This is a genomic window from Serratia sp. TSO36 (assembly GCF_057808395.1).
The window spans coordinates 111018-226360 of sequence record NZ_JBJZOU010000006.1; the positions used below are offsets into that span (position 1 = coordinate 111018).

At 60.9% G+C, this 115343-nt stretch carries 99 protein-coding genes, 1 riboswitch and 1 other annotated feature (1 of these 101 only partly in view); of the genes, 60 read left to right on the forward strand and 39 right to left on the reverse strand.

What is annotated here, in order from left to right:
• The first annotated feature begins 429 nt into the window (after positions 1 to 429).
• The 11 genes from osmY to yjjJ all read left to right on the forward strand — a co-directional run bounded on the left by osmY (position 430) and on the right by yjjJ (position 11202).
• Positions 430 to 1044, forward strand: coding sequence for a molecular chaperone OsmY (gene osmY / locus ACK3CV_RS03590; RefSeq protein ID WP_033637016.1), 615 nt, complete (start codon positions 430 to 432; stop codon positions 1042 to 1044).
• 161 nt (positions 1045 to 1205) lie between these two features.
• A complete protein-coding gene (locus ACK3CV_RS03595) occupies positions 1206 to 1367 on the forward strand; it encodes a DUF1328 domain-containing protein (RefSeq protein WP_004857650.1) in 162 nt (53 codons plus the stop codon).
• Between the two features lie 68 nt (positions 1368 to 1435).
• Complete coding sequence (locus ACK3CV_RS03600) at positions 1436 to 1621, forward strand: CsbD family protein (RefSeq protein ID WP_033637017.1); 186 nt, start codon at positions 1436 to 1438, stop codon at positions 1619 to 1621.
• A 10-nt stretch (positions 1622 to 1631) separates the two neighbouring features.
• Positions 1632 to 2750, forward strand: a complete 1119-nt coding sequence (locus ACK3CV_RS03605; protein ID WP_164039352.1) for a patatin-like phospholipase family protein — start codon at positions 1632 to 1634, stop codon at positions 2748 to 2750.
• Complete coding sequence (locus ACK3CV_RS03610; protein ID WP_033652871.1) at positions 2747 to 3529, forward strand: TatD family hydrolase; 783 nt, start codon at positions 2747 to 2749, stop codon at positions 3527 to 3529. The genes ACK3CV_RS03605 and ACK3CV_RS03610 overlap by 4 nt, the downstream gene beginning before the upstream one ends.
• 183 nt (positions 3530 to 3712) lie before the next feature.
• A complete protein-coding gene (locus ACK3CV_RS03615; protein WP_033637021.1) occupies positions 3713 to 4990 on the forward strand; it encodes a NupC/NupG family nucleoside CNT transporter in 1278 nt (425 codons plus the stop codon).
• A 370-nt stretch (positions 4991 to 5360) separates the two neighbouring features.
• Positions 5361 to 6140: a deoxyribose-phosphate aldolase gene (deoC, locus tag ACK3CV_RS03620; protein ID WP_164039354.1), complete on the forward strand. Its 780-nt coding sequence runs from the start codon at positions 5361 to 5363 to the stop codon at positions 6138 to 6140.
• A 66-nt stretch (positions 6141 to 6206) separates the two neighbouring features.
• Positions 6207 to 7529 (forward strand): thymidine phosphorylase, encoded by a 1323-nt coding sequence (deoA, locus tag ACK3CV_RS03625; protein ID WP_164039357.1) that lies wholly within the window; start codon positions 6207 to 6209, stop codon positions 7527 to 7529.
• Between the two features lie 70 nt (positions 7530 to 7599).
• On the forward strand, positions 7600 to 8823 hold the full coding sequence (gene deoB / locus ACK3CV_RS03630) for a phosphopentomutase (RefSeq protein WP_164039360.1): 1224 nt from the start codon (positions 7600 to 7602) through the stop codon (positions 8821 to 8823).
• A 166-nt stretch (positions 8824 to 8989) separates the two neighbouring features.
• On the forward strand, positions 8990 to 9721 hold the full coding sequence (deoD, locus tag ACK3CV_RS03635; RefSeq protein WP_004933059.1) for a purine-nucleoside phosphorylase: 732 nt from the start codon (positions 8990 to 8992) through the stop codon (positions 9719 to 9721).
• A gap of 137 nt (positions 9722 to 9858) precedes the next feature.
• Positions 9859 to 11202, forward strand: a complete 1344-nt coding sequence (gene yjjJ / locus ACK3CV_RS03640; RefSeq protein ID WP_033637027.1) for a type II toxin-antitoxin system HipA family toxin YjjJ — start codon at positions 9859 to 9861, stop codon at positions 11200 to 11202.
• 1 nt (position 11203) lies between these two features.
• On the opposite strand, the gene ACK3CV_RS03645 is transcribed toward yjjJ, so the two are convergent.
• Complete coding sequence (locus ACK3CV_RS03645; RefSeq protein ID WP_033637029.1) at positions 11204 to 11887, reverse strand: YtjB family periplasmic protein; 684 nt, start codon at positions 11885 to 11887, stop codon at positions 11204 to 11206.
• Positions 11888 to 11997: 110 nt separating this feature from the next.
• On the opposite strand from ACK3CV_RS03645, the gene serB reads away from it, so the two are divergent.
• From serB to ACK3CV_RS03665, 4 genes are all read left to right on the forward strand, one after another.
• Positions 11998 to 12975 carry a phosphoserine phosphatase gene (gene serB / locus ACK3CV_RS03650; protein ID WP_016929162.1) on the forward strand — a complete coding sequence of 326 codons (978 nt, stop codon included), beginning with the start codon at positions 11998 to 12000 and terminating at the stop codon, positions 12973 to 12975.
• 19 nt (positions 12976 to 12994) lie between these two features.
• Positions 12995 to 14380, forward strand: a complete 1386-nt coding sequence (gene radA, locus ACK3CV_RS03655; RefSeq protein ID WP_164039362.1) for a DNA repair protein RadA — start codon at positions 12995 to 12997, stop codon at positions 14378 to 14380.
• Positions 14381 to 14438: 58 nt separating this feature from the next.
• The gene (gene nadR, locus ACK3CV_RS03660) at positions 14439 to 15713 is read left to right on the forward strand and encodes a multifunctional transcriptional regulator/nicotinamide-nucleotide adenylyltransferase/ribosylnicotinamide kinase NadR (RefSeq protein ID WP_033637030.1); all 1275 of its coding nucleotides are present in this window, start codon (positions 14439 to 14441) and stop codon (positions 15711 to 15713) included.
• Positions 15714 to 15845: 132 nt separating this feature from the next.
• Complete coding sequence (locus ACK3CV_RS03665) at positions 15846 to 17279, forward strand: glycosyltransferase family 39 protein (RefSeq protein WP_164141286.1); 1434 nt, start codon at positions 15846 to 15848, stop codon at positions 17277 to 17279.
• A 31-nt stretch (positions 17280 to 17310) separates the two neighbouring features.
• On the opposite strand, the gene ACK3CV_RS03670 is transcribed toward ACK3CV_RS03665, so the two are convergent.
• Entirely contained in the window at positions 17311 to 18312 is a 1002-nt protein-coding gene (locus ACK3CV_RS03670; RefSeq protein ID WP_033637032.1) for a zinc-binding alcohol dehydrogenase family protein, read from the reverse strand.
• A gap of 97 nt (positions 18313 to 18409) precedes the next feature.
• Between ACK3CV_RS03670 and ACK3CV_RS03675 the strand changes: the two genes are divergently transcribed.
• On the forward strand, positions 18410 to 19321 hold the full coding sequence (locus ACK3CV_RS03675) for a LysR family transcriptional regulator (protein WP_164141288.1): 912 nt from the start codon (positions 18410 to 18412) through the stop codon (positions 19319 to 19321).
• Positions 19322 to 19362: 41 nt separating this feature from the next.
• Here ACK3CV_RS03675 and ACK3CV_RS03680 read toward each other — a convergent pair whose 3' ends face one another.
• Positions 19363 to 20358, reverse strand: a complete 996-nt coding sequence (locus ACK3CV_RS03680) for an NADP-dependent oxidoreductase (protein ID WP_033637034.1) — start codon at positions 20356 to 20358, stop codon at positions 19363 to 19365.
• Positions 20359 to 20371: 13 nt separating this feature from the next.
• Positions 20372 to 21340 (reverse strand): SDR family NAD(P)-dependent oxidoreductase, encoded by a 969-nt coding sequence (locus ACK3CV_RS03685; protein WP_164039374.1) that lies wholly within the window; start codon positions 21338 to 21340, stop codon positions 20372 to 20374.
• A gap of 163 nt (positions 21341 to 21503) precedes the next feature.
• On the opposite strand from ACK3CV_RS03685, the gene ACK3CV_RS03690 reads away from it, so the two are divergent.
• Positions 21504 to 22409 (forward strand): AraC family transcriptional regulator, encoded by a 906-nt coding sequence (locus ACK3CV_RS03690; RefSeq protein WP_164141290.1) that lies wholly within the window; start codon positions 21504 to 21506, stop codon positions 22407 to 22409.
• Positions 22410 to 22439: 30 nt separating this feature from the next.
• Here the strand turns inward: ACK3CV_RS03690 and ettA are convergent, their stop codons facing one another.
• The 4 genes from ettA to yfiR form a co-directional block, all read right to left on the reverse strand.
• Complete coding sequence (gene ettA / locus ACK3CV_RS03695; RefSeq protein WP_164141292.1) at positions 22440 to 24107, reverse strand: energy-dependent translational throttle protein EttA; 1668 nt, start codon at positions 24105 to 24107, stop codon at positions 22440 to 22442.
• Between the two features lie 142 nt (positions 24108 to 24249).
• Positions 24250 to 24747, reverse strand: coding sequence for an outer membrane lipoprotein YfiB (yfiB, locus tag ACK3CV_RS03700; RefSeq protein ID WP_033637036.1), 498 nt, complete (start codon positions 24745 to 24747; stop codon positions 24250 to 24252).
• Between the two features lie 38 nt (positions 24748 to 24785).
• Positions 24786 to 26033 carry a diguanylate cyclase DgcN/YfiN gene (dgcN, locus tag ACK3CV_RS03705; RefSeq protein ID WP_033637037.1) on the reverse strand — a complete coding sequence of 416 codons (1248 nt, stop codon included), beginning with the start codon at positions 26031 to 26033 and terminating at the stop codon, positions 24786 to 24788.
• Complete coding sequence (gene yfiR, locus ACK3CV_RS03710) at positions 26030 to 26641, reverse strand: regulatory sequestration protein YfiR (RefSeq protein WP_369783288.1); 612 nt, start codon at positions 26639 to 26641, stop codon at positions 26030 to 26032. The genes dgcN and yfiR overlap by 4 nt, the downstream gene beginning before the upstream one ends.
• 642 nt (positions 26642 to 27283) lie before the next feature.
• Between yfiR and sltY the strand changes: the two genes are divergently transcribed.
• Positions 27284 to 29212 (forward strand): murein transglycosylase, encoded by a 1929-nt coding sequence (sltY, locus tag ACK3CV_RS03715; protein ID WP_164141295.1) that lies wholly within the window; start codon positions 27284 to 27286, stop codon positions 29210 to 29212.
• A 54-nt stretch (positions 29213 to 29266) separates the two neighbouring features.
• Positions 29267 to 29596 carry a trp operon repressor gene (gene trpR, locus ACK3CV_RS03720; protein ID WP_004933017.1) on the forward strand — a complete coding sequence of 110 codons (330 nt, stop codon included), beginning with the start codon at positions 29267 to 29269 and terminating at the stop codon, positions 29594 to 29596.
• An 11-nt stretch (positions 29597 to 29607) separates the two neighbouring features.
• Here the strand turns inward: trpR and yjjX are convergent, their stop codons facing one another.
• The gene (gene yjjX / locus ACK3CV_RS03725) at positions 29608 to 30126 is read right to left on the reverse strand and encodes an inosine/xanthosine triphosphatase (protein WP_033637040.1); all 519 of its coding nucleotides are present in this window, start codon (positions 30124 to 30126) and stop codon (positions 29608 to 29610) included.
• 101 nt (positions 30127 to 30227) lie between these two features.
• Between yjjX and gpmB the strand changes: the two genes are divergently transcribed.
• Positions 30228 to 30875, forward strand: coding sequence for a 2,3-diphosphoglycerate-dependent phosphoglycerate mutase GpmB (gene gpmB / locus ACK3CV_RS03730; RefSeq protein ID WP_025305227.1), 648 nt, complete (start codon positions 30228 to 30230; stop codon positions 30873 to 30875).
• Here the strand turns inward: gpmB and robA are convergent.
• Positions 30872 to 31741 (reverse strand): MDR efflux pump AcrAB transcriptional activator RobA, encoded by an 870-nt coding sequence (gene robA, locus ACK3CV_RS03735; RefSeq protein ID WP_033637041.1) that lies wholly within the window; start codon positions 31739 to 31741, stop codon positions 30872 to 30874. The two genes, gpmB and robA, sit on opposite strands and share 4 nt — an antisense overlap.
• 342 nt (positions 31742 to 32083) lie before the next feature.
• On the opposite strand from robA, the gene creA reads away from it, so the two are divergent.
• On the forward strand, positions 32084 to 32563 hold the full coding sequence (gene creA / locus ACK3CV_RS03740) for a protein CreA (protein WP_033637043.1): 480 nt from the start codon (positions 32084 to 32086) through the stop codon (positions 32561 to 32563).
• 51 nt (positions 32564 to 32614) lie between these two features.
• On the opposite strand, the gene arcA is transcribed toward creA, so the two are convergent.
• Positions 32615 to 33331, reverse strand: a complete 717-nt coding sequence (gene arcA / locus ACK3CV_RS03745; protein WP_004933003.1) for a two-component system response regulator ArcA — start codon at positions 33329 to 33331, stop codon at positions 32615 to 32617.
• A 629-nt stretch (positions 33332 to 33960) separates the two neighbouring features.
• On the opposite strand from arcA, the gene ACK3CV_RS03750 reads away from it, so the two are divergent.
• The 5 genes from ACK3CV_RS03750 to thrC all read left to right on the forward strand — a co-directional run bounded on the left by ACK3CV_RS03750 (position 33961) and on the right by thrC (position 39692).
• Entirely contained in the window at positions 33961 to 34647 is a 687-nt protein-coding gene (locus tag ACK3CV_RS03750) for a tRNA/rRNA methyltransferase (RefSeq protein ID WP_049234033.1), read from the forward strand.
• Between the two features lie 212 nt (positions 34648 to 34859).
• The gene (gene thrL, locus ACK3CV_RS03755) at positions 34860 to 34928 is read left to right on the forward strand and encodes a thr operon leader peptide (protein WP_086581142.1); all 69 of its coding nucleotides are present in this window, start codon (positions 34860 to 34862) and stop codon (positions 34926 to 34928) included.
• Positions 34867 to 34984, forward strand: a sequence feature (Thr leader region). It overlaps the preceding gene by 62 nt.
• 24 nt (positions 34985 to 35008) lie before the next feature.
• Positions 35009 to 37468: a bifunctional aspartate kinase/homoserine dehydrogenase I gene (gene thrA / locus ACK3CV_RS03760; protein WP_049234034.1), complete on the forward strand. Its 2460-nt coding sequence runs from the start codon at positions 35009 to 35011 to the stop codon at positions 37466 to 37468.
• 1 nt (position 37469) lies between these two features.
• A complete protein-coding gene (thrB, locus tag ACK3CV_RS03765; protein ID WP_049213070.1) occupies positions 37470 to 38399 on the forward strand; it encodes a homoserine kinase in 930 nt (309 codons plus the stop codon).
• Positions 38400 to 38402: 3 nt separating this feature from the next.
• Positions 38403 to 39692, forward strand: a complete 1290-nt coding sequence (gene thrC / locus ACK3CV_RS03770; protein WP_033649143.1) for a threonine synthase — start codon at positions 38403 to 38405, stop codon at positions 39690 to 39692.
• A gap of 46 nt (positions 39693 to 39738) precedes the next feature.
• Here the strand turns inward: thrC and yaaA are convergent, their stop codons facing one another.
• Positions 39739 to 40515: a peroxide stress protein YaaA gene (yaaA, locus tag ACK3CV_RS03775; RefSeq protein ID WP_033638662.1), complete on the reverse strand. Its 777-nt coding sequence runs from the start codon at positions 40513 to 40515 to the stop codon at positions 39739 to 39741.
• A gap of 106 nt (positions 40516 to 40621) precedes the next feature.
• Positions 40622 to 42058, reverse strand: coding sequence for an alanine/glycine:cation symporter family protein (locus ACK3CV_RS03780; protein WP_033637048.1), 1437 nt, complete (start codon positions 42056 to 42058; stop codon positions 40622 to 40624).
• A 383-nt stretch (positions 42059 to 42441) separates the two neighbouring features.
• On the opposite strand from ACK3CV_RS03780, the gene tal reads away from it, so the two are divergent.
• The 3 genes from tal to ACK3CV_RS03795 all read left to right on the forward strand — a co-directional run bounded on the left by tal (position 42442) and on the right by ACK3CV_RS03795 (position 45565).
• Positions 42442 to 43395, forward strand: coding sequence for a transaldolase (gene tal / locus ACK3CV_RS03785; RefSeq protein WP_033637049.1), 954 nt, complete (start codon positions 42442 to 42444; stop codon positions 43393 to 43395).
• Between the two features lie 150 nt (positions 43396 to 43545).
• The gene (mog, locus tag ACK3CV_RS03790; protein ID WP_004932980.1) at positions 43546 to 44133 is read left to right on the forward strand and encodes a molybdopterin adenylyltransferase; all 588 of its coding nucleotides are present in this window, start codon (positions 43546 to 43548) and stop codon (positions 44131 to 44133) included.
• 124 nt (positions 44134 to 44257) lie between these two features.
• A complete protein-coding gene (locus tag ACK3CV_RS03795; RefSeq protein ID WP_033637050.1) occupies positions 44258 to 45565 on the forward strand; it encodes an MFS transporter in 1308 nt (435 codons plus the stop codon).
• 44 nt (positions 45566 to 45609) lie between these two features.
• Here the strand turns inward: ACK3CV_RS03795 and satP are convergent, their stop codons facing one another.
• Entirely contained in the window at positions 45610 to 46209 is a 600-nt protein-coding gene (gene satP / locus ACK3CV_RS03800; protein WP_033638663.1) for an acetate uptake transporter, read from the reverse strand.
• A 324-nt stretch (positions 46210 to 46533) separates the two neighbouring features.
• On the opposite strand from satP, the gene dnaK reads away from it, so the two are divergent.
• The 4 genes from dnaK (at position 46534) to nhaR (ending at position 52173) form a co-directional block, all read left to right on the forward strand.
• Complete coding sequence (gene dnaK / locus ACK3CV_RS03805; RefSeq protein ID WP_004932972.1) at positions 46534 to 48447, forward strand: molecular chaperone DnaK; 1914 nt, start codon at positions 46534 to 46536, stop codon at positions 48445 to 48447.
• A 106-nt stretch (positions 48448 to 48553) separates the two neighbouring features.
• Entirely contained in the window at positions 48554 to 49678 is a 1125-nt protein-coding gene (dnaJ, locus tag ACK3CV_RS03810) for a molecular chaperone DnaJ (RefSeq protein ID WP_033637051.1), read from the forward strand.
• Positions 49679 to 49914: 236 nt separating this feature from the next.
• Positions 49915 to 51081 (forward strand): Na+/H+ antiporter NhaA, encoded by a 1167-nt coding sequence (gene nhaA / locus ACK3CV_RS03815; protein WP_033649145.1) that lies wholly within the window; start codon positions 49915 to 49917, stop codon positions 51079 to 51081.
• A gap of 192 nt (positions 51082 to 51273) precedes the next feature.
• Positions 51274 to 52173, forward strand: coding sequence for a transcriptional activator NhaR (gene nhaR / locus ACK3CV_RS03820; RefSeq protein ID WP_004932962.1), 900 nt, complete (start codon positions 51274 to 51276; stop codon positions 52171 to 52173).
• A gap of 71 nt (positions 52174 to 52244) precedes the next feature.
• On the opposite strand, the gene rpsT is transcribed toward nhaR, so the two are convergent.
• Positions 52245 to 52508, reverse strand: coding sequence for a 30S ribosomal protein S20 (rpsT, locus tag ACK3CV_RS03825; RefSeq protein ID WP_033637053.1), 264 nt, complete (start codon positions 52506 to 52508; stop codon positions 52245 to 52247).
• 390 nt (positions 52509 to 52898) lie between these two features.
• On the opposite strand from rpsT, the gene ribF reads away from it, so the two are divergent.
• From ribF to ispH, 5 genes are read left to right on the forward strand one after another with little or no spacing between them, the layout of a single operon-like run.
• Positions 52899 to 53837 carry a bifunctional riboflavin kinase/FAD synthetase gene (ribF, locus tag ACK3CV_RS03830; protein ID WP_033649147.1) on the forward strand — a complete coding sequence of 313 codons (939 nt, stop codon included), beginning with the start codon at positions 52899 to 52901 and terminating at the stop codon, positions 53835 to 53837.
• A gap of 32 nt (positions 53838 to 53869) precedes the next feature.
• On the forward strand, positions 53870 to 56686 hold the full coding sequence (gene ileS / locus ACK3CV_RS03835) for an isoleucine--tRNA ligase (RefSeq protein WP_164039383.1): 2817 nt from the start codon (positions 53870 to 53872) through the stop codon (positions 56684 to 56686).
• Positions 56687 to 56699: 13 nt separating this feature from the next.
• Positions 56700 to 57209: a signal peptidase II gene (gene lspA / locus ACK3CV_RS03840; protein ID WP_041033196.1), complete on the forward strand. Its 510-nt coding sequence runs from the start codon at positions 56700 to 56702 to the stop codon at positions 57207 to 57209.
• 1 nt (position 57210) lies between these two features.
• Positions 57211 to 57681 (forward strand): FKBP-type peptidyl-prolyl cis-trans isomerase, encoded by a 471-nt coding sequence (fkpB, locus tag ACK3CV_RS03845; RefSeq protein ID WP_033637057.1) that lies wholly within the window; start codon positions 57211 to 57213, stop codon positions 57679 to 57681.
• Entirely contained in the window at positions 57662 to 58615 is a 954-nt protein-coding gene (gene ispH, locus ACK3CV_RS03850; RefSeq protein ID WP_033637058.1) for a 4-hydroxy-3-methylbut-2-enyl diphosphate reductase, read from the forward strand. Before fkpB ends, ispH begins: the two co-directional genes overlap by 20 nt.
• Before the next feature lie 274 nt (positions 58616 to 58889).
• Here ispH and ACK3CV_RS03855 read toward each other — a convergent pair whose 3' ends face one another.
• Positions 58890 to 59816, reverse strand: coding sequence for a LysR family transcriptional regulator (locus tag ACK3CV_RS03855; RefSeq protein WP_033637060.1), 927 nt, complete (start codon positions 59814 to 59816; stop codon positions 58890 to 58892).
• A 190-nt stretch (positions 59817 to 60006) separates the two neighbouring features.
• Between ACK3CV_RS03855 and pvcA the strand changes: the two genes are divergently transcribed.
• From pvcA to dapB, 4 genes are all read left to right on the forward strand, one after another.
• On the forward strand, positions 60007 to 60972 hold the full coding sequence (gene pvcA, locus ACK3CV_RS03860; RefSeq protein ID WP_164039388.1) for an L-tyrosine isonitrile synthase: 966 nt from the start codon (positions 60007 to 60009) through the stop codon (positions 60970 to 60972).
• 96 nt (positions 60973 to 61068) lie between these two features.
• Positions 61069 to 61932 (forward strand): TauD/TfdA dioxygenase family protein, encoded by an 864-nt coding sequence (locus ACK3CV_RS03865; RefSeq protein ID WP_164039392.1) that lies wholly within the window; start codon positions 61069 to 61071, stop codon positions 61930 to 61932.
• Positions 61933 to 61956: 24 nt separating this feature from the next.
• Entirely contained in the window at positions 61957 to 63216 is a 1260-nt protein-coding gene (locus ACK3CV_RS03870; RefSeq protein WP_489009805.1) for a glycosyltransferase, read from the forward strand.
• Positions 63217 to 63479: 263 nt separating this feature from the next.
• Positions 63480 to 64301 (forward strand): 4-hydroxy-tetrahydrodipicolinate reductase, encoded by an 822-nt coding sequence (dapB, locus tag ACK3CV_RS03875; protein WP_164039394.1) that lies wholly within the window; start codon positions 63480 to 63482, stop codon positions 64299 to 64301.
• Between the two features lie 126 nt (positions 64302 to 64427).
• Here dapB and ACK3CV_RS03880 read toward each other — a convergent pair whose 3' ends face one another.
• Positions 64428 to 64580 (reverse strand): hypothetical protein, encoded by a 153-nt coding sequence (locus ACK3CV_RS03880; RefSeq protein WP_154067215.1) that lies wholly within the window; start codon positions 64578 to 64580, stop codon positions 64428 to 64430.
• Positions 64581 to 64771: 191 nt separating this feature from the next.
• Here ACK3CV_RS03880 and carA point away from each other — a divergent pair, with 191 nt between their 5' ends.
• The 4 genes from carA (at position 64772) to kefC (ending at position 71740) form a co-directional block, all read left to right on the forward strand.
• The gene (carA, locus tag ACK3CV_RS03885) at positions 64772 to 65920 is read left to right on the forward strand and encodes a glutamine-hydrolyzing carbamoyl-phosphate synthase small subunit (RefSeq protein ID WP_164141297.1); all 1149 of its coding nucleotides are present in this window, start codon (positions 64772 to 64774) and stop codon (positions 65918 to 65920) included.
• 16 nt (positions 65921 to 65936) lie between these two features.
• Positions 65937 to 69161: a carbamoyl-phosphate synthase large subunit gene (carB, locus tag ACK3CV_RS03890; protein ID WP_164141299.1), complete on the forward strand. Its 3225-nt coding sequence runs from the start codon at positions 65937 to 65939 to the stop codon at positions 69159 to 69161.
• A gap of 175 nt (positions 69162 to 69336) precedes the next feature.
• The gene (kefF, locus tag ACK3CV_RS03895) at positions 69337 to 69894 is read left to right on the forward strand and encodes a glutathione-regulated potassium-efflux system oxidoreductase KefF (RefSeq protein ID WP_033637069.1); all 558 of its coding nucleotides are present in this window, start codon (positions 69337 to 69339) and stop codon (positions 69892 to 69894) included.
• Positions 69887 to 71740, forward strand: a complete 1854-nt coding sequence (gene kefC, locus ACK3CV_RS03900; RefSeq protein ID WP_033637070.1) for a glutathione-regulated potassium-efflux system protein KefC — start codon at positions 69887 to 69889, stop codon at positions 71738 to 71740. The genes kefF and kefC overlap by 8 nt, the downstream gene beginning before the upstream one ends.
• A gap of 35 nt (positions 71741 to 71775) precedes the next feature.
• On the opposite strand, the gene ACK3CV_RS03905 is transcribed toward kefC, so the two are convergent.
• The gene (locus tag ACK3CV_RS03905; protein ID WP_015376619.1) at positions 71776 to 72390 is read right to left on the reverse strand and encodes a LysE family translocator; all 615 of its coding nucleotides are present in this window, start codon (positions 72388 to 72390) and stop codon (positions 71776 to 71778) included.
• A gap of 127 nt (positions 72391 to 72517) precedes the next feature.
• Between ACK3CV_RS03905 and ACK3CV_RS03910 the strand changes: the two genes are divergently transcribed.
• The 4 genes from ACK3CV_RS03910 to ACK3CV_RS03925 all read left to right on the forward strand — a co-directional run bounded on the left by ACK3CV_RS03910 (position 72518) and on the right by ACK3CV_RS03925 (position 76475).
• Complete coding sequence (locus tag ACK3CV_RS03910) at positions 72518 to 73318, forward strand: threonine/serine exporter family protein (RefSeq protein ID WP_033637071.1); 801 nt, start codon at positions 72518 to 72520, stop codon at positions 73316 to 73318.
• The gene (locus ACK3CV_RS03915) at positions 73315 to 73779 is read left to right on the forward strand and encodes a threonine/serine exporter (RefSeq protein WP_033637072.1); all 465 of its coding nucleotides are present in this window, start codon (positions 73315 to 73317) and stop codon (positions 73777 to 73779) included. Before ACK3CV_RS03910 ends, ACK3CV_RS03915 begins: the two co-directional genes overlap by 4 nt.
• Before the next feature lie 143 nt (positions 73780 to 73922).
• On the forward strand, positions 73923 to 74405 hold the full coding sequence (gene folA / locus ACK3CV_RS03920) for a type 3 dihydrofolate reductase (RefSeq protein WP_033637073.1): 483 nt from the start codon (positions 73923 to 73925) through the stop codon (positions 74403 to 74405).
• Positions 74406 to 74585: 180 nt separating this feature from the next.
• Complete coding sequence (locus ACK3CV_RS03925) at positions 74586 to 76475, forward strand: PhoX family protein (protein WP_164141301.1); 1890 nt, start codon at positions 74586 to 74588, stop codon at positions 76473 to 76475.
• 47 nt (positions 76476 to 76522) lie between these two features.
• On the opposite strand, the gene apaH is transcribed toward ACK3CV_RS03925, so the two are convergent.
• The 6 genes from apaH to lptD form a co-directional block, all read right to left on the reverse strand.
• Positions 76523 to 77374: a bis(5'-nucleosyl)-tetraphosphatase (symmetrical) ApaH gene (gene apaH / locus ACK3CV_RS03930; protein ID WP_164141303.1), complete on the reverse strand. Its 852-nt coding sequence runs from the start codon at positions 77372 to 77374 to the stop codon at positions 76523 to 76525.
• A gap of 2 nt (positions 77375 to 77376) precedes the next feature.
• Entirely contained in the window at positions 77377 to 77754 is a 378-nt protein-coding gene (apaG, locus tag ACK3CV_RS03935) for a Co2+/Mg2+ efflux protein ApaG (protein WP_016929119.1), read from the reverse strand.
• Between the two features lie 12 nt (positions 77755 to 77766).
• Complete coding sequence (gene rsmA / locus ACK3CV_RS03940) at positions 77767 to 78585, reverse strand: 16S rRNA (adenine(1518)-N(6)/adenine(1519)-N(6))-dimethyltransferase RsmA (protein WP_033637076.1); 819 nt, start codon at positions 78583 to 78585, stop codon at positions 77767 to 77769.
• Positions 78578 to 79579 (reverse strand): 4-hydroxythreonine-4-phosphate dehydrogenase PdxA, encoded by a 1002-nt coding sequence (gene pdxA / locus ACK3CV_RS03945; RefSeq protein ID WP_371317390.1) that lies wholly within the window; start codon positions 79577 to 79579, stop codon positions 78578 to 78580. The genes rsmA and pdxA overlap by 8 nt, the downstream gene beginning before the upstream one ends.
• Entirely contained in the window at positions 79557 to 80858 is a 1302-nt protein-coding gene (gene surA / locus ACK3CV_RS03950; RefSeq protein ID WP_033637077.1) for a peptidylprolyl isomerase SurA, read from the reverse strand. Before surA ends, pdxA begins: the two co-directional genes overlap by 23 nt.
• A 65-nt stretch (positions 80859 to 80923) precedes the next feature.
• A complete protein-coding gene (gene lptD / locus ACK3CV_RS03955; RefSeq protein WP_049234050.1) occupies positions 80924 to 83284 on the reverse strand; it encodes an LPS assembly protein LptD in 2361 nt (786 codons plus the stop codon).
• Between the two features lie 227 nt (positions 83285 to 83511).
• Here lptD and djlA point away from each other — a divergent pair, with 227 nt between their 5' ends.
• On the forward strand, positions 83512 to 84333 hold the full coding sequence (gene djlA / locus ACK3CV_RS03960) for a co-chaperone DjlA (RefSeq protein WP_033637079.1): 822 nt from the start codon (positions 83512 to 83514) through the stop codon (positions 84331 to 84333).
• A gap of 142 nt (positions 84334 to 84475) precedes the next feature.
• Here the strand turns inward: djlA and rluA are convergent, their stop codons facing one another.
• The 3 genes from rluA to ACK3CV_RS03975 form a co-directional block, all read right to left on the reverse strand.
• Positions 84476 to 85126 carry a bifunctional tRNA pseudouridine(32) synthase/23S rRNA pseudouridine(746) synthase RluA gene (rluA, locus tag ACK3CV_RS03965; RefSeq protein WP_164039397.1) on the reverse strand — a complete coding sequence of 217 codons (651 nt, stop codon included), beginning with the start codon at positions 85124 to 85126 and terminating at the stop codon, positions 84476 to 84478.
• A 57-nt stretch (positions 85127 to 85183) separates the two neighbouring features.
• The gene (gene rapA / locus ACK3CV_RS03970) at positions 85184 to 88090 is read right to left on the reverse strand and encodes an RNA polymerase-associated protein RapA (protein WP_033637081.1); all 2907 of its coding nucleotides are present in this window, start codon (positions 88088 to 88090) and stop codon (positions 85184 to 85186) included.
• Positions 88091 to 88336: 246 nt separating this feature from the next.
• Positions 88337 to 90703: a DNA polymerase II gene (locus tag ACK3CV_RS03975; protein ID WP_060427220.1), complete on the reverse strand. Its 2367-nt coding sequence runs from the start codon at positions 90701 to 90703 to the stop codon at positions 88337 to 88339.
• A 214-nt stretch (positions 90704 to 90917) separates the two neighbouring features.
• On the opposite strand from ACK3CV_RS03975, the gene ACK3CV_RS03980 reads away from it, so the two are divergent.
• Positions 90918 to 91688, forward strand: coding sequence for a DedA family protein (locus tag ACK3CV_RS03980; RefSeq protein ID WP_033637083.1), 771 nt, complete (start codon positions 90918 to 90920; stop codon positions 91686 to 91688).
• Positions 91689 to 91714: 26 nt separating this feature from the next.
• On the opposite strand, the gene ilvN (ACK3CV_RS03985) is transcribed toward ACK3CV_RS03980, so the two are convergent.
• From ilvN (ACK3CV_RS03985) to sgrR, 7 genes are all read right to left on the reverse strand, one after another.
• Entirely contained in the window at positions 91715 to 92008 is a 294-nt protein-coding gene (gene ilvN, locus ACK3CV_RS03985) for an acetolactate synthase small subunit (protein ID WP_016929110.1), read from the reverse strand.
• Between the two features lie 3 nt (positions 92009 to 92011).
• The gene (gene ilvB / locus ACK3CV_RS03990; RefSeq protein WP_164141305.1) at positions 92012 to 93706 is read right to left on the reverse strand and encodes an acetolactate synthase large subunit; all 1695 of its coding nucleotides are present in this window, start codon (positions 93704 to 93706) and stop codon (positions 92012 to 92014) included.
• Between the two features lie 111 nt (positions 93707 to 93817).
• Entirely contained in the window at positions 93818 to 93931 is a 114-nt protein-coding gene (gene ivbL, locus ACK3CV_RS03995) for an ilvB operon leader peptide IvbL (RefSeq protein WP_154747116.1), read from the reverse strand.
• Positions 93932 to 94019: 88 nt separating this feature from the next.
• Positions 94020 to 94724, reverse strand: coding sequence for a thiamine ABC transporter ATP-binding protein ThiQ (gene thiQ, locus ACK3CV_RS04000; RefSeq protein ID WP_164141307.1), 705 nt, complete (start codon positions 94722 to 94724; stop codon positions 94020 to 94022).
• On the reverse strand, positions 94711 to 96318 hold the full coding sequence (gene thiP / locus ACK3CV_RS04005; protein WP_164141309.1) for a thiamine/thiamine pyrophosphate ABC transporter permease ThiP: 1608 nt from the start codon (positions 96316 to 96318) through the stop codon (positions 94711 to 94713). The genes thiQ and thiP overlap by 14 nt, the downstream gene beginning before the upstream one ends.
• Complete coding sequence (gene thiB / locus ACK3CV_RS04010) at positions 96294 to 97280, reverse strand: thiamine ABC transporter substrate binding subunit (protein WP_033637088.1); 987 nt, start codon at positions 97278 to 97280, stop codon at positions 96294 to 96296. The genes thiP and thiB overlap by 25 nt, the downstream gene beginning before the upstream one ends.
• Before the next feature lie 57 nt (positions 97281 to 97337).
• Positions 97338 to 97456, reverse strand: a riboswitch (TPP riboswitch).
• A 37-nt stretch (positions 97457 to 97493) separates the two neighbouring features.
• Positions 97494 to 99155: an HTH-type transcriptional regulator SgrR gene (gene sgrR, locus ACK3CV_RS04015; RefSeq protein ID WP_060440783.1), complete on the reverse strand. Its 1662-nt coding sequence runs from the start codon at positions 99153 to 99155 to the stop codon at positions 97494 to 97496.
• A gap of 88 nt (positions 99156 to 99243) precedes the next feature.
• Here sgrR and sgrT point away from each other — a divergent pair, with 88 nt between their 5' ends.
• From sgrT to ACK3CV_RS04030, 3 genes are all read left to right on the forward strand, one after another.
• On the forward strand, positions 99244 to 99420 hold the full coding sequence (gene sgrT, locus ACK3CV_RS04020; protein ID WP_170310358.1) for a glucose uptake inhibitor SgrT: 177 nt from the start codon (positions 99244 to 99246) through the stop codon (positions 99418 to 99420).
• Positions 99421 to 99574: 154 nt separating this feature from the next.
• Positions 99575 to 100771, forward strand: a complete 1197-nt coding sequence (locus tag ACK3CV_RS04025; RefSeq protein WP_033652907.1) for a sugar efflux transporter — start codon at positions 99575 to 99577, stop codon at positions 100769 to 100771.
• Between the two features lie 144 nt (positions 100772 to 100915).
• Entirely contained in the window at positions 100916 to 102388 is a 1473-nt protein-coding gene (locus tag ACK3CV_RS04030; protein WP_164039403.1) for a DASS family sodium-coupled anion symporter, read from the forward strand.
• 37 nt (positions 102389 to 102425) lie between these two features.
• On the opposite strand, the gene leuD is transcribed toward ACK3CV_RS04030, so the two are convergent.
• From leuD to leuA, 4 genes are read right to left on the reverse strand one after another with little or no spacing between them, the layout of a single operon-like run.
• Positions 102426 to 103028 (reverse strand): 3-isopropylmalate dehydratase small subunit, encoded by a 603-nt coding sequence (leuD, locus tag ACK3CV_RS04035; protein ID WP_164039406.1) that lies wholly within the window; start codon positions 103026 to 103028, stop codon positions 102426 to 102428.
• Positions 103029 to 103037: 9 nt separating this feature from the next.
• Positions 103038 to 104438 (reverse strand): 3-isopropylmalate dehydratase large subunit, encoded by a 1401-nt coding sequence (gene leuC, locus ACK3CV_RS04040; protein ID WP_033637093.1) that lies wholly within the window; start codon positions 104436 to 104438, stop codon positions 103038 to 103040.
• Position 104439: 1 nt separating this feature from the next.
• Positions 104440 to 105531, reverse strand: coding sequence for a 3-isopropylmalate dehydrogenase (leuB, locus tag ACK3CV_RS04045; protein ID WP_033649192.1), 1092 nt, complete (start codon positions 105529 to 105531; stop codon positions 104440 to 104442).
• Between the two features lie 2 nt (positions 105532 to 105533).
• On the reverse strand, positions 105534 to 107108 hold the full coding sequence (gene leuA / locus ACK3CV_RS04050) for a 2-isopropylmalate synthase (RefSeq protein WP_004932820.1): 1575 nt from the start codon (positions 107106 to 107108) through the stop codon (positions 105534 to 105536).
• 872 nt (positions 107109 to 107980) lie between these two features.
• Here leuA and leuO point away from each other — a divergent pair.
• The 5 genes from leuO to cra all read left to right on the forward strand — a co-directional run bounded on the left by leuO (position 107981) and on the right by cra (position 114955).
• Positions 107981 to 108928 carry a transcriptional regulator LeuO gene (gene leuO / locus ACK3CV_RS04055; protein WP_033637095.1) on the forward strand — a complete coding sequence of 316 codons (948 nt, stop codon included), beginning with the start codon at positions 107981 to 107983 and terminating at the stop codon, positions 108926 to 108928.
• A gap of 466 nt (positions 108929 to 109394) precedes the next feature.
• Complete coding sequence (locus ACK3CV_RS04060) at positions 109395 to 111203, forward strand: AMP-dependent synthetase/ligase (RefSeq protein WP_164039408.1); 1809 nt, start codon at positions 109395 to 109397, stop codon at positions 111201 to 111203.
• Between the two features lie 316 nt (positions 111204 to 111519).
• Positions 111520 to 113238, forward strand: coding sequence for an acetolactate synthase 3 large subunit (gene ilvI / locus ACK3CV_RS04065; RefSeq protein ID WP_033652909.1), 1719 nt, complete (start codon positions 111520 to 111522; stop codon positions 113236 to 113238).
• A 2-nt stretch (positions 113239 to 113240) separates the two neighbouring features.
• Entirely contained in the window at positions 113241 to 113732 is a 492-nt protein-coding gene (gene ilvN, locus ACK3CV_RS04070; RefSeq protein ID WP_004932806.1) for an acetolactate synthase small subunit, read from the forward strand.
• Positions 113733 to 113950: 218 nt separating this feature from the next.
• Positions 113951 to 114955, forward strand: coding sequence for a catabolite repressor/activator (cra, locus tag ACK3CV_RS04075; RefSeq protein ID WP_004932801.1), 1005 nt, complete (start codon positions 113951 to 113953; stop codon positions 114953 to 114955).
• A 37-nt stretch (positions 114956 to 114992) separates the two neighbouring features.
• Here cra and ACK3CV_RS04080 read toward each other — a convergent pair whose 3' ends face one another.
• A protein-coding gene (locus ACK3CV_RS04080) for an L-alanine exporter AlaE (RefSeq protein ID WP_033637098.1) crosses the window boundary here: on the reverse strand, positions 114993 to 115343 show its 3' portion. 90 nt of this gene lie beyond the right edge of the window; only the last 351 of its 441 coding nucleotides appear in the window; the start codon falls outside the window, past its right edge; it ends in the stop codon at positions 114993 to 114995.

Here is a 115343-nt window from a genome sequence, read left to right on the forward strand (position 1 = left end):
AACCTAGGTCACCAGGCGATGTTCGTTCGGCCTGCATTTTCCGTCTAATGGTCTATCTTTAACGGGATGTCCGCACATTGCTTGAGAGTAAATCACTGCAATACGCTATTTGTTTGGTGAGTTATTCTGATGTGTTGCCGATAGGAGACAGTCAGTGTCTTTAAATATCAATGAGATAGCTATATTTCAGTTTTGTGTGACTTAGCCTGTCGTCAATAGGCGACAGTTTTTTGGCTAAAAATCCAACGTCTGATTTTTTTTCTTTGATTTTTAAGGTGTTTTTTAAGTTGGCACGGCCGTTGCAGTATTCCTGTCGTGAACGCTTAATCGTATAGCGATGATGAAGTATTTACCGAGAAGGCCGCGTGAAGGTGGCCGCAGGGTTCCGGCGCTCTGGCGTTGTGAGCCCCCAACAAAAGGAAGAGATCGATGAAAAAGACCAAATTTGCACACTCGCTGATGGCTGTTGTATTGGGTTCTGTGTTGGTCAGCGGCAGTGCGCTGGCCGAAGAGAGTCTGCTCAACAAGGCGTCTAACGCCGCGGACAGTGCCGGTGCCAAAATCGATAGCTCCATGAAAAAAGTTGACGGTTACATGGATGACAGCGCGATAACGGCTAAAGTTAAAAGTGCGTTGGTGGAAGATAAAACCATCAAAAGTTCCGACATTTCGGTGAAAACCGAAAAAGGCGCCGTGACCCTGAGCGGGTTCGTCGGCAGCCAGGCGCAGGCGGAGCATGCGGTCGCTGTCGCCGGCAAGGTGGAAGGCGTCAAGACCGTCAGCGACAAGCTGCACGTGAAAGATGAAGCCAACCAGTCGATCAAATCGTATGCCGGCGACACCGCCACCACCAGCGAGCTGAAAGCCAAGCTGCTGGCCGATGACATCGTACCGTCGCGCAATGTGAAAGTGGAAACCACCGATGGCGTGGTGCAGCTTTCCGGTGAGGTGAAAACGCAGGCGCAGTCTGAGCGTGCGGAAAGCATCGCCAAGGCCATCGACGGCGTGAAAAGCGTGAAAAACGACCTGGTGGTCAAGCCGTAATCCCGCCAGGCGCCCGTAACAAGTAACAACAAGCCGCATCGGTCGGGCCGTGAAGGCGGCCCGACATGTACCACCAAAAAAAGAAACTGATTTGCCGTCGACGCCCCGTTGTCGGGGCGGTAGACAGCAGCGAATTTTTTCACAATGGTAAGGAGAAGCTTATGTTTCGTTGGGGCATTATCTTTTTAGTCATCGCGCTTATCGCTGCGGCACTGGGGTTCGGTTCGCTGGCGGGCACCGCCGCCTGGGCGGCTAAAATCGTGTTTGTCGTCGGCATTATCCTGTTCCTGGTCAGCCTGTTCACCGGCCGCCGGCGCCCTTAGCCGGCCGGTATTTTCCTGCAAACTGTAATAAAGCTTAATTCCTTTTCTCACGTCGGGGAGGGCCGGCCATGAACAGCGACATCATCGTCGGGCGCTGGAAACAGCTGAAAGGCCAGGTATGGCAGGCATGGGCCGAATGGTCCGGCAGCGATTGCGTCTGGCTGGCCGGCAGTAATGATTTCCTCGCCGGCGTGCTGCAAGAGGATTACGGAAGAGAGCGAGACGCGGTATCCTCGGAGAAAACGTCTCACTGAGGATGCCAAGTTGGGATACAGAATACCCATCACGCTCGGCAATATAGAACCGCTGGCGTCTAAGCCCTTTCAGCCAGGCAAGATGGCGCTGGTCTGCGAAGGCGGCGGCCAGCGCGGCATTTTCACCGCCGGCGTGCTGGACGAGTTTCAGCGCGCGGGCTTTAACCCTTTCGACCTGCTGATCGGCACGTCGGCCGGCGCCCAGAATCTGTCCGCCTACATTTGCGGGCAGGTGGGCTACGCGCGCCGGGTGATCACCCGTTACACCACCTCGGCTCAATTCTTCAATCCGCTGCGCTTCGTGCGCGGCGGGCATCTGATCGATCTCGATTGGCTGGTTGATACGGCGGCGGCGCAGATGCCGCTGGCGATGGACGTGGCGGAACGGCACTTTACCGACGGGCGCGAGTTTCTGCTGTGCGCCTGCCGCAGCGACGATTTCGAACCGACCTATCTGCCGGCGCAGCGCGAGCGCTGGCTGCCGGCCATCAAGGCGTCCAGCGCCATTCCCGGCTTCTATCGCCAGGGCGTGGAGCTGGACGGCATCAGCTATCAGGACGGCGGCATCAGCGATGCGATCCCGGTGGAAGAGGCCTATCGCCGCGGCGCCGACACCATCGTAGTGATCCGCACCGTGCCTTCGCAGATGTACTACACCCCGCAGTGGATGAAGCGCATGGAGCACTGGCTGAGCGACAGCAGCCTGCAGCAGATGGTGCGCATCCTGCAGCATCACGAGCAAAGCTATCACCGCATCCAGCGCTTTATCGAGAAGCCGCCGGGCAAGCTGCGCATCTTCGAGATCTTCCCGCCGAAGCCGCTGGCCAGCAATGCGCTGGGCAGCCGACTGGGGGCGCTCAATCAGGATTATCACCTGGGGCGCCGCTGCGGCCGCTATTTCCTGGCCACCGTCGGCCAGTGGATGGCGCAGCCGGAGCCGGACGGCATGAAGGTGAAAAAAGCGCTGTCGCGCCGCCTGATCCAGCCGGAGAACGTCAGAATGCCTTCGCCGATCGTGACCGACATCGTCATGCCGTCCGATCTTGGCGCGCAGCCGGAGGCCGCGGTGGTGGCGCCGAAGATCATTCTGCCGGGCGATCTGCCGCCGGGTGAAGGGGGCGCGCTGTGAGTTATGCCTTTACCGACACCCACTGCCATTTCGATTTCCCGCCCTTTACCGGGCATGAGGGCGAGAGCCTGGTGCGGGCGGCAAGCGCCGGCGTCACGCGCATCATCGTCCCGACGGTCACCGCCGATCGCTTCGCGCGGGTGCTGCGGCTGGCGCAGGATCACGCGCCGCTGTTCGCCGCGCTGGGGCTGCATCCGCTGTATATCGCGCAGCATCATGAGCCGCAGTTGGAGCAACTGGCGGCGCTGCTGGCCGAACGGCCGCGCAAGCTGGTGGCGGTGGGGGAGGTCGGGCTCGATCTGTATATGGACAACCCGCAGTTCGAGCGCCAGCAAAGCGTGCTGCTGGCCCAGCTGCGGCTGGCGAAACAGCATGATCTGCCGGTGATCCTGCACTCGCGCCGCACCCACGATCAGCTGGCTGCGGCGCTGCGGCGCATGCAGCTGCCGCGTCGCGGCGTGGTGCACGGCTTCGCCGGCAGCCTGTCGCAGGCGCAGGCGTTTATCCGCCTCGGCTATTACATCGGCGTGGGCGGCACCATCACCTATGAGCGGGCGCAGAAAACGCGCGGCGTGATGGCGCAGCTGCCGCTCGAGGCGCTGCTGCTGGAGACCGATGCGCCGGACATGCCGCTGGCGGGCTATCAGGGGCAGCCGAATCGCCCCGAACGCGCCGCCGAGGTGTTTCAAACGCTGTGCGAGCTGCGGCCGGAACCGGCCGACGAGATCGCCGCCCATCTGCAGCGCAATGCTCAGGCGCTGTTTGCCATGCCGGATTGATGAGGTGGTAACGTGACCTGCGTCACGTTATAAGATTTTCATTTGCGTCTCGTTGTATGCATTTGTGACATAAATCGGTGCGAGAGTGACCTCGCTCAGTATAATCCCCCCGAAACTCTCCAATAGCAGACCTCTCTTTATGAGCAGGGATGTATTTTATTTTTTGCAACAGGGAAACTTTGCATGCAACTCATCATGAGCCTAGTCGGCATGGCGGTGCTGATCGCCATTGCGGTGCTGCTCTCCAGCAACCGCCGGGCCATCAAACTGCGCACCGTCGCGTGGGCGTTCATCATTCAGGTCGGCATCGGCGCGCTGGTGCTGTATGTGCCGCTGGGCCGCAGCATCCTCGGCAGTATGTCGAACGGCGTGGCAAACGTTATCGCCTACGGCAATCAGGGCATTTCGTTCATTTTCGGCGGGCTGGTGTCCGACAAGATGTTCGAGGTGTTCGGCGGCGGCGGCTTCGTGTTCGCGCTGCGTGTCCTGCCGGTGATCGTGTTCTTCTCCTCGCTGATTGCGGTGCTGTACTACCTCGGCATCATGCAGTTGGTGATCCGCGTGCTGGGCGGCGGGCTGCAAAAGCTGTTGGGCACCTCGCGCACCGAATCGCTGTCGGCGACCGCCAACATTTTCGTTGGCCAGACCGAAGCGCCGCTGGTGGTGCGTCCGTATATCGCCACCATGAGCCAATCAGAACTGTTCGCGGTGATGTGCGGCGGCCTGGCCTCGGTGGCCGGTTCGGTGCTGGCGGGATATGCGCAGATGGGCGTGCCGCTGGAATACCTGATCGCCGCGTCCTTCATGGCCGCGCCGGGCGGGCTGTTGTTCGCCAAGCTGATGGTGCCGGAAACCGAGCAGACCCACGATAAAGACGATGCGATGAAGCTGATCGCCGAAGAGGATCGTCCGGCCAACGTGATCGACGCGGCGGCTTCCGGCGCGGCCTCCGGCATGCAGCTGGCGCTGAACGTCGGTGCGATGCTGCTGGCGTTTATCGCGTTGATCGCTTTGCTTAACGGCATTCTCGGCGGCATCGGCGGCTGGTTCGATTATCCGCAGCTGTCGCTTGAACTGATCCTCGGCTGGGTGTTCTCGCCGATCGCCTTCCTGATCGGCGTGCCGTGGAGCGAAGCGATGACCGCCGGTTCGTTCATCGGCCAGAAGATCATCGTCAACGAGTTCGTCGCCTACATGAACTTCGGCGCCTATCTGCGTCCGGACGACGTAGTGGCGGCGGAAGGCCTGCAGGTGCTGTCGGCCCACACCAAGGCGATCATCTCCTTCGCGCTGTGCGGCTTCGCCAACCTTTCCTCGGTGGCGATCCTGCTGGGCGGTCTGGGCAGCATGGCGCCCAATCGTCGCCACGACATCGCGCGCTTCGGTCTGAAGGCCGTGGCGGCGGGCACGCTGTCCAACCTGATGAGCGCCACCATCGCCGGCTTCTTCCTGGCGCTGTAAGCCATCCCGAGGCTCGCGACGGCGCGACCGATCGCGGGACTCCGCCTATGCTCTAAGCAACGCGGGTGCGTGCCGCACCCGCGATCTTCAGCCGCTTCTTTAGCGAATTTGTGAACGATATCGCGTTATTTTGTGATGCTCTTCACATATAATTCCGGTCTGTTACAGTGCTATTTCATATAGTGTGACGATGAACGCGAATCGCCTCCGGCATTCGTGTTCAAATAGCTATTACTGGCCGGCCGCAAGGCGGGTGGCCATGTGCGGTGAGAAGGATCTCAGTTGCCGCCGCGGGAACGCCGTTCCCCAGCGCTATCTTCATGGAACCAAGTCCGCTCGCCAACACCCAGGTACTCAGTTGGAGAGTTTTATGACCGAATTAACCGCAGCAGCGCAACGTGCGCTGAATTTGATGGATTTAACCACGCTGAATGATGATGACACCGACGAGAAAGTGATCGCGCTCTGTCGTCAGGCCAACAGCCCGGCCGGCCACACGGCGGCCATCTGCATCTACCCGCGTTTTATCCCGGTGGCGCGTAAGGCGCTGCGTGAGCAAGGCACGCCGGATATCCGCATCGCCACCGTGACCAACTTCCCGCATGGCAACGACGATATCGACATCGCGCTGGCGGAAACCCGCGCGGCCATCGCCTATGGCGCGGATGAAGTAGACGTGGTGTTCCCTTACCGCGCGCTGATCGCCGGCAACGAACAGGTCGGCTTTGAGCTGGTGAAACAGTGCAAGCAGGCTTGCCAGGCGGCCAACGTGCTGCTGAAAGTGATCATCGAAACCGGTGAACTGAAGCAGGCCGATCTGATCCGCAAGGCGTCCGAGATCGCCATCAAGGCCGGGGCGGACTTTATCAAGACCTCCACCGGCAAGGTGTCGGTCAACGCCACGCTGGAAAGCGCCGAGCTGATGATGTCGGTGATCCGCGATATGGGCGTGGCGAAGACGGTGGGCTTCAAGCCGGCCGGCGGCGTGCGCACCGCAGAGGATGCGCTGCATTATCTGCAGCTTGCCGATCGTATTCTGGGCGAAGGCTGGGCCGATGCGCGGCATTTCCGCTTTGGCGCTTCCAGCCTGCTGGCCAGCTTGCTGGCCGCGCTGGGCCACCAGACCCAGACCGCCGGCGGCGGCTACTGATCGATTTCGTTGGCGGGCGCCAGGCGCGCCCGTCTGCACCGACTCTCGGCGACACAGGGGGATGCCTTGTTCCTGGCTCAAGAAATTATTCGTAAGAAACGCGACGGCCAGCCGTTAAGCGAAGCGGAAATCCGCTTTTTCATCAACGGCATTCGCGACAACGTGGTGTCGGAAGGGCAGATCGCCGCGCTGGCGATGACCATTTATTTCCATGATATGAGCATGCCGGAGCGCGTGGCGCTCACCATGGCGATGCGCGATTCCGGCACCGTGTTGGACTGGAAAAGCCTGGCGCTGAACGGCCCGATCGTCGACAAGCATTCGACCGGCGGCGTGGGCGACGTGACCTCGCTGATGCTCGGCCCGATGGTGGCGGCCTGCGGCGGCTATGTGCCGATGATCTCCGGCCGCGGCCTGGGGCATACCGGCGGCACGCTGGACAAGCTGGAAGCCATTCCGGGCTTCAATATTTTCCCGGACGATAACGCCTTCCGCAAAATCATTCAGGACGTCGGCGTGGCGATCATCGGCCAGACCAGCTCGCTGGCGCCGGCGGACAAACGTTTTTACGCCACCCGCGACATCACCGCCACCGTGGATTCGATCCCGCTGATCACCGCCTCCATTCTGGCCAAGAAGCTGGCGGAAGGGCTGGATGCGCTGGTGATGGACGTGAAGGTTGGCTCCGGCGCCTTTATGCCGACCTATGCGTTGTCGCAAGATTTGGCGCAGGCGATCGTCGGCGTGGCCAACGGCGCGGGCTGCAAGACCACCGCGCTGCTGACCGACATGAACCAGGTGCTGGCCTCCAGCGCCGGCAACGCGGTGGAAGTGCGTGAAGCGGTGCGCTTCCTGACCGGCGAATACCGCAACCCGCGCCTGCAGGAAGTGACGCTGGCGCTGTGCGTGGAGATGCTGCTGTCCGGCGGCCTGGCGCAAGACGAGGCCGACGCGCGCGCCAAACTGCAGGCGGTGCTGGACAACGGCAAGGCGGCGGAGGTGTTTGGCCGCATGGTGGCGGCGCAGCAGGGGCCGATAGACTTCGTCGAACGCTACGATAGCTATCTGCCGGCGGCAACGCTGAGCAAGCCGGTGTATGCTGAAAAGCCGGGCATCGTCAGCGCCATGGATACCCGTGCGCTGGGCATGGCGGTGGTTGCGCTGGGCGGCGGCCGTCGCCGGGCGAGCGACGCCATCGATTACAGCGTTGGCCTGACCGAGGTGGCGCGCCTGGGCGATAAAGTGGATGCCCAGCAGCCGCTGGCGATGATCCACGCCAACGATGAAGAGAGCTGGCAGCAGGCGGCCGATGCGGTGCGCAGCGCGATGACGCTGAGCGACAAGGCGCCGGAAGCGACGCCGGTGGTGTATAAGCGCATCACGGAATAACCCAAGAATCAGGAACGGCCGCGGCTTTTTCGCGGCCGTCCAAAGCGTGAGAACACGCAGGAGAGCACAGATGAAACGCACATTTATTATGGTATTGGACTCCTTCGGCATCGGCGCCAGCGAAGACGCCGAACGTTTTGGCGATCAGGGTTCCGACACCCTGGGCCACATCGCCGAGGTTTGCGCGCGCGGTGAGGCCAACGTGGGCCGCCAGGGCCCGCTGACGCTGCCTAACCTGAGCCGTCTGGGTCTCGGCAAAGCGGCGGAAGAGTCCACCGGCAACTTCCCGCAGGGGCTGGATCGCAACGCCGACATCATCGGCGCTTACGCTTACGCCAGCGAACTCTCTTCCGGTAAAGACACGCCGTCGGGCCACTGGGAAATCGCCGGCGTGCCGGTGCTGTTCGACTGGGGCTATTTCAAGGACGAGCACAACAGCTTCCCGCAGGCACTGCTGGACAAACTGGTCGAACGCGCCAAGCTGCCGGGCTACCTGGGCAACTGCCACTCATCCGGCACCGTGATCCTCGATCAGCTGGGTGAAGAGCACATGAAAACCGGCAAGCCGATTTTCTACACCTCCGCCGACTCGGTATTCCAGATCGCCTGCCATGAAGAAACCTTCGGCCTGGAGCGCCTGTACGAGCTGTGCGAAATCGCGCGTGAAGAGCTGACCGAAGGCGGGTATAACATCGGCCGCGTGATCGCGCGTCCGTTCGTCGGCGACAAGCCGGGCAACTTCCAGCGCACCGGCAACCGTCACGATCTGGCGGTAGAGCCGCCGGCGCCGACCGTGCTGAAAAAGCTGGTGGACGAGAAGGGCGGCGAAGTGGTGTCGATCGGTAAAATCGCCGACATCTACGCCAACGTCGGCATCACCAAGAAGGTGAAGGCGACCGGCATCGACGCGCTGTTCGACGCGACCCTGATCGAAATGGAAAAGGCCGGCGACAACACCATCGTGTTCACCAACTTCGTGGACTTCGATTCCTCCTATGGCCACCGCCGCGACGTGGCGGGCTACGCCGCCGCGCTCGAGCTGTTCGACCGCCGCCTGCCGGAGCTGCTGAAGCTGGTGAAAGACGAAGACATCATCATCTTCACCGCCGACCACGGCTGCGACCCGACCTGGCCGGGCACCGATCACACCCGCGAACACATTCCGGTGCTGGTTTACGGCCCGAAAGTGAAACCGGGCTCGCTGGGCCACCGCGAGACCTTCGCCGACATCGGCCAGACCGTCGCCAATTACTTTGGCCTGTCGCCGATGGATTACGGTAAGACCCTGTTCTAAGCCCTGTCTTTCAAGCCGCAGCGTTGTTAGCTTCACGCGTGAACCCCAGTCACTTACTCAAGTAAGCTCCTGGGGATTCACCCGCTAGCTGCCTAGCTGCAACTCGAAATTCAAGGCTTAGATGTTTGACGTTTTTATTAAATAAGATTTCTAAAGGAAGAAAATTATGGCTACGCCGCACATTAATGCTGAGATGGGTGATTTCGCTGACGTAGTACTGATGCCGGGCGATCCGCTGCGTGCAAAATACATCGCCGAAACCTTCCTGGAAGGCGCGGTGGAAGTGAACAACGTGCGCGGCATGTTGGGCTTCACCGGCACCTATAAAGGCCGCCGCATCTCCGTAATGGGCCACGGCATGGGTATCCCATCCTGCTCCATCTATGCGCGCGAGCTGATCGCCGAATTCGGCGTGAAGAAGATCATTCGCGTGGGCTCCTGCGGCGCGGTGCGTGACGATATCAAACTGCGTGACGTGGTGATCGGCATGGGCGCGTGCACCGACTCCAAGGTGAACCGTCTGCGCTTCAAGGACAACGACTACGCGGCGATCGCCGACTTCGACATGGTGCGCAACGCGGTCGACGCAGCGGCGGCGCAGGGCATCCCGGCGCGCGTGGGCAACATCTTCTCCGCCGATCTGTTCTACACCCCGGATCCGGACATGTTCCAGGTGATGAAGAAGTACGGCATCCTGGGCGTGGAAATGGAAGCGGCCGGCATCTACGGCGTGGCGGCAGAGCTGTACGAAGAGTTCGGCTGCAAGGCGCTGACCATCTGCACCGTGTCCGACCACATCCTGCGTCACGAAGCGACCACGGCGGCGGAACGCCAGACCACCTTTAACGAAATGATCGTTATCGCGCTGGAATCCGTGCTGCTGGGCGACAAAGCGTAATACCCCGGCGGGCGTCATCATGGCGCCCGCCCGTCAATCTATTCATTCCGCTTGGCCAGTTTTGGCTAACGCTTTACCTTTCTGCCATTTAACGCTATTACTTCCTTTATCAATCTATTCACCAATCTATTCATCCGATGCTCACCGTTGAACAAGTTTTGCGTCATGGGCCGGCTACGGCTCGTCAACTGACAGAAGCGTTAGGCATCAGCCAGCCGACGCTATCGCGCCGTCTCCGTGAACTGGCGGGCGCCGTATTGATCCTCGGTAAAGGTAAGGCGACGCGCTATGCGTTGCGGCGCGGGATCGGCGGTGAGAGGCAGTTTCCGCTATATCGGGTTGATGAACGGGGTAAGGCGCACCTGTTTGCCACGCTTTGCCCGCTGTATCCTGCCGATAACTGTGCGGTGTGCGATGAGCGCAGCGGAGAGTGGCAGCTCTATGACGGCATGCCATGGTATTTGAACGACCTACGGCCGATTGGCTTTCTCGGGCGAGCCTGGGGAAAAGCAGCGGCGCGCGAGTTGAATTTGCCGGAGGATGTGCGGCGATGGGATGAAGGTCAACGCTGGTTGGCGCTCTGCCGTTATGGCGAAGACATGACCGGCGATCTTTTGCCTGGTGCCGACAGCTATCAGCGTTGGTTAATGCGGGATACTGCCGTCGCCATCACGATGGAAGATAAAATCGAGCGTTACGCCGCATTGTCTGTCCAGGCGCTGGCCGGGGAGCTGGTAGGCTCTTCCGCCGGTGGCGAGCAACCCAAGTTTGCCGCCTATGCTGAGCTGGCGCCAGGGCGCCGTGCGCATGTTTTGGTGAAGTTCAGCCTGGCGCCGACGCATGTCATTGCACAACGCTGGAGCGATTTGCTGATCGCCGAGTCGCTGGCGTTGCAGACGGTCGCCGCTGCAGGATTGCCTGCCGCATCGGCGCAAATCCTGTTCGGTGCTGACCGACAATGCTTTTTAGAGATCGAGCGCTTTGATCGCATCGGTGAAGAAGGGAGGGTAGCGATGGTGTCGCTGGAGGCGCTGGATGCCGAGTTCAGCGGCAGCGGCCACGCCAACTGGGTCGTGGCCGCCGAGCGGCTATTGCAGCTAGGGGTGATCGATCACTCAGTCTACCAACGGGTTGCCCTGTATTGGGCCTTTGGCCGGTTGATCGCCAACAGCGATATGCACCAAGGCAATCTGTCGTTCTTGCGGATAACCCAGCGGCCGGTCATGTTGGCGCCTTTGTATGATATGTTGCCGATGGCTTTTGCCCCGGCAAGCAGCGGTAATCTGCGCCACGACGCGCTGGAGATCCGTTTGAGCAACGAGGTGAGCGGCGCCGTCTGGCGGCAAGCGGAGCTATTGGCTCTCGAGTTCTGGCGGCGAACGGCGCAACATGACGACATCAGCGAGGCGTTCCGGGCGATTGCCGAGCAAATGTTGGTGCAACTGCAGAAGCTGCACGAGCGCATTCAGCGCCTGGCCTGAGTTACCCCTTCTTCGGCGCTTCCTGTTTTGCCTCCGGCGCATCCTCTTCGTCGTCTTCCACCGTATTGCCTTCTGCCAACGGCGTGTTGGCGGTCAACAGGTACGGCGACTGCTGCCAGCGGCTGCGGCGGTGTTGCAGCAGGGTGCGCGCCAGAATGATGCCGATCGCCAGCGCCAGCAGGATCATCAGGCGCAGCAGGTTGGTGGTGTTGTCCACCTGCTTGGACTCGGTCGCCAGCACGTGGGTGTCGAGGGTGATGCGGATAAAGCCGATCGGGCCGTCTTTGCCCTGAATGGATTCGACCAACTGGTGGTTGAAGTAGCTGCCGGCGCGCTTGCCATCGAGCGACAGCCGATCGCGTATACTTATCTGCTCCCCGGCGTGGGAGACCAGCGTGCCGTCCAGCTGATACACGCTGACGTCGAGAATGCGGCTGTGATCGGTGAGCTGCTTGAGGATGGCGTCGATGCGCGGGTTGTTGCCGTCGTCGTCCAGCAGCGGCGCCAGGCTGTAGGCGACCTGTTTGGTCAGCGTCTGCGCCAGCTCTTCGACCTGTTCGGATCGCGCCATTTGGTGACTCAGGCTAAAATAAGAGGCACCCTGCATCAGAAGCACCAGCAAAGCCAGGCAAATCAGGATAATAGCGGTACGGTGCAGGCGAAATTTCAGTTTAGCGCGAGCCATGCAGGTTCCTTGGGCATCGGGGACACTTTATGTTGCCAGAACCGCTGGCGATAGGATAGCTTGATGCGTCGTTTTATCATGCAGCGTTTTTGTCCATTCAGGAGTCAATGATGTCAAACAGTCTGACCTATTGCGATCTTCCGGCGGAGATCTCTCAATGGCCGGGTCTTCCCCTTTCGCTCAGCGGCGACGAAGTGATGCCGCTGGACTACCGGGCGGGCAATACCGGGTGGCTGTTATACGGCAGAAAGCTGGACAAGGCGCGCATTACACAATTCCAACGCAAGCTGGGCGCGGCGATGGTGATCGTCACCGCTTGGGGCGTGGACGACTATCAGGTGGTGCGCCTGGCAGGCACCTTGACGCCGCGCGCCAAGCTGCTGGCGGCGGAGAGCGGGCTGGACGTGGCGCCGCTCGGCAAGATCCCGCACCTGCGCACTCCGGGGCTGCTGGTGATGGACATGGATTCGACGGCGATCGAGATCGAGTGCATCGACGAGATCGCCAAGCTGGCGGGCGTCGGCGAACAGGTGGCGGAAGTCACCGAACGCGCGATGCGCGGCGAGCTGGACTTTACCGCCAGCCTGCGCCAGCGCGTCGGCACGCTGAAAGGAGCCGACGCCAACATCCTCAAGCAGGTGCGCGACGAGCTGCCGCTGATGCCGGGGCTGACCAGCCTGGTGGGCAAGCTGCAGGCGATGGGCTGGCATGTGGCGATCGCCTCCGGCGGCTTCACCTACTACGCCGAATACCTGCGCAACCGGCTGCGGCTGGTGGCGGCGGCGGCCAATGAGCTGGAGATCCGCGACGGCAAGCTGACCGGCGAAGTGCTGGGGCCGGTGGTGGACGCGCAGTTCAAAGCCGATACGCTGTTGCGGCTGGCGGAGAAGCTGGAGATCCCGCTGGCGCAGACCGTGGCCATCGGCGACGGCGCCAACGATTTGAAAATGATGCAGGCGGCGGGGTTGGGCATCGCCTACCACGCCAAGCCGAAAGTGTATGAAAAAGCGCAGGTGGCGATCCGGCATGCGGATCTGATGGGCGTGCTGTGCATTCTCACCGGCAGCCTGAAACACGAAGTGCGATAACGAAAGATTGAGGTAAGACGTGGCAAAAGCGGCAAAACGGGCATTTGTGTGCAATGAGTGCGGGGCGGACTATCCGCGTTGGCAGGGGCAGTGCAGCGCCTGTCATGCCTGGAACACCATCACGGAAGTGCGTTTGGCCGTGTCGCCCGCAGCGGCGCGCAACGATCGCCTCAGCGGCTATGCCGGCGACGCCGGCGTCAGCAAGGTGCAGAAGCTGTCGGAAATCAGCCTTGAAGCGCTGCCGCGCTTCACCACCGGCTTTCTCGAGTTCGATCGCGTGCTGGGCGGCGGCGTGGTGCCCGGCAGCGCCATTCTGATCGGCGGCAACCCCGGCGCCGGCAAGAGCACCCTGTTGCTGCAGGTGCTGTGCAAACTGTCCGAGCAGATGAAAACCCTGTACGTCACCGGCGAGGAGTCGCTGCAGCAGGTGGCGATGCGCGCTCATCGGCTGGGGCTGCCGACCGGCGGCCTGAACATGCTGTCGGAAACCAGCATCGAGCAGATCTGCCTGATCGCCGAGCAGGAACAGCCGAAGCTGATGGTGATCGACTCGATCCAGGTGATGCACATGGCGGACATTCAGTCTTCGCCGGGCAGCGTGGCCCAGGTGCGCGAAACCGCCGCCTACCTGACGCGCTTCGCCAAGACGCGCGGCGTGGCGATCGTCATGGTCGGCCACGTCACCAAAGACGGCTCGCTGGCCGGGCCGAAAGTGCTGGAACACTGCATTGACTGTTCGGTGCTGCTGGACGGCGACGCCGATTCCCGCTTCCGCACCCTGCGCAGCCACAAGAACCGCTTCGGCGCGGTCAACGAGCTGGGGGTGTTCGCCATGACCGAACAGGGGCTGCGCGAAGTCAGCAACCCTTCGGCGATCTTCCTCAGCCGCGGCGATGAAGTCACCTCCGGCAGCTCGGTGATGGTGGTGTGGGAAGGTACCCGGCCGCTGCTGGTGGAGATTCAGGCGCTGGTGGATCACTCGATGATGTCCAACCCGCGCCGCGTGGCGGTGGGCCTGGAGCAGAACCGGTTGGCGATCCTGCTGGCGGTGCTGCACCGGCACGGCGGGCTGCAGATGTCGGATCAGGACGTGTTCGTCAACGTGGTCGGCGGGGTGAAGGTCAGCGAGACCAGCGCCGATTTGGCGCTGCTGATGTCGCTGGTTTCGAGCCTGCGCGATCGGCCGCTGCCGAACGATCTGGTGGTGTTCGGCGAAGTGGGGCTGGCGGGAGAAATCCGTCCGGTGCCGAGCGGCCAGGAGCGCATCTCCGAAGCGGCCAAGCACGGTTTCAAGCGCGCCATCGTGCCGCACGGCAACATGCCGAAGAAGCCGCCGGCCAACATGCAGGTGTTTGGGGTCAAGAAGCTGGCGGACGCGCTCGACGTGCTGGAAGAGTTTTATTAATGTCGCCGACGGCGAGTAAGATATGCTATTTTGTTTAGCATACTAAACGGAGGTGGCCATGCCGCAATTTGATTACCTGAAGACGTCCATTAAGCAAAAGGGCTGTACTTTGCAGCAGGTGGCGGATGCCAGCGGCATGACCAAGGGCTATCTGAGCCAGCTGTTGAACGACAAAATCAAAAGCCCGAGCGCGCAAAAGCTCGAGGCGCTGCACCGTTTTCTCGGGCTGGAGTTCCCGCGTAAAGAGGTCAAAGTCGGCGTGGTGTTTGGTAAATTTTACCCGCTGCACACCGGCCACATCTATCTGATCCAGCGCGCCTGCAGCCAGGTGGACGAACTTCACGTTATCTTGTGCCACGATGAACCGCGCGACCGCGAGCTGTTCGAGAACAGTTCGATGTCGCAACAGCCAACGGTCAGCGATCGCCTGCGCTGGCTGCTGCAGACCTTCAAGTACCAGAAAAACATCCATATCCACTCGTTCGACGAGCAGGGCATCGAACCCTATCCGCACGGCTGGAACGTGTGGAGCGACGGCATGAAGGCCTTTATGGAACAAAAGGGCATCGTGCCGAGCTTCATCTATTCCAGCGAAGCGCAGGATGCGCCGCGCTACCGCGAGCATCTGGGCATCGAAACCATCTTGGTCGATCCCGAGCGTTCGTTCATGAACATCAGCGGCAATCAGATCCGCCAGGATCCGTTCCGCTATTGGGACTACATCCCGACCGAGGTGAAGCCGTTCTTCGTGCGCACCGTGGCGATCCTCGGCGGCGAGTCGAGCGGCAAGTCGACGCTGGTCAACAAGCTGGCCAACATCTTCAACACCACCAGCGCCTGGGAATATGGCCGCGATTACGTGTTTTCGCACCTGGGCGGCGACGAGATGGCGCTGCAGTACTCCGACTACGACAAAATCGCCCTCGGGCAGGCGCAATACGTGGATTTCGCGGTCAAGTACGCCAACAAGGTGGCGTTTATCGATACCGATTTCGTCACCACCCAGGCGTTTTGCAAAAAGTACGAGGGGCGTGAACACCCCTTCGTGCAGGCGCTGATCGACGAATACCGTTTCGATCTGGTGATCCTGTTGGAAAACAACACGCCGTGGGTGGCGGACGGCCTGCGCAGCCTTGGCAGCGCCGCCGATCGCCTGGCGTTCCAGCATTTGCTGGAGGAGATGTTGCGCGCCAACAACATCGAGTATGTGCACGTCGAGTCCAGCGATTACGAAGAGCGTTTCCTGCGCTGCGTCGAGCTGGTGCAGCAGCTGCTGGCGGCGGACGCCGGCCGGTTGGCGAATGCGCCCGCCCATCGCCACGCCGCAGGCTGAGAAAATTAGCGGAATGTGCGGTCGCGGCGGCAGAAACGCCTCTGTGGCGCACATTTAACGGCTTGTTTAAACATGGTTCATTCGGTAGCGACTAGGTTAAGATTTTCTTTACAATAACGCTCAGAAGAAGACATGTCTTATCGCTTACTCGTTCTCTGGTTGATCTGCTATGCCGCAGCCTGGACGCTGCTGACCGTTCATCTCGATCCCACTCTGCCTTACGACGCCGTCGAGGCGCTCAACTGGGGCCTCAACGCCGAGTGGGGCTCACCGAAAAATCCTTGGCTGGTCGGTGCGGCGATGCAGCCGGCGATCTGGCTCCCGTGGCTGCCGCTGAACCTGTACTGGTATGGCGGGCACTTCATCGCCATCGCCATCGGCATGTTGGGCGTCTGGCTATTGGCGCGCCGCCTGAGCGGCAGCACCTCGCTGGCCTGGATGGCGCTGCTGACGCTCAACCTGTCCGGCATCATCAATTTCGACATCATTCCCTACAACGACAATTACCTGTTGGTGATGCTGTGGCCGTGGATGGCGCTGTTCTTCCACCTGGCGATCTCGCGTTCGGCCAACTGGTGGCCGGCTTTCGCATTGGTGGCTGGTTTGGCGATGATGGCGAAATACTCGACCTTCGCCTTCGTCTATTTCGCGGCGCTGTCGACGCTGTTCGTACCGCAGATCCGCCGCTGCTATCGCCAGCCGCAGTTCTATCTGGCGGTGGCGATCTGGTTGGCGCTGGTGCTGCCGAACCTGTTCTGGCTGTGGAACCATGACTTCGCCGCCTTCAAGTGGGTGGATTCGCAGATCAAGATGCAGCTCAACCTCGATATGCTGCAGTCGCTGCTGTTGGTGTTCTATCCGTCGCTGGCGCTGTGGGTGATCCTGCGGCGCAGCGGGGCGGTGCTGGCCTGGCCAGCGGCGTTGCCGATGCGGGTGTTGCTGTGGGTCTACCTGTTGCCGCTCGGCATCATTACCTTCTGGTTCTCTTTCAACGTCGGCGGCCGGCTGACCGAGTGGCTGCAGCCGTTCTTCATGCTGGCGCCCGCGCTGCTGGTTGGCTGCGTGCGCCAGCCGCCGGTGCGTTCGCTGCGTGCGGCGACCATTGGGCTGATGTGCGCGGCGCTGGCGGTCTATCTGGGGTATGCCGCGGTGATGCTGGGCAACGTGCGCAACGCCGGCCAGAAAATGGTGGGTATCAAGGCGTTCAGCGCCGGGGTGGAACGGCAGTGGCAGGAGCGGTATGGCGTCAGCCTGCGCTACGTCGGCGGCGAATACCTGTCGCAGTGGATGACGGTGTACGCCGCTTCCCGGCCGCAGACCATTACGCGCTGGTCCAATCAGGCGCGGCCGAATATCTACAACGTGAATATCAGCTATCCGCAGATTGCGCAGCACGGCGTCGCCCTGTTCGGACGGTTGGGTGAAGACTGCGCGCACAGCGACTTCGGCGGCGAATTGGCCCACTGGCCGAAGATGCGCCTCGATTGGCGGCAGAATCTGACGTTCCAGGCCGATCCGAGCGGCGAAGTGCAAACGCTGTGCGTCGGCTTCGTTCGTCCGCAGTAACGGCGGCGCAAAACGCCGCCGCGATTCAGGCTTAGTAAGCGATAACCAGCTTGCCTTGCATATGGCCGCCGAGCAGCTGTCGATGCGCGGCGGTCAGCGTCTCTACCGACAGCCCGTGCAGGGTTTCGCTCAGCGTGGTGCTCAGCTTGCCCTCGTCCAGCAGCTGCGCCACCTGTTGGAGGATCTGGCCCTGCTGCGCGATGTCCGGGGTGGTGAACATGCTGCGGGTGAACATGAATTCCCAGTGCAGCGCGGCGCTTTTCAGCTTCAGCGCGTTTTGATCCAACGGCTGCGCGTTCTCGACGATGGTGCAGATATGGCCCAGCGGCGCGACCAGCTCGGCCATCGCCGGCCAGTGGCCGTCGGTATCGTTCAGGCACAGGATGTAATCCACCTGCTCGATGCCGTGCTGCGCCAGCTCGCCCTTCAGATCGCGGTAGTCCACCACCAGATCGGCGCCGCGCTCACGGCACCAGGCGGCGGATTCCGGCCTTGAGGCGGTGGCGATCACTTTCACCTTGCTGCGCAGCGCGGCCAGCGGAATGGCCAGCGAGCCGACGCCGCCGGCGCCGCCGATGATCAGCAGCGTCTTGTGCTCCGGCGCATCCTGAATGTTCAGGTGTTCGAACAGCGCTTCCCAGGCGGTGAGGGCGGTGAGCGGCAGGGCGGCGGACTCGGCCCAGTTCAGGCTGCGCGGCTTGTGCGCGGCGATGCGTGAGTCGACCAGCTGGTGGCTGCTGTTGCTGCCGGGGCGGGTGATGTCGCCGGCGTACCACACTTCATCGCCGGGCTTGAAGCCGCTGACGCCGCTGCCCACCTCTACCACCACGCCGCTGGCGTCCCAGCCGAGGATGCGTGGCTGCTGCAGGCCGCTCTTTTGCAGACCGGCGTGCACTTTGGTGTCCACCGGGTTGACCGACGCCGCTTTCACTGCCACCAGCAGATCGTACTGGCCGGGAACCGGCATTTCCGGTGAAATTTCGATGAAACCGGCGGGGTTCTGCGGGTCTACGGCAATGGCTTTTATCGACATGATTGTGCTCCTTTTAAATGATGCCCTCAGTGTAGACCCGCGGCAGTGGGGTGATAAGATGGACAATATCTAACGGAGTGTTCGTTTAAGGTGAACAATGGAATTCAAACAGCTGCAGGACATGGCGCTGTTCGCGCTGGTGGCGGAGTGCGGCAGCTTCACCGCCGCCGCGCAGCGCGTCGGGTTGCCGAAGTCCAGCGTCAGCCAGCGCATCAACCAGCTCGAACAGACGCTGGGGCTGCGCTTGCTCAATCGCACCACGCGCCAGCTGAACCTGACCTTCGCCGGTGAGCGCTATCTGGAACATTGTCAGGCGATGATGTCCGCCGCGGAACGCGCCGATCTGGCGTTGCAGCGGCTGCGCGATAACCCGAGCGGCCGCCTGCGTATTTCAACGCCCGCCGGGCTGGGGGCGACCCTGGTGGCGCGGCTGGCGGCGGATTTTCAGCGCCAGTATCCGGACGTTTCGCTGGAGGTGTCGGTGTCCGACGCCATGGTGGATCTGGTGCAGGAAGGCTTCGACGCCGCGCTGCGCACCGGCAAGCCGCAGGATTCTTCGTTGATCGGTCGCCGTCTCGGGTATGCGCCGCGCTATCTGTTGGCCGCGCCGTCTTATCTGGCGCAGCATCCGCCGATCGAACACCCGCAGCAGCTGCAACAGCATCGCTGCATTGCCCACCGCGCCTGGACGGCCTGGAACCTGCGCTGCGGCGATGACTATTACCGCTGGCAGCTGCCGCTGGCGCACACCACCGACAACCTGCTGTATGCGCGTGAATGCGCTATTGCCGGCGCGGGGATCACGCTGTTGCCGGCGTTTCTCAGCCGCGAGGTGGTGGCGCAGAAGCTGTTGGTGGAAGTCTTGCCGGCGTGGCGCGCGGAGGGCAACGAGCTGTATCTGGTTTACCCGAGCCGCAAGCTGAATTCCCCGGCGCTGGCCTGCTTCATCGATGTGGTGCTGCAGCACCCGGCGTTTGACGACTACGCCCGCGAGCTGCCGCGGGAATAAGAACCAAGGAAGCCCAGGTCGCTCCTGGGTTAAACAAGATATTACGTCACTTGCACGATGCGCTTTCCTGTGTTCTCCCCCGCCAGCAGGCCAACCAGGGCCGCGGGCAGCAGCTCAAAACCGGCGATCAGATCTTCGATGACCGCTAATTTCTCCTCCGCGACCCAAGCCGTGAGCGCCGTCAGCGCCTGTTCTTGTCGGTGAAGGAAGTCGGCCAACAGGAACCCCCGCATCGTCAAGCTGTTGACGATCAGCAAACCGGGGATCCCGGCCGGCGCGGCCGGTGGGGAGGCCGTATCGTACTGCGACACCGCGCCGCAGCAAACAATGCGCCCCTGTTTCGCCATGTGCGGCAGGCAGGCCGCCAAAATATCGCCGCCGACGTTGTCGAACAGCACGTCAATGCCGTTGGGGCACGAGCGGCGCAGGCCGTCATGCAGATTCCCCGCCTTATAATCTATCGCCGCGTCGAAACCCAGCCTGTCCGTCAGCAGAGCCGTTTTGGCGGCGCCGCCGGCAATGCCCACCGTGCGGCAGCCGTGGAGCCGGGCGATTTGTCCGGCGAACATGCCTACCGCCCCCGCGGCGGCGGAAATGACGACGGTTTCACCGGCCTTGGGGCGTCCGCATTCCAGCAGGCCGAAGTAAGCGGTGAGTCCGGGCACGCCGTAAACGCTGAGCAAGTGCGTATGCGGAACGATGTTCGGCTGTTTGAGCGCCTCAGCCGCCGGCAGGGCCGTGAAGGTTTGCCAGCCGGTTTCCGCCAACACGATATCGCCGGCGGCCAGCAGGGGAGAGCGCGACGTGACGACTTCGGCCAGCGTCGTCGCGGCCATGATGTCTCCTGGCTGCAATCCGGAACGATAGGTGACACCCTGCATCCAGGCTCTGCTGGCCGCATCCAAAGGCACGTAAAGCGTGCGCAACAGAACCTCTCCGGGGCCGGGGATCGGCATCGGGGTCTCGCGAGTCTGAAAACAATCGACGGTCAGCTTTCCCTGTGGGAGTTTACCGAGGATGATTTGGCGATTCTGCATAGGGGGCTCCTGTTTAAATCTTGCCGAAGATGTCGATGCCGGTGAGTTGCGCCGACAATTCCCACAGGCGTTGGGCCTGTTCAGGATCGACGGCGTAGCTTTTTACGCCGCTGAAGGAAAGGCCCTCGTCATCGTTGCGCCGGGCGATATCGCAGTCTTCGCAATACAATCCGCCAAGGCCATTGAGTTGAGGCGATGTCGCCGCCCACACCTGGGTTGCCGCTCCCTGTTGCGGCGTTTTCAGCATTTCCGGGTGGGCGGGTTTGCCGTTGGCGTCGATCCAGTCCAATGCGAGCATCTCTTCCTGCGAGAGGTAACGCTGCAGTGGCGTGGGGATCATGCCGGGATGCAGCGTGAAGGCGCGTACACCGGCGGCTCGTCCTCGTTTGTCGAGATGCACGGCGAATAACGCATTAGCGGTTTTCGACTGGCCGTAGGCCCGCCACTTGTCATAGCCGCTGTGAAACTGCACGTCATTCCAGCGTATGGCGCTGGCATGGTGGCCGGAAGAGGAGATGACGACAACGCGGGCGCCGCCCGCCAATGCCGGCCAGAGGTGGTTCACCAGCGCGTAATGCCCCAGGTGGTTGATCGCGAATTGTGCCTCCCAGCCTGGGCCGATGCGGGTTTCAGGACAGGCCATGATGCCGGCGCCGCAGATCACCATATCGAGGTGGACGCCGGTCGCCAGAAGATGTTGCGCGAACTCTCTGATGTTGTTCAGATCGGCCAAATCAAGCTCATAAATGTCGACGTTGCTGATACCGGTGAGGGCCAGACGAGTGCGGGCGATGACGGGATCGCGGGCGGCGACAATCACCTGTGCTCCCGCCTGCGTCAATGCGCGAGTCGTTTCCAACCCCAGGCCGGAATGGCCGCCGGTGACTAGCGCCGTCATGCCGGCCAGTTGACGATCTTTGAGCACGTCGGCGGCGGTGGTGGTGGCGTTGAAGCCAGAGCCGATGGGCGTTTGTTTGTTCATTGGGGATTCCTCGCTGTGGTTGGCTGTGACACAGGGAGTGTAAATCGGCGCTATCCGGCAGATGAATGCAACAAAAACCTAATTTCTGTCGCCATCGTCCTAAAGTCTTCGGCCAGCGCATCGCGCGGGTTATGCTCTTGCAAGATCTTTATGGGGAGAGGGTATGGATCCTTTATCGGAAGTGCTGGCGCCACTGAACAGCCAGAATGCGTTTTTCGGCGGCCTGAAGGCCGGCGGCGACTGGGCCGTTCATTTTCCCGCTCCGCAAGGCGGGAAGTTCAACGCGGTGGTGCGCGGCGGCTGTTGGTTGGCGGCGGAAGGGCTGGCAGAACCGCTGTGGCTGGCGGCCGGCGACTGTTTACTGCTGACTCGCAGCCTGCCGCTGACCGTCGGCAGCGACTTGTCACTGCCGGCGCTCGACGCCGATGCGCTTTATCTGCAGGCGCAAAACGGCGTGGCGCGCTGCGGCGAGGGGGACACGTGCCTGTTTATCGGCGGCCGTTTTAGCTTTGGCGAGGAGGTGGAGCGGCTGTTCGGCAGCCTGCCCGCGTTGATGGTGATCCGCGGGGGCACCGAAGAGGCCGCCGTGTTGCAATGGGCGCTGCAGCGGCTGGCGGACGAGCTGTTAAAGCCTTCGCCGGGTAGCGCGCTGATGACGCATCACCTGGGGCAAATCATGTTGACCCAGGCGCTGCGGATTTACCTGACGGGGGAGGAGGGCGCGGCCTCCGGCTGGCTACCCGCTTTGTTCGATCCGCGCATCGGCGCCGCGATGCAGGCAGTACACGCCGATCCCGCCCGTCGCTGGACGGTGGCGTCATTGGCCGATGCGGCGAGCGTTTCCCGTTCGACGTTGGCGCTGCGCTTCAAGCAGAAGGCGGGAATGGCGCCGCTCGAGTACGTGTCGCGCTGGCGCATGCTGCTGGCGGCGCGGGCGCTGCGTACCGGCGGCGAACAGGTCTCCGCTATCGCGCAGCGTTTGGGGTACGATTCCGACAGCGCGTTCAGCCACGCGTTCAAGCGCGTGATGGCGTGCTCACCGCGCGATTATCGCCGGGCGCAGGCGTAAAAAAAGGCGCCGCATGCGGCGCCTTGGGGATTACTTGGCGATCTTCTTGTACTTGATGCGGTGCGGCTCGAGCGCATCGGCGCCCAGCGTACGCTTCTTGTACTCTTCGTACTCGGTGAAGTTGCCTTCGAAGAATTCCACCTTGCCTTCATCCTGGTAGTCCAGGATGTGGGTGGCGATACGGTCGAGGAACCAACGGTCGTGCGAGATCACCATGGCGCAGCCAGGGAATTCCAGCAGGGCGTTTTCCAGCGCGCGCAGGGTTTCGATATCCAGGTCGTTGGTCGGTTCATCGAGCAGCAGCACGTTGCCGCCAACCTGCAGCAGCTTGGCCAGGTGCAGACGGCCACGCTCACCGCCGGACAGCTCGCCCACGCGTTTGCCCTGATCGACGCCCTTGAAGTTGAAGCGGCCGACATAGGCGCGGCTCGGCATCTCGGTGTTGCCGATGCGCATGATGTCCTGCCCGCCGGAGACTTCTTCCCACACGGTTTTCGAACCGTCCATGCTGTCGCGGAACTGATCGACGGAGGCCAGCTTGACGGTGTCGCCCAGCACGATGCTGCCGGAATCAGGCTGTTCCTGGCCGGACATCATGCGGAACAGCGTGGATTTACCCGCGCCGTTCGGGCCGATGATGCCGACGATTGCCCCTTTCGGCACCGAGAACGACAGGTCGTCGATCAGCAGGCGGTCGCCGTAGGACTTGCGCAGGTTGCTGACTTCGACCACTTTGTCGCCCAGGCGTGCGCCAGGTGGAATGAACAGTTCGTTGGTTTCGTTACGTTTCTGGTATTCGGTGTTGTTCAGCTCTTCGAAGCGGGCCAAACGGGCCTTGCCTTTGGACTGACGGCCTTTGGCGCCCTGACGCACCCACTCCAGCTCTTTCTCGATCGACTTGCGGCGAGCAGCTTCGGCGGACGCTTCCTGCGCCAGACGCGCGTCTTTCTGCTCCAGCCAGGAAGAGTAGTTGCCTTCCCATGGAATGCCCTCGCCGCGGTCCAGTTCGAGGATCCAGCCGGCCACGTTATCCAGGAAGTAACGGTCGTGGGTGATCGCTACCACGGTGCCTTCGAAGTCGTGCAGGAAGCGTTCCAGCCAGGCCACGGACTCGGCGTCCAGGTGGTTGGTCGGTTCGTCCAGCAGCAGCATGTCCGGTTTTTCCAGCAGCAGGCGGCACAGCGCGACGCGGCGGCGTTCACCCCCGGACAGGTGGGCGATTTTGGCGTCCCAGTCCGGCAGGCGCAGCGCGTCGGCGGCGCGTTCCAGTTGGGCGTTGAGGTTGTGACCGTCGTGCGCCTGAATGATCTCTTCCAGGCGGCCCTGTTCGGCGGCCAGCTTGTCGAAGTCTGCACCTTCTTCGGCGTACAGCGCGTACACTTCGTCCAGGCGCTTCAGCGCGCCGACCAATTCCGCCAGCGCTTCTTCCACCGACTCACGCACTGTGTGTTCGAGGTTAAGCTGCGGCTCCTGCGGCAGGTAACCGATCTTGATGCCCGGCTGCGGGCGCGCTTCCCCTTCGATATCGGTATCGATGCCGGCCATGATGCGCAGCAGGGTGGACTTACCGGCGCCGTTCAGGCCCAGTACGCCGATTTTGGCCCCGGGGAAGAAGCTCAGGGAGATGTTTTTCAAAATATGACGCTTCGGCGGTACCACCTTGCCGACGCGGTGCATGGTATAGACGTATTGAGCCACGTTGCTCTAAGCCTCTCTATATCAGTATTTATAGGATGTCTGGCGGCATGAGTGTAGCCCGTTTCGATCTCGGATCCCAGACATCGCTCAGCGATCGCTAAGTATAACCGTTTATGCGCCGATAAAGGCGCATATTGGTGGCTTATGGCGTGACGACGATCGCGACGCGGCGGTTTTCCGCGCGGCCGCTGGAGGTGCGGTTGTCGGCAACGGGATCGCGTTTGCCCATGCCGCGGGTTTCGATATTGGCGCGCGGAATGCCGACGCTGGCCAGCAGATCGGCCACCGCATTGGCGCGGCGCAGGGAGAGCTGGTCGTTATAGCTGTCTTCACCGTAGTTGTCGGTATGACCGTCCAGGCGGAACTTGGTGATGCCGACGCTCAGCAGCGCGCGGCCCATCTTCTGCACCGTCTCGGTGCTTTCCGGGTTCAGCTTGCCGATGTTGTTGCCGAACAGCACTTTATCCGACAGGCCGAACTCCCAGCCGTTATCAGTCAGTTTGAAGCCCTGCGATTGCAGCAGCGCGATCTGCTCGGCCGTCAGGCCCTGCGGTTTGCTCTGGCAGCCGGCGAGCGCCAGCAGGGCGACGAACACCATCGTCAGCAGTGAAAAACGACCTTTAAACAGTTGCTGTATCATAGTCAAAATCCCTAGTTCAAGTGTTATAGCCGGGGCTCTTATTTATGTATAGCCAGCCGCCAGCCTCCGTTATAACGATGCTTTGCCTGATACATCGCATCGTCAGCTTCGTGCAAAAGACCCTGAGGCGTCGACGCGTGATCAGGGTACAGCGCAATACCGATACTCAGAGAGGTAATGACCGCCTCGTCGTTCGGCAAAATGACCGGTTGCGTCATGCAGTCGATGATGTTGTCAGCGATCTGCAGGACATCTTCCGTGCCGTGTACCGGCGCCAGCAGCACGGCGAATTCATCCCCGCCCAGACGCGCGACCAGATCGGTCTCGCGCAGCTGCGCGCGAATGCGCCCGGCAATGGTGGTCAGCACCGCATCGCCTGCGGCGTGGCCGTAACTGTCGTTCACCTCCTTGAAGCGATCGCCGTCGATAAACAGCACCGCCAATTTCGCCGGCGGTTCGATATCGCCCAGCGCCCGGCTCAGCCGCCCTTCGAAGAAGGCGCGGTTCGGCAAGCCGGTCAGGCTGTCGTGCGTCGCCCGGTGAGCCAGCGAGTCGTTCTCCTGCTTCAGATGGGCCTGCCAGGCCTCCAGCTCGTCGAGCAAGCCGTTGAAATCGTTGCTGAGCTCATGCAGCTCGGCGATCGGCGCCGACGGCACCCGCAGGCCGAAGGTGCGATCGCGGCGCACCGCGTGCGCCACGTTGGCGATGTCGTCCAGCGAACTGACGATGCCGACCAGCATACGGCGCGACAACACCAGGGCGCACAGGGTGCTGAGCACCATGCAGGCGATCATGCCGACCAGGCCGCGCAACAGGAAACGCAACAGGCTGCCGCCGTTGCCGCTCAACCAGACCTGGCCGACCTGTTTGCCCCCGTGAGAAATAGGCAGGATGACCGGCTCGGGCAGCGCCCAGTGCGCAACCATCTGCTCAAGACCGTGCAGCGGGCTGTCGGAGGGATGGCGCCAGCTGGCCAGCATCTTGCCTTTATTATCCAGAATGCGCGCCTCCAGGATCTCTTCGTTGGAGGCGATCAGCATCAGCGCCTCACGCGCGGCGACGCCGTCTTCAAACACCACGGCGGCCTCGACGGTATAGCTGATGGAGCGCGCGATCAGGTGCAGGTTGTGGTCGGCATAGGCGCGCAGCGCAAACAGCGCCACCAGCGTCAAAAAGATGCCTGCGGTGCCGACGGCGATCAGCGCCAGCCCAAGATGCACCCGCTGCAGCACTCGGCCCAGCGTCGGGCGCGCATTGCCGGCGCGGTTTCTGTGCAACAGCCTCATAGCGGCGGCGCCTGTTTGCGTGCCAGCTGCAGCACGTTGGGGTGAACGCGCACGCCGCTGCGCGCCAGAGCGTCCAGGTTGACCTTGAAACTGGCCTGATCCCCATCGATCTGCAGGCAAAATGCGCTGCCGGCGGAGCATTCGCTATCGTTCTCGCTGATGCTGAGAATGGAGTTGCCGGAAATGCGCTGCATGAAATTTTGTCTCTGCGCGGCGGTGATGTTCCCTAAGTAGATGACATCGCAGCCGGTACTCAGCGTTGGGCTGTCGAACGGCACACGCTCGGCTTTAATCGGACGCGGCGCGCTCAGCAGGATCGGATCGAACAGCCCTTCGGCATACTGGGTGGGTGCGGTCACGCACAAGCGGATCGGATTGGGTTCACGCGACCAGCGGGCGTAGCTGATGATGCCTACCACCACGGTCGTCACGGCATGCGTGCGTTTTTGATAGGGATCATCGGCGGCGCGCGCAGGCCCGGACAACGTCAGCAGCACCAACAACACGATCAGCAGCAGGCGACCGATATTCAGACGTGCGCCAAGGAAGCCCGGCACGGGGCTTTTTGCGCAACGCATCGCTATCGCGGTCTTATTCGCCATCTTCACCCGCCATTCCGGCCTGATCCACCGCCCGCAGGCCGTGGCCTGACAAGGAAAAGTTCGGCCCGCTTGAAGGGACAATCGTTTTGCTGAAAGCTGTCAGTCGCACTGCCCAATGAACACTATCTCACCCATAATTGGCGCGGATTGTATTATAAGATGTCTTCGTTGGGCGCTTTATGTGCTGTTTTCTCGGAATTATCCTACTTATTTTTGATAGTATAAAAATGCCTACCCGGGTTTGCCACCGCTTTTCTGCAAAGTTGGCGCGTTTGGCCAGCTGTCAGGCGATTTGCGCAACGGCGGCGTCATCTCGAAAATGCAATAATGTCATAGCTAATAATTAAAAATTATTTTACTTCTCTTATATCTCTTATAAATGCCGGGGCGGCTAATAAAAATCCGGTGACTGGAAATATCCCGTCGGCCTGATTTGTCAGCCAAAGTAAACGTTTTTTACCTGGCTCCCGTCATGGCGATACACTTCTTCTTCTACAGTATTGAATGGATGAGCGATTGCGCTGTCTATGGTAGATATCTGCGTCCGGGCCGTGCGCCCGGCTTTATTTTGTCCCGCTGTGCCGTGGCGCGGCGGTCACCGGGGAGCTGGGCGGCTCCTGCGGTCCAACCAGTGAGGAAAGAGCGAGGATGGTCAAGGTGGACAAGCGACGGCTGTTGGCAATGGGCCTGTGCCTGACGGCGTTTTCAGGCGCGGCGCTGGCGGATTCTCTGGATGCGCAACGTCAGCGCTACCAGCAGATCAAACAGGCATGGGACGGCAATCAGATGGGCGTGGTGGCGCAACTGATGCCGACGCTGCGCGATTATCCGCTTTATCCTTACCTGGAATACCGCGAGCTGACACAGGATCTGAGCCAGGCGGGGTTCTCCGAGGTGAACGACTTTATCAAACGCAACCCGACGCTGCCGCCGGCGAAATCACTGGCCCCGCGCTTCGTCAATGAGCTGGCGCGGCGCGAAGACTGGCGCACCCTGTTGGCCTTCAGCCCGCAGCCGCCCAAAGCGGTGGCGGCGCGCTGCAATTATTACTACGCCAAGTGGGCCACCGGCGATCAGCAGGCGGCCTGGAGCGGCGCCGACGAACTGTGGCTGAACGGCAAAACGCTGCCGGGCGCCTGCGATCGGCTGTTCAGCGTCTGGCGCGGCGCAGGCAAGCAGACGCCGCTGGATATTCTGGCGCGCATGAAGCTGGCGTTGAAGGAGGGCAACAGTTCGCTGGTCAGCAACCTCTACAGCCAGCTGCCGGCCGACTACCAGACCATGGGCAACGCCCTGGTGCGCTTGCAAAACGATCCGACCACCGTGGAAGCCTTCGCCCGCAGCGTGGGGCCGACCGACTTTACCCGCGCCGCCACCGGCATCGCCTTTGAACGCCTGGCGCGGCAGGATGTGGAAAACGCGCGGGCGATGATCCCGACGCTCGCGCGGCTGCAGAAAATGAGCGACGACGAGCGGCTGGGGCTGGAAGAGGCGGTGGCCTGGCGCCTGATGGGCAGCGATGCCACCTATGAACAGGCGCAGTGGCGCGATCGGGTGATTCTGCGCAGCCGTTCGCCTTCGCTGCTGGAGCGCCGGGTGCGCATGGCGCTGGGCAACGGCGATCGGCAGGGCGTGGCGACCTGGCTGGCCCGCCTGCCGGAAGCGTCGCGCAACAAGGATGAGTGGCGCTACTGGCGCGCCAGTCAGTTGATGGACGAAGGCAAACGCGCCGAAGGCGAGGAGATATTGCGTAACCTGATGACCGAACGCGGCTTCTATCCGATGGCGGCGGCGCAGAAGCTGAACGCCACTTATCCGGTGATGGTGGCGGTGGCGGCCAAGCCGCGCGCGTCGCTGGTCGACGGGCCGGAGGTCGCCCGGGTGCGCGAGCTGATGTACTGGAACATGGACAACCTGGCTCGCAGCGAGTGGGGCTCCTACGTCGCCAGCCGCAGCCGACCGGAACAAGAGGCGCTGGCGCGCTACGCCTTTGAGCAAAAATGGGCCGATCTGAGCGTGCAGGCGACCATCGTCGGCAAGCTGTGGGATCATCTGGAGGAGCGCTTCCCGGTCGCCTGGCCGCAGGAGTTCCGCCGCGCCACCGATGACAAGGGGATCACCACCAGCTACGCGATGGCGATAGCGCGTCAGGAGAGCGCCTGGAATCCGAAGGCGCAGTCGCCGGTTGGCGCTTCCGGCCTGATGCAGGTGATGCCGCGCACCGCGCAGCATACGGTGCAGATGTTCAATATTCCCGGCTACGTCGGCCCGAGCCAGCTGTTCGATCCGCAGACCAACATTACCATCGGCACCAGCTATCTGGAGTCGGTCTATCAGCAGTTCGGCCGCAACCGGATCCTGTCGAGCGCCGCCTATAACGCCGGCCCGTCACGGGTGAACACCTGGCTGGGCAACAGCGCGGGGCGTATCGATCCGGTGGCGTTCATCGAAAGCATTCCGTTCTCGGAAACCCGCGGCTACGTCAAGAATGTGCTGGCCTACGATGCGTTTTACCGTTATCTGACGCACCGGCCGGCCAAGGTGTTGACCGACGCCGAGTGGCAGAGACGTTATTGATTTTGACGGCCCTATGGTATGCTGCTGTACTAGTTAAATAGTATGGTGGCTGCCATGACGCAATTATCGTTAAACGACCCCGCTCTTTCAGAACAAGGCAATGAGGATTGGCTGCGCTTCGTCGCGCTGCTGCAGAATTCGTTTGCGCAAGAGCTGCATCAACCGCTGCTGCAGCTGATGCTGACGCCGGACGAACGCACCGCGCTGGGCACCCGGGTGCGGATCATTCAGGAACTGATGCGCGGCGAGATGAGCCAGCGCGAGCTGAAAAATGAACTGGGCGCGGGGATCGCCACCATCACCCGCGGCTCGAACAGCCTGAAAGCGGCTTCACCCGAGCTGAAACAGTGGCTTGAGCAGCAGCTGTTGCACGACGCGCCCTAGCGGGCTCGGTGCTATTGCTGATAGATGGCGTTGTGAAACGGCACCAGCGCCAGCAGCAGCGCCTGGTGGTAAACGCTGGTGCGGCTCAGCCGGCCGTCGGTGAAGACGCCGATGGCGCCGCCCTGGCGCTTCACCTCGGCATTGCCGGTGATCGCCGCCATTTCGCTGCCCAATTCGCGACCGGCGCGAATACCTTGTAAGATGACTTCCGGCAGCATCAGGCTCGCCGAGCGGGATTCGCCGCGGATGTGCGGGTTCTCGATGGTCATCCAGGCGAAGGTCATATTCTCTTCAATCCCGGCTTCCACGCCGACCCAAAAATCGGCCTCGGGCCTGACCTGGCGCGCTTCCATGACGCGTTGACGCGAGCCGGTGCGGGTTTCGTGGTTGCCTATCGGCTGCAGCGAGACGCCGCTGGCGACGTCAACGGATTCAATGCGGTATTGGTTCGCGCCAAAGACGTCATCGAAGGCCAGTTGAATAGCCTTGATCTTTGCCGGGTTGGTAGTTGCAGCGACAACATGGTACATAACGGGTTTGATATCCTTCTGGCCGATACGCCGGGCAGCGGCAAAAGCGCCGCCGGGCCGGGGATAAACGCAAATTTCACGCAGTATAACGGAAAACAAAAATGTTACAGGTATACCTCGTTCGCCATGGCGAAACGGAATGGAACGCGGCTCGCCGCATCCAGGGTCAGTCCGACAGCCCGTTAACCGCCATGGGTGAACACCAGGCCCGTCTGGTCGCCAGGCGCGTCAGCAAGGAAGGCATTACGCACATCATTACCAGCGATCTGGGGCGCACGCGCCGCACCGCGCAGATCATCGCCGAAGCCTGTGGCTGCGAAGTGATTGGCGATCCGCGTTTGCGTGAGCTGCACATGGGGGTTCTGGAAGAACGCCTGATCGACAGTTTGACGCCGCAGGAAGAGCAGTGGCGCAAACAGATGGTCGATGGTACTCCTGACGGCCGTATCCCTCAAGGCGAATCCATGGAGGAACTGGGCGAGCGCATGCGCGCCGCGCTGGAGAGCTGCCTGATGCTGCCGGAAGGCAGCAAACCGCTGCTCGTCAGCCATGGCATCGCGTTGGGGTGTTTGATCAGTACGGTGCTGGGGTTGCCGGCCTATGCGGAACGCCGTTTGCGCTTGCGCAACTGTTCACTGTCGCGCGTCGATCACCAGCAGAGCCCGTGGCTGGCTTCCGGCTGGATCGTGGAGACGGCGGGCGATGTCACGCATCTGGACATGCCCGCGTTGGACGAACTGCAGCGTTAACGCCGAATCGGGATCAGGTAATCGCACTTGATCTCGATAGGTGCCTGATGCGGACGGCGCTCGCCTTTCGGGTAGAAGCGTTCGATGTCGTGCCCTTTGCGGCGTGTCAGCTGGAGCGCCGGCAGGCAGGTGCCGTAGACCGTCAGAATAAAGTCTTGCAGGCCCTCAGTGGGCCCTTCGTAGCTGAACATCGCAAACTCACCGCCCGGCAACACCAGCGGCTGGCCTTCCTGCGCCTTGTCAGGCACCTGATCCGGCTCCAGCGCCGTGGTGTACAGCACTTCCTGTTCGTCGTCCTTCTCCTGGCTCGGCCGCGAGTGGTGCAGCCCGTACAGCACCGGCGGCAGGGTTTCGACGTCACCGAGGAACTGGCGCCAGAACTGCGAGCGCAGCTCGGTGCGCACGGTGGTGATCTGTTCCAGCGTACAGGAGTAGCTTTGGGTCAGGCCGACCAGGCGCTTGTCCGGCAGCGAGACGAATTCCGGCTGCGGCAGGGTGAAAGCCCCCAGACGGATCGGCGGGCAGATGCCGAATGCGTTCCAGTCCTCGGCGCGGCGGTACAGCGCCGGCGTTTGCGCAAACTGTTTTTTGAAGGCGCGGGTGAAGGTCTGCTGCGAGTCGAAGCGATACTGCAGGGCGATATCCAAAATCGGCCGGCTGGTCAAACGCAGCGCGACGGCGGCTTTGGACAGCCTCCTTGCCCGGATGTAAGCACCGATGGCGTTACCGGTAATATCTTTGAACATCCGTTGCAGGTGCCATTTGGAGTAGCCGGCCTTGGCCGCCACGTTATCCAGCGACAAGGGTTGGTCCAAATGGCTTTCCAGCCAGCTAAGCAGATCACGAATGATACCGGCTTGATCCATAGATCTTCCTCGTAAAGCTTGGGGGTAGGAACCCGAACTGTTGATTCGTCACGCTGGTGCTGCGCTATCAGACCGATCCATGAGCCATTATGCGTTGCACTCTTTGCCTCTGCTGCGCTTGCCGCGCCAGAGTTGGATTGGGGTACACCGTAGTGGGCGCAAAGAAATAACGACGCCGCATCATAGCAATTTTTTTACTCCGCGACTCTCAAAGATTTTTGTCACGCTCTGTGCTAAAACGGACGGTGCGGACCCGTAACAAACCGATTCCGTGAGCTTAGACATAAATAATGGCGATCGCCGAACCTATTTTTGCGGCAAGGTTATATCGGAGTTAAGTAAATGAAAAAAGGCTGGATATTTTTATTCGGTTTGGTTTGCGCAACCGTTGGCAGCGCGCAGGCGGAGCAGGTGGGCTCCGTTGATACCGTGTTTAAATTGTTGGGGCCGGACCACAAAATCGTGGTGGAAGCGTTCGACGATCCGGATGTTAAAAATGTAACTTGTTATATCAGCCGCGCCAAAACCGGCGGCATCAAAGGCGGCCTGGGGCTGGCGGAAGACACCGCCGACGCGGCCATTTCCTGCCAGCAGGTGGGGCCTATCGAGCTGAGCGACAAGATCAAAAACGGCAAGTCGGAAGGTGAGGTGGTATTCCAGAAACGCACCTCGCTGGTGTTCAAGAAGCTGCAGGTGGTGCGCTTCTACGACGCCAAGCGCAATTCGCTGATTTACCTGAGCTACTCCGACAAGGTGATCGACGGTTCGCCGAAGAACGCGCTGAGCGCGGTGCCGATCATGCCGTGGGCCGAGACGAAATAAAAAAACGGGGTTCAGCATGCTGAACCCCGTTTTCATGACGGCAGGCCGGAATTACTCTTCCAGATCGCCGCAGAAGCGGTAGCCTTCGCCGTGAATGGTGGCGATGATTTCCGGCGTGTCCGGCGTCGATTCGAAGTGTTTGCGAATGCGACGGATGGTGACGTCCACGGTGCGGTCATGCGGCTTCAGCTCGCGGCCGGTCATTTTCTTCAGCAGTTCGCCGCGGGACTGGATCTTGCCCGGGTTTTCGCAGAAGTGCAGCATGGCGCGGAATTCGCTGCGCGGCAGCTTGTACTGTTCGCCGGCCGGGCTGATCAGCGAGCGGCTGTTGATGTCCAGCTCCCAACCGTTGAACTTGTAGCTCTCGACCAGGCGGCGCTCTTCGCCGAGGCTGCCCAGGTTCATGGTGCGCGACAGCAGGTTGCGCGCGCGGATGGTCAGCTCACGCGGGTTGAACGGCTTGGTGATGTAATCGTCGGCGCCGATTTCCAGGCCGAGGATTTTGTCCACTTCGTTATCGCGACCGGTCAGGAACATCAAGGCGACGCTGGCCTGTTCACGCAGTTCGCGCGCCAACAGCAGGCCGTTTTTGCCTGGCAGGTTGATGTCCATGATGACCAGATTGATATCATTTTCAGACAGGATATTGTGCATCTCTGCACCATCATTGGCTTCATGAACAATGTAGCCTTCCGCCTCGAAAATGCTCTTCAGGGTGTTACGAGTGACTAACTCGTCTTCGACAATCAGAATGTGCGGGGTCTGCATATTTGCTACCTAAAATTGCCAACAAAATAGAAAATAGGAAGTACAGAAGTCTTTGTTTTCTTAGAGGAGGGCAGAGATAGCGCCACGTTCCCTCTCAGCAAATGACTAAAGTACGTAAACTCGTTCTTGATGCACTTTCCATCTCATGTCAACAAGATCGCTAGCCTGGTGGGGATGCTGTTCCCTACAACCCCTGGGGTGCCAAATTGGCGCATATCCTAACCCCATTAACAGCAATATAACAGCGCGTGCCGAATTCATCACCCAACAAAACTACGCTTTGTTGACATATATCAAATTCAATTGTAGCACGTTAACAGATTTGTGAAAAACACTTACAGAAATGCCAGTTTAAGTCACAGAACCTCAAATTCTGTGAACGATTCAGCATTATCCGGCCCGATAGGATACAATTATTCGCTTATTGATCATCGCCTTGTTTTAACTTATTGATAAATAAATGCAGTAAAACATAAGCACGAATAATGACTATTACGACGGGTTTATTAGCTCAACGAGCCGTTTAATCTTGTTTGTTGCTATTAACGCGTTTATTGTTACGCAATTGTAAATATAAGCGGGCGCTGCGCCATCGTCAAAAGCGCAGGCCTGCCTTCGGTGGAAGAGTGATGCAGCTTCATATTGTTTTAGTGGCTCCGGCGCGGCCGGAAAATGTCGGCGCGGCGGCGCGCGCGATGAAAACCATGGGCTTCACGTCGTTGCGCATCGTCGACAGCGAGGCGCACCTGCAGCCGGCGGCGCGCTGGGTGGCGCACGGAGCCGGCGAGATCCTCGACGGCGTGCAAACGTTCGCCACGCTGGAACTGGCGCTGGCGGACGTGGATTTCACCGTCGCCACCACCGCCCGCAGCCGCGCGCGTTTTCACTATTACTGCACGCCGCCCGAGCTGCTGGAACAGCTGAGCGAGCGCAAGCAGTGGGTCGGCCAGGCCGCGCTGGTGTTCGGCCGCGAAGATTCCGGCCTGACCAACGAAGAGCTGGCGCTGGCGGATTTGCTGACCGGCGTGCCGATGCAGGCGGACTATCCGTCGCTTAACCTGGGCCAGGCGGTGATGGTTTACTGCTACCAGCTGGCGAGCCTGATGGGCGTCAGCACGCCGCAGGAAACGGCGGCGTCGGAAGGGCAGCTCAAGGCGCTGCGCCACCGCGCCGATGCCTTGTTGAACGCATTGGATGTCGGCGATGATCAAAAATTGCGCGACTGGCTGCACCAGCGGCTCGGCGCGCTGCAACAGCGCGATACGGCGATGTTGCATACGCTGCTGCACGACATCGAAAAAAAACTCGCCAAGTGATAGCGGCTCCATCAGACGGTTACCCAGCGTGATCCACTGGTAAATCGGCTTTAAGTTGTTTTTTTGTTCTGTCGTTTTGCTTTTCACCTGTTGCATCGCGCATTACCGCCGCTGAACGGAAAATAAGCAAAAAAAAGAAATCGTTTGACTTGGGATAGCGATTGCTTTAACCAATAGAGGGGACAGAGTATTTCATGAGACAGACAGACAACATGCGCAACATCAGCCTGAAAACCACAATTATTACCACCACCGATACCACAGGTAACGGGGCGGGCTGACGCGCACAGGAAACACAGAAAAAAGCCCGCACCTAATCAGTGCGGGCTTTTTTTTCGGCTTAAATTCGGAGAGATCACACATGCGAGTGCTGAAATTTGGCGGAACCTCGGTGGCGAATGCAGAACGTTTTCTGCGCGTTGCCGACATCATGGAGAGTAATGCGTGTCAGGGACAGGTAGCCACGGTCTTGTCCGCCCCTGCAAAGATCACCAACCATCTGGTGGCGATGATCGACAAAACGGTGGCGGGCCAGGACATTCTGCCGAATATCAGCGACGCCGAGCGGATCTTTGCCGATCTGCTGAGCGGCCTGGCGCAGGCGCTGCCGGGCTTTGAATACGATCGCTTGAAAGGCGTGGTCGATCAGGAGTTCGCGCAGCTCAAACAGGTGCTGCACGGCGTTTCGCTGCTGGGGCAGTGCCCGGATAGCGTAAACGCGGCGATCATCTGCCGCGGCGAAAAGCTCTCCATCGCCATCATGGAAGGGGTGTTCCGCGCCAAAGGCTACCCGGTCACGGTGATCAATCCGGTGGAGAAACTGCTGGCGCAGGGCCACTACCTGGAGTCCACCGTGGACATCGCCGAGTCCACGCTGCGCATCGCCGCGGCGGCGATCCCGGCTGACCACATCGTGCTGATGGCCGGTTTCACCGCCGGTAACGACAAGGGTGAACTGGTGGTGCTGGGCCGCAACGGCTCCGACTATTCCGCCGCGGTGCTGGCCGCCTGCCTGCGCGCCGACTGTTGCGAAATCTGGACCGACGTCGACGGCGTGTATACCTGCGATCCGCGCACCGTACCGGACGCCAGGCTGCTGAAATCGATGTCGTACCAGGAGGCGATGGAGCTCTCCTACTTCGGCGCCAAAGTGCTGCACCCTCGTACCATCACGCCGATTGCCCAATTCCAAATCCCTTGCCTGATTAAAAACACCTCCAACCCGCAGGCCCCCGGCACGCTGATCGGCAAAGACAGCACCGATGACGCGATGCCGGTGAAAGGCATCACCAACCTGAACAACATGGCGATGATCAACGTTTCCGGCCCGGGCATGAAAGGCATGGTCGGCATGGCCGCGCGGGTGTTCGCCGTGATGTCGCGCGCCGGCATTTCGGTGGTGCTGATCACCCAATCCTCTTCCGAATACAGCATCAGCTTCTGTGTGCCGCAGGGCGAACTGCTGCGCGCGCGCCGCGCGCTGGAGGAGGAGTTCTATCTGGAGTTGAAAGACGGCGTGCTGGATCCGCTGGACGTGATGGAACGCCTGGCGATCATCTCGGTAGTCGGCGACGGCATGCGCACCCTGCGCGGCATCTCCGCGCGCTTCTTCTCCGCGCTGGCGCGTGCCAACATCAATATCGTCGCCATCGCCCAGGGCTCTTCCGAGCGTTCAATCTCGGTGGTGGTCAGCAATGAATCCGCCACCACCGGCGTGCGCGTCAGTCACCAGATGCTGTTCAACACCGATCAGGTTATCGAAGTGTTCGTCATCGGCGTCGGCGGCGTCGGCGGAGCGCTGATCGAACAGATTTACCGCCAGCAGCCGTGGCTGAAGCAAAAGCATATCGACCTGCGGGTGTGCGGCATCGCCAACTCGCGCGTGATGCTGACCAACGTACACGGCATCGCGCTGGACAGCTGGCGCGACGAGCTGGCCGGCGCGCAGGAGCCGTTCAATCTCGGCCGCCTGATCCGGCTGGTGAAGGAGTATCACCTGCTGAACCCGGTGATCGTCGACTGCACTTCCAGCCAGGCGGTGGCCGATCAGTATGTGGACTTCCTGGCGGACGGTTTCCACGTGGTGACGCCGAACAAAAAGGCCAACACCTCGTCGATGAACTATTATCAGCAACTGCGCGCGGCGGCCGCCGGTTCGCACCGCAAGTTCCTCTACGACACCAACGTCGGCGCCGGTTTGCCGGTGATTGAGAACCTGCAAAACCTGCTGAACGCCGGCGATGAGCTAGTGCGCTTCTCCGGCATCCTGTCCGGCTCGCTGTCCTTTATCTTCGGCAAGCTGGATGAAGGGCTGTCGCTGTCGGCGGCGACCCTGCAGGCCCGGGCCAACGGCTACACCGAGCCGGATCCGCGCGACGATCTGTCCGGTATGGACGTGGCGCGCAAGCTGCTGATCCTGGCGCGCGAGGCCGGTTACAAGCTGGAGCTGAGCGATATCGAGGTCGAGTCGGTGCTGCCGCCGTCCTTCGACGCGTCGGGCGACGTGGATCAGTTCCTGGCGCGCCTGCCGGAGCTGGATAAAGAGTTCGCGCGCAACGTGGCCAACGCCGCCGAGCAAGGCAAGGTGCTGCGCTATGTCGGCCTGATCGACGAAGGCCGCTGCAAGGTGCGCATCGAGGCGGTGGACGGCAACGATCCGTTGTATAAAGTGAAGAATGGTGAGAACGCGCTGGCCTTCTACAGCCGCTACTATCAGCCGCTGCCGCTGGTGCTGCGCGGCTACGGCGCCGGTAACGATGTGACCGCAGCGGGCGTGTTCGCCGATCTGCTGCGCACACTGTCATGGAAGTTGGGAGTTTAATATGGTTAAGGTGTATGCACCGGCCTCGATCGGTAACGTCAGCGTCGGTTTCGATGTGCTGGGCGCGGCGGTTTCGCCGATCGACGGCACGCTGCTGGGCGACTGCGTCAGCGTAGAAGCCGCCGAGACGTTCAGTTTGCAGAATGCCGGGCGCTTCGTCAGCAAGCTGCCGGCCGAGCCGAAAGAGAACATCGTTTATCAATGCTGGGAGCGCTTCTGCCAGGAGATCGGCCGCGAAGTGCCGGTGGCGATGCGGTTGGAAAAGAACATGCCGATCGGATCGGGGCTGGGCTCCAGCGCCTGTTCGGTGGTGGCCGGGCTGATGGCGATGAACGAATTCTGCGATCGGCCGCTGGATGAGACGACGCTGCTCGGCCTGATGGGCGAGCTGGAAGGCCGCATTTCCGGCAGCGTGCATTACGACAACGTGGCGCCTTGCTACCTTGGCGGCCTGCAGCTGATGCTGGAAGAAGAAGGCATCATCAGCCAGGAGGTGCCGTGCTTCGACGATTGGCTGTGGGTCATGGCCTATCCGGGCATCAAGGTCTCCACCGCCGAAGCGCGCGCCATTTTACCCGCGCAATACCGTCGCCAGGATTGCATCAGCCACGGTCGCTATCTGGCCGGCTTTATCCATGCCTGCCACACCCGTCAGCCGCAGCTGGCCGCCAAATTGATGCAGGACGTGATAGCCGAACCGTACCGCACCCGGCTGCTGCCGGGCTTCGCGGAAGCGCGCAAGGCGGCGCAGGAGATCGGCGCGCTGGCCTGCGGCATCTCCGGTTCCGGCCCGACGCTGTTCGCCGTCTGCAACGACGGCGCCACCGCGCAGCGCATGGCCGCCTGGCTGCAACAACACTATCTGCAAAACGACGAAGGTTTTGTTCATATTTGCCGTCTGGATACCGCAGGCGCTCGACTACTGGGATAACGCATGAAACTGTACAACCTTAAGGATCACAACGAGCAGGTCAGCTTCGCGCAGGCGATCAAACAAGGCCTGGGCAAGCAGCAGGGGCTGTTCTTCCCGCTGGAGCTGCCGGAGTTCGAACTGACCGAGATAGACCAGCTGCTGGAGCAGGACTTTGTCACCCGCAGCAGCCGCATTCTGTCGGCCTTTATCGGCGAAGAGGTACCGGAAGCGGCGCTGAAGAAACGCGTGCAGGCCGCTTTTGAGTTCCCGGCGCCGGTGGCGAAAGTGACCGAAGACGTCTCCTGCCTGGAGCTGTTCCACGGCCCGACGCTGGCGTTCAAAGACTTCGGCGGCCGCTTTATGGCGCAGATGCTGGCGGAAGTGGCCGGCGATCAGCCGGTGACCATTTTGACCGCCACCTCCGGCGACACCGGCGCTGCCGTGGCGCACGCCTTCTACGGCCTGAAAAACGTCCGGGTGGTGATCCTCTATCCGCAGGGCAAAATCAGTCCGCTGCAGGAGAAGCTGTTCTGTACTCTGGGCGGCAACATTCACACCGTAGCGATCGACGGCGACTTCGATGCTTGCCAGGCGCTGGTGAAGCAGGCGTTCGACGATCGGGAATTGAAGGACGCGCTGCACCTGAACTCGGCCAACTCGATCAACATCAGCCGCTTGCTGGCGCAGATCTGCTACTACTTCGAAGCGGTGGCGCAGCTGCCGCAGGAAGCGCGCAATCAGCTGGTGATTTCGGTGCCGAGCGGCAACTTCGGCGATCTGACCGCCGGGCTGCTGGCCAAGTCGCTGGGCCTGCCGGTGAAGCGCTTTATTGCCGCCACCAACGCCAACGACACCGTGCCGCGCTTCCTGACCAGTGGCCAGTGGCAGCCGCACGCCACGGTCGCGACGCTGTCCAACGCCATGGACGTCAGCCAGCCGAACAACTGGCCGCGCGTGGAAGAGCTGTTCCGTCGTAAGGTCTGGCAGCTGAAAGAGCTGGGCCACGCGGCGGTCAGCGATGAGACCACCAAGGAAACGATGCGTGAACTGGCCGAGCTGGGTTATATCTCCGAACCGCACGCGGCCATTGCCTATCGCGCGCTGCGCGATCGGCTGCAGGAAGGGGAGTTCGGCCTGTTCCTCGGCACCGCGCATCCGGCCAAGTTTAAAGAGAGCGTGGAAGCGATCCTCGGCCAGGAGCTGCCGTTGCCGAAAGCGCTGGCGCTGCGGGCCGATCTGCCGCTGCTGTCGCACACGCTGCCGGCCGGCTTTGCCGAGCTGCGCAAGTTCCTGATGGCGCTGCCGGCCTGAGGTTCGGCAGGCTAGAATGCGAAAAGCCGTCTTGCGACGGCTTTTTTTATGCCTGCTCCGGGCGTTTGAACACCAGTTCATTGCCCTGCGAGGCGGCTTCGTCGAAGGCGTAGCCTTCCAGGTTGAAGTCCACCAGCTGCTCGCTGCGCGTCAGGCGGTTCTTGATGATAAAGCGGCTCATCAACCCGCGCGCTTTCTTGGCGTAGAAGCTGATGACCTTGTACTTGCCGTTCTTCTCGTCGAGGAACACCGGTTTGATCAGCGCGCCGTGCAGTTTGGCCGGCTTCACCGCCTTGAAATACTCGTCGGACGCCAGGTTGACCACCACGTCGTCGCCCTGCTGCTCCAGCGCTTCGTTGAGTTTTTGGGTGATTTTATCGCCCCAGAAGCTGTACAGGTCTTTGCCTTTCGGGTTTTCAAGCCTGATGCCCATCTCCAGCCGGTACGGCATCATCAGATCGAGCGGGCGCAGCACGCCATACAGGCCGGACAGCATGCGCAGATGCTGCTGGGCGAAGTCGAAATCGGCTTCGCTGAAATCCTGCGCCTGCAGGCCGGTGTAAACGTCGCCCTTGAACGCCAGCAGCGCCTGACGGGCGTTGTCCGGGGTAAATTTCGGCTGCCACTCGCTAAAGCGCGCGGCGTTCAGCCCGGCCAGCTTGTCGCTGATGCTCATCAGGCTGGCGATTTGCGCCGGCGTCAGCTCGCGGCAAATTTTGATCAGCTGTTTCGACTTGTCCAGCATTTCGGGCTGCGTGAAGCGTTCTGTTGCCAGCGGGCTGTCGTAATCGAGAGTTTTTGCAGGGGAAATAATAACGAGCATGGCCAGATCCTGTTTATCCAAGTGCGGATACTGTAGCAAAAAGCGCGGGAAAAAGGGGCAATCGGTCCAATAGGCAGGGGCGCGCATCGCACGCGCCCCGGAAAACTCAGCGCGGCGGCTTTTGGTCGTCCCACACGCCCGGCTCCAGCTGCGACTTCAGCTCCGGATAACGGTTGGCGTCAAAGGTCGGCAGCTTGCCCAGACGGCGTTGGCGATGGTAGTCGTCGGCCAGCTTAAGCGCCACCCGCGACAGCAACAGGATGGCCGTCAGGTTGGTGATGGCCATCAGCGCCATGGAGGTATCCGCCATTTTCCACACCAGCGGCAGCTCCGCCAGCGCGCCGAACATCACCATGCCCAACGCCACGCAGCGGAAAATCAGCAGGCCGCCCGGATGGTTGTGCTCGAGGAACACCAGGTTGCTCTCGGCATAGGCATAGTTGGCGATGATCGAGGTGAAGGCGAAGAAGAAAATGGCGATGGCGACGAACGGCGCCCCCCAGCTGCCGACGGCGGTCGACAGCGCGCGCTGGGTCAGATCGATGCCGCTGATGCTGTCGGTCGGCTGATCGAGAATGCCGGAGGAGAGGATGATCGCCGCGGTGGCGCTGCAGATGACGATGGTATCGATAAACACCCCGAGCATTTGCACATAGCCCTGTGAGGCCGGATGCGGCGGATAAGGTGAAGCGGACGCCGCCGCGTTGGGCGCCGAGCCCATGCCGGCTTCGTTGGAGAACAGGCCGCGCTGCACGCCCTGGGTCATCGCCTGGGAGATGCCGTAACCGACGGCGCCGGCCGCGGCTTCCTGCAGGCCGAAGGCGCTTTTGAAGATCAGCGTCAGGATCGCCGGCATGTGTTCGATGTTATGGCCAATCACCCAGAGGGCCAGCAACAGGTAGGCGCCGGCCATCAGCGGCACCACCAGCTCGGCCACTTTGGCGATGGAGCGGATGCCGCCGAAGATCACCACGCCGCTCAGCAGCACCAGGCCGATGCCGACGTGCAGCGGCTGCAAATGGAAGGCGACGGCGGAGGCCTGCGCGATGGAGTTGGCTTGCACGGCGTTGAACACCAGGCCGAACGCGATGATCAGGAAGATCGAGAACAGCACGCCCATCCAGCGCATGCCGAGGCCCTTTTCCATGTAGTAGGCCGGGCCGCCGCGGTAGTTGCCGTTATCGTCTTTGGTTTTGTAGAGCTGCGCCAGCGAGCTTTCCACAAAGGAGGTGGCCATGCCGATAAACGCCACCACCCACATCCAGAAGATGGCGCCGGGGCCGCCGGCGGTCAGGGCGATGGCGACGCCGGTCAGGTTGCCGGTGCCGACGCGCGCCGCCAGCGTGGTGCACAGCGCCTGGAAAGAGGAGATGCCGGCGCTGTCGCTTTTATTGCTGTTTTTCAACACCGAGAACATGTGGCTGAAGTGGCGGAGCTGGATAAAGCGGGTGCGCAACGTGAAGTAGATGCCGGTGCCGAGCAGCAGATAAATCAGCACCGACCCCCACAAAATGTTGTTTATAAAATTCATCAGGTCCGTCAAGGGATCCCTCCTTTTATCGAAATTTAATGCGCACCTTGCAGCATCCACCGCAGGTGAAAAACATTGGCCTATTTTTTACAAGAGCTTAGCTGGAATCTGTCCGGCGTCAGTCGATTAAGATTTTTCGCAGATTAGCGGACGAATTGCATCAATTTTTTCGAATTTAACATAATTTATTCGGACAATAGCACGTTATTGCCTTTCCATACGCTCGGTAATGGCGAAAGATATCGGCGTAAACGGTTGCTCGCCCAAGGATAAAACAGATGCCTGCGCGCCGCGGTTTTCCAGCCTTGCACCGGGCTTGGCGCATGTTATTATCAGGGCAGGGCATGGTTGAACAATGCCAAAAGTTCATGCACAAACGATGAGATAATGCCAACATGACCGACAAATTAACTTCCCTGCGCCAGCTGACCACGGTGGTTGCAGATACGGGTGATATCGCGGCAATGAAGCTGTATCAACCGCAGGACGCCACAACCAACCCTTCGCTGATCCTCAATGCAGCCCAAATTCCTGAATACCGTAAACTGATTGACGAAGCCATCGCCTGGGCGCGCGGCCAGAGCAGCGATCGCGAGCAGCAGATCGCCGACGCCGCCGACAAGCTGGCGGTCAACATCGGTCTGGAAATCCTCAAACTGGTTCCGGGCCGCATCTCCACCGAAGTGGATGCACGTCTGTCTTACGACACCGATGCCAGCGTGGCCAAGGCCAAGCGCCTGATCAAGCTGTACAACGAAGCCGGCATTAGCAACGATCGCATTCTGATCAAACTGGCCTCGACCTGGCAGGGTATCCGCGCGGCGGAGCAGCTGGAGAAAGAAGGCATCAACTGTAACCTGACGCTGCTGTTCTCCTTCGCTCAGGCTCGCGCCTGTGCCGAAGCCGGCGTTTACCTGATCTCGCCGTTCGTCGGCCGTATCCTCGACTGGTACAAAGCCAACGGCGACAAGAAAGAGTTCGCCCCGCATGAAGATCCGGGCGTGATCTCCGTGACCGAGATTTACCAGTACTACAAACAGCACGGTTACAACACCGTGGTGATGGGCGCCAGCTTCCGTAACGTCGGCGAAATCATCGAACTGGCCGGCTGCGACCGTCTGACCATCGCCCCTGCGCTGCTGAAAGAGCTGGCGGAGAGCGAAGGCGCGCTGGAGCGCAAACTGTCTTACACCGGTGAAGTGAAGGCGCGTCCTGCCGCACTGACCGAACCTGAGTTCTACTGGCAGCACAACCAGGATCCGATGGCGGTTGAGAAACTGACCGACGGCATCCGCAAGTTCGCCGTAGACCAGGGCAAACTGGAAAAAATGATCGCCGACCTGCTGTAATTCCGGCAGATCCCGCAGTAAAAAGGTGGCTCAGGCCACCTTTTTTTATGCCCGACGCACCCGCCGGCGGGGGAAGCCCTTATACTCTCGGCAATGACAACAGAACGGGGACGAACCCGTTCGGACCCCATCAGGCTGTAGAGGTTACGCATGGATATTTTACGTATTGGTTTGGTTTCCGTTTCCGACCGCGCTTCCGGCGGCGTTTATCAGGATAAAGGCATTCCGGCGCTGGAGGAATGGCTGAGCGGCGCGCTGGCGACGCCGTTCAAGCTGGAAACCCGGCTGATCCCCGATGAGCAGACGCAAATTGAACAGACGCTGTGCGAGCTGGTGGACGAAATGGGTTGCCATCTGGTGCTGACCACCGGCGGCACCGGGCCGGCGCGACGCGACGTCACCCCCGACGCCACGCTGGCGATCGCCGATCGCGTGATGCCTGGCTTCGGCGAGCAAATGCGTCAGATCAGCCTACACTATGTGCCAACGGCAATTCTTTCTCGCCAGGTGGGGGCGATCCGCAAGCAGGCGCTGATCATCAACCTGCCCGGCCAGCCGAAGTCGATCAAGGAAACGCTGGAAGGGGTAAAAGATGAGCAGGGCAATGCGGTGGTGCACGGCATCTTCGCCAGCGTGCCTTATTGCATTCAACTGCTCGACGGGCCTTACGTCGAAACGCACGCCGCGGTGGTAGCAGCATTTCGGCCAAAGAGCGCGCGTCGCGAGATAAACCTCTAAATTTCAGCGTTCTGCGAGATCGGCTTCAGCCCGTCTGGTGTGAAAATAATTTGCCGCTATAGTAATGATTCTTTTACAGAAAGCCTGCGGCTTTTATTTTTACAGCCTTTACCGACGGTGCCCTATGCCTCACGACAATAATCGCCGGCTGAACCGGCAAGACTACAAAACGCTGACGTTGGCCGCGTTGGGCGGCGCGCTGGAGTTTTACGACTTCATCATCTTCGTGTTCTTCGCCGCCGTGGTCGGCGATCTGTTCTTCCCGGCGGACATGCCGGAATGGCTGCGGCTGGTGCAAACCTTCGGCATCTTCGCCGCCGGCTATCTGGCCCGTCCGCTGGGCGGTATCGTGATGGCGCACTTTGGCGATCTGGTCGGCCGCAAAAAGATGTTTACCCTGAGCATTCTGCTGATGGCGTTGCCGACGCTGGCGATGGGCCTGCTGCCGACCTACGCCAGCATCGGCATCGCTGCGCCGCTGCTGCTGTTGTTGATGCGCGTGCTGCAGGGGGCGGCGATCGGCGGTGAGGTGCCGGGCGCCTGGGTCTTCGTCGCCGAACACGTGCCGCGTCGGCGTATCGGCTTCGCCTGCGGCACGCTGACCGCTGGGCTGACGGTGGGCATCCTGCTGGGCTCGGTGGTGGCGACGGTGATCAACACCACGCTCAGCCCGCAGAGCATTGCCGGCGGCGGCTGGCGCATTCCTTTCCTGTTGGGCGGTATGTTCGGCCTGGTGGCGATGTACCTGCGCCGCTGGCTGCAGGAAACGCCGATCTTCATCGAGATGCAGGCGCGTAAAGCGCTGGCCGAAGAGCTGCCGCTGAAGTCGGTGGTGCTCAACCACAAACGGGAGGTGGCGGTATCGATGCTGCTGACCTGGCTGCTCTCCGCCGGCATCGTGGTGGTGATCCTGATGACCCCGACCTATCTGCAAAAGCAGTTCGGCATCGCGCCGGCCTTGACGCTGCAGGCCAACAGCATCGCCACCATCATGCTGATCGCCGGCTGCATCGTCGCTGGTTTGTCGGCCGATCGCTTCGGCGCCAGCAAAACGCTGGTGGTCGGCAGCGTGCTGCTGGCCGGCTGCAGCTGGCTGTTCTATCAAACGGTGGGCGTGCGCCCGGAAATGCTGTTCGCCTGCTATGCCCTGGTGGGGTTCAGCGTAGGCGTGGTGGGGGCCGTGCCGTACGTGATGGTGCGGGCTTTCCCGGCGGAAGTGCGGTTTACCGGTATCTCGTTCTCATATAACGTCTCGTACGCTATTTTTGGCGGTTTAACCCCTATTTTTGTGACGCTGATCATGAAATTAACCCCGTTAGCACCCGCTTACTACGTGCTGGCGCTGTCGCTCATCGGGCTGTTGCTCGGTGTCTACCTGCATCGCGACCTGAACAGCGAAGCCGGGGAGCGGCAAGCCGATTCCTACAGCTAAAAAAAAGCCCTGCAATGCAGGGCTTTTTCGTCAGGGAAGGGCGATTATGCGGTGACCGGTGAGGTCGCGACGCGTGCCGGGGCCGGTTCGCCAATCGGCAGCACGGTGCGGCCGTATTGCTCGTTGAGCACTTCGGCCATCGCCAGGTAAATGGCGCTGGCGCCGCAGATGATGCCTTCATAACCGGCGAAGGTCAGCAGCGCGTGGTTGCCGGTGATGTTGCCGACGGCCAGCAGGGCGAACAGCAGCGTGAGGCTGGCGAACACGAACTGCAGTACGCGGTTGGCGCCCAGGGTGCCGAAGAACATGAACAGGGTGAAGATGCCCCACAGCGCCAGGTAGATGCCCAGCACGTGCGCCTCGGTGGCCTCAGCCAGGCCCAGACGCGGCAGCAGCAGCAGGCCGACCAGGCTCAGCCAGAAGCTGCCGTAGGCGGTGAAGGCGGTCATGCCGAAGGTGTTGCCCTTCTTGTATTCCAGCAGACCGGCCAGGATCTGGGCCAGGCCACCGAAGAAAATCCCCATGCTGATGATGGCGGAGTTCAGTGGGAAAAAGCCCGCGTTGTGCAGGTTCAGCAAGACGGTGGTCATCCCGAAGCCCATCAGGCCGAGAGGGCCGGGATTCGCCAACTTGTTGGTGTGCATAAGTCCTCTGCGATAACAGAAAATTAACGGAAACAGCGAAGTAAAATAATAAATGGTCTGAATGGCCAAAAAATCGAAGTTTTCCACCAGAGCGCGCGCATCATAATGATCCCCGCAGCCGGAAACAATGATCTGAATGACGATAAAAAAAGAAATTTTTTTCGCCTTGCCCCTTGATGCCGGATTGGATGGCCCCATCTTATTTGCAACCGCAGCTGCTAACCGCGGGTCGCACTGAGATATCGGGCAGTTGAAAAGCAAAAAATCGCCCGCATATAGGTTAGCAACCTGACTGATTATGAATTTTTTAGTGGAGACGTTTAGATGGGCAAAATTATTGGTATCGACCTGGGTACTACCAACTCTTGCGTAGCAATTATGGATGGTGCCAAGGCACGCGTGCTGGAAAACGCCGAGGGCGACCGCACCACTCCTTCTATTATCGCATATACCCAGGACGGTGAAACTCTGGTTGGCCAGCCGGCTAAGCGTCAGGCAGTGACCAACCCTGAAAACACCCTGTTCGCCATCAAGCGCCTGATCGGTCGCCGCTTCCAGGATGAAGAAGCGCAGCGCGACAAAGCGATCATGCCGTACAAAATCGTCGAAGCCGACAACGGCGACGCCTGGCTGGAAGTGAAAGGCCAGAAAATGGCTCCGCCGCAGATCTCTGCGGAAGTGCTGAAAAAAATGAAGAAAACGGCGGAAGATTACCTGGGCGAACCGGTAACTGAAGCGGTTATCACCGTACCGGCTTACTTCAACGACGCCCAGCGTCAGGCGACCAAAGACGCCGGCCGCATCGCGGGTCTGGAAGTAAAACGCATCATCAACGAACCGACCGCTGCGGCCCTGGCCTACGGCCTGGACAAAGAAGTCGGCAACCGCACCATCGCGGTTTATGACCTGGGCGGTGGTACTTTCGATATCTCCATCATCGAAATCGACGACGTTGACGGCGAAAAAACCTTCGAAGTGCTGGCGACCAACGGTGACACCCACCTGGGTGGCGAAGACTTCGACAGCCGTCTGATCAACTACCTGGTGGAAGAGTTCAAGAAAGATCAGGGTATCGATCTGCGCAACGATCCGCTGGCGATGCAGCGCCTGAAAGAAGCTGCTGAGAAAGCGAAGATCGAACTGTCTTCCGCTCAGCAGACCGACGTTAACCTGCCGTACATCACTGCAGACGCGACCGGTCCAAAACACATGAACATCAAAGTGACTCGCGCCAAACTCGAGTCGCTGGTTGAAGATCTGGTTGCGCGCTCTATCGAGCCGTTGAAAGTGGCGCTGAAAGACGCAGGCCTGTCGGTTTCCGACATTCAGGACGTGATCCTGGTGGGCGGCCAGACCCGTATGCCAATGGTGCAGAAGAAAGTCGCAGACTTCTTCGGCAAAGAACCGCGTAAAGACGTGAACCCGGACGAAGCGGTTGCCGTGGGCGCGGCGGTACAGGGCGGCGTGTTGGCCGGTGATGTGAAGGACGTTCTGCTGCTGGACGTGACCCCGCTGTCGCTGGGTATCGAAACCATGGGCAGCGTGATGACGCCGCTGATCACCAAAAACACCACGATCCCGACCAAGCACAGCCAGGTGTTCTCTACCGCTGAAGACAACCAGTCTGCGGTAACCATCCACGTGCTGCAGGGTGAGCGTAAGCGCGCCAGCGATAACAAATCTCTGGGCCAGTTCAACCTGGACGGCATCCAGGCGGCACCGCGCGGCATGGCGCAGATCGAAGTGACCTTCGATATCGATGCCGACGGCATCCTGCACGTGTCTGCCAAAGACAAGAACACCGGCCGTGAGCAGAAGATCACCATTAAGGCATCTTCTGGCCTGAACGAAGACGAAATCCAGAAAATGGTGCGCGACGCCGAGCTGAACGCTGAAGCCGACCGCAAGTTCGAAGAGCTGGTGCAGACGCGTAACCAGGCGGATCACCTGATCCACGGCACGCGCAAGCAGCTGGAAGAAGCGGGCGACAAACTGCCGGCGGAAGACAAAACGGCGATCGAAGCGGCGCTGAAAGATCTGGAAGCGGCGGTGAAAGGCGAAGATAAAGCCGAGATCGAAGCGAAGACTCAGGCTCTGGTGCAGGTTTCCGGCAAACTGCTGGAAATGGCTCAGGCGCAGCAGGCTCAGCAGGGTGCTGACGCCGGCGCGGACAACGCGGCGCAGAAAGACGACGACGTGGTTGACGCTGAGTTCGAAGAAGTTAAAGACAAAAAATAATCGCCCTTAAGCGGGCACGGGGCGGCCGAGGTGCCGTTCCCGGAAACCAGCACGGGCGTCGAGGCAACTCTGCGCCCGTGCACGCATGTTAAGGGTAAGTAAAAGAATGGCGAAGAAAGACTATTACGAGATTCTCGGCGTCAGCAAGACGGCGGATGAACGTGAGATCAAAAAGGCGTACAAACGCCTGGCGATGAAATACCATCCTGACCGCAACCAAGAACAAGACGCCGAAATCAAGTTTAAAGAAGTTAAAGAAGCTTACGAAGTCCTGACCGACGACCAGAAACGCGCGGCCTACGACCAGTATGGGCACGCGGCCTTTGAACAGGGCGGCATGGGCGGCGGCGGCTTTGGCGGCGGTGCCGACTTCAGCGATATCTTTGGCGACGTGTTTGGCGACATCTTCGGCGGAGGCCGCCGTCAGCGCGCCAGCCGCGGTTCCGATCTGCGCTATAACATGGAGCTGACCCTCGAGGAAGCGGTACGTGGCGTCACCAAAGAGATCCGCATCCCGACGCTGGAAGAGTGCGACGTCTGCCACGGCAGCGGCGCCAAGCCGGGCAGCTCGCCGGTGACCTGCCCAACCTGTCACGGCCAGGGCCAGGTGCAGATGCGCCAGGGCTTCTTCACCGTGCAGCAGGCGTGTCCGCACTGCCATGGCCGCGGTCAGATCATCAAAGATCCGTGCAACAAGTGCCACGGCCACGGCCGGGTAGAGAAATCCAAAACGCTGTCGGTGAAAATTCCGGCCGGCGTCGATACCGGCGACCGCATCCGCCTGGCGGGTGAAGGCGAAGCCGGCGAGCACGGCGCACCGGCGGGCGATCTGTACGTTCAGGTGCAGGTGAAGGCGCACCCGATCTTCGAGCGTGAAGGCAATAACCTGTACTGTGAAGTGCCGATCAACTTCGCCATGGCGGCGCTGGGCGGCGAGATTGAAGTGCCGACGCTGGACGGCCGGGTGAAACTGAAGGTGCCTTCGGAGACCCAAACCGGCAAGCTGTTCCGCATGCGCGGCAAGGGTGTGAAATCGGTGCGTGGCGGCAGCCAGGGCGACCTGCTGTGCCGCGTGGTGGTGGAAACCCCGGTCAATCTGAACGACAAGCAGAAGCAGCTGCTGCGTGAGCTGGAAGAGAGCCTGGGTGGCCCGTCCGGCGACAAGAACAGCCCGCGTTCGAAGAGCTTCTTCGACGGGGTGAAAAAGTTCTTTGACGACCTGACTCGCTAACCTGCTGTTTCTGTTGGTTTATGTTCTAACCCCGGGCGTTTGTCCCGGGGTTTTTATTTGCACGCCATGCCCCTAATTCCCTATAAATAATGTGACTTATTCGTGCTTTTGATCGGTTTTATCGAGCTATTTAGCATTTATAAACTTATTTTTTCGAACTAAAACGCCCTCTATACTCACTTCATGACTGTGGTTTGCAGGGCGCTACGCCCTGCACAGATTTGGAGAGACGTACTGTGACCAATATCATTCGTCAATTTTTACGTCAGGAAGCTGCGGGCGGCATCATTCTGATCGCGGCGGCAATCGTCGCCCTGATCATGGCCAACACCCCGGCGCAGGGGATCTATCAGGCATTCCTTAACCTGCCGGTGATGGTGAAGATTGCTTCGCTGGAGATCGCCAAGCCGCTGCTGCTGTGGATCAACGATGGCCTGATGGCCATCTTCTTCCTGGTGGTGGGGCTGGAGGTCAAGCGCGAGTTGATGCAAGGCTCGCTGTCCGGGCGCGACAAGGCGGTGTTTCCGGCGATCGCCGCGCTGGGGGGCATGCTGGCGCCGGCGCTGATTTACCTGTTGTTCAACGGCGCGGATGAAGTCACCCGCCAGGGCTGGGCGATCCCGGCCGCGACTGATATCGCCTTCGCGCTGGGCGTAATGGCGCTGCTGGGCAACCGGGTGCCGACCAGCCTGAAAGTGTTCCTGCTGGCGTTGGCGATCATCGATGACCTGGGCGTGATTATCATCATCGCGCTGTTCTACACCCACGAAGTGTCGATGGTGGCGCTGGGCGTGGCGGCGGCGGCGACGGTGCTATTGGCGGTAATGAACTGGCGTGGCGTGGGTAAAACCTCGCTGTATATGATGGTCGGCCTGGTGTTGTGGGTAGCGATCCTCAAGTCCGGGGTGCATGCGACGCTGGCCGGGGTGATCGTCGGCTTTATGATCCCGCTGAACGTGAAGAAGGGGCCGTCGCCGTCGGAAACGCTGGAACATGAGCTGCACCCCTGGGTTGCGTTTATGATCCTGCCGCTGTTCGCTTTCGCCAACGCCGGGGTTTCTTTGCAGGGCGTATCGCTGGAAGGATTGACGTCGCTGCTGCCGGTTGGGATTGCGGCCGGCCTGTTTATCGGTAAGCCGCTGGGGATTTTCCTCTTCAGCCTGCTGGCGGTGAAAATGGGCATCGCCCGTTTGCCTGAAGGCATCGGCTTCAAACAGGTGTTTGCCGTTTCGGTGCTCTGCGGCATTGGTTTCACCATGTCGATTTTTATCGCCTCGCTGGCGTTCGGCGATGCGGATGCGGCGCTCAGCACCTATTCCCGCCTGGGGATCTTGTTGGGCTCCACCGCTGCGGCGGTGGTAGGGTATGGATTGCTGCGTCTGGCGTTGCCGCGCGTACGTTAATCCTGAATGTGCCCGGTAAGGGCACATAATAAAATGGCTGGTCGGAGCTGTACGGTATAAAATATGTGCAGCTTCGGCCGTTGTTCGTTGGGACTAATGGGGCTATACGTTGTCTGAAGCAGGGAAAGGAAGTTTGTCGCTCGTCACGGCACACCGTTTGCCGCTGCGAAACGTTGTTAAGGAGAGCCGCTCGTGAGGATGTCGCATATCAACTTTAATCACCTTTACTATTTCTGGCAGGTCTGCAAGGCCGGTTCCGTGGTCGGTGCCGCCGAAGCGTTGTTTCTGACGCCGCAGACCATCACCGGCCAGATCAAAGCGCTGGAAGAGCGCTTGGACGGCAAGCTGTTCAAACGTCAGGGGCGCGGGTTGGTGCCTTCAGAGCTGGGGCAACTGGTGTTTCGTTATGCCGACAAGATGTTTATGCTCAGCCAGGAAATGCTGGATATCGTCAACTACCGCAAAGAGTCGAATCTGCTGTTCGACGTCGGCGTGGCCGATGCGCTGTCGAAGCGCCTGGTCAGCCAGGTATTGGAAACGGCGGTGGTGGTGGACAACGAACAGATCCACCTGCGCTGCTTTGAATCGACGCACGAGATGCTGCTGGAGCAGCTCAGCCAGCACAAGCTGGATATGATCCTGTCGGATTGTCCGGTGGACTCCAGCCAGCAGGAAGGGCTGTTCTCGCTGAAGCTGGGCGAGTGCGGCATCAGCTTCTTCTGCCGCCAGCCGGCGCCGGAGCTGCCGTTCCCGGCTTGTCTGGAGCAGCGCAAACTGCTGATCCCCGGCCGCCGCTCGATGCTGGGGCGCAAGCTGCTCAACTGGTTCAATACGCAGGGTATTCAGGTGGAGATCCTGGGCGAGTTCGACGATGCGGCGCTGATGAAGGCCTTCGGCATGTATCACAATGCGATTTTCGTGGCGCCGACGTTGTATGCGCAGGATACCTACAACGATGACAACGTGGTGGAGATTGGGCGCATCGACAGCGTGCAGGAGGAGTATTACATCATCTTCGCCGAGCGCATGATCCAGCATCCGGCGGTGCAGCGCGTGTGCAACAAAGATTTTTCTGCGCTGTTTTCCTGCTAGCGGTTCACTGAACGCAGGACGTAAAAAAACCGGCCTGAGCCGGTTTTTTTATCAAGCAGATAACGAAATGCTTATTGCATTGCGTTGATGCGTGCAGTCAGGTTTGACTTATGACGCGCTGCTTTGTTTTTGTGGATCAGGCCTTTAGCTGCCTGACGGTCCACCAGTGGCTGCATTACCAGGAATGCAGTTTGTGCTGCTTCTTTGTCGCCAGCTGCGATAGCTGCGTCTACCTTCTTGATGAAGGTACGCACCATTGAGCGACGGCTTGCGTTATGCTTGCGGCGTTTCTCAGACTGTACGGCGCGTTTCTTAGCTGATTTGATATTAGCCAAGGTCCAACTCCCAAATATATTCTATTGAGGACAATTCAAAGGCCGAGGAATATGCCCTTTTAGCCTTCGTTTGTCAATGGATTTGTGCAAATAAGCGCCGTTTGTACAGGCGGCACTCGCTACGTTGTGATGGCGCAGGATTTTACCAGCTTCGCTCTTGGGAATACAGTGTTTCGCGAGAAAATTCGCCAATGTTTTGCCGCGGCGGGCGCAAGCCGTTGGCTGCGGTCGAGAATCGGCCCGGCGGCGCCGGATAAACTGCGGTGAAGCCGTTTCACGCGCAGATTATCTCCGGTATGGTGTGTCTATTACATAAAGGCACCAATCGCGGGTTAACCTTACCGGCTGTACAAGGTATAATCCGCCGATTTCCACTGTTTTGAGCCAGCTATGGAGCTAATTCGCGGCATTCACAATATCCGGGCGCGCCACCATGGTTGCGTGCTCACCATCGGCAACTTTGACGGCGTGCATCGCGGTCATCAGGCGTTGCTGGAGCAGTTGAAGCAACAAGGGCAACGCCTCGGGCTGCCGGTGATGGTCATGATCTTTGAGCCGCAGCCGCTGGAGATGTTCGCCGCAGACAAGGCGCCGGCCCGCTTGACGCGCCTGCGCGACAAGGCCAACTACCTGGCGCAGGCGGGCGTCGATTACCTGCTGTGCGTCAAGTTCGATCCGCGTTTTGCCGCCAACACCGCGCAGGCGTTCGTCGCCGAGCTGCTGGTGGAAAAACTGGGCGTCAAATTCCTGATGGTGGGGGATGATTTTCGCTTTGGCGCCGGGCGCCAGGGCGATTTTCCGCTATTGCAGCAGGCCGGAAAAGAGTACGGCTTCGAGGTGGTCAGCACCCCGACCTTCCGCGAAGGCGATCGGCGCATCAGCAGCACCGCGATCCGCACCGCGCTGAGCGAGGACGATCTGCCGCTGGCGGAGACCCTGCTGGGCCACCCGTACAGCATCTCCGGGCGCGTGGTGCATGGCGACGAGCTGGGCCGCACCATCGGCTTCCCGACCGCCAACCTGCCGCTCAAGCGCCTGGTGGCGCCGGTGAAAGGGGTGTATGCGGTGGAAGTGTACGGCCTGGGGCCGCAGCCGCTGCCGGGCGTGGCCAATATCGGTACGCGCCCGACCGTCGCCGGCGTGCGCCAGCAGCTGGAAGTGCATCTGCTGGATGTCACAATGGATCTTTACGGGCGCCATATTGAGGTGGTGCTCCGCGCAAAATTGCGCAATGAACAGCGGTTTGCTTCGCTCGATGCCCTGAAGCAGCAAATCGCCAATGATGTGGTGACGGCCCGGAAGTTCTTCGGGCTACAGACACCGGTTTAATCTCTATAGCCGAAAACGGAACCGAGAATCTAATGAGTGACTACAAGAATACCCTGAACTTGCCGGAAACAGGGTTCCCGATGCGCGGCGATCTCGCCAAGCGCGAACCTGGCATGCTGCAACGTTGGTATGAACAGGATCTGTACGGGATTATTCGTACTGCCAAAAAGGGCAAAAAAACCTTCATTTTGCATGACGGCCCTCCGTATGCGAACGGCAGCATTCACATTGGTCACTCGGTTAACAAGATTCTCAAAGACATTATCATCAAGTCGAAAGGGATGGCCGGCTTCGACTCGCCTTATGTGCCGGGTTGGGACTGCCACGGCCTGCCGATCGAACTGAAGGTTGAACAGCTGTACGGCAAGCCGGGCGAGAAGCTGACGGCGGCCGAGTTCCGCCAGAAGTGCCGCGAGTACGCGGCCGAACAGGTTGAAGGCCAGAAAAAGGACTTCATCCGCCTGGGCGTGCTGGGCGACTGGGATCGTCCGTACCTGACCATGGACTTCAAAACCGAAGCCAACATCATCCGCGCGCTGGGCAAGATCATCAGCAACGGCCACCTGCTGAAAGGCGCCAAGCCGGTTCACTGGTGCACCGACTGCGGATCGTCGCTGGCGGAAGCGGAAGTGGAGTATTACGACAAGACTTCGCCGTCGATCGACGTGACTTTCCATGCGGCCGACGCGGCTGCCGTGGCGGCCAAGTTCGGCGTGAGCAACTTCAGCGGCGCCATCTCCCTGGTTATCTGGACCACCACCCCGTGGACACTGCCGGCCAACCGCGCGATCTCGCTGCACCCGGACTTCACCTATCAGCTGGTGCAGGTTGACGGCCAGTGCCTGATCCTGGCGGCCGAGCTGGTGGAAAGCGTGATGAAACGCGCCGGCATCACCGAATGGACGGTGCTGGGCAGCTGCAAAGGCGCCGATCTGGAGCTGCTGCGCTTCAAACACCCGTTCATGGACTTCGACGTGCCGGCAATCCTCGGCGAGCATGTGACCCTGGACGCCGGTACCGGTGCGGTGCACACAGCGCCGGGTCACGGCCCGGACGACTTCGTGATCGGCCAGAAATACGGCCTGGAAGTGGCCAACCCGGTAGGGCCGAACGGCTGCTACCTGACCGGCACCTACCCGCTGCTGGACGGCAAGTTCGTCTTCAAGGCCAACGATCTGATCGTCGATCTGCTGCGCGAGAAAGGCGCGCTGCTGCACGTCGAGAAGTTCCTGCACAGCTATCCGTGCTGCTGGCGCCACAAGACGCCAATCATCTTCCGCGCCACGCCGCAATGGTTCATCAGCATGGATCAGAAAGGCCTGCGCCAGCAGTCGCTGGAAGAGATCAAAGGCGTGCAGTGGATCCCGGATTGGGGCCAGGCGCGCATCGAAATGATGGTGGCCAACCGCCCGGACTGGTGCATCTCGCGTCAGCGCACCTGGGGCGTGCCGATGTCGCTGTTCGTGCATAAAGAAACCGAGCAGCTGCACCCGCGCAGCGTTGAGCTGATGGAAGAAGTGGCCAAGCGCGTCGAGCAAGACGGCATTCAGGCCTGGTGGGATCTGGACGCCGCCGACATCCTCGGCGCGGACGCCGCCGACTACGTGAAAGTGCCGGATACGCTGGACGTGTGGTTCGACTCCGGTTCCACCCACGCTTCGGTGGTCGACGTGCGTCCTGAGTTCCACGGCCACAGCGCCGACATGTATCTGGAAGGCTCCGACCAACACCGCGGCTGGTTCATGTCATCGCTGATGATCTCCACCGCGATGAAAGGCAAGGCGCCTTATAAAGAAGTGCTGACCCACGGCTTCACCGTTGACGGCCAGGGCCGCAAGATGTCCAAGTCGATCGGCAACACCGTCAGCCCGCAGGACGTGATGAACAAGCTGGGCGGCGACATTCTGCGTCTGTGGGTGGCGTCGACCGATTACACCGGCGAGATTGCGGTGTCCGACGAGATCCTCAAGCGTTCCGCCGACTCTTATCGCCGCATCCGCAACACCGCGCGCTTCTTGCTGGCCAACCTGAACGGGTTCGAGCCGAGCACCGATTGCGTGGCGCCGGAAGACATGGTGGTGCTGGATCGCTGGGCGGTCGGCCGTGCGCTGGCGGCGCAGCAGGATATCGAGCAGGCTTACGCCAACTACGATTTCCATGAAGTGGTGCAGCGTCTGATGCAGTTCTGCTCGGTCGAGATGGGCTCCTTCTACCTGGATATCATCAAGGATCGTCAGTACACCGCGAAGAGCGACAGCGTCGCCCGCCGCAGCTGCCAGACCGCGCTGTATCACATCGTGGAAGCGCTGGTGCGCTGGATGGCGCCGATCATGTCGTTCACTGCGGACGAGATCTGGGGCTTCATGCCGGGCAAGCGCGCGCAGTACGTGTTCACCGAAGAGTGGTACGACGGCCTGTTCGGGCTGGCGGAAGGCGAGCCGATGAACGACGCTTTCTGGGCCGAGCTGCTGAAAGTGCGCGGCGAAGTGAACAAGGTGCTGGAGCAGGCGCGTGCCGACAAACGCCTCGGCGGTTCGCTGGAAGCGGCGGTAACGCTGTATGCCGACAGCGAGCTGGCGGCGCGCCTGAACAGCCTGCAGGATGAGCTGCGCTTCGTGCTGCTGACCTCTGCGGCGAGCGTGGCGCCATTGGCGGAGGCGCCGGCCGACGCGCAGGCTTCCGAGCTGCTGAAAGGGCTGAAGATCGCCTTCAGCACGGCACCGGGTGAGAAGTGCCCGCGCTGCTGGCATTACACCACCGATATCGGCCTGGTGGCGGAGCATGCAGACATCTGCGGCCGCTGTGTAAGCAACGTCGCCGGTGACGGCGAGAAGCGTAACTTTGCCTGAGAACTCGCGCCTGATGAGTAAATCAATTTGTTCGACCGGCCTGCGTTGGCTGTGGGTTGTGGTGGCGGTGCTGGCGCTGGATTTCGGCAGCAAGCAGTGGATCCTCGCTAACTTTACTCTGGGCCAGTCCCAGCCGTTGATCCCGTCGTTCAACCTGTTTTACGCGCGCAACTACGGCGCCGCGTTCAGCTTCCTCGCCGATCACGGCGGCTGGCAGCGCTGGTTCTTCGCCGGCATCGCCATCGCCATCGTTGCGGTGCTGCTGGTGATGATGTACCGCAGTGCGGCGCAGCAGAAGCTGAACAACATCGCCTACGCCTTTATCATCGGCGGGGCGCTGGGCAATCTGTTCGACCGCCTGTGGCACGGTTTCGTGGTCGATTTCATCGACTTCTACGTCGGCGACTGGCACTACCCGACCTTCAATCTGGCGGACAGCTTTATCTGCGTGGGCGCGGCGATGATCGTGCTGGAAGGTTTCCTGTCGCCGGCGAACAAAAGCGCAAAGAGTAAAGGTGAGTAATATGACGGCTCAGGTTATCAGTGACAGCGCGGTGCTGGTTCACTTTACGCTGAAACTGGAAGATGGTTCGACCGCCGAATCCACCCGCAGCAGCGGCAAGCCGGCGCTGTTCCGCCTGGGTGACGGCAGCCTGTCGGCGCCGCTGGAAGCGCAGCTGCTCGGCCTGCGCGCGGGCGACAAATGCGCCTTTACCCTGCAGCCGGAAGCGGCGTTCGGCGCGGAGAACCCGGATCTGGTCCAGTTCTTCTCGCGCCGCGACTTCGCGGAAACCGGCGTGCCGGACGTGGGCACCATCATGCTGTTTACCGCCATCGACGGCAGTGAAATGCCGGGCGTGGTGCGCGCGGTGGCGGAGGATTCAATCACCGTCGATTTCAACCATCCGCTGGCGGGCCATCCGGTGACCTTCGATATCGAAGTGCTGGAGATCGATCCGCAGCAGGAGGAGATGCATGCAAATATTGCTGGCTAACCCGCGCGGCTTCTGCGCCGGGGTTGATCGTGCGATCAGCATCGTGGAACGCGCGCTGGAGCTGTATGGCGCGCCGATCTACGTGCGGCATGAAGTGGTGCACAACCGCTACGTGGTCGACAGCCTGCGTGAGCGCGGCGCGGTGTTTATCGAAGAGATCGCCGAAGTGCCGGACGGCTCTATCCTGATCTTCTCGGCGCACGGCGTTTCTCAGGCGGTGCGTGCCGAAGCCAAGGCGCGCGATCTGACCATGCTGTTCGACGCCACTTGCCCGCTGGTGACCAAGGTGCATATGGAAGTAGCGCGCGCCAGCCGCCGCGGCACCGAAGCGATCCTGATCGGCCACGCCGGGCATCCGGAGGTGGAAGGCACCATGGGCCAGTACAGCAACCCGCAGGGTGGCATGTACCTGGTCGAATCGCCGGAAGACGTGTGGAAGCTGCAGGTGAAAGACGAAAACAACCTGTGCTTCATGACGCAGACCACGCTGTCGGTGGATGATACCTCGGACGTGATCGACGCCTTGCGTCAGCGTTTCCCGAAAATTATCGGGCCACGTAAGGATGATATCTGCTACGCCACCACCAACCGTCAGGAAGCGGTGCGCAACCTGGCCGGCGATGCGGACGTGGTGCTGGTGGTGGGGTCGAAGAACTCCTCCAACTCCAACCGTCTGGCGGAACTGGCGCAGCGCGTCGGCAAACCGGCTTATCTGATCGACTCGGCGGCGGATATTCAGGAAAGCTGGCTGAGCGAAGCGCGCAATATCGGCGTTACCGCCGGCGCCTCGGCACCGGACGTGCTGGTGCAGGAGGTGATCTCTCGCCTGAAAGCGCTGGGTGGCCTGGACGTGCATGAAATCAGCGGGCGTGAAGAGAACATCGTGTTTGAAGTGCCTAAAGAGCTGCGCGTGGACGTTCGTCAGATCGACTGACATGCGCCGGCGGATGACAACGGGGAGCTTAGGCTTCCCGTTTTTTTTGGAAAGCGCGCCGCGTAAAAAAATAATATTCCATGCATATTCAAATTTTCTGCTAACTAAAGTCAAATTTATTCTGAGTATTTGAAATAACGTCGATGTGATTAATTATATAGGCTGGCGAAAAGTCATTAATAAAAATATCATTAGGCTGCAATCTAAATGGGGCCTGGTGTTGGCAAGGTGATTACAATAATTACAATAATAGATGTTGCAGATGTTTCTTATTTTATTTCTGCCGAATATGTTCTACGGCGCTTAATCCCTTCTCCTGCAAATAGAGTTTCATATGTTCAAGCAATCGTCTGACTTTTAATGGCTGGATCTCCCTGCGCGGCATAATGGCATAGCAATTAATTTCCGGTAACCGCCAATCGGGCAATATTTCAATCAGCTCGCCGCTGCGCAATTCACGTTCAACGTTGGCGAAGAAATTGCGAATGATACCCTTGCCGGTCAGCGCCAACTCCTTCATCGCCATACCGCTGTTGGTGAACAAGCGCCCGGTCATACGCATGCGGTGTTCACCGCCGTTGCGATGGATCAGACGGACAAACTGCGGGTTGCCGAGCGGCGTAAAGGTGACCCATTGGTGGTGCGTCAGCGCCTGCGGCGAATCCGGCACGCCGTGATGCGCCAGGTAAGCCGGCGAAGCGCACAGCACTTCGCGGCAGCCCGCCAGCCGCGTGGAAACGTAGCTGGAGTCGGCCAGCACGCCGCCGCGTATCGCCAGATCGATGCGCTGCGTGATGAGATCTATCTTCTCATCGTGAATTTCCAGCCGCAGCGTGAGACGGGGATGTTCGTCGAGAAAACTTTGCAGCGCCGGCACCAGATAGTGAGTGGCGAATTCGGTGGAGGTGGCGACGCGCAGCTCACCGACCAGTTCGCCGCGCAGCGCGGCGATCCGTTGTTGGCCACGTTCGGCGGCGTGGATCATCAGCAGGCAATCTTCATAAAAGCACAATCCGGCTTCGGTCAGACTCAATGAACGCGTCGATCGCAGCAGTAATTGAATGCCCAGATGTTCCTCCAACTGGCGAATATGCTGGCTGACGGCGGAAGTCGTCATGCCCAATTCTTTTGCCGCCATGCTGAATGCGCCGCAATCGACCACTTTTGAGAAAATGGCCATGCGTTTTAAAATATTGCTCATAGTTTGTTAAGCACAACTTAACCAAGATTGTGAATTATACGGGCTAATAATATAGCACTATCTCTTCTATATTGCCTGAAGCACATAAACGCCGGGCTGATTATTATTTCGCAGAGTTTTTTCTCTTTTTGATAAATCTTATTGCGCTTATCAATAATGCACCCGCGCCACATCGCAACAGGAGCTCATTGTGGACAGCGTTCAGAAAGAAGAAATATCGTTAAAAATCCTACGTGAATTATTGCAATACCGCCGCCGCTTCCCCGGCGACGATACCTCGATTGCCGAAGAAGAACGGCGGGTCACTCAGGTGCAATTGCCGCGCATTCGGGCATTCATTGAAAACGAGCAACGTATCGAATTCGTGCTGCCGGCCTTTCCCACCAAGTCGCCCAACACCAACAAGGTGATCGGCGCGGTGCCGGACATGGCGGAGCGGCTGTCGCTGATCTTCCTCAACTCGCTGTGCCAGCGCATTCAACTCTATTACCCGCCGGGGGCGCATATCGTTATCTGCTCCGACGGCCACGTGTTCGGCGATCTGATCCGCGTCAGCGATGAAGCGATCAACCACTATCAGCGTGAGATTGAAAGCCTGCTGCATGAAGTGGGCGCGACGCACCTGAGCGTGTTCAACCTCGGCGACGTCAAAGGCCTGGCGGAACATACCGATGATTACGATCTGCTGCGCCGGCTGTTGGTGGAGGGCTATGCCGAATCGGAAGAGGCGATCAAGCAACAGCTGATGCAGGACGAACAGGGCCTCTTGCTGTACCGCGCCATCACGCGCTTCCTGTATGAAGACAGCCAGCTGCCGGGCTACAGCGGTTCCAACGCCGCGCTGCAGAAAGACGCCAAACAACGCGCCTGCGGCGTGATCCAGCGCAGCTGGGCCTGGGGCAACCTGCTGGCGCAGCATTTCCCGGCGGCGATCCGCCTGTCGATTCACCCGCAGCCGGCCGACAGCCTGAAAATGGGCATCCACATGATGCCGACCAAAGACGACTGGCTGACGCCGTGGCACGGCGTGGCGGCCAACGTGAACGGCCAGTTCGTGCTGATGAAGCGTAAAGACGCGCAGAGCCTGGACGGCGAACTGGTGGAGATCCGCGGCACGCCGAGCCATTACCTGATCGAACAACCGCAGATGGCCTGAGGCCGTGGCGGGCTTTTGCGCCCGAAATCCTGGCGGGCGCGTTTTTGACGGCACGTTGCCGTGTGAGCAGCACATTCGATGCAAGGAGAATCACCGATGAACAACCAACCGCTTAATTGCCATATTCAACCGAATACCCCGTTCGGCGCGATCCTGACGCCGCAGCATCCGGGGCAAAAGATCGGCGAGCTGCCGGTGGCGGCGCTGCGGGCGCTGGCGCAGGAACACCACTTGCTGGTGCTGCGCGGATTCGACTCGGGTTTCAGCGAGGCGGAAGTTCTGACTCGCTATGCCGAGCAGTGGGGCGAGATCATGATGTGGCCGTTCGGCGCGGTGCTGGACGTGAAGGAACATCCGGACGCCAAGGATCATATTTTCGACAGCAGCTACGTCCCGCTGCATTGGGATGGCATGTATAAGCCGACCATCCCCGAGTTCCAGCTGTTCCACTGCGTGGCGGCGCCGTCGCCGGACGAAGGCGGATGCACCACCTTCGTCGACACCACGCGGCTGTTGGCCAATGCGGAAGAAGCGCTGCTGGATCAGTGGCTGTCGGTCTCGATCACCTACCGCATCAAGCAGGTGGTGCATTACGGCGGCGAAGTCTGTTCGCCGCTGGTGGTGCAGCACCCGAACGGCAGGGGCTTGATCATGCGCTACAATGAACCGCCGACGGAAGGGAAAAAATTCCTCAACCAGCATGCGCTGGAATATCACGGCGTGCCGGAACAGCAGCAGGAACAGTTCCACCACACTCTGCAGCAGCATCTGTACGATCCGCGTCACTATTATGCCCACCAATGGCAACAGGGCGACGTGGTGGTGGCGGACAACTTCTCGCTGTTGCACGGCCGTGAAGGTTTTACTGCCCGTTCCGCGCGTCATTTGCAGCGCGTGCATATTCAGAGCAACCCGGTGTGCGCCAATCTGGCGCTGAAGCCGGCCAACGCAGAAGCGTAAAGGAGCATTATGGCAAGGATACTGATGGCGGCGGTCGCCACTCCGGGGCACGTCTACCCGATGTTAGCCATCGCTCGCCACCTGATTGCCCAAGGGCATCAGGTGCGGGTGATGACCGGCGCGCTGTTTCGCGAACGCGCCGAGGCGGCGGGCGCGAGCTTCGTGCCGTTCGACGCGCAGGTGGATTTCGATTACCGCCACCTGGAAGAGCACTTCCCCGAGCGCGCCGCGCTGCCGCCGGGCAATGCGCAGATGGCGCTGGCGCTGAAGGATTTCTTCGCCGCACCGATCCCGTTGCTGGATCGGCAGCTGCGTGCGGCCATCGCCGCCGAAAAGACCGATCTGCTGATGGTGGAGAACTGCTTCTACGGCGTGCTGCCGCTGCTGCAGTCCGCCGCGCGGCCGCCGGTCTTCGGTATCGGCGTTACGCCGCTGTCGTATTCTTCGCGCGACGCTATTTTTTATGGTCCGCGTATCCCCCCGGCGCTGTTGCCGCAGGCGTTGACCCGTGAGCAGCTGGTGGATGAGGAAACGCGCGTGCTGATCGATGACGTGCAGCAGAGCTTCGATGCGGCGCTGCTGCAGGCGGGCGGACGGGCGCTGGATCGCCCGTTCACCGACGCGCTGATCGGCGGCTGCGAGCGTTTCCTGCAGCTGGCTACCACGGCGCTGGAATATGAGCGTGACGATCTGCCGAGCGGCGTGCGATTCGTCGGCCCGCTGCGCAGCGGCGGCCAGCCGGCGGCGGAAGAGTCGCTGTGGGAGGCGGACGATCGTCGGCCGCTGGTGATCGTGTCTCAGGGCACGCTGGCCAATGTCGATCTGCATCAGCTGATCGTGCCGACGCTGCAAGCGCTGGCGCATCTGCCGGTGCGGGTGCTGGCCACCACCGGCGGACGGGCGACGGAAGGGCTGATGGACGCGCTGCCGGGCAATGCCCGAGTGCGGGAGTTTATCTCCTTCGAACGCTGGCTGCCGGAGACGGCGCTGCTGATCACTAACGGCGGCTACGGCTCGATCAACTATGCGCTGGACAGCGGCGTGCCGCTGATCGTCGCCGGCACCGGCGAGGACAAGCTGGAGGCGGCCGCGCGCGTGGTGGCCGCCGGCTGCGGCATCAGCCTGCACACCAGCACGCCGAGCGCCGAACAGATCCTGGCGGCGGCGACGCGCATTCTGCAGCAGCCGATCTATCGGCAACGTGCGGCGCTGGTGCGTGAGGACTATGCCCGCCACGACGCGCTGACGGCGATCGCCAACGAAGTGGCCGCCATTACCGCCTGACCTCGCCGCTCTTCCTTCCCCAGGCGCCGTTTTCGGCGCCTTTTTTCCGCATTTTTTTGCGATGGAAACTGCATGATTATGTACAATCGTCGCAGGCCGCCAAATCGGTTGAATGTTAATCTCACGACAGCGCCGCTGATGAAAGCGGGGGAATATCATAATTTTCTAATTATGAAATGAATCCTCTGGCGACGCTGAAGCGGGGCGGTTACCCTGAATCGATAGCCTAATGGGATAGGCGTCAAATCAAGAAGAGAGCAAGCATGAGTGATACACAAATCCGCATTGCGATTGCGGGCGCCGGCGGCCGGATGGGCCGTCAGTTGATCCAGGCGGTGCAGCAGGCGGAAGGCGTGGTATTGGGGGCGGCGCTGTCGCGCCCGGGTTCCAGCCTGATCGGCGTCGACGCCGGTGAGATGGCGGGCATTGGCGCGCTGGGCGTCAAGGTGAGCGACAGTCTGGAGAAGGTGGCGAACGAGTTCGATATTTTGATCGACTTCACCCGCCCGGAAAGCACCCGGGGCTACCTGGATTTTTGCGTGGCGCACCACAAGGCGATGGTGATTGGCACTACCGGCTTCGATGACGCCGGCAAGCAGGCGATCCGCGATGCGGCGCAGCATATCGGCATCGTGTTCGCCGCCAACTTCAGCGTCGGCGTCAACCTGGTGCTGAAACTGCTGGAGAAGGCCGCGCAGGTGATGGGCGACTATACCGATATCGAAATCGTTGAGGCGCACCACCGCCACAAAGTGGATGCGCCGTCGGGCACGGCGTTGGCCATGGGTGAAGCGATCGCCGGCGCGCTGGGGCGCGATCTGAAAAGCTGCGCGGTCTATGCGCGCGAAGGCCATACCGGCGAGCGCGATCCGAAAAGCATCGGCTTTGCCACCATTCGCGCCGGCGACATCGTCGGCGAGCACACCGCGATGTTCGCTGACATCGGTGAACGGGTGGAAATCACCCATAAAGCCTCCAGCCGTATGACTTTTGCCAGCGGCGCGGTGCGCGCGGCTTCCTGGTTACATAACCGTGATAAAGGTCTGTTTGATATGCACGACGTGTTGAATTTGGACCAATTATAATTGATTTGCATACCATCGTGATGTGGTTGTATTGATCATAATGATATGATAATCGGACAATAAATTTATTGTCCTTTTTTTTAACATGAAAAATGGAGTGTTGGTGTGTTTTTGTTGTCGTAATTGTTATTTATCGATAATTATCTCGCTAATCACCCCGTTTTCATCCACCAGATCCCATTTCAGCGTCTTTTTAAGCCCATTCTGGCGCCATTTTCCGTCATTCAGCTTCGCAACCGTTTTCCAGCCTCGGTTTTCTGTGTTTTTATCGACGCTCAAGCCTCATGAGCGCCGAGAACTGCAAAAATAAAACAAAAAACGGCAGTTTGGGTAGACAAGCCGGGCACTCATCATTAAAATGCGCCCAATTTGCCAAAAATTGGCCTCGCGGACGGTTTTTGCATTGATTTAGATCGCGATATCTGAATTAATATGCAAATATTGTGATTGATTATTCCTCGGAGGATGTTTTGATAAAGTCAGCGCTATTGGTTCTGGAAGACGGAACCCAATTCCACGGTCGGGCCATCGGGGCAGAGGGAACGGCAGTGGGGGAAGTGGTCTTCAATACGTCGATGACCGGTTATCAAGAAATCCTCACTGATCCTTCCTATTCCCGCCAGATCGTTACTCTTACTTATCCTCATATCGGCAATGTCGGCACCAATGCTTCCGACGAAGAATCCTCCGCAGTACACGCCCAAGGCCTCGTCATTCGTGACCTCCCGCTGATCGCCAGCAACTACCGCAACGAAGAAAGCCTGTCCGACTACCTCAAGCGTAACAACATCGTGGCGATCGCCGATATCGATACCCGTAAATTAACCCGCCTGCTGCGCGAGAAGGGCGCCCAGAACGGCTGCATCATCGCCGCCGACTCGCCGGACGCCGCGCTGGCCCTGGCCAAGGCGCAAGGTTTCCCGGGGTTGAAGGGCATGGATCTGGCGAAAGAGGTCACCACCCAAGAGGCCTACAGCTGGCAGCAAGGCAGCTGGACGCTTGAAGGCGACCTGCCTGAAGCCAAGACCGCCGCGGAACTGCCGTTCCACGTGGTGGCTTACGACTACGGTGCCAAGCGCAACATCTTGCGCATGCTGGTGGATCGCGGCTGCCGCCTGACCGTGGTGCCGGCGCAGACCCCGGCCGACGAGGTGCTGAAAATGAGTCCGGACGGCATCTTCCTGTCCAACGGCCCGGGCGACCCAGAGCCGTGCGACTACGCCATCGCCGCCATCAAACAGTTCCTGGAAACCGACATTCCGGTGTTCGGCATCTGCCTGGGCCACCAGCTGCTGGCGCTGGCCAGCGGGGCGAAAACCATGAAGATGAAGCTCGGCCACCACGGCGGCAACCACCCGGTGAAGGATCTGGACAACAACACCGTGATGATCACCGCGCAGAACCACGGCTTCGCCGTCGATGAAAACAACCTGCCGGCGAACCTGCGCGTCACGCACAAATCGCTGTTCGACCACACGGTGCAGGGCATTCACCGCACCGACAAAGCGGCGTTCAGCTTCCAGGGTCACCCGGAAGCCAGCCCAGGCCCGCACGATGCCGCGCCGCTGTTCGATCACTTCATCGAACTGATTGAGACTTACCGTTCTAACGCCAAATAATCAGGAGCAGTAAAAAATGCCAAAACGTACAGACATAAAAAGCATCCTGATCCTCGGCGCTGGCCCGATCGTTATCGGCCAGGCGTGTGAGTTCGACTACTCGGGTGCCCAGGCGTGTAAAGCGCTGCGCGAAGAGGGTTACCGCGTCATTCTGGTCAACTCCAACCCGGCGACCATCATGACCGACCCGGAAATGGCCGACGCGACCTACATCGAGCCGATCCACTGGGAAGTGGTGCGCAAGATCATCGAAAAAGAGCGCCCGGATGCGGTGCTGCCGACCATGGGCGGCCAGACGGCGCTGAACTGCGCGCTGGAGCTGGAGCGTCAGGGCGTGCTGGCCGAGTTCGGCGTGACCATGATCGGCGCCACCGCCGATGCGATCGACAAGGCCGAAGACCGTCGCCGTTTCGACGTGGCGATGAAGAAAATCGGTCTGGACACCGCGCGTTCCGGCATCGCGCACACCATGGAAGAAGCGCTGGCGGTCGCCGCTGACGTCGGCTTCCCGTGCATCATCCGCCCTTCCTTTACCATGGGCGGCACCGGCGGCGGCATCGCCTACAACCGCGAAGAGTTCGAAGAGATCTGCGAACGCGGCCTGGATCTGTCGCCGACCAAAGAACTGCTGATCGACGAATCGCTGATCGGTTGGAAAGAGTACGAGATGGAGGTAGTGCGCGATAAGAACGACAACTGCATCATCGTCTGCTCCATCGAAAACTTCGACGCCATGGGCATCCACACCGGCGACTCGATCACCGTCGCACCGGCGCAGACCCTGACCGACAAGGAATACCAAATCATGCGCAACGCCTCGATGGCGGTGCTGCGTGAGATCGGCGTCGAAACCGGCGGCTCCAACGTGCAGTTCTCGGTCAACCCGAAAACCGGCCGCCTGATCGTTATCGAAATGAACCCGCGCGTGTCGCGCTCTTCGGCGCTGGCGTCGAAAGCCACCGGCTTCCCTATCGCCAAGATCGCCGCCAAGCTGGCGGTGGGCTACACCCTCGATGAGCTGATGAACGACATCACCGGCGGCCGCACCCCGGCATCGTTCGAACCGTCTATCGACTACGTCGTGACCAAGATCCCGCGCTTCAACTTCGAGAAGTTCGCTGGCGCCAACGACCGCCTGACCACCCAGATGAAGTCGGTCGGCGAAGTGATGGCCATCGGCCGTACCCAGCAGGAGTCGCTGCAAAAAGCGCTGCGCGGTCTGGAAGTGGGCGCCACCGGCTTCGACCCGAAAGTGAGCCTGGACGATCCGGAAGCGCTGACTAAAATCCGCCGCGAGCTGAAAGACGCCGGTTCCGACCGCATCTGGTACATCGCCGACGCCTTCCGCGCCGGGCTGTCAGTTGACGGCGTCTTCAACCTGACCAATGTCGACCGTTGGTTCCTGGTGCAGATTGAAGAACTGGTGCGCCTGGAAGAGCAGGTGGCCGAAGCGGGCATCAACGGCCTGGACAAAGCGTTCCTGCGCACCCTGAAGCGCAAGGGCTTCGCCGATGCGCGTCTGGCCAAGCTGGCCGGCGTCGCCGAGAGCGAAATTCGCAAGCTACGCCACAGCCACGGCCTGCATCCGGTGTACAAGCGCGTGGATACCTGCGCGGCGGAATTCGCCACCGACACCGCCTACATGTACTCCACCTATGAAGAAGAGTGCGAGTCCAACCCGACCAACGACCGGCCGAAAGTGATGGTGCTGGGCGGCGGGCCGAACCGTATCGGCCAGGGCATCGAGTTCGACTACTGCTGCGTGCACGCCTCGCTGGCGCTGCGCGAAGACGGCTACGAGACCATCATGGTCAACTGCAACCCGGAAACTGTCTCCACCGACTACGACACCTCCGACCGCCTGTACTTCGAGCCGGTAACGCTGGAAGACGTGCTGGAAATCGTGCGCATTGAGAAGCCGAAGGGCGTGATCGTGCAGTACGGCGGCCAGACCCCGCTGAAGCTGGCGCGTGAGCTGGAAGCCGCGGGCGTGCCGATCATCGGCACCAGCCCGGACGCCATCGACCGCGCCGAAGACCGCGAGCGCTTCCAGCAGGCGGTCAACCGCCTGGGCCTGAAGCAGCCGGCCAACGCCACCGTCACCGCCATCGAGCAGGCGGTGGAGAAGGCGGCGGGCATCGGTTATCCGCTGGTGGTGCGCCCTTCCTACGTGCTGGGCGGCCGGGCGATGGAAATCGTCTATGACGAAACCGACCTGCGCCGTTACTTCCAGACTGCGGTCAGCGTGTCCAACGATGCGCCGGTGCTGCTGGACCGCTTCCTGGACGACGCGGTGGAAGTGGACGTCGACGCCATCTGCGACGGCGAGCGCGTGCTGATTGGCGGCATCATGGAGCACATCGAGCAGGCGGGCGTGCACTCCGGCGACTCCGCGTGTTCGCTGCCGGCGTACACCCTGAGCCAGGACATTCAAGACGTGATGCGTCGCCAGGTGGAAAAGCTGGCGTTCGAGCTGCAGGTGCGCGGCCTGATGAACGTGCAGTTCGCGGTGAAAGACAACGAAGTCTACCTGATTGAAGTGAACCCGCGCGCCGCGCGCACCGTGCCGTTCGTGTCCAAAGCGACCGGCGTGCCGCTGGCCAAAGTGGCCGCGCGCGTGATGGCGGGCAAAACGCTGGTTGAGCAGGGCGTGACCGAAGAAATTATCCCGCCGTACTACTCGGTGAAAGAAGTGGTGCTGCCGTTCAACAAATTCCCGGGCGTCGACCCGATTCTGGGGCCGGAAATGCGCTCTACCGGGGAAGTGATGGGCGTGGGCCGCACTTTCGCGGAAGCTTTCTCCAAAGCGATGCTGGGCAGTAACTCGGGCATGAAGAAGCAGGGCCGCGCGTTGCTGTCGGTGCGTGAAGGCGACAAGGCTCGCGTGGTCGATTTGGCCGCCAGCCTGCTGAAGCAGGGCTTCGAGCTGGATGCCACCCACGGCACCGCGGTGGTGCTGGGCGAAGCGGGCATCAACCCGCGCCTGGTCAACAAGGTGCACGAAGGGCGTCCGCACATTCAGGACCGTATCAAAAACGGCGAGTACACCTACATCGTCAACACCACGGCCGGCCGTCAGGCGATTGAGGACTCCAAGCTGATTCGCCGCAGCGCCCTGCAGTACAAGGTGCACTACGACACCACGTTGAACGGCGGCTTCGCTACCGCGATGGCGCTGAAAGCGGATCCGACCGAGCAGGTGACGTCGGTGCAGGAAATGCACGCGCGCATCGGCAAGTAACCGCGCGATAACACTACGCCAGGGGCGCTGCAGTTCAATGCAGCGCCCTTTTTTATTCAGCGAATTTGTCGGCAGGCGTTAAAAATTTCCGCTATCAATCAGTGGCCAAACTGTCACCCTGTGTGATTGGTATATGCTTGGTGTATTGGCAAGGAACGAAGGAACGACGATAACAATGATTCTGATAATTTACGCTCACCCGTATCCCCGGCATTCGCATGCCAATCAGCGCCTGCTGCAGGCGGTGAGGGATCTCCCCGAGGTAGAGGTGCGCTCGCTGTATGAGCTGTACCCCGATTTCAATATCGATATCAACGCCGAGCAGCGGGCGCTGGAGCGCGCCGACCTGGTGGTGCTGCAGCATCCGATGCAGTGGTACAGCTTCCCGCCGCTGTTGAAGCTGTGGATCGACAAAGTGCTGGAGCACGGCTGGGCCTACGGCCACGACGGCAACGCGCTAGTGGGTAAAGACTGCCTGTGGGCGGTGACCAGCGGCGGCGACGAGCACCACTTCGAGCTGGGCGACTTTCCCAACTTTGCTGCGCTGGCGCAGCCGCTGCAGGCCACGGCGATCTACTGCGGCATGAACTGGCAACCCTATTTTGCCGTACATAATACTTTTACCTGCAACGAACCGGCGCTGCTCGCCGCCGGCGAAGCCTACCGGCAGCGGTTGGTCGACTATCTGATGGAACATGCCGAAGCGGAAACTCGGGAGGCCAGCCATGGATAATCACCACATGATGATCGAGGGGCTGATCTACCTCGGCTCCGCCGCGCTGTTCGTGCCGATCGCGGTGCGTCTGGGGCTGGGCTCGGTGCTCGGCTACCTGATCGCCGGCTGCATCATTGGCCCCTGGGGGCTGAAGCTGGTGTCGGACGCCGAGTCGATCCTGACCTTCGCCGAGATCGGCGTGGTGCTGATGCTGTTTATCATCGGCCTGGAGCTGGATCCCAAGCGGCTGTGGACGCTGCGCGCCTCGGTGTTCGGCGGCGGCAGCATTCAGATGGTGGGCTGCGGCCTGGCGCTGAGCGCCTTCTGTTACTTCCTCGGCCTCAACTGGAAGGTGGCGCTGCTGATCGGCCTGACGCTGGCGCTCTCATCCACCGCCATTGCCATGCAGGCGATGAGCGAACGCAATTTGACGCCGTCGCCGATCGGCCGCAGCGCGTTTGCGGTGCTGCTGTTCCAGGATATCGCGGCGATCCCGCTGGTGGCGATGATCCCGCTGCTGGCCAGCAGCGGCGCCACCACCACGCTGGGCGCTTTCGTGCTGTCGGCGGCCAAGGTGGTGGGCGCGTTGACGATGGTGGTGCTGCTCGGCCGCTACGTCACCCGCCCGCTGCTGCACTTCGTCGCCCGTTCGGGCATGCGCGAAGTGTTCAGCGCCGTGGCGCTGTTCCTGGTGTTCGGTTTCGGCATCCTGCTGGAGATGGCCGGGCTGTCGATGGCGATGGGGGCGTTCCTCGCCGGGGTGCTGCTGGCGAGCTCGGAATACCGCCACGCGCTGGAGAGCGATATTCAGCCGTTCAAAGGGCTGCTGCTGGGGCTGTTCTTTATCGGCGTCGGCATGTCGATCGACTTCGGCACGCTGTTCCATCACCCGCTGCTGATCGCCTCGCTGTTGCTGGGCTTTATGCTGATCAAGGCGGCGCTGCTGTGGCTGATTGGGCCGCTGCTCGGCGTGCCGAAGCGCCAGCGCGGCCTGTTTGCCATTCTGCTGGGGCAGGGCAGTGAATTCGCCTTCGTGATCTTCAGCGCCGCGCAGCTGGCCGGCGTACTGCCGGTCGAATGGGCCAAATCGCTGACGCTGGCGGTGGCGCTGTCGATGGCGGCCACGCCGCTGCTGTTGGTGATCGCCGCGCAGCTGGAGAAAAATGCGCCGAAAGAGGAGCGCCCGGCGGACGTCATCGACGACGAAAATGCCAGCGTGATCATCGCCGGCTTCGGCCGTTTCGGCCAGATCGCCGGCCGCTTGCTGCTGGCCAACGGCGTACACACCGTGGTGCTGGATCACGATCCGGACCATATCGAAACGCTGCGCAAATTCGACACCAAGGTGTTCTACGGCGACGCCACGCGCGCCGATCTGCTGGAGGCCGCTGGCGCCGCCCACGCCAAGGTGCTGATCAACGCCATCGATGACGTGGAAGACAGCCTGGCGCTAACCGAGCTGGCCAGGCAGCACTTCCCGCATCTGAAGGTGGTGGCACGGGCGCGCGACGTCGATCACTGGTATCAGCTGCGGCAGCTTGGGGTGGAAAAACCGGAGCGCGAAACCTTCGAAAGCTCGCTGCGCGTCGGCCGTGAAACGCTGGAGCTGCTGGGGCTGGACGCCTATGAGGCGCGCGAGAAGGCGGACACGTTCCGCCGCTATAACCTGAAGATGCTGGAAGACACGCTGGAGAATTATCAGGACACCGAGTTCCGCATCGCCAGCCTGCAGCGGGCCAAGGAGATGCTCAGCGCGGCCATCGAGCAGGATCAGAATCGGCTGGCGCGGGTGCAGCAGACCGGCTGGCGCGGCAGTATCGACGGCAAGGCGCCGGAGGACGAGGTGGTGGAAGCCAAAGGATAAGAGTAGGGGCGCCAGATCGGCGCCCCTTCTTTTGCTTAGCTCAGCGCGACCTTGATGCCCAAGGCGATCAGCATGCCGCCCAGCAGCTTGTCGACGATCTTCTGGGTCTTTTCCAACCCGCGGCGCACCGGCCCGCTCTGGATCAGGAACACCAGCAGCGGCCACCAGATAACCGACAGGCCGAGAATAATCCCCGCGTACCACAGCTTGTCGCCCAGACCGGAATCGATCTGCAGCACCTGGGTGAACACCGCCAGGAAGAACAGGGTGGCCTTCGGGTTCAGCAGGTTGCACAGGTAGCCTTGCGCAAAGGCGCTCTTCAGGCTGACCTGCTGCTGCGGCAGATTGCTGACGTTCATCTTGCCGCCGCCGCGCGACAGCAGCGCCTGGATGCCGATCCACACCAGATAGACCGCCCCGGCGTATTTCAGCAGGTTAAACAGCCACGGCGTGGTGGTGATCACCACCGCCAGCCCGGCGACGCAGTAGGACATGTGGGTGGCGACGCCGCAGATCACGCCGAAGGCGGTCATCATGGCGGCCAGCCGTGGATAGCGGGCGGCGTTTTTGATCACCAGGAAAAAATCCGGGCCGGGGGAGAGCATGCCGAGGGCGGCAATGCCGGCGACGAACAGCGAAGTTTCAAGCATGGGAGCGTCTCGCGCAAAAGACAGAGTTCTGGCGATAATAACGCCGCTTCCTCTGATGCGCATCAACCCAATGAGGTATTGTTAGGCTCTATGATAATAATTCATCTACCGCCAGCAACGGAGCACCATGCAGCAGACTAACGCCACAGACCGGCCGGAGCCGCACCGGCAACAGCGTGAAATTACCCGCCTGTGCATTCAATGCGCGCTGCTGCTGTTGCAGCACGGCGCCGAGAGCACGGTGGTGGAACAGCTGTCGACCCGCCTGGGGCTGGCGCTGGGGATGGACAGCGTGGAAAGCTCGATCTCCGCCAATGCGGTGGTGTTGACCACCCTCAGCCACGGCGCCTGCCTGACCACCACCCGCAAGAACGTCGATCGCGGCATCAATATGCAGGTGGTGACCGAAGTGCAGCATATCGTGATCCTCGCCGAGCATCGCCTGGCGGATGCGCACGACGTGGCGCGCCGCTTTGACAGGATCCGACCGTTACGCTACCCGCGCTGGCTGGTGGTGCTGATGGTGGGGTTGTCCTGCGGGTGTTTCAGCATGCTCAACGGCGGCGGCGGCGATGCTTTCCTGGTGACCTTTATCGCCAGCGGCGCGGCGATGCTGGTGCGCCAAATCCTCACCGCCCGCCATATGAATCCGCTGATCAATTTTTGCCTGACGGCGTTTGTCGCTACGTCGATCTCCGGACTGCTGCTGCGCCTGCCGGCGTTTAAAGACACCTCGAGCGTGGCGATGGCCGCCAGCGTGCTGTTGCTGGTGCCGGGCTTCCCGCTGATCAACGCGGTGGCAGACATGTTCAAGGGGCACGTCAATACCGGGCTGGCGCGTTGGGCGATGGCCAGCCTGCTGACGCTGGCGACCTGCATCGGGGTGGTGATGGCGATGTCGCTGTGGGATCTGCGGGGGTGGTCATGAGTCTGCTGTGGGCCTTGTTGCAGGAGATGCTGTTGGCGGCGGTGCCGGCGCTGGGCTTCGCCATGGTGTTCAACGTGCCGCTGCGCGCGCTGCGCTATTGCGCGTTGCTCGGGGCTATCGGGCGCGGCTCGCGCATGCTGATGATGCACGGCGGCATGAACATTGAGTGGGCCTCGCTGCTGGCGGCGATCCTGATCGGTATCATCGGTATCTACTGGTCGCGCTGGCTGCTGGCGCATCCGAAGGTGTTCACCGTGGCGGCGGTGATCCCGATGTTCCCCGGCATTTCCGCCTATACCGCGATGATAACGGTGGTGGAGATCTCGCATCTGGGCTACAGCGAAGCCCTGATGGAGACCATGATCACCAACTTCCTCAAGGCCAGTTTTATCGTTGGCGCATTGTCGATCGGCCTGTCGTTGCCGGGCCTGTGGCTGTACCGTAAACGCCCCGGCGTGTGAAATGACCTGGCGGGAGATCGTTGGTTATTAGATATACTGATAAGAGCTATCTTATATATTCATCTTGCTTGATTAGCCTATCGACGGCACTCAGGCCTTTACGTATAGTGTCACCAATTTTGCTGCCTACACAGGGTTAAACAATGATTATCAGCCTGATCGCTGCCTTGGCGGCGGATCGCGTTATTGGCATGGAAAACGCCATGCCGTGGCACCTGCCGGCGGACCTTGCGTGGTTTAAACGCAACACGCTGAATAAGCCGGTTATTATGGGCCGCAAGACCTTCGAGTCCATCGGCCGCCCGCTGCCGGGCCGCCACAATATCGTTTTGAGCAGCCGCCCGGGCAATGCCGCCGGGGTGACCTGGGTGACCTCGCTGGATGAAGCGCTGGCCGCCGCGGGCGAGGTGGAAGAAGTGATGGTAATCGGCGGTGGGCGCATCTATACCCAGCTGCTGCCGCGCGCCGATCGCCTGTACCTGACGCACATCGACGCCGAAGTCGGCGGCGATACCCACTTCCCGGATTACGAGCCGGACGAGTGGGAAACCACGTTCAGCGAATTCCACGACGCCGACGATCTCAACTCGCACAGCTACTGCTTCGAAATCCTGCAGCGCCGCTGATTTAAGCGCGTTAGCCAACTCTCCCCGGGGGCGCAAGCAATTGCGCCCCCGGCCTTTTTGCGTCCGTCGTTTGTAACCTTTCCGTCACATTACCTGATTAGTATGAAGCCCAACTCCGAGCGCCACGGCAACTCTGGTGAATCTTGACCGCGGCGCCATAACTAAAAAGGTAACCACGCTATGACCAAGCAAATTGAGCAATTAGACGCCGACCGCCTGATCGATCCCACTCGCCGCAAACTGCTGCTCGGCAGCGCCGGCGCCGTCGGCCTGGCCGGTTTTCTCGGCGGCGGCATCTGGTCGGTCTCCAGTGAGGCGTTGGCCGAGGATCTGCCGCCGAACAAGCTGTTGGGCTTTCAGGGTATCGCCGCGTCTACCGCCGATGAGGTGACCATCGCGCCGGGCTACCGCGCCGAGGTGCTGATCTCCTGGGGCGAGCCGCTGGTGGACGGCGCGCCGGCCTTCGATCCGCAGGGCAACAACAGCGCCGCCGATCAGGAAAAACAGTTCGGTGACAATAACGACGGCATGAGCTTCTTCCCGATCGATGACAATCATGGCGTGATGGCCATCAATAACGAATACGTTAACGAGCAGTACCTGTTCGCTCACGGCGGCGCCAAGGCTACCAGCCTGGAAGAGGTGCGTAAATCGCAGGCGGCGCACGGCGTCTCTATCGTGGCAGTAAAGCGCGTCGGCGACGGCCAGCGCTGGGAGGTGGAGCGCCCGTCGCGCTATAACCGCCGCATCACCGCCAATACCGAAATGCAGTTCAGCGGCCCAGCCGCCGGGCACCCGCTGCTGCAGACCGCCGCCGATCCGAGCGGGCGCAAGGTGCTGGGCACTTTCGGCAACTGCGCCAACGGCAAGACGCCGTGGGGCACCTACCTGACCTGCGAAGAAAACTTCGATACCTACTTTGGCACTCATCAGGCTGATTACAAAACCACGCCGGAACAGAAGCGCTACACGCTGAAGGTCAGCGAACCGGAGCGCAACTGGCCGGACTATGACGAGCGCTTCGACGTGGCGAAGAGCCCCAACGAATTCAACCGCCACGGCTGGATCGTCGAGATTGACCCGCTGAATCCGACCTCGACGCCCATCAAGCACACCGCGCTGGGCCGCTTCAAGCACGAGAACGCGGCGGTGACCGTGGCCAAAGATGGCCGTTTGGTGGTGTACATGGGTGACGACGAGCGCGGCGAGCATATCTATAAGTACGTTTCCAAAGGTGTGGTCGACGCCGCCAATCCGGCCAACAATCGCACGCTGCTGGACGAAGGGACGCTGTACGTGGCGCAGTTCGACGGCGATGAGGCCGGCACGCCGCTGAAGGGCAAAGGGCGCTGGATTGCGCTCGAGTTCGGCAAGAACGGCCTGACGCCGGAGAACGGCTTCCGCGACGAGGCCGAAGTGCTGATCTTCGCCCGCAAGGCGGCGCAGCAGGTCGGCGCCACCAAAATGGATCGCCCGGAGTGGATCGCGGTGAACCCGCATGACGGCCGCGCGTACTGCACGTTGACCAACAACAGCAAGCGCGGCGAGGAAGGGATGCCGCTGAACGCCGCCAACCCGCGGCCGAACAATATCTATGGCCAGATCATTCGCTGGGACGAGGGCGGCGATGCCACCGCCGGCACCTTCGCTTGGGACATCTATGCGCTGTGTGGCAACCCGATTGCCCACCCGGAAGGCGTCAACCGCGGCACGCCGAACATCACGGCGGACAACACGTTCAACAGCCCGGACGGGCTGGGCTTCGATCGCGCCGGCCGCCTGTGGATCCTCACCGACGGCAAGTACAGCAACAAGGGGGATTACGTCGGGCAGGGCAACAACCAGATGCTGGTGGGCGATCCGGTCAGCGGCGAAATTCGCCGTTTCATGGTGGGGCCGAAGTCCTGCGAACTGACCGGCATCACCTTCACTCCGGACTACAAGACGATGTTCGTCAACGTGCAGCATCCGGGAGAAGAGGGCGATTCGCACTTCCCGAACAACAGCCCGCGCCCGCGTTCATCGGTATTGATGATCACGCGTGAAGATGGCGGGGTGATTGGGGCGTAAGGCGGTAAAGAGAACCAAGGCGGCCTGGGCCGCCTTTATGTTTGTTTTCAGGACGCGGCCAGTCTGCCGTCGTGGTCAGGCGCTTCGCCACGGTTGGCGGGCTGCGTGAAGTAACGGCGGTCTTCCCAGCGCAGCATCGTCAGATCGCCGCCCCAGCAACAGCCGGTATCCAGCCCGATTACGCCTTCCGGCGTGCCCTTGCCTTCCAGCGAGGCCCAGTGACCGAAGACGATGGTGTATTCCGGATCCACCAGGCGCGGTAGCTCGAACCACGGTTTCAGCGGCGCGGGTGCGGTGCCCGGCGCATCTTTGCAGATCATGTCGAGCTGGCCGTTGGGGAAGCAATAACGCATGCGCGTCAGCGCATTGGTGCTGAAACGCAGGCGCGCCAGGCCGCTCAGCTCCGGCGTCCAGTTGTTCGGCATATCGCCGTACATGGCGTCGAGGAACAGCGGGTAGCTGTCGCTGCTTAATACCGCTTCCACTTCGCGCGCGCACATTTTCGCGGTGTCGATATCCCACTGCGGGGTGATGCCGGCGTGCGCCATCACCAGCTTTTGCTCATCATCCACCTGCAGCACCGGTTGGCGGCGCAGCCAGTTGATCAGCTCGTCGGCGTCCGGCGCCTCCAGCAGCGGGGTGATGCGATCTTTGGGTTTGTTACGGCTGATGCCGGCGTAAACCGCCAGCAGGTGCAGATCGTGGTTGCCCAGCACCATGCGCACCGCCGGGCCGAGCGAGCGCACGAAGCGCAGCACGTCCAGCGAGGCGGGGCCGCGCGCCACCAGATCGCCGGTCAGCCACAGTTGATCGCGCTCGGGATCGAAAGCAACCTGAGCCAGCAGCGACTTCAGTTCATCGAAACAGCCGTGAACGTCGCCGATAAGGTATGTCGACATAATTAATGGATCAGCGTTGGAATGGCTAAGCGAAACACGGGAATAGCGGTGCGGAACGGCTGACCCTGGTGGTCAACCATTTCGTAATGGCCTTCCATGGTGCCCAGCGGCGTTTCCAGAATGGCGCCGCTGGTGTACTGAAACTCTCCGCCGGGCGGAATGACGGGCTGTTCGCCGATCACGCCTTCGCCCTGAACTTCGGTTTGGCGGCCGTTGCTGTTGGTGATCAGCCAGTAACGGCCCAGCAGTTGCACGTCGGTCCGCCCCAGATTGCGGATGGTGATGGTATAGGCGAAGACGTAACGCTCTTCTTCAGGGATCGACTGTGATTCCACATAGATGCTCTGAACCTGAATACACACGCGGGGCGAATCAATCATGACAACAACTCCTTATTGCTGCGGCGCCGGATTGGCTGACAGCCAGTTCGCCAGCTTGCAGTACTGCGCCACAGAAATATTTTCTGCTCTGAGCGAAGGATCGACGCCCAGCTCCGTCAGCTGCTCCGGCGTGAACAGGTCGCCCAGGCTGTTGCGGATGGTTTTCCGCCGCTGGTTGAACGCCTGCGTGGTGATGCGGCTCAGCATGCGCACGTCGCCCACCGGATTCGGCAGCACGCTGTGCGGCACCAGACGCACCACGGCGGAATCGACCTTCGGCGGCGGCGCGAACGCGGTCGGCGGCACTTCCAGCACCGGAATGACGTTGCAGTAGTACTGCGCCATCACGGTCAAACGCCCGTAGGCCTTGCTGTTCGGGCCGGCCACCAGACGGTTGACCACCTCTTTTTGCAACATAAAGTGCATGTCGCGGATTGCCTGAGTATAGCTGAAAAGGTGGAACATCAGCGGCGTCGAAATATTGTACGGCAGGTTACCAAATACGCGCAGCGGTTGGCCAGCTTCCTCGGCCAGTTCGGCGAAATTCACCGTCATGGCGTCCTGCTGGTGGATGGTCAGCTTGTCTTTCAGCCGCGGGTGGTTCTCAAGCCGGGTGGCCAGATCGCGGTCCAGTTCGATCACCGTCATGCGGTCCATGCGCGCGCCGACCGGCTCGGTCAAGGCGCCGAGGCCGGGGCCGATCTCGACCACCGCTTCGCCCGGCTGCGGATGAATGGCGGAGACAATGCTATCGATGACAAACTGATCGGTTAAAAAGTTTTGTCCAAAGCGTTTGCGGGCAAAGTGCCCTTGGTGGACTCTGTTATTCATTACAATTAATTATCATTTTAATGGCGAGATTCAGGGCCGTTTGGAAACTGCCGACATCGGCGGTGCCGGTGCCGGCCAGTTCCAGAGCGGTACCGTGGTCGACCGAGGTGCGTATGAAAGGCAAACCGAGGGTGATATTCACCGCGCGGCCGAACCCTTGGTATTTTAGCACCGGCAGCCCCTGATCGTGATACATCGCCAGCACCGCATCGGCATCTTGCAGATATTTGGGCTGGAACAGGGTGTCCGCCGGCAGCGGGCCGACAAGATGGATGCCGTCAGCGCGCAGCGCGTCGAGCGCCGGGATGATGGTGTCTATCTCTTCGTGCCCCATATGGCCGCCTTCCCCGGCGTGGGGGTTCAGGCCGCAGACGTAAATGTGCGGCCGGGCGATGCCAAATTTGGTTTTCAGATCGTGGTCGAGGATGCGGATGACTTCGAACAGGCTCTGTTGCGTGATGGCGCCCGGCACCGCCAGCAGCGGCAGGTGGGTGGTCGCCAGCGCCACGCGCAGCTCTTCGGTCGCGAGCATCATCACCACGCGATCGCAGCGGCTGCGATCGGCAAAGAATTCGGTATGGCCGATAAACGGCACGCCGGCGTCGTTGATCACGCCCTTGTTCACCGGGCCGGTGATCAGCGCGGCGAATTCGCCGTTCAGGCAGCCGTCGCAGGCGCGCGCCAGGGTTTCCACCACGTAGGCACTGTTGCCGACGTTCAGCTCCCCGGCGGTGACCGGGTGAGCGAGCGGGACCGGCAGTACGGTCAGCGTGCCGGCGCGTTGCGCTTCGGCCGGTTGCTGCGGCTGGTAGTCGCGCAGCGTCAGCGGCAGGCCCAAACGCTTGGCGCGTTCAAGCAGCAGGGCCGGATCGGCGCACACCACCAGCTCAACAGGCCAATCCTGTTGCGCCAGCGCTGCCACCAAATCCGGCCCTACCCCGGCGGGTTCGCCGGGGGTAATGACGACGCGTTTATTGCTGTGCATCGCTGCCATCGAGGATCTTCACGTAAGCCTGGGCGCGCTGTTCCTGCATCCAGGTCTGCGCCTCTTCGGCGAATTTACGGTTGAACAGCATGCGGTAAGCGCGATCTTTCTGCGCGGCGTCGGTCTTATCCACCTGGCGGGTATCCAGCAGCTGAATCAGGTGCCAACCGAAGGAAGAGTGGACCGGCGCGCTGATTTCACCCTTGCTCAGCTTCAGCAACGCATCGCGGAAGGCCGGATCGTAGATGTCCGGGGAAGCCCAGCCCAGATCGCCGCCCTGCATGGCAGAACCCGGATCCTGCGACAGCTGTTTGGCTTCGTCGGCAAACTTGGCGCGGCCGCTCTTGATCGCTTCCGCCACGGATTGCAGCTTGGCGCGCGCCTGATCGTCGGTCAGCACCACCGAAGGTTTCAGCAGGATGTGACGGGCGTGTACTTCGGTGACCGACACCGACTGGCTGGCGCCGCGGATGTCGTTCACTTTCAGGATGTGGAAGCCGACGCCGGAGCGGATTGGGCCGACGACGTCGCCTTTCTTGGCGCTCACCAGACGTTCCGCGAACAGGGTCGGGATCTCTTGCAGCTTGCCCCAGCCCATGTTGCCGCCTTTCAGCGCCTGAGAATCGGCGGAGTAGGTGATCGCCAGCTTGCCGAAGTCGGCGCCGCTGTTGATCTCACCCACCAGGCGTTTGGCCAGCTCTTCGGCTTTGTCGACCTGCTGCTGCGACGGATTCTCCGGCAGCGGGATCAGGATGTGGCTGATGTTCATTTCGGTGTCGCTGCCGTTCTGCGCGCCCACCTGCTTGGCCAGCGCGTCCACTTCCTGCGGCAGGATGGTGACGCGACGGCGCACTTCGTTGTTACGCACTTCGGAGATCAGCATCTCTTTGCGGATCTGCGAACGGTAGGTGTTGTAGTTCAACCCTTCGTACGACAGGCGGCTGCGCAGCTGATCGACGCTCATCTTGTTTTGCGCGGCGATGTTGGCGATCGCCTTGTCCAGATCGGCGTCGGACACGGTGATGCCCATTTTCTTGGCCATCTGCAGCTGGATGTTATCCATGATCAGGCGTTCGATGATCTGATGGCGCAGCGTCTTGTCGTCCGGCAATTGCTGGCCGGCCTGCTGGGCGTTGAGCTTCACTGACTGCAACAGACCGTTGACGTCGCTTTCGAGTACCACGCCGTTATCCACGACGGCGGCGACTTTATCCACTTCTTGGGGTGCTGCGAACGCGGCATTGGCGCAAACCACCAATCCGAGAATAAGCGTTCTCCAGTTCTTCATACATTTCCCATTATGTAATCCGCAAATGCGGGTGAAAGTTCTCGTTTTCAAAGTGTTGCAAAGCGTCAGAATGCGCGCTGATACGGCAGAATGCCGGAGCGCAGCATTTCTGCGGAGCCGAGACTATGATCGCTGCTCAGGCCGCGCAGTTCGACGTTGAACGAAACTCTGTTGTCGTAAACGCTGGTATTGTTGCTGTTGTTCCAATCGGTGATCTTGCGCTCATAGCCCAGGGTCACCGCCCAGCAGCAGGTGTTGTACTTCAGCCCCACCAGCTGATCGGCGGATTGCTTGGCACGGGTGTCGTAGTAATACGCCCCGACCACAGCCCAACGATCGGCGATCGGCCAGCTGCCGGTGATGCCCACCTGCGAGATGCCGTCCTGGAAGGCCGGAACCGTTTTGGTGTTCAACGCCGTCTGGATGTATTCCGGCGTGGCGTAACGGTAGTTCAACTGCACCACGCGCTCGGCGTCCTGGCGGTATTCCACCACGCCGTTGCCCAGCGAGACGCTGTTCAGGCGGGTGTCGTACTGCAGGCCGCCGCGCAGGCCCCAACGATCGTCGATTTTCCAATAGGTATCGCCGGCCCAGGCCACGCTGCCGGTATCGTCGTTGTTGTCGTACCCGGTTACCTGATCGCCGGTGCGCGAACGGCTGAAGTAGTAGATTTGACCCACGGAAGCGTTAAAACGTTCAACCAGCGCGTCATCATAAATGCGGGTGGTCAAACCGGTGGAGACGCGGTTCTGCGAAGCGATGCGATCCAGGCCGCTGTAGGTGCGGTCGCGGAACAGGCCGGAGTAGTCGGTCTGCAGCAGCGTGGTGTCGTAGGTGTAGATGTTACTCTGGTCGCGGTACGGCACGTACAGGTACTGTACGCGTGGCTCCAGCGTCTGGGTGGCGCCTTCGGCCCAGATCATCGGGCGTTCGAACACCAGCTTGCCGTCGACCTTGAACTGCGGCAATACGCGGTTGACCGAATCATCAAGCTCCGGAGCAACGGCGCCTTTGCGGCTCTGGTAGTTGGCGGCGAAACCGTCAGGAATATCCTGCTGGTAGTGGGTCGCCATCACCTTGGCTTCGGTGTTCAGGCTGGCCCAGCCGTTGGTGAGCGGCAGGTTGAGCGTCGGCTCCATATGCAGACGGGTGGCGTCCGGGCTGTACGGGTTGACGCTGGTGAACTTGGCCGCCTGGCCGTAAATATGGAAGTCGAACGGGCCGATGTCGTTTTTGTAGTAGTTCAGATCCAGCTGCGGTTGAACTTTATACGATTCCGACTGCGAGCGATCGGTATCGTCGTAAATCTGGAACTGCTTGGAACTCAGCGTGGCGTTCCAGTTCTCGTTGGCGTAGCCGAGGCTGAATTTCTGCGTGGCGTAGCCGTCGGTGGTGGAACCGTACTTGGAGTCCAGATCGGTGAAGTATTTGGAATCGCTGACCTTGGTGTAGTCGACGTTGAAGCGCCACACCTGATCCATGACGCCGTTGTGGTTCCAGTAGAACAGCCAGCGCTTGCTGTCGTCATGATCTTTGCCGTATTCCTTGTCGTCCGGCAACCAGTCGAACTCCATCAGGCCGAGGCCCGGCTGCACCAGATAACGGAACTCGGTCTGCCACTGCAGGCCGCGCTTGGACATATAATGCGGCGTGATGGTGGCGTCGTAGTTCGGCGCGATGTTCCAGTAGTACGGCAACATGAACTCGAAGCCGTTGTTGCTGCCGTACTTGGCGTTCGGGATCAGGAAGCCGGAACGGCGCTTGTCGCCGACCGGCAATTGCAGGTACGGGCTGTAGAACACCGGCACGCCGCCGATGCGGAAGCGGGCGTTCCACACTTCCGCCACCTGCTCTTCGCGATCGTGGATCACTTCGGAGCCGACCACGCTCCAGCTGTCGTCGCCCGGCAGACAGGAGGTAAAGGTGCCGTTTTCCAGAATGGTGTAACGGTTGGCGCCGCGCATTTTCATCTTGTCGGCGTCGCCACGCCCCTGACGGCCTACCATTTGGTAGTCGCCTTCATAGACGTCGGTATCTTTGGTGTTCAGGTTCGACCAGGCCTTCGGGCCTTTCAGTTTGATCTGATTGTCGCTGTAGTGCACGTCGCCGGTGGCGGTAACCGTGCGCACCGGCTCCGCCTGGCCAGGGTTTTGCGTCTGGTTCAGCTCTACTTCTTTGGCGGTCAGGGTGCTGTTGCCCTGCTCGATATGCACGTTACCGCTGAACAGGGCGCTTTTCGGATAGTCGGCGCGCGAGTCGTCGGCATTGATGGTGACCGGCAGGCTGTTCGGATCGCCGCTGACCAAAGGTTTGTCGTAAACGGGAACGCCAAGCATGCATTGCTCGGCCAGATCAGCCAGCGCGTGCTGACTGTAGAGTGCCGTCCAAATCATCGTGGCCAGCAGTGTTGGGAAACTTTTTTTCATACGCGGTTTTGGTGTTCCGTCATCAGAGGCGTCATGTCCGGCAAACGGTCAGAGACTATATTACTCATCTGCGTTGCGCTAGTGCTAAATCCAGCCGTTTACTTGCGTCGTCGTTAGGCGCAAAGATAAATGACAGGTATGATAATCCAAATTCTGGGAAAAATCGCCTGCGCCCTTTCCTGAAGCGAAGGGGGCGGGCGGCTTTCGGCATGATAATTGAGGAGTATATGCAGTATTGGGGAAAACTGCTCGGCGTCATCGTCGCCATTTGGTCTGGCGCGGGATTCTGGGGTGTAGTTCTGGGGCTGATTATCGGTCATATGATCGATACGGCGCGCAGCAATAAGCGCAGCCGGGGTTTCTTCACCGACCAGCAAACGCGGCAAACGCTGTTTTTCCGCACCACTTTTCAGGTGATGGGCCACCTGACCAAATCCAAAGGACGCGTTACCGAGGCAGATATCCAGATCGCCAGCCTGTTCATGGATCGCCTGCAGCTGCACGGCGAAGCGCGCACCGCGGCGCAGCAGGCGTTCCGCGAGGGGAAACAGAGCCAGTTCCCGCTGCGTGAGACGCTGCAGCAGTTCCGCAGCATCTGTTTTGGCCGCTTCGATTTGATTCGGATGTTTCTGGAAATTCAGATTCAGGCGGCGTTCGCCGACGGCTCGCTGCACCCAAATGAACGCCAGGTGCTGTATGTCATCGCCGAAGAGCTGGGCATTTCGCATGCGCAGTTCGATCAGTTTCTCAGCATGATGGAGGGCGGGCGTCAGTTCGGCGGCGGTCAGCAGGGTGGGTATTCGCAGGGCGGCTATCAGCAGGCTCAGCGCGGCCCGACGCTCGACGATGCGTGCAAGGTGCTCGGCGTGCGCAGCAGCGACGATGCCGCCACTATCAAACGCGCCTACCGCAAATTGATGAGCGAACACCATCCGGATAAGCTGGTGGCGAAGGGCTTGCCGCCGCAGATGATGGAAATGGCCAAGCAGAAAGCGCAGGAAATTCAGGCGGCGTACGATCTGATCAAACGCGAGAAAGGCTTCAAATAACGATACCCGTCATACTTCGAGCTGCAGGTGTGTTGGCTGCCTGCGCTTACCCCGGTTACGTACTTTTTGTACGCTCCCGGGGCAGCGCTTAGTTGCCGCCTTCCTGCAACTCGAATTATTTAGGGTATCCCTGAGATTAGCCTCAGAAATCCGGTTCGGCGCGAAAGTGCATCGGCGTCTGGAAGGCGGGGTGGGTGATGCGCAGCTCTTGCGCATGCAGCTGCAGCCGCGGCGCCATCGCCTTGGCCTCCGGCGGGGCGTAGAAACCGTCGCCGAGGATCGGATGCCCCAGCACTAGCATGTGCACCCGCAGCTGGTGCGAGCGGCCGGTGATCGGCGTCAGCTTTACGCGCGTGCTGCCGTCGGCGTCGCGCGACAGCACCTGATATTCCGTTTGCGCCGCTTTGCCGGTGTCAAAACACACCTTTTGCAGCGGCCGGTTCGGCCAGTCGCAGATCAGCGGCAAGTCCACCAACCCTTCGTCATGCGCCATATGCCCCCAAACGCGGGCGATATAGGATTTCTTCGGTTCGCGTTCGCGGAACTGACGCTTCAGCTCGCGCTCGGCGGCCTTGTTGAGCGCCACCACGATCACCCCGCTGGTGGCCATATCCAGCCGGTGCACCGATTCAGCGGCCGGATGATCGGCCTGAATGCGGGTCATCAGGCTGTCTTTGTTTTCCGGCGCGCGGCCGGGCACCGACAGCAAGCCGCTGGGCTTGTTGACCACCATGATGTGTTCATCCTGATACAGGATGTGCAGCGGGTCCTGCGGGGGATTGTAGGGTTCCATCTTGGCTCCGCGAAAAGGGCCGAACGGGGAGGCGGTTGCCGCCCCGCGTCGCACCGGTTACTGGTGGGTGACCACCACCAGACGAATGGCGTCGAGACGCCAGCCGGCTTCATTGAGGTTGGCCAGCACCTGACGGCGGTTGAACTCCAGCGCTTCGACTTCGTCGTCGCGGATGTTCGGGTTGACCGCCTTCAGCGCTTCCAGACGCGCCAGCTCGGCGCTCAGCTTGTCGTCCGCCTCTTGCTTCGCCTGTTCGATAAGCGTGCGCGCCTGTGCTTCCACCAGGCTTTCCGCCTGCTGCAGCATGGCGTGCACATCTTGCTGCACGGCGTTGACCAGCTTGCTGGAGGTGTGGCGGTTGACCGCGTTCAGTTGGCGGTTGAAGCTTTCGAACTCGACCTGCGCCGCCAGATTGGTGCCCTTGCGATCCATCAGCATGCGGATCGGCGTCGGCGGCAGGAAGCGGGTCAGCTGCAGGTGCTTCGGCGCCTGAGCCTCCACCACGTACACCAGCTCAACCAACAGGGTGCCGACCGGCAACGCTTTGTTTTTCAACAGGGACACCGCGCAGCTGCCGGTATCGCCGGACAGGATCAGATCCAGGCCATTGCGGATGATCGGGTGTTCCCAACTGACGAACTGCGCGTCTTCGCGCGACAGCGCCCGATCGCGATCGAAGGTGACGGTGCAGCCGTCCTGCGGCAGGCCCGGGAAGTCCGGCACCAGCATATGGTCGGACGGCGTCAGCACGATCAGGTTGTCGCTGCGGTCTTCCTGGTTGATGCCGACGATGTCGAACAGGTTGAGCGCGAAGCCCACCAGATTGACGTCGTTATCCTGCTCGGCGATGGCGGCGGCCAGCGCCTGGGCCTTGTCGCCGCCGTTGGAGTGCATCTCCAGCAGGCGGTCGCGGCCCTGTTCCAGCTGCGCTTTCAATTGATCGTGCTGCTGGCGGCAGGCGTGGATGAATTCGTCAAAGCCTTCCTGTTCGGTCGGCGCGGCCAGATAGCCGATCAACTGCTCGTAGCAGCTGTCGTAGATGGTGCGGCCGGTCGGGCAGGTGTGTTCGAAGGCATCCAGCCCCTCGTGGAACCAGCGGCCCAGCACCGCCTGCGCGGTGTGCTCCAGGTAAGGCACCATGATTTGGATATCGTGCATCTGGCCGATACGGTCCAGACGGCCGATACGCTGCTCCAGCAGATCCGGGTTGAACGGCAGATCGAACATCACCAGCTGGCTGGCGAACTGGAAGTTGCGGCCTTCGGAGCCGATCTCGGAACACAGCAGCACCTGCGCGCCTTCCTCTTCGGAGGCGAAGTAGGCGGCGGCGCGGTCGCGCTCGATGATCGACAGCCCTTCGTGGAACACCGCGGCGCGGATCGCTTCACGCTCGCGCAGCACCTGCTCCAGCTGCAGCGCGGTGTCGGCCTTGGCGCAGATCACCAGCACTTTTTCGTTGCGGTTGGCCAGCAGGTAGTCCAGCAGCCACTCGACGCGCGGGTCGAAGTTCCACCAGGTGGCGTTTTCGCCCTCGAATTCCTGGTAGATCTGCTCCGGGTACAGCATGTCGCGCGCGCGCGCTTCGACGGACTTCTTGGCGCCCATGATGCCGGACACTTTGATCGCAGTCTGATACTGGGTCGGCAACGGCAGCTTGATCTGGTGCAGGTTGCGGTGCGGGAAGCCCTTCACGCCGTTGCGGGTGTTACGGAACAGCACGCGGCTGGTGCCGTGGCGATCCATCAGCATGGAAACCAGCTCCTGGCGCGCCTGCTCGGCGTTGTCGCCTTCGCTGTTGGCGGCTTTGAGCAGCGGTTCGATGTCCTGCTCGTCGATCAGCTCGCCCAACAGGTTCAATTTGTCGTCGGCCAGGCGTTTACCGCTCAGCAGCAGGGTGACGGCGTCGGCCACCGGGCGGTATTTCTGCTGCTCGGCGACGAACTCGCCGTAGTCGTGGAAACGGTTTGGATCGAGCAGGCGCAGGCGCGCGAAGTGGCTCTGTTGGCCCAGCTGTTCCGGGGTGGCGGTCAGCAGCAGCACGCCGGGGATATGCTCGGCCAACTGCTCGATCACCTGATATTCACGGCTCGGCGCTTCTTCGCTCCAGGCCAGGTGGTGCGCTTCGTCGACCACCAGCAGATCCCACTGGGCGTCCGCCAGCTCTTCCAGGCGCTGCTTGTTGCGGCGCACGAAGTCCAGCGAGCAGATCACCAGCTGTTCGGTTTCGAACGGGTTGCTGCTGTCGAGCTTGGCTTCGGCGTAGCGGCTGTCGTCGAACAGCGAGAAGTAGAGGTTGAAGCGGCGCATCATCTCCACCAGCCACTGGTGCTGCAACGTTTCCGGCACCACGATCAGCACGCGCTCGGCGCGGCCCGCCAGCAGCTGCTGGTGGATGATCATGCCGGCTTCGATGGTTTTGCCGAGGCCGACTTCGTCCGCCAGCAGCACGCGCGGCGCATGGCGCTGGCCGACTTCATGGGCGATGTGCAGCTGGTGCGGGATCAGGCTGGCGCGCATGCCGCGCAGGCCGGCGAACGGCAGGCGATACTGCTCGCTCTGGTACTTGCGCGCGCGAAAACGCAGCGCGAAACGGTCCATGCGGTCAATTTGGCCGGCGAACAGGCGATCCTGCGGCTTGCTGAAGGTCAGCTTGCTGTCCAGCAGGACTTCGCGCATCGCCACACCGCTCTCCTGGGTGTCCTGGCGGGTGCCGATATAGGTCAACAGACCGTTTTCCTCTTTCACCTCTTCCACCTGCAGCTGCCATCCTTCGTGGCTGCTGACGGTATCGCCCGGGTTGAACATCACGCGGGTGATCGGCGAATCGTTTCTGGCATAGAGGCGGTTTTCACCGGTGGCGGGGAAAAGCAGGGTAATCATGCGCGCGTCCAGCGCCACGACGGTGCCCAGTCCTAATTCGCTTTCCGTGTCGCTGATCCAGCGTTGACCAAGAGTAAAAGGCATATATTGTCGGCTCGATTCTTTGTAAGTAAGTCTTGTTACCGGGCGGGAAGGGCCGCGGCACCTGTACTGAACGTCTGCTATCCCGGTTTGTTTTAAATTTGACGGGCAATAGCCATTCACGCCATGCAGACGTCGCGAGACGGCAGGGCTAAGCGTGGTTCAGTTTTGGGAAGGGCGCTATGGTAATGGAAGGCGGCGCGTTCGTCACCTGCAAAACCGGATGATTTTTCTTAACCTGGCGCAATCTCAAAACAGCCCCATCTGCCCGGTGACCAGCGTGGTGAAATCGTCGTGCAAGAAAGGGAGTATAGCGTCTGCCACCGGTTGCAGCTGGCGTTCGAGGTAATGCTGATAGTCGATGGGCGAATGGCGCGTTTCCAGCGGTTCCGGCCCGGCGACGGTCATCACGTAGCTGATCCAGCCGCCGTTCTGATACTGCAGCGGCCGCCCCTGGCTGCGGTTGTAGTCGTCGGCGATGCGAGCGGCGCGGGCGTGCGGCGGCACGTTGCGCTGATAGTCGTCGAGTTTCCTGCGCAGGCGCTTGCGGTACACCAGCTGATCGTCGAAGTCGCCGTTCAGGGTTTTGCCGACATAGTCGCGCACATAGTCCTGGTAGGGTTGCCGTTTGAAGATGCGCTGATAGAGCTGCTGCTGGAACTGCTGCGCCAGCGGCGTCCAGTCGGTGCGCACCGTTTCCAGACCTTTGTACACCATCTCTTCCTCGCCGCCGCCGCGCGCGATCAGGCCGGCGTAGCGCTTCTTGCTGCCCTGTTCGGCGCCGCGAATGGTCGGCATCAGGAAGCGGGAATAGTGGGTTTCGAACTCCAGCTCCAGCGCGTTCTCCAGCCCGAACTGCTGCTGCAGATGCTGCTGCCACCAGGCGTTGACCCGCTGCACCAGCGCCCGGCCGATCTGCGCCGCCTGCTGCTCGTCATGCGGCTGTTTCAGCCACACGAAGGTGGAGTCGGTATCGCCGTAAATCACCTGATAACCTTCGGCTTCGATCAGCTCGCGGGTTTGACGCATGATCTCGTGGCCGCGCAGGGTGATCGACGACGCCAGCCGCGGATCGAAGAAGCGGCAGCCGCTCGATCCCAGCACGCCGTACAGCGCGTTCATGATGATCTTCAGCGCCTGCGACAGGGGCTTGTTGTGTTGGCGCTTGGCGGCCTCGCGCCCTTGCCAGATCTGCTCGACGATCGCCGGCAGGCAGTGTTTGCTGCGCGAGAAGCGGGCGTTGCGAAAGCCGGGCACCGAATCGGCGTCGTTTGGGTGGCGCATGCCTTCCACCAGCCCGACCGGATCGATCAGGAAGGTGCGGATGATCGACGGGTACAGGCTTTTATAGTCCAGCACCAGCACCGAATCGTACAGGCCGGGCCGGGAGTCCATCACGAAGCCGCCGGGGCTGTGTTCCTCCGGCTGTTCGCCGAGGTTGGGGGCGACAAAGCCCAGGCGGTGCATGCGCGGCATATAAAGGTGGCTGAAGGCCGCCACCGATCCGCCGCTGCGATCGGCCGCCAGCCCGGTGACGGTGGCGCGTTCCAGCAGGAAGTTGAGCAGATCGGCTTTGGCGAAGATGCGCGTCACCAGCTCGCAGTCCTTCAGGTTGTAGCGGGCCAGCGCCGGCTTGTCTTCGGCGAAGCGCCGGTCGATCTCCGCCATGCGTTGATAAGGGTTGTCGATCGCCTTGCCTTCACCCAGCAGTTCCTGCGAAACGTATTCCAGGCTGAAGGAGGGAAAATTCCAGGTGGCGGACTTCAGCGCTTCGATGCCGTCGATGATCAGGCGGCCGGCGGCGGCGGCGAAAAAGTGGTTCTGCTTGAAGCCGTGCTCGCGCCACTCCAACAGGTTGCCGCCGCGCCCCAGCCGCAGCGGGATCTGGTAGCGTTCGGCGTGCTTTTGCAGCACCCGCAGATCGAACTGCACCAGGTTCCAGCCGATGATGGCGTCGGGATCGTGGCGCTCCAGCCACGCGTTGAGTCGTTCCAGCAGTTGGGGGCGGCTGGCGCAGTATTCCAGATCGAAATCCAGCGGCGCATCGCCGCCGTTGGCCGGCCCCAGCATGTAGACCTGCCGCTGGCCGCAGCCTTCCAGCGCGATGGAGTAAAGCTCGCCGTGGGCGGTGGTTTCGATATCCAGCGACACCAGCCTGAGCGTCGGGCGGTAGTCCGGCGCCGGCTTCATCTGGCCATTGAGCAACGGCCCGCCGCCGTTGGCCTGGCCGTTGAACCACACCGGCGCGGTGATGAAGCGCTCCATCAGATAGCGTTCGGGCGGGCGAATGTCGGCCTCGTAGACCGTAACGCCGCCTTCCCGCAGCAGTTTTTCCAGCTTGATGAGCTGACGGTGCTGGCGACAGTACAGCCCCAGCATCGGGCGGTGATGAAAATCCGTCAGTGCCAGCGGTTTCAGTTCCACCTGCCGCTCTTCGCGCAGCAGCAGTTCCGCGCGCGGCTTTTGTTCGGCGGGGATAAACGCCACCGAGGTTTGCGGCGGCAAGCGCAGCTGACGCGGGCCCGCGTCGGTCGCCAGCCAAAATTCGACCTCGGTGCCGGCGGGCGTGTCGCGCCAGTGGCGAGTGAGCAGGAAACCCTGTTGCAGTGCTGTCATAACCCCTTCGTCTTCCGCCGGGCGGCGTGCGCGACATTCAGCGAGATGTCGGTTTTGGCGCTAATATAGATAAATTATAGTATGTGTTTTTATACAGTCATTGTCCATCGGCGTTCGGCGCTGCCAAATACGCATACAATTCATCGATTGACTCGCCAGCGGCGGCGCTGGAAAATCCTCGGCCCCGTTTGGCCGAATAATCCGCAGAGGTGTAATGGAAGCCTATTTACAAGATTTGATCACCCAGTCGCTGGCTTTCACCCTGATGGTCGTCCTGCTGGTCGCTTTTCTCGAGTCGCTGGCGCTGGTGGGGCTGCTGCTGCCCGGCACGGTGATGATGGCCAGCATCGGCGCGCTGATCGGCAGCGGCAAGGTGGACTTCTACTACGCCTGGGCGGCGGGGATCGTCGGCTGCCTGCTCGGCGACTGGATCTCCTATTTCGTCGGCCGCGCCTTCAAAGGGCCCTTGCACCGCTGGTCGTTCCTGAAGAAGAACAAAGCGCTGCTCGACAAAACCGAACACGCCTTGCACCAGCACAGCATGGCGACCATTCTGATCGGCCGCTTCGTTGGCCCGACGCGCCCGCTGGTGCCGATGGTGGCCGGCATGCTCGATCTGCCGCCGTACAAGTTTGCCTTGCCGAACATCATCGGTTGCCTGACCTGGCCGCCGGTCTATTTCTTCCCCGGTATCCTGGCGGGCGTGGCGATCGACATTCCCGCCGGCGCCAACAGCGCGATGTTCAAGTGGCTGCTGCTCGCCGCGGCGCTCACGATCTGGCTGGCTGTGTGGCTGAGCTGGCGCTGGTGGCGTGAGGATAAGCGCAGCGCCGATCGGCTGAGCCGTTGGCTGACGCCGCTGCGGCTACGCGTGGTTTGCGGATTGAGCTGGCTGGCGGCGCTGGCGGTCGGTTATCTGCTGAGCCAGCAGCCCTTGATGCCGGTGTATCGGCACCTGCTGTGGCAGGTGCTGTCCGGGCAATGATTGCGGGGGCGTAAGCCCCCTTCGTATTACTGGAAGAACGCTTCCAGCTGTTCAAATACCCGCACGTCTTCGCTGTGGCGCTTCACCTGCAGCACGTCTTCCAGCTTTTCCACCTGGCTGATCATTTGCTCCAGCCGCTGATCGTCGGCGACCAATAGCCAAATGCGGCTCTGCTGGCCGTCCTTCAGCGGCAGACACAGAATGCCTTCGACGTTGAACGCGCGGCGAGCGAACAGCCCGCAAACGTGCGACATGACGCCGGGATGGTTGCGCACGGCCAGCTCCAGGATCACCTGGGGTTTATCTTGTGGTTGCAGCATGGCTTATTCTCCAATCATGTCGATGTTGGCGGCGCCCGGCGGCACCATCGGGAACACTTTTTCGTTGATATCGATCAGCGCGTGGATCAGGCAGGGCCCCGGGCGTTGGATCGCTTCGGCCAGCGCCGCCTGCGGATCTTCCGCGGCGTTCAAATCGCAGGTATCCAGCCCGAATCCGGCGGCGATCTTCAGGAAGTCGGTGCGCTTCGGATAGGCGGCGGCGAAGATGCGCTGTTGGTAGAACAGGGTTTGCTGCTGGTGCACCAGCCCCAGCGCCTGGTTGTTCATCAAAATGATTTTCACGTCCAGATCGTGTTCGACCGCGGTGGCCATTTCCTGAATGTTCATCATCAGGCTGCCGTCGCCGGAGAAGCACAGCACTTTACGTTCGGGCTCTGCCAGCGCCGCGCCGATCGCCGCCGGCAGACCGAAGCCCATGGTGCCCAGGCCGCCCGACGTCAGCCACTGGCGCGGCCGGCTCAGCGGGTAGGCCTGCGCCACCCACATCTGATGCTGGCCCACGTCGGTGGTGATGATGGCGCTGTCGTCCACGCAGCGCGCGGCGGCCAGCACCAGGCCGTAATGGCTCAGCGGATCGTCGGCGTTCGTCATGTTGAACGGGAACTCGCGTTTCAGGTCGTTGACGGTGCTCAGCCATTCGCTGCGCGGCTGCGTGTCGATCTGCGGCAGCAGCTGTTGCAGCACCTGGCCGACGTCGGCATGGATCGCCACGTTGGCCTGTTTGACCTTGCCCAGCTCGGCGCGGTCGATATCCACGTGAATGATGGCGGCGTTAGGGCAGAACTGCTCGGTTTTGCCGATTGCCCGATCGTCGAAGCGCGCGCCCAGCACGATCAGCAGATCGGCCTCCTGCAGAATGAAGTTGGTGCTGCGCGCCGCGTGCATGCCCAACATGCCCAGCGACAGCGGGTGTTCCACCGGCATCGCCCCCAGCGCCATCAGCGTCATAGTGGTGGGCAGACCGGCGCGTTCGGCCAGTTCCAGCGCCTGCCGGTGAGCCTCGGCGCAGATGATGCCGCCACCCAGGTAGAGGATCGGGCGTTTCGCCTGGTTGATCATCGCGGCGGCCTGCGCAACCAGCGCCGGATCGAAGGTTGGGGCGGCGTCCGGCACGGCGATTGGCGGCAGCTCTTCCAGGGTGATGGTGGCGGTTTGCACGTCTTTCGGCACATCGATCCAGACCGGGCCGGGGCGGCCGGATTCGGCGATGCGGAACGCGTCGCCGATCACCTGCGGCAGCTCGCGGATATCGCGCACCAGATGGTTGTGCTTGGTGATTGGGATGGAAATGCCGTAGGTGTCCACCTCCTGGAAGGCGTCGGTGCCGATCATCGAGGAGGGTACCTGACCGGTGATGCACACCAGCGGAATGGAGTCGAGCTTGGCGTCGGCGATGGCGGTGACCAGGTTGGTGGCGCCCGGCCCGCTGGAAGCGATGCACACCGCCGCTTTGCCGTTGGCGCGCGCCATGCCCTGCGCCATAAAGCCCGCGCCCTGTTCGTGGCGCGCCAGTACGTGGTGAATGCGGGTGCTTTGGCTCAGCGCGTCATACAGCGGCAGCGCGGCGCCGCCGGGGATGCCGGCGACGGTGGTGATACCCTGCCGCTCCAGCAGATGAACGATCAATTGTGCGCCGGTGAAGCTGGTGCCCGGTTGAGGCGTGCCCGAAGTTGCCATGTTCCTGTCCTTTCTCAAGGCCGGTGAGCTTTTCTGGGCAGGGTGCTAAAACAAGAAACCCCGCCCGGTTTGCGCCGGCGGGGTTTGGGAATCGATGCGTTGATTCGTACCCTACGGCGCATTGCCGACGACCACCACCACACGCACGACGACCACCGCGGCTGGTAGCGCGGTAACTAGTAGGGTCGAAGTCAGCGAGGATGCGATCACAGGGAACCTTATCATCAGTAAAAAGAGTCAGGTTTTTATAAAAACACAGGCGCAAAATTCGCACAACAGGTTTATTGGCGCAGCATAAAAAACGCGCGTCAGATCACGCTTTACCCGAAATGCCCAGCACGCGCGCTTCGGGCGCGCTGCCGTCCAGCAGCGCCTGCGTCGGGCCGTCGTAGTAGATGCGGCCGTCGACCACCAGCAGCGTGCGCGGCGCGATGCGCGCGGCGTCGTCGAGGTTGTGCGACACCATCAGCAGCGTCAGGTTGCGCTGTTCGCACACCGCCTGCAGCAGCTGCAGCATCTCGTTGCGCAGCGCCGGATCGAGCGCCGAGAAGGGCTCGTCGAGCAGCAGGATCGGCCGTTGGCGAATCAAACAGCGCGCCAGCGCGGCGCGCTGACGCTGGCCGCCGGAAAGCTGCGACGGCAGGCGCTCCAGGTGCTCTTCCAGGCCGACCTGACGAGCGATATGCGCCCGCTGTTGGCGCTGCTGTTCAGTCAAGCGCAGACCGGGATCCAACCCCAGCCCGATGTTCTGCGCTACCGTCAGGTGCGCGAACAGGTTGTTCTCCTGAAACAGCATCGACACCGGCCGTTTGGCCGGCGGTGTGGCGGTGTGGTCTTCGCCGCTCAGCAGCAGCCGGCCGCTGGCCGCCGGCAGAAAACCGGCGATCAGGCTCAGCAGAGTGCTTTTACCGGCGCCGCTGGGGCCGAGCACCGCGACGCGCTCGCCCGGCTGGATGCGCAGATCAAAGCGCATCGGCAGGTGTTCGTACAGATAGGTCAGTTTTTCAAGCGTCAGCATGGCGCCCCGGTAAGCGTTCGATCAGGGTAAACAACAGGAAGCACAACAGCAGCAACAGCAGCGCGGTCACCGCACCGTCGTTGCTGCGGTAGGCGCCAATCTGCTGATACAGGTAAAAAGGCAGGGTACGGAAATGCTCGTTGCCAAACAAGGCGACCACGCCGAAATCGCCGATCGACAGCACGCAGGCGAAGGCCAGCGCCTGCGCCAGCGGGCGGCGCAGCGCGCGCAGTTCGATCAGCCGCAGCCGTTGCCAGCCGTGGATATCCAGCGACAGGCACAGTGGGTTGTAACGTTCGGCGAGGTCGCGCATCGGGTTCTCCAACACCTTCAGCGCATAGGGCACCGCCATCAGCGCATTGGTGAGGATCACCAGCGCATAGGGTGACTGCGGCAGCCCGATCGTATCGCTCAGCAGCAGGAAGAAGCCGGTGGCCAGCACGATGCCCGGCATCGCCAGGATCACCATGCCGCTCAGCTCCAGCGCCTGGCCGCCGCGCAGATGCTGCCGCAGCTTCAGCTCGCGGCTGCTCCACAGCAGCAGCATCGTGAGCGCCACGCACAGTAGCCCGGCGCCGAGGGCGATGCGCAGCGACGTGAACAGCGCCTGCCACAGCACCGGCTGGCGCAGCACGCTGACGATAGCCTGATTGGCGCCGTCGGCGATCACCGCCAGCAGAGGCGGCAGCAGCAGCAGCAGCGCGGCGGCGATCAGCAGAAAATCGCCGACGCGCCGCCACAGGCTGTCTTCCGGGTTGCGCCAGCGCTGGGCGTGGGTATGGCCCACCGGCAGCGCCTGGCTCAGGCGCTGGCTGAGCAACACCAGCCCCAGACAACAGCTTAACTGGATCAGCGCCAGCATGGCGGCGCGACCCAGATCGTAGTCGTAACTCAGCGCCTGGTAGATCGCCAGTTCGATGGTGGTGGCCTGCGGCCCGCCGCCCAGCGACAGCACGGTGGCGAAGCTGGCGAAGCACAGCATGAAGATCAACGCGCCGCTCGGCAGGATCTGGCGGCGCAGCGCCGGCCATTCGACGAAGCGGAACTGCTGCCAGCCATTCATGCCCAGCTGGGCGGCCAGCTGGCGCTGCTCCACCGGGATATTCTCCAGCGCCTGCAGCAACAGGCGGGTGGCCAGCGGCAGGTTAAAGAACAGGTGCGCCAGCAGAATGCCCTGCAGACCGTAGGGCGAGAAGCCATATTCGATGCCCAGCCAGCCGCACAGCGTCGCCAGCCAGCCCTGGCGCCCATAGACGCTGAGCAGGCCGAACACCGCCACCAGCACCGGCAGCACCAGCGTCATGGCGCACAGCCGCAGCAGCAGCTGACGGCCGGGGAAACGGCGGCGATAGAGCGCGCGTGCCAGCAGAACGGCGGGCAGCACCGAAATCAGCGCCGACAGTAGCGCCTGCCAAAAGGTGAAGCGCACCACGTGCCACAGGTAGCTGTCCTGCCACAGGCCGTGCCAGTCGCTGTCCGGCGCGTGACGCCACAGCGAGCCCATTGCCAGCGCGGCGACCAGCAGGATCACGCCGGCGGCCAGCAGCCCCGGCCAGAGCCAGCGGGGGATCAGCGGCTGACGGCGGTTTGCCATGCCCGGATCCAGCCGCCACGTTGTTTGGCCACCTCTTCGGCGCTGTATTGCAGCGCGGTCTGCGGCACGTTCATCTGCTCAAAGCCGACGGGCAGTGGGGTGTTGATCACCGGGTACATCCAGTTGCCGGTCGGGATGGTGTTCTGGAACGCCGGCGTCACCATGAACTGCATGAAGCGCTCCGCCAGCTCCGGCTGTTTGGCGGCCTTCAGCTTGCCCGCCACTTCCACCTGCAGGTAGTGGCCTTCGCTGAACGTGGCGGCGGCGTAGAGATCTTTTTTCTCTTCGATCAGGTGATAGGCGGGAGAGGTGGTGTAGCTGAGCACCAGATCGCCTTCGCCTTTCAGGAACAGGCCGTAGGCTTCGCTCCAGCCTTTGGTGACGGTGACGGTCTTCTTCGCCAACTGCTGCCAGGCGGCCGGCGCCTTGTCGCCATACACTTTTTGCATCCACAGCAGCAGGCCGAGGCCCGGCGTGCTGGTGCGCGGATCTTCGTAGATCACTTTCCAGTTGCGATCGCTGCTGACCAGCTCCTGCAGGCTTTTCGGCGGGTTCTTTAGTTTTTCTTTGTTGTAGACGAACGCGAAGTAACCGTAGTCGTAAGGCACGAAGGTCGCGTCCTGCCAGCCGCCCGGCACCGTCAGTTTGGCGGTGTCGACGCCGCTCGGCGCGAACAGGCCGGTTTGCTGCGCCGCCTGCAACAGGTTGTTGTCCAGCCCCAGCACCACGTCGGCGGCGCTGTTCTTACCTTCCATGCGCAGGCGGTTCAGCAGCGAGACGCCGTCTTCCAGCGCGACGAACTTCAATTCACAGTCGCACTCGGCTTCGAAGGCTTTTTTCACCGCCGGGCCGGGGCCCCAGTCGGCGGCGAAGGAATCGTAGGTGTAAACCGTCAGCGTCGGCTTGGCGAACACCGGCGCGGCACACAGCAGCAATAAGCAGGGCAGATATGTTTTGACCACGTTGCACTCCTGAAAAATAAGGGGGCAAGGGCATCTGAGGGGGCGAGGCGGCGTCGCCGGTTCGCTGGGCTCAAATCCCTCCGCCGGTATTGACCGGATCAGGTTCGACGGGTGTGCTCTCAGCGGAAAATCGGGCTTATCATGCGGCCCGACTTACCGCACCCCGTTGAGACGGCGCTATTGTAAAGATTAACCGACCCGGGCGAAAGGCGCTTATGCCTCCGGCGGGGCAAACCAGGCGGACTTGAAGTCGAACCAGCCGAGGGTGTTCATCCGCACGCCGCGCATGCTGCGCTGGCCGTGCAGCTGCAGCCAGTGGTGGAACAGCGGATGCAGCTGGTGGTTGCTGACCAGACGCTGGCAAAACTCGGCCAGCGGCAAGCGGTTGGCGCGCCACAGCGCCGCGTCCTGCGCCAGATCTTCGTTCATGCAATGCTGCATCAGCGGCAGTTCGTACAGCGTGGCGAACAGCGAAAACTCCAGCGGCAGATAGAAGTTGGCGCTGCCGAGCCACAGATCGCTGCGCGCGTCGCCCTGGTGCCAGGTGGCGTAATCCACGCTTTGCACGATCAGGCGGATGCCGTGCTGCGCCAGCAGCGGTTCGATCGCCTGGCGAATGGCGTGAAACTCCGAATGTTCATTGAAGTGGGTCATCGTCAGTTCGGTCAGGCCCGCGGGCTTGGGCTGCTGCGCCAGCGTGCGGTTGTGGTGCCAGCGCGGCAGCAGGCCGTACGCCGGCGACCAATAGCGCTGGTAGAGCGGCCCGGCGTGGCTCAGCAGCGAAATGGGGTTGATCAATTCGCACAGCCAACTGCGAATGGCGGGGTCGGCGGCCAGCGGAGAACGCTGATCGAACAGCAGGAAATAGCAACCCTCTTCCAGCCGGCTTTCCAGCTCGCTGTTGCCGGTTTCATCGCCCTGCAGCTGCACGCCGGAGTGCACCAGCTCTTCGGAAAACTCCGGCAGCACCCAGATGTTCACCTCGTCGATCAGCGCCCGGTAGCCAAAATAGTCGTCGAAGGCGTGGATCTTCATCTGGCTGGGATGGTTGCGCACCATGCGGTAGGGGCCGGTGCCGACCGGATGGCGGGCGAAATCCGGCAGTTCGCGCCATTCGCGCGGCAGGATCATGGCCTGCACGCTGCCCAGCAGCCAGGGCAGCCAGTGGTCGGGGCTGCGCAGCTGCACGTCGATAACGAACGGCGTCGGCGAGGTGACGCTCTCGATATGCGAGAACAGCGGTTGCGAGGTCAGACGCGAGAGGGAAGTGATGACGTCCGCCATCTCCAGCTCGCGGCCATGATGAAAATGGATCGCCGGGCGCAGGTAAAACCGCCAGTGCAGCGGCGTCAGCGCCTGCCAATGGTGAGACAGATCGGACTCCAGTTCCCCGTTTTCCTCATTTATGCGCGTCAGGCCGTTGAAGATCTGACGCGCCAAATGGGTCTCCGAACGCCGCAGCGCCGAGCCGGGCAGCAGGTTGTACAGCTGCCGGTAGTAGAGCACCCGCAGGATGTGTTTCCCCTGGCGGAAGCTGCGCCCCAGCTGCGACAGCAGCATCTGGCGCACCACGTTTTTGTCGCCCACCAGCTGCACCAACTGATCGATGCGGTCCTGTTCCAGCAGCTCCTCGGCCCGCTGTTGCTGCAGCGCCAGACCGGTATAGTGGAAGGTTAACCGCGAACGCTTGCCGCGCCCTGACTCCGCCTGCCAGGTGAGCCAACCCTCCCGCTGCATGGCGCTCAGCAGGGAGCGCACGTGGCGCCGCGAGCAGCTCAGCACCTCCGCCAGCGCCTGCAGCGTGGTGTCGGTGGTTTCACCGTGGCAACGTTGCCACAGACGGATGAACTGCTGCTGCAATCGGGACGTGGACATAAAAGAGGAACGCTCCTGCCTCAACTCGTCAATTTTTCTTTCCCTATATTACGCCGATAATTTTCATCAATGAAAGGGGGAGGGCGTAATGATGAAAGCTTTCTTATCCAGACAGTTCTACCAGCGCTATTTCAGCGCGGTGCGCCGCCAGCGCGCAGACTGGCTGAGCGTGGTGCCCGAGCAGGCGCGGCTGGCGATGCTGGCGCACCTGACGCAATGGGACATCAAAGAGATGACCGATAAGCAGTATCGCGAGCACCTGTAGGGGCTCCGGCAACCAATTTCTGAGTAATGGTGCTGTTTCACCAGCCAGTGGGGCGACCCACTGGTTTTTTTATGCGTGGTCATGGCAATGCGCTTGCATTTTTCTCGCCGTGGCCTAAGGTTCTTTTTTCTGCTTTGAGGTCAGGGAAGACGATATGCAACGCCTGAGCCGGTTGTCACAGCGCATCAATCCCATCTTTGCCGCATTCCTGCTGATTGCTTTTCTTTCTGGCATCGCCGGCGCGTTGCTGACGCCGACGCTCAGCCTGTTTCTGACCACCGAGGTCAAGGTGCGGCCGCTGTGGGTCGGGCTGTTTTACACCGCCAACGCGGTGGCCGGCATCGTCGTCAGTTTTCTGCTGGCCAAACGCTCCGATACCCGCGGCGATCGGCGCAGGCTGATCCTGCTGTGCTGCCTGATGGCGGTCGGCAACTGTCTGCTGTTTGCCTTTAACCGCGACTACCTGACGCTGATCACCGCCGGGGTGCTGATGTCCGCCGTTGCCAACACCGCCATGCCGCAGATTTTCGCGCTGGCGCGGGAATACGCCGACAGCGAGGCGCGTGAAGTGGTGATGTTCAGCTCGGTGATGCGCGCCCAGCTATCGCTGGCCTGGGTGATCGGCCCGCCGCTGTCGTTTGCGCTGGCGCTCAGCTACGGGTTCACCGTGATGTTCCTGATCGCCGCCGCCACCTTCGCGGTCTGCGTGCTGCTGGTAGGATTCATGCTGCCTTCGGTGCCGCGCGCGGCGGATGGCGAAGGGTTGCGGGAAGGCGCTTCCGCGCCGATTGCGCCCGCCAGCGCCTGGCGCAATCGCGATGTGCGGCTGCTGTTCATCGCCTCGATGCTGATGTGGACCTGCAATACCTTGTACATCATCGATATGCCGCTGTATATCACCGCCGATCTCGGCCTGCCGGAGGGGCTGGCCGGGGTGCTGATGGGCACCGCCGCCGGGTTGGAGATCCCGGCGATGCTGTTGGCCGGTTATTACGTCCAACGCTTCGGCAAACGCAACATGATGCTGCTGGCGGTGGCGGCGGGCGTGCTGTTTTATCTCGGGCTGACGGTGCTGGAGAGCAAGCCGGCCCTGATCGCGCTGCAGTTGCTCAACGCGGTGTTTATCGGCATCGTCGCCGGTATCGGCATGCTCTATTTTCAGGATTTGATGCCGGGCCGGCCGGGCGCCGCCACCACGCTGTTCACCAACAGCATCTCTACCGGGGTGATCCTGGCCGGGGTGCTGCAGGGCGCGCTGGTGGAGAATTTCGGTCATGGCTCGGTGTATTGGATGGCGGCGCTGTTGGCGCTGGCGGCGCTCGGGATGAGCGCCAAAGTGCGTGAAGTGTGAGGTCAAACGACGGCATTCTTGATGCAAGTCATTGAGAAGGCTGAACCGGACGCCCAAGCTGAAGACATATGGCGCGCGATCGTTGCGCCCACGCCCATCTCGCTATTGAGATGCCGCCTTGTCGTTTAGAACAGTGGGAACGTTATGGATAAACTCACACCGCTCAAACCGCTTCCTTCCCTGTGCGCCTTTGCCGCCACGCTGATTATCTGGTTCCTCATTCCCGTGCCGGAGGGCGTCGCGCCTAATGCCTGGCAGCTGCTGGCGCTGTTTATCGGCACCATCATCGCCATCATCGGCAAGGCGATGCCGATCGGCGCAGTCTCGGTGATCGCCATCGCCCTGGTGGCGGTGACCGGCGTCACCAATCCCGGCAAGCCGGGCGCCGCGCTGGACGACGCGCTCAGCGGCTTTTCCAACCCGCTGATCTGGCTGATCGGCTTTTCGATCATGATCTCCCTCAGCCTGAATAAAACCGGGCTGGGCGCGCGCATAGGCTATTACTTTATTTCGCTGTTCGGCAAAAAAACGCTGGGCATCGCCTATGCGCTGACGCTGGCGGAAACCACGCTGGCGCCGGTGACGCCGAGCAACACCGCACGCGGCGGGGGGATCATTCACCCGATCATGAAGTCGATCGCCGACAGCTTCGGTTCCAAACCCGAGCTCAATACCTCCGGTAAGATCGGTCGCTATCTGTCGCTGGTGAACTACAACATCAACCCGGTCACTTCGGCGATGTTTATCACCGCCACCGCGCCTAACCCGCTGATCGTCAGCCTGATTGCCAAAGGCACCCACGGCAGCTTCGAACTGTCCTGGTCGATGTGGGCAGTCGCCGCGCTGGTGCCGGGGCTGTGCTCGCTGATCGTGATGCCGTTGGTCATCTATCTGCTGTATCCGCCGGAGGTGAAGAGGACCCCGGACGCGCCGCGCTTCGCGCGCGAAAAACTGCAGGCGCTGGGGCCAGTGACGCTGCCGGAGAAAATCACCCTCGGGGTGTTCGCGCTGTTGCTGGTGCTGTGGGCCGGCATTCCGGCGATGATCTTCGGCCCGGCGCTGGCGGTCAATCCCACCACCGCGGCGCTGATCGGCCTGGCGGTGCTGTTGGCCACCGGCGTGCTGAGCTGGGAGGATGTGCTCAAGCATAAAGGTGCCTGGGACACCGTGGTATGGTTCTCGGCGCTGGTGATGATGGCCAGCTTCCTCGGCAAGCTGGGGCTGATCGGCTGGCTGTCGCAAACCGTGGGCAACGGCATCGACCATATGGGCATGAGCTGGGTGGGCGGCACGATCTTGCTGACCCTCATCTATTTGTATTCGCACTATTTCTTCGCCAGTACCACCGCGCACGTGACGGCGATGTTCGCCGCCTTCTTCGCCGCCGGCATCGCGCTCGGCGCGCCGCCGGCGCTGCTGGGCCTGATCCTGGCGTTCTCTTCCTCGCTGATGATGTCGCTGACGCATTACGGCACCGGCACCGCGCCGATCATCTTCGGCTCCGGCTACGTGACGCTGGGGGAATGGTGGAAAGCGGGGCTGGTGATGAGCGTGGTTAACCTGCTGATTTGGATGCTGATCGGCGGGGCGTGGTGGAAGCTGTTGGGCTACTGGTGAGGAAAATATTCACCCGCCGGGCGGCGGGTGAAGGGGATTAATTCAGAAACGCCGGCTGCTGCGCTTCGTAGCGGGAGATGTCCGCTTCGTGCTGCAGCGTCAGGCCGATGCTGTCCAGCCCGTTGATCATGCAGTGGCGGCGGAAGCCGTCGATTTCGAACGGATAGCTTTTTCCGCCGGCGTTGACCGTCTGGTTCTCCAGATCCACCACGAACTCCGTCCCTTCGTTGGCGCCGACCAGGTTGAACAGCTCATCCACCTGCTGTTCGCTCAGCGTCACCGGCAACAGCTGGTTATTGAACGAGTTGCCGTAGAAGATATCGGCGAAGCTCGGCGCGATCACCACTTTGAATCCGTAATCGGTCAGCGCCCAGGGCGCGTGTTCGCGCGAGGAGCCGCAGCCGAAGTTCTCGCGCGCCAACAGGATGCTGGCGCCTTTATAGCGCGGTTTGTTCAGCACGAATTCCGGGTTCGGCTGCTGGCCGGCGTCGTCGAGGAAGCGCCAGTCGTTGAACAGGTGCTGGCCGAAGCCGGTGCGGGTGACCTTCTGTAAAAACTGCTTGGGAATAATGGCGTCGGTGTCGACGTTGGCCGCATCCAAAGGCACCACTAAGCCGGTATGTTGAGTAAATTTAGCCACGTTAGCCCCTTAGTGAATATCACGGATGTCGGCGAAGTGACCGGCAACGGCGGCCGCGGCGGCCATCGCCGGGCTGACCAGGTGGGTGCGCCCACCGCGGCCCTGACGCCCTTCGAAGTTACGGTTGCTGGTGGATGCGCAGCGCTCGCCCGGATTCAGGCGGTCGTTGTTCATCGCCAGACACATCGAGCAGCCCGGCAAACGCCATTCGAAACCGGCTTCGATAAAGATTTTGTCCAACCCTTCGGCTTCCGCCTGGGCCTTCACCGGGCCGGAGCCCGGCACCACGATGGCCTGCACGCCGCTGGCGACCTTGCGCCCCTTGGCGATCGCCGCCGCCGCGCGCAGATCTTCGATGCGCGAGTTGGTGCAGGAGCCGATGAACACTTTGTCGATCGGCACGTCGGTCAATTTGATGCCCGGTTTCAAGTCCATGTAGGCCAAGGCTTTTTCCGCGGAGGCGCGCTCGACCGGATCGCTGAACGATTCCGGCGCCGGGATCGCCTGATTGACGGCGATCACCTGGCCGGGGTTGGTGCCCCAGGTGACCTGCGGCGCGATCTCTTCGGCGCGCAGCGTCACCACGGTATCGAATTGGGCGTCGGCATCGGACTTCAGCGTGCGCCAATAGGCGACCGCCTGCTCCCAGTTTTCTCCGGTTGGCGCGAACTGACGCCCCTTCAGGTAGGCGAAGGTGGTGTCGTCCGGCGCGACCAACCCGGCCTTGGCGCCCATTTCGATCGCCATGTTGCACAGGGTCATGCGGCCTTCCATGCTCAACGCTTCGATCGCCTTGCCGCAGAACTCCACCACGTGGCCGGTGCCGCCGGCGCTGCCGGTTTTGCCGATCACCGCCAGCACGATGTCTTTGGCGGTAATGCCCTCGGCGGCGTCGCCGGTGACCTCAATCTTCATGGTCTTGGCGCGGCCCTGCTTCAGGGTCTGGGTCGCCAGCACGTGTTCCACTTCGGAGGTGCCGATGCCGAACGCCAGCGAGCCGAAAGCGCCGTGGGTGGCGGTGTGCGAGTCGCCGCAAACGATGGTCATGCCCGGCAGCGTCATGCCTTGCTCAGGCCCGATCACGTGCACGATGCCCTGGAACGGGTGGTTCAGGTCATACAGCGAAACGCCGAATTCCGCGCAGTTCTTGATCAGCTCCTGCATCTGGATGCGCGCCATCTCGCCGCTGGCGTTGATGTCTTTGGTCTGGGTCGACACGTTGTGATCCATGGTGGCGAAGGTTTTGCCGGGCTGGCGCACCTTGCGGCCCATGGCGCGCAGGCCGTCGAACGCCTGCGGCGAAGTGACTTCGTGCACCAGGTGACGGTCGATATACAGCAACGGCGTTTCGTTCGGCGCTTCGTGCACCACGTGGGCGTCGTACAGCTTCTGGTATAAGGTCTTGGCCATGTTATGCCCCCTGAGCTACAAAGCGAGCGATGATGTCGCCCATTTCATCGGTGCTGACGGCTTTGCCGTCACCGGCCAGATCGGCGGTGCGGTAGCCCTGTTCCAACGCCTGGTTGATGGCGCGCTCCACGGCGTCGGCCGCTTCATCGGCGCCCAGGCTGTAACGCAGCAGCAGGGTGGCGGACAGGATCTGCGCAATCGGGTTGGCGATACCTTTGCCGGCAATATCCGGCGCGGAACCGCCCGCCGGTTCGTACAGGCCGAAGCCTTGCTCGTTCAGGCTGGCGGACGGCAACATGCCCATCGAGCCGGTGATCATCGCGCATTCGTCGGACAGAATGTCGCCGAACAGGTTGGAGCAGAGCAGCACGTCGAACTGGGACGGATCCTTGATCAGCTGCATGGTGGCGTTGTCGATATACATGTGCGACAGCGACACGTCCGGGTAATCCTTGGCGACCTGATTGACCACTTCACGCCACAGGATGGAGCTTTGCAGCACGTTGGCCTTGTCGATCGACGTCACCTTGTGGCGGCGCTTGCGGGCGGATTCGAAGGCGATGCGTGCGATGCGTTCAATCTCGAAACGGTGATACACCTCGGTATCGAAAGCGCGCTCCTGCATGCCCTGGCCTTCGCGGCCCTTCGGCTGGCCGAAGTAGATGCCGCCGGTCAGTTCGCGCACGCACAGAATGTCGAAGCCGCGGGCGGCGATGTCGGCGCGCAGCGGGCAGAATGCTTCCAGCCCTTGATACAGGCGTGCCGGGCGCAGGTTGCTGAACAGTTTGAAGTGCTTGCGCAGCGGCAACAGCGCGCCGCGTTCCGGCTGCTCGGCCGGCGGCAGGTGTTCCCATTTCGGGCCGCCTACCGATCCGAACAGGATGGCGTCGGCCTGCTCGCAGCCGGCGACGGTCGCCGGCGGCAGCGGGCTGCCGTGGCGATCGATGGCGATGCCGCCGACGTCGTATTCGGCAGTGGTGATGCGAATGTCAAAGCGTTGACGCACCGCGTCCAACACTTTGCGCGCCTGAGCCATTACTTCCGGGCCGATGCCGTCTCCGGGCAAGACGGCAATGTGATAAGTCTTCGTCATGTTCACACCGTTTCCTGATTATTTTGATGTTTGTTTTGCTGCAGGCGCTGCTTTTCTTTTTCTACCTGCTGTGAGCGCCAAATATTGTTCAACACGTGCACCATCGCCTTGGCGGAAGATTCGACGATGTCGGTCGCCAGACCCACGCCGTGGAAGCGGCGGCCGTTGTAAGAGACCACGATATCCACCTGGCCCAGCGCGTCGCGGCCATGGCCCTTGGCGGTCAGCTGGTATTTCACCAGCTCGATCGGGTAGTCGGTGATGCGATTGATTGCCTGATAAACCGCATCGACCGGGCCGTTGCCGGTGGCGGCCTCGGCTTTCTCTTCGCCGCCGCAGATCAGTTTCACCGAGGCGGTGGCCATGATGCTGCTGCCGGACTGCACGCTGAAGTAGCCCAGGCTGAAGTGCTCCGGCTCTTCCTGCTGTTTGTTGATGAAGGCCAGCGCCTCCAGGTCATAGTCGAACACCTGGCCCTTCTTGTCGGCAAGCTTCAGGAAGGCGGCGTACAGGGTATCCAGGTTGTAGTCCTGCTCCTGGTAGCCCATCTCTTCCATGCGGTGTTTCACCGCCGCCCGGCCGGAGCGGGAGGTCAGGTTCAACTGCACGTCCTTCAGGCCGATCGACTGCGGGGTCATGATTTCGTAGTTTTCGCGGTTCTTCAGCACGCCGTCCTGGTGAATGCCGGAGGAGTGGGCGAAGGCGTTGGAGCCGACGATCGCCTTGTTGGCCGGGATCGGCATGTTGCACAGCTGGCTGACGATCTGGCTGGTGCGGAAGATTTCCTGATGATTGATGTTGGTGTGCACGTTCATGATGTCCTGGCGCACCTTAATCGCCATGATCACCTCTTCCAGCGAACAGTTGCCGGCGCGCTCACCGATGCCGTTCAGGGTGCCTTCCACCTGACGGGCGCCGGCCTGGACCGCGGCGATGGAGTTGCCGACCGCCATGCCCAAATCGTCGTGGCAGTGCACGGAGATGATGGCTTTGTCGATGTTCGGCACGCGGTCATACAAGGTGGTGATGATGCCGCCGAACTGGTTCGGCGTGGTGTAACCGACGGTGTCCGGAATATTGATGGTGGTGGCGCCGGCGTTGATGGCGGCTTCGACCACGCGGCACAGATTGTCGATCGGCGTGCGGCCGGCGTCTTCACAGGAGAACTCTACGTCGTCAGTGTAGTTGCGGGCGCGTTTGACCGAGCGCACCGCCATCTCCAACACTTCGTCGAACGAGCGTTTCAGTTTCGATTCAATGTGCAGGGTCGAGGTGGCCAGGAATACGTGGATGCGGAACGCTTCGGCGACGCGCAGCGCTTCGGCGGCCACGTCGATGTCTTTGTCTACACAGCGGGCCAGGCCGCAGACGCGGCTGTTCTTGATCTGGCGCGCGATGGTTTGCACCGACTCGAAGTCGCCCGGCGAAGAGACCGGGAAGCCGACCTCCATCACGTCGACGCCCATTCTTTCCAGCGCCAGCGCAATCTGAATCTTCTCTTTTACGCTCAGGCTGGCCTGCAACGCCTGTTCGCCATCACGCAGCGTGGTATCGAAAATAATGACTTGTTGGCTCATCGGTGCATTCCTTATCGTGTTGATTTCACGCTAAGCGGGCAAAAAAAAACCCGCGCAGTAGCGCGGGTTTCTTATGGGTGATCGGCTGAGTCAGCTCCGAACTTCGTCCACAGGCATACCGCGCAAACAAGATGCGTTGAGTAGTAGGCCTAGTAGACGATGAGTACGGATCATAAGGGTTCAGCTTCTCTTAAATTGGGTGTCTGCCTAATTTGATACGTGATTGGCCTGGCGATGTCAACACCTGATTGAATACGGGGACAATGCACCCGGCCATTGGCCAAACAGAGGATCATTCGGCAAAAAAGCGACGCCTTAGAGAAAAAATGGGGCCAGTTTGCGTGCTGCTTAGCATAAACGAATCGAATATATACTGCGCTAATTGCTTCTGGATTTCGTTGCGTTAAGATTTGCGATGAAAAAATAAGAGGGATTAATCACGGGGGGCAACAAAATAACATTTTTTATACAAATGATTTAAATTGAATTCATATGATTAATTGATTATTTTAGTCATAATATAACAAAATAATGTAATTTTACACAAAGTGAGCGGTGTTTTTAGATGGTTTGATTGCTTATGATGTGTTTTTATAGTTTGTCTCATACAATGCAGCTATGTTGTTTAGTTGTATTAATCATTGTTGATACCTAATTATTAGTACTACCCAGGTGGCATTCTTCCCGCTGACGGGAGAAACTACTGACATGTATTCCATATACGACTTATATCGTGTCGATAACACGAGGTTTTTTATCGGTTGATGACGGTAATGGCAGGATTTGTCGTGCAAAGATATGACAATGCGGCGTTTCATTGTTTGTCGAGCATAAGGATTGGATTATCTACACAGGATTTAGTGGAGTGAAATATGGCTGAATATGATTCAGAAATCACTATGGTCAAAGAGCCGGCGGACATTCATTTGCGCAGCGTCGATCTTAATTTGCTGACGGTGTTTGACGCCGTGATGCAAATGCAAAATATTACGCGAGCCGCTAATTCGCTAGGGATGTCGCAGCCGGCGGTGAGCAACGCGGTAGCGCGCCTGAAGGTGATGTTCAACGACGAACTGTTCGTGCGCTGCGGGCGCGGGATCCAGCCCACCATGCGGGCCAGGCAGCTGTTTGGCCCGGTGCGGCAAGCGTTGCAGCTGGTGCAGAATGAATTGCCGGGCGCCGAGTTCGAGCCGCTGACCAGCACGCGAGCGTTCTCCCTGTCGCTGTGCAGCCCGCTCGATTTGCGTCTGGGCGCCGGGATAATCAATCACGTCAAACAGATCGCGCCGCAGCTTAACCTGCAAATAAAGTCGTACATCAACAATAATATTGAGCATCAATTGCGTTATCAGGATGTCGAGTTTGTCATCGGCTACAGCCGTTTCGAATCGGCGGAGTTTCGCAGCCTGGCGATGTTCGACGACGAATTAGTGCTGGCGGTTGCGCAGGCGCACCCGAGAATGGGCGAGGAGGCGACGCCGGAGCACATGCTGGCCGAGCAGCACGCCGTAGTTTCCCTGGAGAGTTTTGGATCGTTCAGTAAACCTTTTTATTTAGAGGAGCCGATGCTGCGCGTCGTGACGCAACAGTGCACGGATCTCTACAGCGTGTTGAATATGGTGTCGCAAACGGAAATGGTGGCGATTGCGCCCGCTTGGTTGGTGCGACAGCAGACGGAGGCATTGAAAATAAAGGCGGTTCCTTTATGTAGCAATGATAATAAAGCCACCTGTTATCTCTCTTGGCATGAATCCTCCGAGCGGGATAAAGGCCACCAGTGGATGAAATCCGTCCTGATTGAGGCAGGCAACCCAAAGTAAAGCGATAAAAAATGGGAGCCATATAAAGATAATATTCAACTGAGCGTTTTTTTCTCATGATAAAAACTAAGAACTATCTGTGTTTTTATTAAGATGTTTCTTGGTTTTACGGCGATAAAATAACTTATTTTCATAGTGGGTTTGTTCGTTCAGCAAAAATAATTAATATAAATTAATATTCTGATTTTTACTTTCCGGCTAGTATTTTAAACTAACTCGATGCGGCGGCCCGGATGGGCCGCGTTTTATTGCCGTCGGCAAACCTTTTCCTTCCCGTTCTGTCCAACTGATGAAAGCGCGAAAGCCGGCCTGAGTTTTGGCTCACACTTCTACGCTGAAATCGCTTTTCCCCCTGCCTGAGAGTAGGTAGACTGCGCGGAAAAAAGTAAACACGTGTAAGCTGAGATGAGGGCCGCAAGGCGTCGTTCAGGCTTAACTGTATGATTCATTTCAGGCTTAGAGCACTATGATCACTAATCTGCTGCAATACCATCTGATCCATCGTATACAGCATCAAATCACCCACCGAGTCGATCGCACAGCTTTTCGCCAATGGTCGCCCAACGGCGAGTTGCAACTGACCTGGGGAGCGGCCGCCGCCCGCATTGATCGCATCGCCGCCGGGCTGCTGGGGCTGGGCGTCGAAGTGCAAGAACGCATCGGTATTTTCGCCAATAACACGATGGCCTGGTCGTTGACCGATCTCGCGATCCTGCACCTGCGTGGCGTCAGCGTACCGCTCTATTCCACCAATACGCCGGCGCAGGCGGCGTTTGTCACCAACGACGCCGACATCCGCATACTGTTCGTCGGTGAGCAGGCGCAGCTTGACGCCGCCATCGCGCTGCGCGGCGTCTGCCCACAGCTGCGGCACATTATCGTCTTCGACGAGGGGGCCGATCTGCGCGGCTGCGAGATCGCACAGCATCTGAGCGCCTTCGAGCGCGCTGCCGATCCGGCGGCTTTTGCCGCTCAACGTCGGCAGCGTATTGAAGAGTGCGACCTGCAGGATCTCTTCACCCTGATTTATACCTCGGGTACTACCGGCGAGCCGAAAGGGGTGATGCTGGACTACCGCAACCTGGCGGCGCAGCTCTACCTGCATGATGAAAGGCTGACGGTCGGCGAAGAGGATGTGTCGCTCAGCTTCCTGCCGCTGTCGCACGTGTTCGAGCGGGCCTGGAGCTTCTTTGTGATGCATTCCGGCGCGCAGAACGTCTTCCTGCCGAATACCGACTGGGTGCGGGAAGCGATGGGGCAGGTCCGCCCGACGCTGATGTGTGCGGTGCCGCGTTTCTACGAGAAGATTTTCAGCGCGGTGCATGAAAAAGTGGCGCGCGCCCCTTGGCTGCGCCGTGCGTTGTTCCACTGGGCGATCGTCTGCGGCGAGCGCAAGTTCCTGCAGGAGCGGGCCGGCAAACCGTTGGGCAAAGTGTTCGACTTCACTCACCGCTGGGCCGACAAGCTGGTGTTGAGCAAGCTGCGCGGTATCCTCGGCGGCCGGGTGCGCTTTTTGCCGGCGGCGGGCGCCAAGCTGGACGACAATGTGATCCTGTTTTTCCAGGCGATGGGCGTCAACATCAAGTACGGTTACGGCATGACCGAAACCTGCGCCACCGTCTCCTGCTGGGAAGAGGGGCATTTCCGCTTCGGCTCTATCGGCAAACCGCTGCCTGAGGTCGAGGTGCGCATTGGCGAGGAAAATGAAATCCAGGTGCGCGGGCCGATCGTGATGCGCGGCTATTTCAACAAACCGTTGGAAACCGCCGCGACCTTTACCGAGGACGGCTGGCTGAAAACCGGCGACGCCGGGGCGATCGATGAAGAGGGCAACCTGTTCATCACCGAACGGCTGAAGGATTTGATGAAAACCTCCGGCGGCAAATACATCGCGCCGCAGATGCTGGAAGGCACGCTGGCGCAGGATCGCTTTATCGAGCAGGTGGCGATCATCGCCGATGCGCGCAAGTTCGTTTCCGCGCTGATCGTGCCGTGCTTTGAGTCGCTGGAAGAGTATGCGAAGTCAGTGAACCTGAAATACCAGGACCGCCTGGAGCTGCTGCGAAACGGTGAAATCCTCGAGATGTTCGAAAAGCGTCTGCGCGAGATGCAAAAGGAGCTGGCGCGCTTCGAACAGGTGAAGAAGTTCACGCTGCTGCCGGCGGCCTTTTCGATGGAGCTGGGGGAGTTGACGCCAACGCTGAAGCTGCGCCGCAAAGTGATCCTGCAGCGCTATCAGCGCGAAATCGATTCAATGTACCAGGAACAGGCCTGACGCCGCCGCCGGGCCATGTGCCCGGCGAAAAAAGCGGCATATCCTTCACCTGATTTAGTTCTGTAATTTTCCCCCTGTTCGAAACAATGCCTAGCCTGATAACCCTGCGGCTAGCGCATTGTTTTTATAAAGCCGTGATATCCAGCCGCTTGGCAATAACCATGCCTCCGCTAAGCCATTTTGTCGTTTGCCTGCCCCAAATTCTGACGTTATGTTAATTCGATAGCGACAACCCATAAAAACTTTGGGGCATTGCCCCGCAGCAGGCGCTACGTTCCGGCGCCAGAGAAGAATAAGCAAGCCTGGAGGCAAACCCATGGAGATGTTGTCAGGAGCCGAGATGGTCGTCCGATCGTTGATCGATCAGGGCGTTAAGCATGTATTCGGCTACCCCGGCGGGGCGGTGCTCGATATCTACGACGCCCTGCATACGGTTGGAGGGATCGATCATATTCTGGTGCGCCACGAGCAGGGGGCGGTGCACATGGCCGACGGCTACGCGCGCGCCACCGGTGAAGTGGGCGTGGTGCTGGTGACCTCCGGCCCCGGCGCCACCAACGCCATTACCGGTATCGCCACCGCCTATATGGACTCGATCCCGATGGTGGTGCTGTCGGGGCAGGTGCCCAGCTCGCTGATCGGCTACGACGCCTTCCAGGAGTGCGATATGGTGGGGATTTCGCGCCCGGTGGTGAAGCACAGCTTCCTGGTAAAACGCACCGAAGACATTCCGGCGGTGTTGAAGAAGGCGTTCTTCCTGGCTTCCAGCGGCCGCCCCGGCCCGGTGGTGATCGATCTGCCGAAAGATATCGTCGGCCCGGCGGTGCGGATGCCTTATGCCTACCCGCAGGACGTGAGCATGCGTTCTTATAACCCGACGGTGCAGGGCCACCGCGGGCAGATCAAACGCGCATTGCAAACCATTCTGGCGGCCAAAAAGCCGGTGATGTACGTCGGCGGCGGCGCGATCAACGCTGGTTGCGAGGCCGAACTGTTGGCCTTGGCGGAGCAGCTGAACCTGCCGGTGACCAGCAGCCTGATGGGATTGGGCGCTTTCCCCGGCACCCATCGCCAGAGCGTCGGCATGCTCGGCATGCACGGCACCTATGAAGCCAACAAAACCATGCACCATGCCGACGTGATCTTCGCCGTCGGCGTGCGTTTCGACGATCGCACCACCAACAATCTGGCCAAATACTGCCCGGACGCCACCGTGCTGCATATCGATATCGATCCGACCTCGATCTCCAAAACGGTGGACGCCGATATTCCGATCGTCGGCGATGCCAAACAGGTGCTGGTGCAGATGCTGGAGCTGTTGGCACAGGACGAGAAAGCGCAGGATCACGACGCGCTGCGCGACTGGTGGCAGTCTATCGAGCAGTGGCGTGCCCGCGACTGCCTGGGTTACGACAAGCACAGCGGCACCATCAAACCGCAGGCGGTGATCGAAACCCTGCACCGCCTGACTAAAGGCGATGCGTATGTCACCTCGGACGTCGGCCAGCACCAGATGTTCGCCGCGCTCTATTATCCGTTCGATAAACCGCGCCGCTGGATCAACTCCGGCGGCCTCGGCACCATGGGCTTCGGCCTGCCGGCGGCACTGGGCGTCAAGCTGGCGTTGCCGGAGGAAACCGTGGTGTGTGTGACCGGCGACGGCAGCATTCAGATGAATATTCAGGAGTTGTCCACCGCGCTGCAATATAACCTGCCGGTGGTGGTGGTGAACCTCAACAACCGCTATCTGGGCATGGTAAAGCAGTGGCAGGACATGATTTATTCCGGCCGTCACTCGCAGTCCTACATGGATTCGCTGCCGGACTTCGTCAAGCTGGCCGAGGCTTACGGCCACGTCGGCATCGCCATCCGCACGCCGGATGAGCTGGAAAGCAAGCTGGCGCAGGCGCTGGCGGAAAAAGAGCGGCTGGTGTTCGTCGACGTGACCGTCGATGAAACCGAACATGTTTACCCGATGCAGATCCGCGGCGGAAGCATGGACGAAATGTGGCTTAGCAAAACGGAGAGGACCTGATCATGCGCCGTATTTTATCTGTCTTGCTGGAAAACGAATCCGGCGCCTTGTCGCGCGTGGTCGGGCTGTTCTCCCAGCGCGGTTATAACATCGAGAGCCTGACGGTGGCGCCGACCGACGATCCGACGCTGTCGCGCATGACTATCCAGACCGTCGGCGACGAGAAAGTGCTGGAGCAGATTGAGAAACAGCTGCACAAGCTGGTGGACGTGCTGCGCGTCAGCGAGCTGGTGCAGGGCGCCCACGTTGAGCGCGAGATCATGCTGGTGAAGCTGCAGGCCAGCGGCTACGGCCGTGAAGAGGTGAAGCGCTGCGCCGACATTTTCCGTGGCCAGATCGTGGATGTGACGGCGACGCTGTACACGGTACAGCTGGCCGGCACCAGCGACAAGCTCGACGCTTTCCTGAGCGCGGTGCGTGAAGTGGCGGAGATCGTGGAAGTGGCCCGTTCCGGGGTGGTCGGCGTGTCGCGTGGCGACAAAATCATGCGCTGAGTGCGGTCTGGCGGTGAATAATCAGGGGCGCGGCGTGGCTGCGCCCTTTGTTTTTCGGTATTTTTTGCCCGATTGCTGGCACCTTTCGGCAAAAGCGGTTGCTAGGCAGTGTTTTCTGCTGTTAGATCGCAGAGGCTGGATTGAATAACCGCACGGGATGTCATGGTTAATCCGAGCACAGCCTTCACTTCTATTTTCAGCGTCATTAAGGGGTTAATGTGAAACTGGATGAAATCGCGCGTCTCGCGGGCGTTTCGCGCACGACGGCCAGTTACGTCATCAACGGCAAGGCGAAGCAGTATCGTGTCAGCGATAAAACCGTCGAGAAAGTGATGGCCGTGGTCAGGGAGCATAACTATCACCCGAATGCCGTAGCGGCGGGGCTGCGCGCCGGGCGTACCCGTTCTATCGGTCTGGTGATCCCGGATCTGGAAAATACCAGCTATACCCGCATCGCCAACTACCTGGAACGCCAGGCGCGCCAGCGTGGTTACCAATTGCTGATCGCCTGTTCCGAAGATCAGCCGGACAACGAAATGCGCTGTATCGAGCACCTGCTGCAGCGCCAGGTGGACGCCATCATCGTCTCCACCGCCTTGCCGCCGGAGCATCCTTTCTATCAACGCTGGGCCAACGATCCGCTGCCGATCATCGCGCTGGACCGCGCGCTGGATCGCGAGCATTTCATCAGCGTCGTCGGGGCCGATCAGGAAGACGCCTTTGCACTGGCGCAGGAGCTGCGCACCTTCCCGGCTGAATCGGTGCTGTATCTGGGCGCCTTGCCGGAGCTTTCGGTGAGCTTCCTGCGCGAGCAGGGCTTCCGTCAGGCCTGGCAAGAGGATCCCCGCCATGTCGATTACCTGTATGCCAACAGCTATGAACGTGAAGCCGCCGGCGCGCTGTTCGCCGAATGGCTGAAAACGCACCCGATGCCGCAGGCGCTGTTCACCACTTCGTTCTCGCTGTTGCAGGGCGTGATGGACGTGACGCTGAAGCAACGTGGCCGTTTGCCGACCGATCTGGCAATTGCCACCTTCGGCGACCATGAACTGTTGGATTTCCTCGAGTGCCCGGTGCTCGCGGTGGCGCAGCGCCATCGCGACGTGGCCGAACGCGTGCTCGAGCTGGTGTTGGCCAGCCTGGACGAACCGCGTAAACCCAAGCCGGGTTTGACGCGTATTCGCCGCAATCTGTTCCGCCGCGGCAGCCTGAGCCGCAAGTAGTTCGCTCTACGGGAGCCCGCGTTGTCGGGCTCCTGGTTTAGACGTAGCCCGCCACCCGGAACAGCCGCCGGCAATATTCCAGGAAATAGCCATACACCACGCCCATCGCCATGGAGACCAGCGCATTGCTGGTCACCGCCGCCAGCATTTGTGGGCCGTCGGCGCCTACGCTCCACAGAATGGCGGCATAAACCGGCGACTGGAAGCTGACGTAGGCCAGCAGGTCGGCGAGGTTGCGCAGCACGAACTGGCCGCGCGGGCAGCGGCGCGCCGTGCGGATAAACAGATCGCGATAGCGGCCGTAGGGCCAGGCGATCAGGATGTTGACCGGAATCGACAGCAGGCGCGAAGAGAGGGATTGCTGAAAGCTCATGCCGGAGATCAACAC

What these genes read in the sequence shown, in the direction of transcription:
- osmY (WP_033637016.1), top strand. Translation starts at nt 430, where the DNA reads ATGAAAAAGACCAAATTTGCACACTCGCTGATGGCTGTTGTATTGGGT.
- ACK3CV_RS03595 (WP_004857650.1), top strand. Translation starts at nt 1,206, where the DNA reads ATGTTTCGTTGGGGCATTATCTTTTTAGTCATCGCGCTTATCGCTGCG.
- ACK3CV_RS03600 (WP_033637017.1), top strand. Translation starts at nt 1,436, where the DNA reads ATGAACAGCGACATCATCGTCGGGCGCTGGAAACAGCTGAAAGGCCAG.
- ACK3CV_RS03615 (WP_033637021.1), top strand. Translation starts at nt 3,713, where the DNA reads ATGCAACTCATCATGAGCCTAGTCGGCATGGCGGTGCTGATCGCCATT.
- deoC (WP_164039354.1), top strand. Translation starts at nt 5,361, where the DNA reads ATGACCGAATTAACCGCAGCAGCGCAACGTGCGCTGAATTTGATGGAT.
- deoB (WP_164039360.1), top strand. Translation starts at nt 7,600, where the DNA reads ATGAAACGCACATTTATTATGGTATTGGACTCCTTCGGCATCGGCGCC.
- deoD (WP_004933059.1), top strand. Translation starts at nt 8,990, where the DNA reads ATGGCTACGCCGCACATTAATGCTGAGATGGGTGATTTCGCTGACGTA.
- yjjJ (WP_033637027.1), top strand. Translation starts at nt 9,859, where the DNA reads ATGCTCACCGTTGAACAAGTTTTGCGTCATGGGCCGGCTACGGCTCGT.
- ACK3CV_RS03645 (WP_033637029.1), bottom strand. Translation starts at nt 11,887, where the DNA reads ATGGCTCGCGCTAAACTGAAATTTCGCCTGCACCGTACCGCTATTATC.
- serB (WP_016929162.1), top strand. Translation starts at nt 11,998, where the DNA reads ATGTCAAACAGTCTGACCTATTGCGATCTTCCGGCGGAGATCTCTCAA.
- nadR (WP_033637030.1), top strand. Translation starts at nt 14,439, where the DNA reads ATGCCGCAATTTGATTACCTGAAGACGTCCATTAAGCAAAAGGGCTGT.
- ACK3CV_RS03665 (WP_164141286.1), top strand. Translation starts at nt 15,846, where the DNA reads ATGTCTTATCGCTTACTCGTTCTCTGGTTGATCTGCTATGCCGCAGCC.
- ACK3CV_RS03670 (WP_033637032.1), bottom strand. Translation starts at nt 18,312, where the DNA reads ATGTCGATAAAAGCCATTGCCGTAGACCCGCAGAACCCCGCCGGTTTC.
- ACK3CV_RS03675 (WP_164141288.1), top strand. Translation starts at nt 18,410, where the DNA reads ATGGAATTCAAACAGCTGCAGGACATGGCGCTGTTCGCGCTGGTGGCG.
- ACK3CV_RS03680 (WP_033637034.1), bottom strand. Translation starts at nt 20,358, where the DNA reads ATGCAGAATCGCCAAATCATCCTCGGTAAACTCCCACAGGGAAAGCTG.
- ACK3CV_RS03685 (WP_164039374.1), bottom strand. Translation starts at nt 21,340, where the DNA reads ATGAACAAACAAACGCCCATCGGCTCTGGCTTCAACGCCACCACCACC.
- ACK3CV_RS03690 (WP_164141290.1), top strand. Translation starts at nt 21,504, where the DNA reads ATGGATCCTTTATCGGAAGTGCTGGCGCCACTGAACAGCCAGAATGCG.
- yfiB (WP_033637036.1), bottom strand. Translation starts at nt 24,747, where the DNA reads ATGATACAGCAACTGTTTAAAGGTCGTTTTTCACTGCTGACGATGGTG.
- dgcN (WP_033637037.1), bottom strand. Translation starts at nt 26,033, where the DNA reads ATGAGGCTGTTGCACAGAAACCGCGCCGGCAATGCGCGCCCGACGCTG.
- sltY (WP_164141295.1), top strand. Translation starts at nt 27,284, where the DNA reads ATGGTCAAGGTGGACAAGCGACGGCTGTTGGCAATGGGCCTGTGCCTG.
- trpR (WP_004933017.1), top strand. Translation starts at nt 29,267, where the DNA reads ATGACGCAATTATCGTTAAACGACCCCGCTCTTTCAGAACAAGGCAAT.
- yjjX (WP_033637040.1), bottom strand. Translation starts at nt 30,126, where the DNA reads ATGTACCATGTTGTCGCTGCAACTACCAACCCGGCAAAGATCAAGGCT.
- gpmB (WP_025305227.1), top strand. Translation starts at nt 30,228, where the DNA reads ATGTTACAGGTATACCTCGTTCGCCATGGCGAAACGGAATGGAACGCG.
- robA (WP_033637041.1), bottom strand. Translation starts at nt 31,741, where the DNA reads ATGGATCAAGCCGGTATCATTCGTGATCTGCTTAGCTGGCTGGAAAGC.
- creA (WP_033637043.1), top strand. Translation starts at nt 32,084, where the DNA reads ATGAAAAAAGGCTGGATATTTTTATTCGGTTTGGTTTGCGCAACCGTT.
- arcA (WP_004933003.1), bottom strand. Translation starts at nt 33,331, where the DNA reads ATGCAGACCCCGCACATTCTGATTGTCGAAGACGAGTTAGTCACTCGT.
- ACK3CV_RS03750 (WP_049234033.1), top strand. Translation starts at nt 33,961, where the DNA reads ATGCAGCTTCATATTGTTTTAGTGGCTCCGGCGCGGCCGGAAAATGTC.
- thrA (WP_049234034.1), top strand. Translation starts at nt 35,009, where the DNA reads ATGCGAGTGCTGAAATTTGGCGGAACCTCGGTGGCGAATGCAGAACGT.
- thrB (WP_049213070.1), top strand. Translation starts at nt 37,470, where the DNA reads ATGGTTAAGGTGTATGCACCGGCCTCGATCGGTAACGTCAGCGTCGGT.
- thrC (WP_033649143.1), top strand. Translation starts at nt 38,403, where the DNA reads ATGAAACTGTACAACCTTAAGGATCACAACGAGCAGGTCAGCTTCGCG.
- yaaA (WP_033638662.1), bottom strand. Translation starts at nt 40,515, where the DNA reads ATGCTCGTTATTATTTCCCCTGCAAAAACTCTCGATTACGACAGCCCG.
- tal (WP_033637049.1), top strand. Translation starts at nt 42,442, where the DNA reads ATGACCGACAAATTAACTTCCCTGCGCCAGCTGACCACGGTGGTTGCA.
- mog (WP_004932980.1), top strand. Translation starts at nt 43,546, where the DNA reads ATGGATATTTTACGTATTGGTTTGGTTTCCGTTTCCGACCGCGCTTCC.
- ACK3CV_RS03795 (WP_033637050.1), top strand. Translation starts at nt 44,258, where the DNA reads ATGCCTCACGACAATAATCGCCGGCTGAACCGGCAAGACTACAAAACG.
- satP (WP_033638663.1), bottom strand. Translation starts at nt 46,209, where the DNA reads ATGCACACCAACAAGTTGGCGAATCCCGGCCCTCTCGGCCTGATGGGC.
- dnaK (WP_004932972.1), top strand. Translation starts at nt 46,534, where the DNA reads ATGGGCAAAATTATTGGTATCGACCTGGGTACTACCAACTCTTGCGTA.
- dnaJ (WP_033637051.1), top strand. Translation starts at nt 48,554, where the DNA reads ATGGCGAAGAAAGACTATTACGAGATTCTCGGCGTCAGCAAGACGGCG.
- ribF (WP_033649147.1), top strand. Translation starts at nt 52,899, where the DNA reads ATGGAGCTAATTCGCGGCATTCACAATATCCGGGCGCGCCACCATGGT.
- ileS (WP_164039383.1), top strand. Translation starts at nt 53,870, where the DNA reads ATGAGTGACTACAAGAATACCCTGAACTTGCCGGAAACAGGGTTCCCG.
- lspA (WP_041033196.1), top strand. Translation starts at nt 56,700, where the DNA reads ATGAGTAAATCAATTTGTTCGACCGGCCTGCGTTGGCTGTGGGTTGTG.
- fkpB (WP_033637057.1), top strand. Translation starts at nt 57,211, where the DNA reads ATGACGGCTCAGGTTATCAGTGACAGCGCGGTGCTGGTTCACTTTACG.
- ispH (WP_033637058.1), top strand. Translation starts at nt 57,662, where the DNA reads ATGCAAATATTGCTGGCTAACCCGCGCGGCTTCTGCGCCGGGGTTGAT.
- ACK3CV_RS03855 (WP_033637060.1), bottom strand. Translation starts at nt 59,816, where the DNA reads ATGAGCAATATTTTAAAACGCATGGCCATTTTCTCAAAAGTGGTCGAT.
- ACK3CV_RS03865 (WP_164039392.1), top strand. Translation starts at nt 61,069, where the DNA reads ATGAACAACCAACCGCTTAATTGCCATATTCAACCGAATACCCCGTTC.
- ACK3CV_RS03870 (WP_489009805.1), top strand. Translation starts at nt 61,957, where the DNA reads ATGGCGGCGGTCGCCACTCCGGGGCACGTCTACCCGATGTTAGCCATC.
- dapB (WP_164039394.1), top strand. Translation starts at nt 63,480, where the DNA reads ATGAGTGATACACAAATCCGCATTGCGATTGCGGGCGCCGGCGGCCGG.
- carB (WP_164141299.1), top strand. Translation starts at nt 65,937, where the DNA reads ATGCCAAAACGTACAGACATAAAAAGCATCCTGATCCTCGGCGCTGGC.
- kefF (WP_033637069.1), top strand. Translation starts at nt 69,337, where the DNA reads ATGATTCTGATAATTTACGCTCACCCGTATCCCCGGCATTCGCATGCC.
- kefC (WP_033637070.1), top strand. Translation starts at nt 69,887, where the DNA reads ATGGATAATCACCACATGATGATCGAGGGGCTGATCTACCTCGGCTCC.
- ACK3CV_RS03905 (WP_015376619.1), bottom strand. Translation starts at nt 72,390, where the DNA reads ATGCTTGAAACTTCGCTGTTCGTCGCCGGCATTGCCGCCCTCGGCATG.
- ACK3CV_RS03910 (WP_033637071.1), top strand. Translation starts at nt 72,518, where the DNA reads ATGCAGCAGACTAACGCCACAGACCGGCCGGAGCCGCACCGGCAACAG.
- ACK3CV_RS03915 (WP_033637072.1), top strand. Translation starts at nt 73,315, where the DNA reads ATGAGTCTGCTGTGGGCCTTGTTGCAGGAGATGCTGTTGGCGGCGGTG.
- folA (WP_033637073.1), top strand. Translation starts at nt 73,923, where the DNA reads ATGATTATCAGCCTGATCGCTGCCTTGGCGGCGGATCGCGTTATTGGC.
- ACK3CV_RS03925 (WP_164141301.1), top strand. Translation starts at nt 74,586, where the DNA reads ATGACCAAGCAAATTGAGCAATTAGACGCCGACCGCCTGATCGATCCC.
- apaH (WP_164141303.1), bottom strand. Translation starts at nt 77,374, where the DNA reads ATGTCGACATACCTTATCGGCGACGTTCACGGCTGTTTCGATGAACTG.
- apaG (WP_016929119.1), bottom strand. Translation starts at nt 77,754, where the DNA reads ATGATTGATTCGCCCCGCGTGTGTATTCAGGTTCAGAGCATCTATGTG.
- rsmA (WP_033637076.1), bottom strand. Translation starts at nt 78,585, where the DNA reads ATGAATAACAGAGTCCACCAAGGGCACTTTGCCCGCAAACGCTTTGGA.
- pdxA (WP_371317390.1), bottom strand. Translation starts at nt 79,579, where the DNA reads ATGGCAGCGATGCACAGCAATAAACGCGTCGTCATTACCCCCGGCGAA.
- surA (WP_033637077.1), bottom strand. Translation starts at nt 80,858, where the DNA reads ATGAAGAACTGGAGAACGCTTATTCTCGGATTGGTGGTTTGCGCCAAT.
- lptD (WP_049234050.1), bottom strand. Translation starts at nt 83,284, where the DNA reads ATGAAAAAAAGTTTCCCAACACTGCTGGCCACGATGATTTGGACGGCA.
- djlA (WP_033637079.1), top strand. Translation starts at nt 83,512, where the DNA reads ATGCAGTATTGGGGAAAACTGCTCGGCGTCATCGTCGCCATTTGGTCT.
- rluA (WP_164039397.1), bottom strand. Translation starts at nt 85,126, where the DNA reads ATGGAACCCTACAATCCCCCGCAGGACCCGCTGCACATCCTGTATCAG.
- rapA (WP_033637081.1), bottom strand. Translation starts at nt 88,090, where the DNA reads ATGCCTTTTACTCTTGGTCAACGCTGGATCAGCGACACGGAAAGCGAA.
- ACK3CV_RS03975 (WP_060427220.1), bottom strand. Translation starts at nt 90,703, where the DNA reads ATGACAGCACTGCAACAGGGTTTCCTGCTCACTCGCCACTGGCGCGAC.
- ACK3CV_RS03980 (WP_033637083.1), top strand. Translation starts at nt 90,918, where the DNA reads ATGGAAGCCTATTTACAAGATTTGATCACCCAGTCGCTGGCTTTCACC.
- ilvN (WP_016929110.1), bottom strand. Translation starts at nt 92,008, where the DNA reads ATGCTGCAACCACAAGATAAACCCCAGGTGATCCTGGAGCTGGCCGTG.
- ilvB (WP_164141305.1), bottom strand. Translation starts at nt 93,706, where the DNA reads ATGGCAACTTCGGGCACGCCTCAACCGGGCACCAGCTTCACCGGCGCA.
- ivbL (WP_154747116.1), bottom strand. Translation starts at nt 93,931, where the DNA reads ATGATAAGGTTCCCTGTGATCGCATCCTCGCTGACTTCGACCCTACTA.
- thiQ (WP_164141307.1), bottom strand. Translation starts at nt 94,724, where the DNA reads ATGCTGACGCTTGAAAAACTGACCTATCTGTACGAACACCTGCCGATG.
- thiP (WP_164141309.1), bottom strand. Translation starts at nt 96,318, where the DNA reads ATGGCAAACCGCCGTCAGCCGCTGATCCCCCGCTGGCTCTGGCCGGGG.
- sgrR (WP_060440783.1), bottom strand. Translation starts at nt 99,155, where the DNA reads ATGTCCACGTCCCGATTGCAGCAGCAGTTCATCCGTCTGTGGCAACGT.
- sgrT (WP_170310358.1), top strand. Translation starts at nt 99,244, where the DNA reads ATGATGAAAGCTTTCTTATCCAGACAGTTCTACCAGCGCTATTTCAGC.
- ACK3CV_RS04025 (WP_033652907.1), top strand. Translation starts at nt 99,575, where the DNA reads ATGCAACGCCTGAGCCGGTTGTCACAGCGCATCAATCCCATCTTTGCC.
- ACK3CV_RS04030 (WP_164039403.1), top strand. Translation starts at nt 100,916, where the DNA reads ATGGATAAACTCACACCGCTCAAACCGCTTCCTTCCCTGTGCGCCTTT.
- leuC (WP_033637093.1), bottom strand. Translation starts at nt 104,438, where the DNA reads ATGGCCAAGACCTTATACCAGAAGCTGTACGACGCCCACGTGGTGCAC.
- leuB (WP_033649192.1), bottom strand. Translation starts at nt 105,531, where the DNA reads ATGACGAAGACTTATCACATTGCCGTCTTGCCCGGAGACGGCATCGGC.
- leuA (WP_004932820.1), bottom strand. Translation starts at nt 107,108, where the DNA reads ATGAGCCAACAAGTCATTATTTTCGATACCACGCTGCGTGATGGCGAA.
- leuO (WP_033637095.1), top strand. Translation starts at nt 107,981, where the DNA reads ATGGCTGAATATGATTCAGAAATCACTATGGTCAAAGAGCCGGCGGAC.
- ACK3CV_RS04060 (WP_164039408.1), top strand. Translation starts at nt 109,395, where the DNA reads ATGATCACTAATCTGCTGCAATACCATCTGATCCATCGTATACAGCAT.
- ilvI (WP_033652909.1), top strand. Translation starts at nt 111,520, where the DNA reads ATGGAGATGTTGTCAGGAGCCGAGATGGTCGTCCGATCGTTGATCGAT.
- ilvN (WP_004932806.1), top strand. Translation starts at nt 113,241, where the DNA reads ATGCGCCGTATTTTATCTGTCTTGCTGGAAAACGAATCCGGCGCCTTG.